At 66.1% G+C, this 114,205-nt stretch carries 100 protein-coding genes, 1 pseudogene and 1 CRISPR repeat array (1 of these 102 cut by a window edge); of the genes and pseudogenes, 45 read left to right on the top strand and 56 right to left on the bottom strand.

Annotated features, from left to right (window positions below):
• The 18 genes from J2Y49_RS21805 to J2Y49_RS21720 all read right to left on the bottom strand — a co-directional run.
• Positions 1-2,046: the 5' portion of a hypothetical protein gene (locus tag J2Y49_RS21805; RefSeq protein WP_310117052.1), read on the bottom strand. It extends 768 nt beyond the left edge of the window; the window shows 2,046 of its 2,814 coding nt (coding positions 1-2,046); the start codon lies at positions 2,044-2,046; its stop codon lies off the left edge, out of view.
• Positions 2,047-2,420: 374 nt separating this feature from the next.
• Positions 2,421-2,942, bottom strand: coding sequence for a hypothetical protein (locus J2Y49_RS21800; protein WP_310117051.1), 522 nt, complete (start codon positions 2,940-2,942; stop codon positions 2,421-2,423).
• On the bottom strand, positions 2,927-3,163 hold the full coding sequence (locus J2Y49_RS21795; RefSeq protein ID WP_310117050.1) for a thioredoxin family protein: 237 nt from the start codon (positions 3,161-3,163) through the stop codon (positions 2,927-2,929). The genes J2Y49_RS21800 and J2Y49_RS21795 overlap by 16 nt, the downstream gene beginning before the upstream one ends.
• A gap of 16 nt (positions 3,164-3,179) precedes the next feature.
• The gene (locus J2Y49_RS21790; RefSeq protein WP_310117049.1) at positions 3,180-4,244 is read right to left on the bottom strand and encodes a permease; all 1,065 of its coding nucleotides are present in this window, start codon (positions 4,242-4,244) and stop codon (positions 3,180-3,182) included.
• The gene (locus tag J2Y49_RS21785) at positions 4,241-4,537 is read right to left on the bottom strand and encodes a metalloregulator ArsR/SmtB family transcription factor (protein WP_310117048.1); all 297 of its coding nucleotides are present in this window, start codon (positions 4,535-4,537) and stop codon (positions 4,241-4,243) included. Before J2Y49_RS21785 ends, J2Y49_RS21790 begins: the two co-directional genes overlap by 4 nt.
• A gap of 142 nt (positions 4,538-4,679) precedes the next feature.
• Positions 4,680-5,144: a hypothetical protein gene (locus J2Y49_RS21780; RefSeq protein ID WP_310117047.1), complete on the bottom strand. Its 465-nt coding sequence runs from the start codon at positions 5,142-5,144 to the stop codon at positions 4,680-4,682.
• A gap of 133 nt (positions 5,145-5,277) precedes the next feature.
• A complete protein-coding gene (locus tag J2Y49_RS21775) occupies positions 5,278-6,288 on the bottom strand; it encodes an MBL fold metallo-hydrolase (protein ID WP_310117046.1) in 1,011 nt (336 codons plus the stop codon).
• A gap of 30 nt (positions 6,289-6,318) precedes the next feature.
• Positions 6,319-7,416 carry a YeeE/YedE family protein gene (locus tag J2Y49_RS21770; protein ID WP_310117045.1) on the bottom strand — a complete coding sequence of 366 codons (1,098 nt, stop codon included), beginning with the start codon at positions 7,414-7,416 and terminating at the stop codon, positions 6,319-6,321.
• A 13-nt stretch (positions 7,417-7,429) separates the two neighbouring features.
• Complete coding sequence (locus J2Y49_RS21765; protein WP_310117044.1) at positions 7,430-7,858, bottom strand: DsrE family protein; 429 nt, start codon at positions 7,856-7,858, stop codon at positions 7,430-7,432.
• 57 nt (positions 7,859-7,915) lie between these two features.
• Positions 7,916-9,652, bottom strand: coding sequence for a thiosulfohydrolase SoxB (gene soxB, locus J2Y49_RS21760; RefSeq protein ID WP_310117043.1), 1,737 nt, complete (start codon positions 9,650-9,652; stop codon positions 7,916-7,918).
• The gene (gene soxX, locus J2Y49_RS21755) at positions 9,649-10,314 is read right to left on the bottom strand and encodes a sulfur oxidation c-type cytochrome SoxX (protein ID WP_310117042.1); all 666 of its coding nucleotides are present in this window, start codon (positions 10,312-10,314) and stop codon (positions 9,649-9,651) included. Before soxX ends, soxB begins: the two co-directional genes overlap by 4 nt.
• Positions 10,315-10,325: 11 nt before the next feature.
• Positions 10,326-11,141, bottom strand: a complete 816-nt coding sequence (gene soxA / locus J2Y49_RS21750) for a sulfur oxidation c-type cytochrome SoxA (protein WP_310117041.1) — start codon at positions 11,139-11,141, stop codon at positions 10,326-10,328.
• A gap of 59 nt (positions 11,142-11,200) precedes the next feature.
• Positions 11,201-11,512 (bottom strand): thiosulfate oxidation carrier complex protein SoxZ, encoded by a 312-nt coding sequence (soxZ, locus tag J2Y49_RS21745; RefSeq protein ID WP_310117040.1) that lies wholly within the window; start codon positions 11,510-11,512, stop codon positions 11,201-11,203.
• Positions 11,513-11,536: 24 nt separating this feature from the next.
• Complete coding sequence (soxY, locus tag J2Y49_RS21740) at positions 11,537-11,995, bottom strand: thiosulfate oxidation carrier protein SoxY (RefSeq protein ID WP_310117039.1); 459 nt, start codon at positions 11,993-11,995, stop codon at positions 11,537-11,539.
• A gap of 24 nt (positions 11,996-12,019) precedes the next feature.
• Entirely contained in the window at positions 12,020-13,075 is a 1,056-nt protein-coding gene (locus J2Y49_RS21735; RefSeq protein WP_310117038.1) for a c-type cytochrome, read from the bottom strand.
• A complete protein-coding gene (gene soxC, locus J2Y49_RS21730) occupies positions 13,059-14,483 on the bottom strand; it encodes a sulfite dehydrogenase (protein ID WP_310117037.1) in 1,425 nt (474 codons plus the stop codon). The genes J2Y49_RS21735 and soxC overlap by 17 nt, the downstream gene beginning before the upstream one ends.
• Before the next feature lie 157 nt (positions 14,484-14,640).
• Positions 14,641-15,264, bottom strand: coding sequence for a response regulator (locus J2Y49_RS21725; RefSeq protein WP_310117036.1), 624 nt, complete (start codon positions 15,262-15,264; stop codon positions 14,641-14,643).
• Positions 15,261-17,042: a PhnD/SsuA/transferrin family substrate-binding protein gene (locus J2Y49_RS21720; RefSeq protein WP_310117035.1), complete on the bottom strand. Its 1,782-nt coding sequence runs from the start codon at positions 17,040-17,042 to the stop codon at positions 15,261-15,263. The genes J2Y49_RS21725 and J2Y49_RS21720 overlap by 4 nt, the downstream gene beginning before the upstream one ends.
• 190 nt (positions 17,043-17,232) lie before the next feature.
• Between J2Y49_RS21720 and J2Y49_RS21715 the strand changes: the two genes are divergently transcribed.
• From J2Y49_RS21715 to J2Y49_RS21675, 9 genes are all read left to right on the top strand, one after another.
• A complete protein-coding gene (locus tag J2Y49_RS21715; protein ID WP_310117034.1) occupies positions 17,233-18,048 on the top strand; it encodes a Crp/Fnr family transcriptional regulator in 816 nt (271 codons plus the stop codon).
• Positions 18,049-18,229: 181 nt separating this feature from the next.
• Positions 18,230-20,101, top strand: coding sequence for a PhnD/SsuA/transferrin family substrate-binding protein (locus J2Y49_RS21710; RefSeq protein WP_310117033.1), 1,872 nt, complete (start codon positions 18,230-18,232; stop codon positions 20,099-20,101).
• Positions 20,094-20,702, top strand: coding sequence for a response regulator transcription factor (locus J2Y49_RS21705; RefSeq protein WP_310117032.1), 609 nt, complete (start codon positions 20,094-20,096; stop codon positions 20,700-20,702). Before J2Y49_RS21710 ends, J2Y49_RS21705 begins: the two co-directional genes overlap by 8 nt.
• A 160-nt stretch (positions 20,703-20,862) precedes the next feature.
• Positions 20,863-21,618, top strand: coding sequence for a sulfate reduction electron transfer complex DsrMKJOP subunit DsrO (gene dsrO / locus J2Y49_RS21700; protein ID WP_310117031.1), 756 nt, complete (start codon positions 20,863-20,865; stop codon positions 21,616-21,618).
• Positions 21,618-22,751 (top strand): NrfD/PsrC family molybdoenzyme membrane anchor subunit, encoded by a 1,134-nt coding sequence (nrfD, locus tag J2Y49_RS21695; protein WP_310117030.1) that lies wholly within the window; start codon positions 21,618-21,620, stop codon positions 22,749-22,751. Before dsrO ends, nrfD begins: the two co-directional genes overlap by 1 nt.
• 29 nt (positions 22,752-22,780) lie before the next feature.
• Entirely contained in the window at positions 22,781-25,885 is a 3,105-nt protein-coding gene (locus J2Y49_RS21690) for a molybdopterin-dependent oxidoreductase (protein ID WP_310117029.1), read from the top strand.
• Between the two features lie 179 nt (positions 25,886-26,064).
• Positions 26,065-27,219, top strand: coding sequence for an efflux RND transporter periplasmic adaptor subunit (locus J2Y49_RS21685; RefSeq protein ID WP_310117028.1), 1,155 nt, complete (start codon positions 26,065-26,067; stop codon positions 27,217-27,219).
• Positions 27,216-28,349, top strand: a complete 1,134-nt coding sequence (locus tag J2Y49_RS21680) for an FtsX-like permease family protein (RefSeq protein WP_310117027.1) — start codon at positions 27,216-27,218, stop codon at positions 28,347-28,349. Before J2Y49_RS21685 ends, J2Y49_RS21680 begins: the two co-directional genes overlap by 4 nt.
• Positions 28,350-28,353: 4 nt before the next feature.
• Complete coding sequence (locus J2Y49_RS21675; protein WP_310117026.1) at positions 28,354-29,043, top strand: ABC transporter ATP-binding protein; 690 nt, start codon at positions 28,354-28,356, stop codon at positions 29,041-29,043.
• 84 nt (positions 29,044-29,127) lie between these two features.
• On the opposite strand, the gene J2Y49_RS21670 is transcribed toward J2Y49_RS21675, so the two are convergent.
• Together J2Y49_RS21670 and J2Y49_RS21665 are read right to left on the bottom strand one after the other, a co-directional pair.
• Positions 29,128-29,547, bottom strand: coding sequence for an antibiotic biosynthesis monooxygenase (locus J2Y49_RS21670; protein ID WP_310117025.1), 420 nt, complete (start codon positions 29,545-29,547; stop codon positions 29,128-29,130).
• 74 nt (positions 29,548-29,621) lie between these two features.
• On the bottom strand, positions 29,622-30,227 hold the full coding sequence (locus J2Y49_RS21665) for a LysE family translocator (RefSeq protein WP_310117024.1): 606 nt from the start codon (positions 30,225-30,227) through the stop codon (positions 29,622-29,624).
• A 130-nt stretch (positions 30,228-30,357) separates the two neighbouring features.
• Between J2Y49_RS21665 and J2Y49_RS21660 the strand changes: the two genes are divergently transcribed.
• Positions 30,358-31,710 carry a PLP-dependent aminotransferase family protein gene (locus tag J2Y49_RS21660; RefSeq protein WP_310117023.1) on the top strand — a complete coding sequence of 451 codons (1,353 nt, stop codon included), beginning with the start codon at positions 30,358-30,360 and terminating at the stop codon, positions 31,708-31,710.
• 26 nt (positions 31,711-31,736) lie between these two features.
• Here J2Y49_RS21660 and J2Y49_RS21655 read toward each other — a convergent pair whose 3' ends face one another.
• The 9 genes and pseudogenes from J2Y49_RS21655 to J2Y49_RS21615 form a co-directional block, all read right to left on the bottom strand.
• Positions 31,737-32,414, bottom strand: coding sequence for a 4'-phosphopantetheinyl transferase superfamily protein (locus J2Y49_RS21655; protein ID WP_310117022.1), 678 nt, complete (start codon positions 32,412-32,414; stop codon positions 31,737-31,739).
• A 15-nt stretch (positions 32,415-32,429) separates the two neighbouring features.
• Positions 32,430-33,161, bottom strand: coding sequence for a formyltransferase family protein (locus J2Y49_RS21650; RefSeq protein WP_310117021.1), 732 nt, complete (start codon positions 33,159-33,161; stop codon positions 32,430-32,432).
• Positions 33,162-33,186: 25 nt separating this feature from the next.
• A complete protein-coding gene (gene dmpI, locus J2Y49_RS21645; protein WP_149224374.1) occupies positions 33,187-33,429 on the bottom strand; it encodes a 4-oxalocrotonate tautomerase DmpI in 243 nt (80 codons plus the stop codon).
• 150 nt (positions 33,430-33,579) lie between these two features.
• Positions 33,580-39,063, bottom strand: coding sequence for an FkbM family methyltransferase (locus J2Y49_RS21640; protein ID WP_310117129.1), 5,484 nt, complete (start codon positions 39,061-39,063; stop codon positions 33,580-33,582).
• A 107-nt stretch (positions 39,064-39,170) separates the two neighbouring features.
• A complete protein-coding gene (locus J2Y49_RS21635) occupies positions 39,171-40,187 on the bottom strand; it encodes a TauD/TfdA family dioxygenase (RefSeq protein WP_310117020.1) in 1,017 nt (338 codons plus the stop codon).
• A 58-nt stretch (positions 40,188-40,245) separates the two neighbouring features.
• Positions 40,246-41,250: a TauD/TfdA family dioxygenase gene (locus J2Y49_RS21630; RefSeq protein ID WP_310117019.1), complete on the bottom strand. Its 1,005-nt coding sequence runs from the start codon at positions 41,248-41,250 to the stop codon at positions 40,246-40,248.
• A gap of 79 nt (positions 41,251-41,329) precedes the next feature.
• The gene (locus J2Y49_RS21625) at positions 41,330-42,871 is read right to left on the bottom strand and encodes an amino acid adenylation domain-containing protein (RefSeq protein ID WP_310117018.1); all 1,542 of its coding nucleotides are present in this window, start codon (positions 42,869-42,871) and stop codon (positions 41,330-41,332) included.
• A 537-nt stretch (positions 42,872-43,408) separates the two neighbouring features.
• On the bottom strand, positions 43,409-44,764 hold the full coding sequence (locus J2Y49_RS21620; protein WP_310117017.1) for a transposase: 1,356 nt from the start codon (positions 44,762-44,764) through the stop codon (positions 43,409-43,411).
• A 131-nt stretch (positions 44,765-44,895) separates the two neighbouring features.
• Positions 44,896-45,039 (bottom strand): annotated as a pseudogene (locus J2Y49_RS21615) (IS6 family transposase); the annotation flags it as partial.
• Between the two features lie 127 nt (positions 45,040-45,166).
• Here J2Y49_RS21615 and J2Y49_RS21610 point away from each other — a divergent pair.
• Positions 45,167-45,505, top strand: coding sequence for a hypothetical protein (locus J2Y49_RS21610; protein WP_149168369.1), 339 nt, complete (start codon positions 45,167-45,169; stop codon positions 45,503-45,505).
• Here J2Y49_RS21610 and J2Y49_RS21605 read toward each other — a convergent pair.
• On the bottom strand, positions 45,500-46,513 hold the full coding sequence (locus J2Y49_RS21605; protein ID WP_310117016.1) for an NAD(P)-dependent oxidoreductase: 1,014 nt from the start codon (positions 46,511-46,513) through the stop codon (positions 45,500-45,502). The two genes, J2Y49_RS21610 and J2Y49_RS21605, sit on opposite strands and share 6 nt — an antisense overlap.
• Before the next feature lie 1,221 nt (positions 46,514-47,734).
• Between J2Y49_RS21605 and J2Y49_RS21600 the strand changes: the two genes are divergently transcribed.
• The 5 genes from J2Y49_RS21600 (at position 47,735) to rhuM (ending at position 57,401) form a co-directional block, all read left to right on the top strand.
• Entirely contained in the window at positions 47,735-50,920 is a 3,186-nt protein-coding gene (locus tag J2Y49_RS21600) for a DNA methyltransferase (RefSeq protein WP_310117015.1), read from the top strand.
• Between the two features lie 255 nt (positions 50,921-51,175).
• Entirely contained in the window at positions 51,176-54,403 is a 3,228-nt protein-coding gene (cas9, locus tag J2Y49_RS21595) for a type II CRISPR RNA-guided endonuclease Cas9 (RefSeq protein ID WP_310117014.1), read from the top strand.
• Positions 54,403-55,365, top strand: a complete 963-nt coding sequence (gene cas1, locus J2Y49_RS21590; protein WP_310117013.1) for a type II CRISPR-associated endonuclease Cas1 — start codon at positions 54,403-54,405, stop codon at positions 55,363-55,365. The genes cas9 and cas1 overlap by 1 nt, the downstream gene beginning before the upstream one ends.
• A 39-nt stretch (positions 55,366-55,404) precedes the next feature.
• Entirely contained in the window at positions 55,405-55,704 is a 300-nt protein-coding gene (cas2, locus tag J2Y49_RS21585; RefSeq protein ID WP_310117012.1) for a CRISPR-associated endonuclease Cas2, read from the top strand.
• A 731-nt stretch (positions 55,705-56,435) separates the two neighbouring features.
• Positions 56,436-57,401 (top strand): RhuM family protein, encoded by a 966-nt coding sequence (rhuM, locus tag J2Y49_RS21580; RefSeq protein WP_310117011.1) that lies wholly within the window; start codon positions 56,436-56,438, stop codon positions 57,399-57,401.
• A 53-nt stretch (positions 57,402-57,454) separates the two neighbouring features.
• Here the strand turns inward: rhuM and J2Y49_RS21575 are convergent, their stop codons facing one another.
• Positions 57,455-58,426 (bottom strand): IS1595 family transposase, encoded by a 972-nt coding sequence (locus tag J2Y49_RS21575; RefSeq protein WP_310117010.1) that lies wholly within the window; start codon positions 58,424-58,426, stop codon positions 57,455-57,457.
• A 112-nt stretch (positions 58,427-58,538) separates the two neighbouring features.
• On the opposite strand from J2Y49_RS21575, the gene J2Y49_RS21570 reads away from it, so the two are divergent.
• Both J2Y49_RS21570 and J2Y49_RS21565 read left to right on the top strand, forming a co-directional pair.
• Positions 58,539-58,769 (top strand): DUF6471 domain-containing protein, encoded by a 231-nt coding sequence (locus J2Y49_RS21570; RefSeq protein WP_310117009.1) that lies wholly within the window; start codon positions 58,539-58,541, stop codon positions 58,767-58,769.
• Between the two features lie 89 nt (positions 58,770-58,858).
• Positions 58,859-59,896 (top strand): ParA family protein, encoded by a 1,038-nt coding sequence (locus tag J2Y49_RS21565; RefSeq protein ID WP_310117008.1) that lies wholly within the window; start codon positions 58,859-58,861, stop codon positions 59,894-59,896.
• A 59-nt stretch (positions 59,897-59,955) separates the two neighbouring features.
• On the opposite strand, the gene J2Y49_RS21560 is transcribed toward J2Y49_RS21565, so the two are convergent.
• Positions 59,956-60,387: a hypothetical protein gene (locus J2Y49_RS21560; RefSeq protein WP_310117007.1), complete on the bottom strand. Its 432-nt coding sequence runs from the start codon at positions 60,385-60,387 to the stop codon at positions 59,956-59,958.
• Positions 60,388-60,481: 94 nt separating this feature from the next.
• A CRISPR array of direct repeats spans positions 60,482-61,112; the repeat unit is 36 nt; unit sequence AGTGTAGCCGATGGGAAACCGTGGTCCAGCCGCAAC.
• Between the two features lie 129 nt (positions 61,113-61,241).
• On the opposite strand from J2Y49_RS21560, the gene J2Y49_RS21555 reads away from it, so the two are divergent.
• The gene (locus J2Y49_RS21555) at positions 61,242-61,673 is read left to right on the top strand and encodes a hypothetical protein (protein WP_310117006.1); all 432 of its coding nucleotides are present in this window, start codon (positions 61,242-61,244) and stop codon (positions 61,671-61,673) included.
• A 10-nt stretch (positions 61,674-61,683) separates the two neighbouring features.
• On the opposite strand, the gene J2Y49_RS21550 is transcribed toward J2Y49_RS21555, so the two are convergent.
• Complete coding sequence (locus tag J2Y49_RS21550) at positions 61,684-61,905, bottom strand: hypothetical protein (RefSeq protein ID WP_310117005.1); 222 nt, start codon at positions 61,903-61,905, stop codon at positions 61,684-61,686.
• Positions 61,906-62,168: 263 nt separating this feature from the next.
• On the opposite strand from J2Y49_RS21550, the gene J2Y49_RS21545 reads away from it, so the two are divergent.
• Complete coding sequence (locus J2Y49_RS21545) at positions 62,169-62,327, top strand: hypothetical protein (protein ID WP_310117004.1); 159 nt, start codon at positions 62,169-62,171, stop codon at positions 62,325-62,327.
• Between the two features lie 45 nt (positions 62,328-62,372).
• On the opposite strand, the gene J2Y49_RS21540 is transcribed toward J2Y49_RS21545, so the two are convergent.
• Complete coding sequence (locus J2Y49_RS21540) at positions 62,373-62,636, bottom strand: DUF6471 domain-containing protein (RefSeq protein ID WP_310117003.1); 264 nt, start codon at positions 62,634-62,636, stop codon at positions 62,373-62,375.
• 80 nt (positions 62,637-62,716) lie between these two features.
• Here J2Y49_RS21540 and J2Y49_RS21535 point away from each other — a divergent pair, with 80 nt between their 5' ends.
• The 5 genes from J2Y49_RS21535 to J2Y49_RS21515 all read left to right on the top strand — a co-directional run bounded on the left by J2Y49_RS21535 (position 62,717) and on the right by J2Y49_RS21515 (position 68,328).
• Positions 62,717-63,700, top strand: a complete 984-nt coding sequence (locus J2Y49_RS21535; RefSeq protein ID WP_310117128.1) for an IS1595 family transposase — start codon at positions 62,717-62,719, stop codon at positions 63,698-63,700.
• Positions 63,701-64,044: 344 nt separating this feature from the next.
• Complete coding sequence (locus tag J2Y49_RS21530) at positions 64,045-64,215, top strand: DUF1508 domain-containing protein (RefSeq protein WP_310117002.1); 171 nt, start codon at positions 64,045-64,047, stop codon at positions 64,213-64,215.
• A gap of 134 nt (positions 64,216-64,349) precedes the next feature.
• Positions 64,350-64,526 carry a hypothetical protein gene (locus J2Y49_RS21525; RefSeq protein WP_310117001.1) on the top strand — a complete coding sequence of 59 codons (177 nt, stop codon included), beginning with the start codon at positions 64,350-64,352 and terminating at the stop codon, positions 64,524-64,526.
• Between the two features lie 183 nt (positions 64,527-64,709).
• On the top strand, positions 64,710-65,768 hold the full coding sequence (locus J2Y49_RS21520) for a hypothetical protein (protein ID WP_310117000.1): 1,059 nt from the start codon (positions 64,710-64,712) through the stop codon (positions 65,766-65,768).
• 4 nt (positions 65,769-65,772) lie between these two features.
• The gene (locus J2Y49_RS21515) at positions 65,773-68,328 is read left to right on the top strand and encodes a hypothetical protein (protein ID WP_310116999.1); all 2,556 of its coding nucleotides are present in this window, start codon (positions 65,773-65,775) and stop codon (positions 68,326-68,328) included.
• A gap of 256 nt (positions 68,329-68,584) precedes the next feature.
• Here J2Y49_RS21515 and J2Y49_RS21510 read toward each other — a convergent pair whose 3' ends face one another.
• The 8 genes from J2Y49_RS21510 to J2Y49_RS21475 form a co-directional block, all read right to left on the bottom strand.
• On the bottom strand, positions 68,585-69,337 hold the full coding sequence (locus J2Y49_RS21510; protein WP_310116998.1) for an isochorismatase family protein: 753 nt from the start codon (positions 69,335-69,337) through the stop codon (positions 68,585-68,587).
• A 17-nt stretch (positions 69,338-69,354) separates the two neighbouring features.
• Positions 69,355-70,671 (bottom strand): nicotinate phosphoribosyltransferase, encoded by a 1,317-nt coding sequence (locus tag J2Y49_RS21505; RefSeq protein ID WP_310116997.1) that lies wholly within the window; start codon positions 70,669-70,671, stop codon positions 69,355-69,357.
• Positions 70,672-70,796: 125 nt separating this feature from the next.
• Positions 70,797-71,885, bottom strand: a complete 1,089-nt coding sequence (locus J2Y49_RS21500; protein WP_310116996.1) for a bifunctional nicotinamide-nucleotide adenylyltransferase/Nudix hydroxylase — start codon at positions 71,883-71,885, stop codon at positions 70,797-70,799.
• Positions 71,886-72,021: 136 nt separating this feature from the next.
• Positions 72,022-72,360 carry a hypothetical protein gene (locus J2Y49_RS21495; protein WP_310116995.1) on the bottom strand — a complete coding sequence of 113 codons (339 nt, stop codon included), beginning with the start codon at positions 72,358-72,360 and terminating at the stop codon, positions 72,022-72,024.
• A gap of 54 nt (positions 72,361-72,414) precedes the next feature.
• Positions 72,415-73,002, bottom strand: a complete 588-nt coding sequence (locus J2Y49_RS21490; protein ID WP_310116994.1) for an Lrp/AsnC family transcriptional regulator — start codon at positions 73,000-73,002, stop codon at positions 72,415-72,417.
• 32 nt (positions 73,003-73,034) lie between these two features.
• Positions 73,035-74,348 carry an FAD-binding oxidoreductase gene (locus J2Y49_RS21485; protein WP_310116992.1) on the bottom strand — a complete coding sequence of 438 codons (1,314 nt, stop codon included), beginning with the start codon at positions 74,346-74,348 and terminating at the stop codon, positions 73,035-73,037.
• A gap of 100 nt (positions 74,349-74,448) precedes the next feature.
• Positions 74,449-75,288, bottom strand: a complete 840-nt coding sequence (locus tag J2Y49_RS21480) for a transporter substrate-binding domain-containing protein (RefSeq protein WP_310116990.1) — start codon at positions 75,286-75,288, stop codon at positions 74,449-74,451.
• Positions 75,289-75,373: 85 nt separating this feature from the next.
• Positions 75,374-76,345 (bottom strand): amino acid ABC transporter permease, encoded by a 972-nt coding sequence (locus J2Y49_RS21475; RefSeq protein WP_310116989.1) that lies wholly within the window; start codon positions 76,343-76,345, stop codon positions 75,374-75,376.
• 309 nt (positions 76,346-76,654) lie between these two features.
• On the opposite strand from J2Y49_RS21475, the gene J2Y49_RS21470 reads away from it, so the two are divergent.
• From J2Y49_RS21470 to J2Y49_RS21410, 13 genes are all read left to right on the top strand, one after another.
• Positions 76,655-77,152, top strand: coding sequence for a ferritin-like domain-containing protein (locus J2Y49_RS21470; RefSeq protein ID WP_310116988.1), 498 nt, complete (start codon positions 76,655-76,657; stop codon positions 77,150-77,152).
• Positions 77,153-77,359: 207 nt separating this feature from the next.
• The gene (locus J2Y49_RS21465) at positions 77,360-78,010 is read left to right on the top strand and encodes a DedA family protein (protein WP_310116987.1); all 651 of its coding nucleotides are present in this window, start codon (positions 77,360-77,362) and stop codon (positions 78,008-78,010) included.
• A gap of 353 nt (positions 78,011-78,363) precedes the next feature.
• The gene (locus J2Y49_RS21460) at positions 78,364-79,239 is read left to right on the top strand and encodes an AraC family transcriptional regulator (protein ID WP_310116986.1); all 876 of its coding nucleotides are present in this window, start codon (positions 78,364-78,366) and stop codon (positions 79,237-79,239) included.
• Positions 79,240-79,359: 120 nt separating this feature from the next.
• Positions 79,360-82,386 (top strand): molybdopterin cofactor-binding domain-containing protein, encoded by a 3,027-nt coding sequence (locus tag J2Y49_RS21455; RefSeq protein WP_310116985.1) that lies wholly within the window; start codon positions 79,360-79,362, stop codon positions 82,384-82,386.
• A complete protein-coding gene (locus J2Y49_RS21450; protein ID WP_310116983.1) occupies positions 82,383-83,219 on the top strand; it encodes an FAD binding domain-containing protein in 837 nt (278 codons plus the stop codon). Before J2Y49_RS21455 ends, J2Y49_RS21450 begins: the two co-directional genes overlap by 4 nt.
• Positions 83,207-83,743 (top strand): 2Fe-2S iron-sulfur cluster-binding protein, encoded by a 537-nt coding sequence (locus J2Y49_RS21445; RefSeq protein WP_310116982.1) that lies wholly within the window; start codon positions 83,207-83,209, stop codon positions 83,741-83,743. Before J2Y49_RS21450 ends, J2Y49_RS21445 begins: the two co-directional genes overlap by 13 nt.
• Complete coding sequence (locus J2Y49_RS21440) at positions 83,736-85,292, top strand: AMP-binding protein (RefSeq protein ID WP_310116981.1); 1,557 nt, start codon at positions 83,736-83,738, stop codon at positions 85,290-85,292. The genes J2Y49_RS21445 and J2Y49_RS21440 overlap by 8 nt, the downstream gene beginning before the upstream one ends.
• Positions 85,293-85,306: 14 nt before the next feature.
• Positions 85,307-86,131, top strand: a complete 825-nt coding sequence (locus J2Y49_RS21435) for an enoyl-CoA hydratase-related protein (protein WP_310116980.1) — start codon at positions 85,307-85,309, stop codon at positions 86,129-86,131.
• A 58-nt stretch (positions 86,132-86,189) separates the two neighbouring features.
• Positions 86,190-87,374, top strand: a complete 1,185-nt coding sequence (locus J2Y49_RS21430) for an ABC transporter substrate-binding protein (protein WP_310116979.1) — start codon at positions 86,190-86,192, stop codon at positions 87,372-87,374.
• A gap of 27 nt (positions 87,375-87,401) precedes the next feature.
• Positions 87,402-88,295, top strand: coding sequence for a branched-chain amino acid ABC transporter permease (locus J2Y49_RS21425; protein ID WP_310116978.1), 894 nt, complete (start codon positions 87,402-87,404; stop codon positions 88,293-88,295).
• Positions 88,288-89,331, top strand: a complete 1,044-nt coding sequence (locus J2Y49_RS21420) for a branched-chain amino acid ABC transporter permease (RefSeq protein ID WP_310116977.1) — start codon at positions 88,288-88,290, stop codon at positions 89,329-89,331. The genes J2Y49_RS21425 and J2Y49_RS21420 overlap by 8 nt, the downstream gene beginning before the upstream one ends.
• Positions 89,328-90,110, top strand: a complete 783-nt coding sequence (locus J2Y49_RS21415; protein ID WP_310116976.1) for an ABC transporter ATP-binding protein — start codon at positions 89,328-89,330, stop codon at positions 90,108-90,110. The genes J2Y49_RS21420 and J2Y49_RS21415 overlap by 4 nt, the downstream gene beginning before the upstream one ends.
• A gap of 5 nt (positions 90,111-90,115) precedes the next feature.
• Entirely contained in the window at positions 90,116-90,823 is a 708-nt protein-coding gene (locus J2Y49_RS21410; protein ID WP_310116975.1) for an ABC transporter ATP-binding protein, read from the top strand.
• Positions 90,824-90,851: 28 nt separating this feature from the next.
• Here J2Y49_RS21410 and J2Y49_RS21405 read toward each other — a convergent pair whose 3' ends face one another.
• From J2Y49_RS21405 to J2Y49_RS21390, 4 genes are all read right to left on the bottom strand, one after another.
• Positions 90,852-91,577 (bottom strand): DUF2279 domain-containing protein, encoded by a 726-nt coding sequence (locus J2Y49_RS21405; protein ID WP_310116974.1) that lies wholly within the window; start codon positions 91,575-91,577, stop codon positions 90,852-90,854.
• Between the two features lie 388 nt (positions 91,578-91,965).
• Entirely contained in the window at positions 91,966-93,351 is a 1,386-nt protein-coding gene (locus tag J2Y49_RS21400) for a tripartite tricarboxylate transporter permease (protein WP_310116973.1), read from the bottom strand.
• Entirely contained in the window at positions 93,351-93,860 is a 510-nt protein-coding gene (locus tag J2Y49_RS21395; protein WP_310116972.1) for a hypothetical protein, read from the bottom strand. Before J2Y49_RS21395 ends, J2Y49_RS21400 begins: the two co-directional genes overlap by 1 nt.
• Positions 93,861-93,986: 126 nt before the next feature.
• Positions 93,987-95,270: a hydroxymethylglutaryl-CoA reductase, degradative gene (locus J2Y49_RS21390; protein WP_310116970.1), complete on the bottom strand. Its 1,284-nt coding sequence runs from the start codon at positions 95,268-95,270 to the stop codon at positions 93,987-93,989.
• Between the two features lie 301 nt (positions 95,271-95,571).
• Here J2Y49_RS21390 and J2Y49_RS21385 point away from each other — a divergent pair, with 301 nt between their 5' ends.
• Positions 95,572-96,981, top strand: a complete 1,410-nt coding sequence (locus J2Y49_RS21385; protein WP_310116969.1) for a PLP-dependent aminotransferase family protein — start codon at positions 95,572-95,574, stop codon at positions 96,979-96,981.
• A gap of 105 nt (positions 96,982-97,086) precedes the next feature.
• Positions 97,087-97,290, top strand: coding sequence for a hypothetical protein (locus J2Y49_RS21380; RefSeq protein WP_310116968.1), 204 nt, complete (start codon positions 97,087-97,089; stop codon positions 97,288-97,290).
• 72 nt (positions 97,291-97,362) lie between these two features.
• Here the strand turns inward: J2Y49_RS21380 and J2Y49_RS21375 are convergent, their stop codons facing one another.
• Positions 97,363-98,547 carry a hypothetical protein gene (locus J2Y49_RS21375; RefSeq protein WP_310116967.1) on the bottom strand — a complete coding sequence of 395 codons (1,185 nt, stop codon included), beginning with the start codon at positions 98,545-98,547 and terminating at the stop codon, positions 97,363-97,365.
• Between the two features lie 11 nt (positions 98,548-98,558).
• Entirely contained in the window at positions 98,559-100,181 is a 1,623-nt protein-coding gene (locus J2Y49_RS21370; protein ID WP_310116966.1) for a hypothetical protein, read from the bottom strand.
• A 224-nt stretch (positions 100,182-100,405) separates the two neighbouring features.
• Here J2Y49_RS21370 and J2Y49_RS21365 point away from each other — a divergent pair, with 224 nt between their 5' ends.
• From J2Y49_RS21365 to J2Y49_RS21355, 3 genes are all read left to right on the top strand, one after another.
• Positions 100,406-100,612 carry a hypothetical protein gene (locus J2Y49_RS21365; RefSeq protein WP_310116965.1) on the top strand — a complete coding sequence of 69 codons (207 nt, stop codon included), beginning with the start codon at positions 100,406-100,408 and terminating at the stop codon, positions 100,610-100,612.
• Between the two features lie 102 nt (positions 100,613-100,714).
• Entirely contained in the window at positions 100,715-100,912 is a 198-nt protein-coding gene (locus J2Y49_RS21360; RefSeq protein WP_310116964.1) for a hypothetical protein, read from the top strand.
• Between the two features lie 210 nt (positions 100,913-101,122).
• Positions 101,123-102,130: a C-terminal binding protein gene (locus tag J2Y49_RS21355; protein ID WP_310116963.1), complete on the top strand. Its 1,008-nt coding sequence runs from the start codon at positions 101,123-101,125 to the stop codon at positions 102,128-102,130.
• A gap of 64 nt (positions 102,131-102,194) precedes the next feature.
• Here J2Y49_RS21355 and J2Y49_RS21350 read toward each other — a convergent pair whose 3' ends face one another.
• The 4 genes from J2Y49_RS21350 to J2Y49_RS21335 are packed head-to-tail and all read right to left on the bottom strand — an operon-like array spanning position 102,195 to position 106,244.
• Positions 102,195-103,463, bottom strand: coding sequence for a threonine synthase (locus J2Y49_RS21350; RefSeq protein WP_310116962.1), 1,269 nt, complete (start codon positions 103,461-103,463; stop codon positions 102,195-102,197).
• Positions 103,464-104,375, bottom strand: coding sequence for an ABC transporter permease (locus J2Y49_RS21345; RefSeq protein ID WP_310116961.1), 912 nt, complete (start codon positions 104,373-104,375; stop codon positions 103,464-103,466).
• Positions 104,372-105,208: an ABC transporter ATP-binding protein gene (locus J2Y49_RS21340; RefSeq protein WP_310116960.1), complete on the bottom strand. Its 837-nt coding sequence runs from the start codon at positions 105,206-105,208 to the stop codon at positions 104,372-104,374. The genes J2Y49_RS21345 and J2Y49_RS21340 overlap by 4 nt, the downstream gene beginning before the upstream one ends.
• A 4-nt stretch (positions 105,209-105,212) precedes the next feature.
• Complete coding sequence (locus J2Y49_RS21335) at positions 105,213-106,244, bottom strand: ABC transporter substrate-binding protein (protein WP_310116959.1); 1,032 nt, start codon at positions 106,242-106,244, stop codon at positions 105,213-105,215.
• Positions 106,245-106,600: 356 nt separating this feature from the next.
• Here J2Y49_RS21335 and J2Y49_RS21330 point away from each other — a divergent pair, with 356 nt between their 5' ends.
• Positions 106,601-107,083, top strand: coding sequence for a DUF1579 domain-containing protein (locus J2Y49_RS21330; RefSeq protein ID WP_310116958.1), 483 nt, complete (start codon positions 106,601-106,603; stop codon positions 107,081-107,083).
• Between the two features lie 111 nt (positions 107,084-107,194).
• Here the strand turns inward: J2Y49_RS21330 and J2Y49_RS21325 are convergent, their stop codons facing one another.
• Together J2Y49_RS21325 and J2Y49_RS21320 are read right to left on the bottom strand one after the other, a co-directional pair.
• A complete protein-coding gene (locus J2Y49_RS21325) occupies positions 107,195-108,304 on the bottom strand; it encodes a two-component system response regulator (protein ID WP_310116957.1) in 1,110 nt (369 codons plus the stop codon).
• 53 nt (positions 108,305-108,357) lie between these two features.
• Positions 108,358-111,906: a response regulator gene (locus tag J2Y49_RS21320; RefSeq protein ID WP_310116956.1), complete on the bottom strand. Its 3,549-nt coding sequence runs from the start codon at positions 111,904-111,906 to the stop codon at positions 108,358-108,360.
• On the opposite strand from J2Y49_RS21320, the gene J2Y49_RS21315 reads away from it, so the two are divergent.
• Positions 111,905-112,036 (top strand): hypothetical protein, encoded by a 132-nt coding sequence (locus tag J2Y49_RS21315; RefSeq protein ID WP_310116955.1) that lies wholly within the window; start codon positions 111,905-111,907, stop codon positions 112,034-112,036. The genes J2Y49_RS21320 and J2Y49_RS21315 overlap by 2 nt on opposite strands.
• A 58-nt stretch (positions 112,037-112,094) precedes the next feature.
• Here the strand turns inward: J2Y49_RS21315 and garD are convergent, their stop codons facing one another.
• Positions 112,095-113,624, bottom strand: a complete 1,530-nt coding sequence (gene garD / locus J2Y49_RS21310; protein WP_310116954.1) for a galactarate dehydratase — start codon at positions 113,622-113,624, stop codon at positions 112,095-112,097.
• Between the two features lie 14 nt (positions 113,625-113,638).
• The coding region (locus J2Y49_RS21305; RefSeq protein WP_310116953.1) for an aldolase/citrate lyase family protein at positions 113,639-114,205 on the bottom strand (567 nt) is incomplete at its 5' end.

Below are 114,205 nucleotides of genomic sequence, written 5' to 3'. Positions count from 1 at the left end.
GTCCATCCGGTCGTCGCCCCTGCCTCCGACGAGGGTGTCGCGTCCGGCAAGAACCGATTGATAAAGATCATGCACGCCAATGCTGTCATTGCCATCCCCACCGATCAGCAGGTCGTCGCCCAGTCCGCCGCCGAGCCTGTCGTTTCCCCTGCCGCCGTCCAGAACGTCGTCGCCCGCCTCACCACTCAAGCCATCGTTGCCGGAGCCACCGAACAGGCGATCATCGCCTTCATAGCCTCCCAGCCGATCGCCGCCGCCGCCGCCCCGGATCGTATCGTTCCCCGTGGCGCCATAGATATCGTTTGCGCCCGAGTTGCCGCGAAGGTCGTTGGACGCGCTGTTTCCACTCAGGAACGCCCGGCCTTGGGATGGGTTGTCGAGCAGGACGCCATTCTCAAGATTGTCCGCCAGCTGATAGGAGCCTTTGACGAAGGCCGTATCGGTGCCCTCCCCGGGACTCTCACCGATGATATCGCCGGACGGCTGGGCGCCGCCGGATCCGACGATCCAATAGACATCGTCTCCAGGTCCGCCGGCCATCGTGTCGGTCTGGCCGTCAACTCCGGCATAGAGTTTGTCGCGACCGCTACCGCCAAGGAGACTGTCGGCTCCCGGACCACCCTTCACGGTGTCGTTGCCGCTGTCGCCCCATATGGTGTCGTTGCCCTGATCTCCCGCCAACTCGTCACGCCCGCCCTTGCCGACCAGGAGATCGTCGCCCCGGCGACCGGACATCGTGTCGTCTCCCCGTCCCCCTACCAGCGTATCCGCTCCACCGGTTCCCTTGACGCACCGGCCTTCCAGTGGGCCGAGGGTCGCGACGAAGATGTCGGTCGAGCCCCCGTTGGCATCGTCGGATGAGAGGTTGTCGGCAAAGCTCTGAAAACCGACATGCGATCCGTCGGCCGAGATGACGCCTGCGAATGAGGAGCCGTTCGACTGGACACCGTCACCGGTCTCGCTGGCCAGTATCATCGCTCCTGTGGTCAAGTCCTTCACATAGATGTCATATGCGGAGGCGGGACCGTCCTTGGGAACGAGGGCGGCGACGCTGGTGAAGGCAATTCTTGTTCCGTCCCCTGAAATGGTTGGCAGGATGGATTGGCCGTTTCCCGGTTTGCCGTCCTGGTCGCGGCTGATCAGCGTCAGCTTGCCTGTCACCAAGTCCTTCAGGAAGACGTCATCGGTGCCGTTGCCGTCGTCCGGAGCCAGATCATCGTCGTTGCTGGAAAAGACCACCTTGGTTCCCCCATCCGAAATGGATGGTATGCCCACGCCGCCTAATGCCTGTCTTCCATCCGCCGCCCGACTGGCAAGGATGGTTTTCCCCGTGTTCAGATCCCTAACGAATATGTCTTCGCCGCCGTTGCGGTCGCCGGGAACCAGATCATCGGCACTGCTGGAAAAGACGATCTTCGTTCCGTCCCCCGAAATCGCGGGATTGGAGCTGGGGCCATTCCCGGGGGAGCCGTCCACCGCCTGACTGACCAGGGTCGTCTTGCCCGTGGTCAGGTCTTTAACGAAGATATCCCCCCGTCCGTTCGTGTCACCGGTGACAAGGTTGCTTGCCTGGCTGAGGAAAGCGATCTTCGTTCCATCGGCGGACAATGCAGCGGAAAAGCTTGAGCCATTCGCATCGCCGCCGTCCTGCGCACGAGAAACCAAAGTTACCGCTCCGGTCCTCAAGTCCTTCACGTAAAGATCATAGAACCCGTCGTTGTTTGTCGGCGGGAGATCATCCGTGTAGCTGGAAAAGGCAACCGTGGTCCCGTCATCCGATATGGTCGCCGCGCTCAGCCATCCGATCACCTGCTTTCCGGCTTGTGTCTGGTTCACCAGCGTAATCTGACCGGTCTTGAGGTCCTTGAGGTAGAGATCGATTTCATTGGGCGTGGAATCATTCTCGACAAGGTTGTTCGAGTAGCTGGTAAAGACTGCTTTTGTGCTGTCACCCGAAAGCACGGGGCTTTCCGAGTCCAAGTTTCCTCCGACGTTGCCGGCAGTGGAACTTACAAGATTTAGATCGGTAACGACGGTCGTTGTCATGGCGATCACCTCTTGCAGTCCTGCAATCTATGGGAACGCAGGAAACGCTTCAGTCGCCGGGCAAAGTACTTCCCATAGACATTGAGAGCATCTTAACGGAAATCTGACGGGCATAAAATGTGGCGAACGAGCATCCGACGCCATGCATAGCCTCAATGCTCCCATATGTATGTTGGTCTATTTGAGAAGATGATTGGATTTCTCACAGCATGGCAAAGTCCAGGGGCAGGCGCGGGGAAACGTGGCGTCCGCGTCGTCAGGCGGCAGCAAAGAACAGGTTGGCGATGAAGCCTGCGGACCCGACCAAACCCTATTTCAAGCTGGTGCAGTCTTTGCCGGACGGGGCGGCTCCGGGTTTCGGTTCCGGACGCTGTTCAGTCGGCCCCATGGACCTCCCGTTCGACCCGCGTCAGCAGGTCGGTGAAGAAGGCCACGTCTTGCGGCGTCAGGCCGAGTTTGGCGTGACGGGGCAGGAAATCGGCGATGGGGCGACCGCTTTCCCGCCCCTGCAGAATACCGTCACGGATCACAAGCGACTCCCGCGCCAGATCGGCGGCGGACTCGTGGCAGCGACCGCACCGTTCCTTGAAGCGAGGCGCAGTGCCGGCCTGGGCGAGCAGCATTTCGTACATCGGTCGAACGAGATTCGGCGGCAGATGGTGATTTCCCAGGAAGACGAACAGGTCGTCCTTGTGATGGCCACCCTGGAGCCTGCCGTCCTTCACGGTGAGATACCGTTGGGCGAAAGGGCCGGCGTGGGCATGGCAGTCCCCACAGGTCTGTTCCCAGAAGCGGTGCAGGTCCGTTGCCTCGCCCGGCGACGCCGGAAGGAGCAACGGAACCACCGAGACCAGAAGCCTCGTTCCCAGGGCTAATCCGGCTATGTGCTGAGCCATTTCGCGATATCCTCCGCCTTCGGCAGGCCACCCGCGTGGACCACCTTCCCGTCGATGACGATGCCCGGGGTCGCGGCGATGCCGTACCCGGCAATGGCCGCATAGTCGGTCACCTTCTCCACACGGACGGGCACGCCCAGCCGTTCGGCTTCCGCCCGCACCATGTCTTCGGTCGTCTGGCAGCGTTTGCAGCCGGGTCCGAGAACCTTCACGTCCTTCATGGTTTCCCTCCTTCTCTCAGGCGAACAGGGCATTGAACAGGAAGCCGACGGCAAGGATGCCGAGTCCGACGACGACGACGAAAACGGCGATCAGGCGCAGCGACAGGACCTTGCGCAGGATGATCATCTCCGGCAGCGACAGCGCGATCACCGACATCATGAAGGCGAGCACGGTGCCGAGCGCCGCGCCCTTGCCGATCAGCGCCTCGACGACCGGGATGATCCCGGCGGCGTTCGAGTACATGGGAATGCCCATCAGGACGGCGGCCGGAACCGACCACCACGCGTCCCGTCCCATGATGCCGGACAGCAGATCGGCGGGCACATAGCCGTGGATGAAGGCCCCGGCCGCGATCCCCGCGATGATCCAGAGCCACACCTTGCCGACGATGTCCTTGACGGCGTCGAGGCCCGCTTGGATGCGGTCGACAACGGACAGCGTCGCGACCGGCAGATCGACGGCGCCGGAGCGGATGTTGCGCACCCACTCCTCCAGCCAACCTTCCAGATGCAGGCGGCCGATGACCCAGCCGGCGGCGATGGCGACGGCGAGCCCGAAGGCGAGATAGGTGAGCGCCACCTTCCAGCCGAGCAGCGCGAACAGAAGGCCAAGCGCCACCTCGTTGATCATGGGCGCAGCGATCAGGAACGAGAAGGTGACCCCCAGCGGCACGCCGGCCGAAACGAATCCGATGAACAGCGGAACGGCGGAGCACGAACAGAAGGGGGTGACGATGCCGAGGCCCGCCGCTGCGACGTTGCCCACCCCCTCGCGCCGTCCGGCCAGCAAGGCCCGCGTGCGCTCTGGCGAGAAGAAGCTGCGCACCACGCCCATGGCGAACACGACCAGCGTCAGGAGCATCAAAACCTTGGGCGTGTCGTAGACGAAGAACCGGATGGCTTCCTCCAGGTGGCTGCCGCGCTCCAGCGGCAATTGCGACACGACCCAGTTCGAGAAGGGGACGAGTTGGCCGTAAAGCAAGAACCAGAGCGCAATGGCCGCCGCCGTGGCGGCGCTCCAAAGCCAGGGGTTCGGCGGTGGCGATCCCGCTTGCGGGACCAGGGAGGTCTCGGTGCTCATGCCGCTTCCTTTCGTTCTGCGGCCATCGCGGCGATCACGGCGTCGATGATGGCGACGATCCGGGGACTGAGCGCCGGGTTGCGGCGATACCGGACCCATTGGGCGTCGCGACGATCGACGACGAGCCCGGCGCTCTTGAGGGCGGCCATATGGCGGGACATCCGGGACTGCGTGGCCGCAAGGCGGTCCATCAGTTCGCACACGCAGTGTTCCTGCCCATCCCACAGCAGGCGCAAGGCGCCGAGCCGGGTCGGGTCGGAAAGGATGGACATCAGGGAGGTCACCACGTCCACGCCCATGCTTCCCCCCGCTTATGCTGATAAGCGCATTATCGCGCCCGGTAGCCCCTGCGCGTCAATGCGACGAGGGTGGGGCATCCTGTCGCAGGGGGCGGACCGGGGGACCGGCGACCGGCGGTTGGCACGCCGGGTTCAGTCACGTCATGACCGCTTCCGACGCTGCCTCCGCGCGCTGGTGCGGGGTCGTGTTCGGTGAGGTCGGGTCGAGCCGCCGGAAATCGCCGCGCAGGGCCTTGAGCGCGTACCGCTCGCGGTTGATCTCAGCGGTGGTGCGGACGCCCAGCCGGCGGAACACCGGCACCGGCGGGCACCAGCCCTGGAGCGCGTGCTGGAGCAGGAAGCCGGTCACCGCCGCGGGCAGGACCAGGAAGCGGCGATCCACGAAGGCTCCCAGCAAGGTGCCGGCCAGTGCCAGCGTCGCTGCATTCGCCTCGAGCGTGCGTTCGATGTCCCACTCGCGGTCGAGTTCGTCGAGACGGTGGTCGATCTTCTCCGGATGCTCCGCATGGTAGCGGACACTGTCCGTGATCTCGGCGGCCAAGCGGCGGTTCTGTTCCGCTGACGTAGCGTTCTCCACGCGCGAAGCGGTTGCGGGCAGCATGGTTCCCTCCTCTGTCGGTTCCGGTGAACGGCGCCGCATTCAGGAGCGCCGCCGTGCTGCTCCGCAAACATTAGGAAGACGTGATGAGTTCCCGAAGGTTCTGGCTCGGCATGCGCATGACCGTTCCGAGCTGTCAGAAGTCGGCTTGTTCCGCCTCCAGATAGGCGAGGCTGATGTATTTGCCGATGTTGCCGTCCCACCCCTTGGTCTCGGCGGCGCGGGAGGCGACGCGCGGGTCGGCCAGCACGGCCGCCCTGGCCTGCTCGATGGGCTGCCCGGCCTTCACGGCGGCGGCGCAGGTCTCGTAGATGCCTTCGAACAGCGCGCGCTGCCACGCCGGCACGCCGGGGCCGGGCACGCCGTGGGCCGGCAGCCAGATGCGGGTGTCGCTGTCGGCCCGCAGCCTGTCCATCGTCTCGAAGGTGCCGAGATAGGAGCCGTCGTCCATGTTGGCGATGCGGCGGTCCATCATGACGTCGCCGACGCACATGACGCCGTCCTCCACCACCGCGACCGACAGGTCGGACGGCGTGTGGGCGGTGCCGTAATGGTGCAGGCGCAGCCGTACGTCGCCTAGTGACAGCTCGTCGCCATGGCCGGCGTCGCGGTTGGGGGCGACGATCCGCGTCCCGGCGGAGGCCTGCGCCGTCCATTTGACCATCGAGCTTTGCCAGAAGCTGCCCTGCACGCCTGAGATCGCCTCGCGCGTGCGGGGCAGGGCGTAGCGGGGCAGATCCTCGCCGAACGCCTCGGCGAAGGCATGGTTACCAAGCCAGTGATCGCCGTGATAATGCGTGTTGACGATGGCGACGACCGGCTTGGGCGTCAGCGTCCGCAGCATCCGTATCGCCATCTCGCCGATCTGCAGCGAGGCGCCGCTGTCGACGACGATCACCCCGTCGCGGCCGATGACGAAGGTGATGTTCGCCATCATCCCCTGATTCTGCGGTGTCGGGAAGCCGTCGGGGGCCTGGATGATCCAGACATGCGGGCTGACTTGGACCGGCGGCATGTCGGGCACCGGCGGCCCCTTGACGAAGGACTCCACCCCGGCGGCGAAGCCGCGGACCGCATCCAATCCCGGCACGGCGGCCAGGAATGCCGCACCGGCGGTCAGCAGGCGGCGGCGGGGCAGGCGAGGCATGCGGGGTCTCCTGTGGATGGCACCGGGGGGTCAGTGTGCGGTGACCGGCGGAACGGCGGCGATGGCGGCGCGCGTCCGTGCCGGCCGGTCGATGGCGAGATCGGTGAGCACGGCACCGATCCACATCGACCACAGCACCAGCCACGCCGTCGCCGTGAAGATGGAGGCGCCGGACACGCCGGCCCCGACCGCGCAGCCGCCGGCCAGCACGCTGCCGAACCCCATCATGCAGCCGCCGACGATGTAGCGCCGCATGGAGGAGCCGTCGTTGAACCCCTCCAGCTTCAGGTCGCGCCCGGCCAGTCCGGCGAGGAAGGCGCCCAGCGCCACGCCGGGGATCAGCCCGGTGTCGAAGCTCCAGCGGGTGCCCGGCGGCGACAGCACCAGCATCAGGAAATCGGCCGACGGCGCGGTGAAGCTCAGGGAATGGACGGTCACCGGATCGAAGGCGGCGGCGGCAGCGCGCCAGGTGTACCACCAGGCGGCTGCGACCGTCGCTCCGACGCCGGCCGCGCCCAGCCAGGACCAGCCCGACAGGGCGTTGCGCCGCGCAATCGCCACGCCCGCCGCGAACCAGCCCATGCCGAACAGCAGCGCCCCGCCATGCCCGATGCCGGCCAGCGCCAGCAGGTCGCGCTGCTGACCGGAAATGACCCACCAGCCGTTGATCGTCTCGCGCAGCGGCGACAGGACGCCGCGCATCGCCGCCTGGGCGACCACCGCGAACACCAGCCCGGACAACAGCGCCCGCAGGTTGCCGGTGGCCGACAGAACCAGCATGCGGCTGGCGCAGGCCCGCGTCAGCGTCATGCCGCAGCCGAACATCAGCCCGCCGATCACCGCGCCCGACAGGCTGCCGGGGTTGTTGAGCTGGCGGACGCTGCCGGTATCGAAAAGTCCCAGCAGGATCAGCTCCTGCGTCGCCATCAGCGCGGTGGAGAAGGCGAGCAGCCAGACCGCCAGCCGCCCGCCCAGCCGGCCATGCGCCACCTCCAGCGTCGAGGCGCGCAGACAGAAGCGGGACCGCTGCGCCAGCCCGCCGAACAGCGTGCCGATCAGCAGCCCGCCCAGCGCCATGAAGCGGTCCTCGCCCAGGCCTTCCATCAGGGTGTCGACGGTGAAACCCATGGCCGCCACCCTTTCAGGGCTTGATGTAGGCGTAATGGTCGCGCGCCTGCAGTTCGGTGATGCGGACGACGCCGGACGGCGAGAATTCCGCCTCCATCACGAACTGGTCCTTGGTCAGCTTGCGCCGCTCCATGGTGATCTCGCACACCTCGAAACGGACGCCGCGGCCCTTCAGGTCGGAGATCAGGGGACCATAGTCGATGCTGTTCTTCTGGTCCCTCGCGCCCTCCATCAGCAGATCGACGCCTTCGGCATGGGTGACCACGCGGATCTCGGTCTTCGGCGCCACGTCCAGATGGTTGCGGATGTTGCGCAGCGCCTTGGTGCCCTGCTCGGCGGCATTGTCGATGTGGTAGACGACCCTGTCCTGGGCCAGCGCCGGGGCGGCGGTGGTCAGGGCGAACAGCATCGGCAGGAGTGCCAGGAAACGACGAACGCTCATGGTCTGAGCCTTTCCGGTTCGGAGCTGCGCCAGTTGGCGGAGGGCAGGATAGGGGGGTCAGGCGTCGAGGCCGGGGTTGCCGTCCACGCCCTTCAGGGTCGGCAGATTCAGCTGCGGCGGCGCCAGCGTCTTGCGGGCGCGCAGGTTGCGGGCGACGAGGTCCCAGACCGGCTCCCCGCCGGCCGTCTTCGCTTCTTCCGCCACCGGCGCCCAGCCGGCGACCTTGTAGGTCTTCGAGGCTTCCAGCGGCTTTCCGTTCAGCGTCATGTCCTGGATGCGCCGACCGGCCGGGGCGGCGGGATCGCAGGCGTAGGACAGGCCGCCGACGCGCACCATGTCGCCGCCCTGCTGGTAATAGGGGTCGGGGTTGAACAGGTTGTCGCAGACATCCTCCAGCACCGTCTTGATCTGCTCGCCGCTCATCTGCGTCAGCGTGACGTAGGGATAGGTGATGGCGGTCTGGTCCAGCAGGTTTTCCATGGTGATGGGCTGGCCGGGCAGCAGCGTGGTGCCCCAGCGGAAGCCGGGGGAGAAGGCGATCTCGGCATCCTTTTCCGCCATCAACGCATCGAGGATCAGCTGGTCGAAGCTGCCGTTGAAGTTGCCGCGCCGGTACAGCGTGCCCTCCGTCACTGCCAAAATCTCGCCCAACTTGGTCTCATAGGGCGCGCGGACGCGGGCGATCAGCGCCTCCATCTCCGGGTCGGCGGGCAGCAGGTTGGCGAAGACCGGCATCAGCCGGTAACGGAAGTCGGCGATCCGCCCGCCCGTCACCTGGAGGTCGAGCACGCCCAGGAACTTGCCGTTCGATCCGGCATTGGTGACCAGAGTCCGGCCGCCGGGGTTGGCGACGATGCTGGGCGCCGGCATGCCGTCATGGGTGTGGCCGCCGAGGATGGCGTCGATGCCGCGGACGCGCGACGCCATCTTCAGATCGACATCCATGCCGTTGTGCGACAGCACGACGACCACCGCGGCACCGGCGGCGCGGGCGGCATCGACCGTCGCCTGCATCTCCTCCTCGCGGATGCCGAAGGTCCAGTCGGCCACCATGTAGCGCGGGTTGGCGATCGGCGTGTAGGGGAAGGCCTGTCCGATGACCGCCACCGGAACGCCGTTCACCGTCCGCAGGCTGTAGGGCTTGAACACGTCGTCGCCGAAATCGGCGGTCTTGATGTTCTGTGCGACGATCTCGATGTGGCCGGCGAAGTCCTTCTCGGCGATCTCCTGCACGCGCTCCTGGCCGTAGGTGCATTCCCAATGCAGCGTCATGATGTCGACGCCCAGCAGCTTGGCGGCCTCCACCATGTCCTGGCCCTGGGTCCACAGCGCGGTGCCCGACCCCTGCCAAGTGTCGCCGCCGTCGAGCAGCAGGGCGCCAGGCCGGTTGGCCCGCACCCGCTTGACCAGCGTAGCCAGATGGGCGAAGCCGCCGACCTTGCCGTACAGCCCGGCCAGCCGTTCGAAGTCGAGGCAGGTGAAGGCATGCGCCTCGCGACTGCCGGTGGCGAGCTTGAAATGCTCCAGCAGCCGGCTTCCCACCAGATGCGGCGCCCGCCCGGCCATGACGCCGATGCCGAGATTGACGCTCGGCTCGCGGAAATGGATCGGCTTCAGCTGGGCATGGCAGTCGGTGATGTGCAGAAGCGAGACGTTGCCGAAGGCCGGCGCGTCATAGACCGCATCGGCCGCTCCTTGGGCCGCCGCTTCGGCGCGGGCCGGACCGGCGCCGGGCAGCAGCAGGCCGGCGGCGTTGGCGGCGGCCAGGACGGTGAGGAATTCGCGGCGGTTCATTGTGCAGGCCCCGGCTTTGCGTTGACGGGCGACGCCGGGTCGAACAGCAGCGCCATCAAATGCTTGATCTGCGTTTCCCCCAGGATGCCCATATGGCCGGCGCGCGGCATGTTGGAGCAGGCGTTGGCCGATTTGGCGTTGTAGATCTTGGCCCAGGCCGCCTTCATCGTCTCCTCGTCCCGGCCGCGCAGCGCGCCGTACTGCAGCAGGCTGGGGCCGATGGTGCCATAGGAGATCTCGGTCGGGCTGATCTGGTGGCAGTTGTAGCAGTTGCCGCCGTTGGGGGTGTCCGGCTTGTCGGTCCAGGTGTTGCCCCGGCCGCTCTGGGCGATCTTCTCGCCCTCCTTCCAGTCGCCCAGCCACTGGCCGTCGGACGGCCATTTCACCGTCGCCATGTTGACAGCCTCGATCTGGCGGCGCCGTTCGGTGGCGGCCGGGCTGGCGGCGGCCTCGGGGTCGGAGCAGAAGGCCTGCGTCTCGTCCTGGGTCAGGCGATCGACCTTGGCGATGCCCTTGTCCCTGAAGCTGGTAGCCAGCATGCGGGTGAAGGCGGCATCGTCGGCCCCCGGCCCCCAGGAGGGAGCGACCTTGGTCTCGGAGAGGGCGGGGCCGGCCAGCAGCAGGACGGCAAGGAAGGCAGCGTGTTTCATGGCGTGTTTCATGACGGCCTCCCTCAGCGCTTGATTCCGGGTGTCTTCATGGTCTCCCCGCTGGCGTTGGCGGCCATGAACATCGACAGCGCGATGGTCGCGTCGGAGGTGTAGACCGGTTCGGGGAAACGCTGCTGGCGGAAGCAGTCGTTCAGCCGCCACTGCATCGACCACATCTGGCCGGAGCTGACACGGTAGGCCGGCCAGCTTCCCCATCCGGCCGCCGCACCCTTCGGTCCCGGAATGTAGGGCAGATCCTGCAGGCGGATGCGCGTGCCCTCCTGGCCGTGGCAGGTGGCGCAGGAGAAGTCGTAGGGGCCGCCCTGGTAATAGAACATCCGCTTGCCCAGGTCGTACATCGCCTGTTCCTTGGGATGGCTTGGCTTTACCGCGATGGGATCGTCCTTGGACTGGCCGGAGACGTAGGCGGCGAGCGCGATCATCTCCTCCTTCGGCGGGGCGGTGAAGGAGGCCTCGACATAGGGTTTCGGATCCTTGCCCTGCAGCGTCTCCATGCAGGTCAGCAGGCGCGATTCCAGATCCTGGACGCGGTCGGTGTCGGCGAAGTAGCGCGGAAGCCCGGCATAGGCGCCCTTGACCACGCCGGGGCCGAGGCCGAGGTCGCATTTCTCCAGCGAGGCCTTCTTCGGGCCGGCCGGCGTCTTCCACAGCTCCTCGCCGCCAAGCTCGAACAGTTCGGCGGGGTTGCCGTCCTGCAGGGCCTCGCGGTAGGCCTCGATGCCTTCCTGCGCCGCATCCTTCTGCTGGGCGTAGGCCGCCGTGGCGACCGCCGCCGACACCGCAAGGAACGCCGCAATCCCAACGCTTGTGCGGTCCATCTCTCCCCCCTCCCATCCTTGTTCTTGTCAGCGCGGACGTGCAGCGTCAGGTCACGGCCTTAAGTGACCGTGGCCTCGTCGGTGCGGGTGTCGCCCTTGTTGTCGACCCAGGTGACGGAAACCTTGTCGCCCGGCTTGCCGCCCTTGACCTTGAAGGCGAGGTAGGGGTTCTTGGAAATCGACGGTCCCCATTGCGCCTGCATCACCGTCTTGCCGTCGAGCTTGGCGGTGACCTCGTTGATGAACCAGGCGGGGATGACCGTGCCGCCGGCGTCCTTGCGCTGGCCGGTCTCCATCTCGTGGCTCATCAGCACCTTGATCTCGGTGACGCCGTCCTTGGCAGAGGCGCGGATCTTCATCGGATTGCCCATGGTCTTCTCTCCCGTCCTGTCCGTTCAGCCGCCGCAGCCGCCGAGCGTCACCTTGATTTCCTTGGAGGCCGCGTAGAACTTGCCGTCCGCCTTGACCAGCACCATGACGTTGGAGGTCTGGCCCATCTTGATGCGGGCGGTGACCTCGGGGATGGTGTCCGGCCCGATGTCGAAGGCGGCGGCCAGCATGTTGGGGTTCTTTTCCACCAGGATGGCGATCCGTTCGGTCTTGGGCAGCTTGCTGACCGCCTGGACCGGAACCACCGCCCCGTTCTCCGCGATGTCGGAGGCGACGATCTGCACGTCGCCGCTGTCGGCCGGTGCTCCGGCGCCGAGCGCCTTCAGCGCCTCGTCCATCGTCCTGGCGTCGAAGGCGGACTTGTCCCAGTTGGCGAAGGCCATTCGCGGCACCGCGAACCCGGCCGCCGCCAGCGCTCCCAGGAAGGTCAGTACCTGACGCCGTTCCATCGCTGCCTGTGTCATGAGAGATGCTCCTCCTCGGTCTCGTTACTTCTGCGGCGCGCCGGACAGGATCCAGGCGACCAGGGTCTTGGCGTCGTCGATGCTCAGTTCGTCCTGCGGCGGCATCGGCACGGCGCCCCAGACGCCCTCACCGCCGGCCTTGACCTTGGACACCAGGGCCTCGGCATTGTTCTTCCCGCGATAGCGGGCGGCGATCTCGCTGTAGCTCGGGCCGACGATGCGGGTATCGACCGCGTGGCAGGACAGGCAGCCGGACTTCTCCGCCAGCGCCACGACGGGGGAGGGCGCTTCCGCCGCCGTGTCGGGACCGGTGCGCTGGCCGCGGACCGGTCCGATCTTGCGGTTCTGTTCGGCGATGTTGCCGTGGGCGCCGCGGGCATGCTCGGGCAGTTGCGAGGCCAGCTCGGCCTTCGGCTTGCAATCAGTCATGCAGACGGCGTTGGCGGTATCGGGCTTGGCCGCCATGCCGGGAAAGTCAGGGCCGGGCCACAGGGCGTGGGCGGTGGTCATGCCGTTGCGGTTCGGCATCCGCTGCTGCACGTCGCGGATCGTCGCATCGGTCAGCGTGTAGTCGTCCGGGACGATCTCCGCGAGGTTCAGCAGATAGGCCAGCACGGCATAGACGTCGTCGTCGCTCAGCGACTTCGGCTCGTTCCATGGCATCGCGCGGCGGATATAGTCGTAGAGCGTGGAGACGCTGGCCACCTTCATGAAGGTCGTCCGCGCCGGGAAATCGGTGCGCTTCAGTGCCGCGACATTGCCGGTCTCGATGTCCTTCGCCGTGGTGCCGCCGACCAGCGGGTTGAAGACGCTGTTGCTCTCACCGAAGGTGCCGTGACAGCTGGCGCATTTCTCCTCCCAGATCTCCATGCCGCGCGACACGGTGCCGGAGCCCTTGGGCAGGCCGGCGAAGTCGGGACCGACGTCGATGTCCCAGGCCTTCAACTCCGCCGGAGTGGCCGGGCGCCCGACGGTGGAGGCGCCGTCCGCCAGCACCGGCGCCGTCCATGCGAGCATCGCGCCGAACGCCGACGCAAGGAACGCCGAGCCCAGGAGGGTCGCCTTACAGGATCTGGACATTGTTCACGTCCCCGCTTTCGGCGACCTGCCAGGTCTGGATCGCGTTGTTGTGGTAGATCGACCGCGTGCCGCGCACCGTGCGCAACTGGCCGTAGGCGGGCTGGACGAAGCCGGTCTCGTCGACGGCGCGCGATTGCAGCAGTGCCGGCCGGCCGTCCCAGTTCCAGGGAAGGGTGAAGCGGGTCAGGCATTTGGACAGGACCGGCGTCTGCAAGGTCGCTTGCGTCCAGTTGATGCCGCCGTCGACCGACACATCCACCCGCTTGATGGCGCCCCGGCCCGACCAGGCAAGCCCGTTGATGGTGAAATAGCCCTTGTCCAGCAGCGTCTGGCCGCCCGACGGGCTGGTGATGACCGACTTGCATTCCTGGATGGAGCTGTATTGCCGGTGCTGGCCGTCTGGCATCAGGTCGATGTAGTGGACCGCCTCGTCCTTGGCGGCATAGGGACGGTCGCCGACCTCGATCCGGCGCAGCCACTTCACCCAGGAGACGCCCTGCACCCCCGGCACCACGAGGCGCAGCGGATAGCCGTTCTCCGGCCGCAGCATCTCGCCGTTCTGGCCGTAGGCGACCATCACCTCGCCGGACAGCACCAATTCGATCGGGATGGTGCGGGTCATCGACGACCCGTCGCCGCCCTCGGCGAGGACGAATTTGGCCGCTTTCAGGTCGGCGCCGCAATATTCCAGCAGCGTGCGCAGCGGCACGCCGGTGAACTCGCTGCAGGACAGCATTCCGTGGGTGTACTGCACGGTGGGCACCGCCACATTGCCCCACTCCATGCCGGTGTTGGCGCCGCATTCGATGAAGTGCATGCGCGACACCGGCGGCAGGCGCATGATGTCGTCCATCGTGTAGACCCTGGGCGTCTTCACGAATTCCGGCCGGGAGCCGTTGATCATCAGGCGGTGCCGCGTCGGGTCGATGTCCTGCCAGCCCTGGTGGTGCCGCTCGAAATGCAGGCCGGAGGGCGTGATGATGCCGAACAGCCCCTGCAGCGGCGTGAAGGACACGCTGGCGGCGGCGACCTGGGTCAGGCCGGGGCTTTGCCGGCGCACCAACCCCCGCTCGTGCTTGGACGGCAGGCCGTAGGGGTTGGCCGCCACCGGCTGGCCCAGGCTGCTGCCCCAGGGGGTGGGGTTCAGGATGTCGGGATCGCCGGCGGCATCCGCTGGGGCGGCAGCCGCTGCGGCACTGCCGCCCAGCGTCGCCATGGCGGTGGCGCCGGCCGCCGCCAGAAAGCTGGCGCGCAGGAAATCGCGCCGTCCCTTGCCGACCTGCCCGATCTCGTCGGGGGTCAGGAAGTTCTCGGGCGCCCGCCGCAACCGGCCGGACAGTGCATCCGCGCCGGGGACGAGCGGATCGGTTCGGGGAGTCGCCTCTCCCGTTGGCCGCAACTTGCTCATGTCCGTCTGATTTCCTTCCGGTTCGCCGCCGGTATCTTTGTCACGCAGATGGTATGTGCAGCGAACAATCTCCGCCATCGGGTCGATTCCGGTGGCGACCAAGGGTAAACCCTTGCTTTGGGAGCGGAGACGCGGTGGAAGAGCTTGATCCGGCTCCCTAAACCCGGTCGCCGGGGGTCAGCGCCAACCGCGCGAGTTCGGCGACCGAGCGGGCGCCCATCTTCTCCATCACCATCTGGCGATGGCCCTCGACCGTCTTGACCGAGATCGACAGCGCCGCCGCGATCTCCTTGTTCTGGCGGCCATCGAGAACCAGCGCCAGCACCTCGCGCTCGCGGCGGCTCAGCTGGGCCAGCCGGGCCTCCACCGCCTCGCGCCCGGCGCTGCGCACCAGCACCTCGCGGCATTTGCGGATGGCGGCGTTGACGGCATCGAGCAGCGCCTGGTCCTTCCAGGGCTTTTCGATGAAATCCTCGGCCCCGCCCTTCAGCGCGGCGACGGCCAGCGGCACGTCGCCATGGCCGGTGACCATGATGACCGGACGCTTGCACCCGCGCTCCTTCAGGTGGCGCAGCAACTCGATCCCGCTCATGCCGGGCATGCGGACGTCCAGCAGGACGCAGCCCGGCCGCAACGGCGGGCGTAGGTGCGGTGAGGCCAGGAAGGCTTCGGCCGACGCGAAGCTCTCGCAGGCGATGCCGACCGAGGCCAGCAGATACTGCACCGAACTGCGCATCGCCTCGTCATCGTCCACCACCAGGACCAGGGGGGCGTCGGTCATGTGCTTGTCTCCTGGACGGGTGATGATGACACGGCTTCACTGGCGGCCGGCGGCAGGGTGAAGCGGACGGCCAGCCCGCGCGGCACGCCGGGCACCGCCCAGATGCGGCCGCCATGCCGCTCGACGATGGTGCGGCAGATCGACAGGCCGAGACCCAACCCGCCGGGCTTGGTGGTGAAGAAGGGCTCGAACATCCGCCGCCGGGCGTCATCCGGCGCACCCGGACCGGAATCGCGCACTTCGATCATCACCATGCCGCCGGACAGCGCCGTCCGCAGGAGGATTTCGCCGCCACCGCCACCGTTGCCGCCGCCACCGTTATTGCCGCTCCGCGTTGCCTCCACCGCATTCTGCAGCAGGTTCAGCAACACCTGCTGAAGCTCCACCTTGTCGGCCCTGACCTCGGGCAACCCGTCTGTCACCTCCGTCACGATGGACAGTCCGGGGTCCGGCGGTGCGCCGAACAGCGACAGCGTTTCCTCCACCACCGCGTTGACCGAGAGGGTGGAGCGCTGGGCGTCGCGGCGGCTGACGAAGCCGCGGGTGCGCTGGATGATCGCCGCAGCCCGTTCGGCCTGCTCCGCGACGGATCGCGCACCGGCGCGCAGCATCTCAAGGTCGGGCGCCGGGGCGTCCAGGATGCGGGTCATACCGCCGGCGAAATTGCCGATGGCCGCCAGCGGCTGGTTCAATTCATGGGCGATGTTGCTGGCCATCTCCCCGACGATGCCGAGGCGGGAGAGCTGGTCGCGCTCCTCGCGCAGGCGCAGCGCGGTCGCTTCCGCGCGTTCGCGCTCGGCGATCTCGCGTTCCAACTCGGCCGTGCGGCGGCGGACCAGAACCTCGACCCTGGCGGAATGGACCACCCACCACAGCACCGCCGCCGCCGCCATCGCCAGCCAGTGCCGGTTCTCGCTGAGAACCTCCTCCAGCGTCGGCGGGGTCTTCGGGTAGGGGCCGATGTGCAGGGTACGGAACAGCTCATGCACCGACGTGTAGTCGAGCGAGGCGGTCCAGGTCGGTCCCTCGGTCTCAGGCATGGTCAGCAGAGCCGCGGCGACACGCCGGGCCAGATCGCGCGGCGTGTGCGCCAGCCGGGCGAAGGGCCAGTCGGGATAAAGCCGCGACGACACCCGGCAGGGCAGCTCGGCCACCGGCTTTTCGCCGACCACCGCGAATTCGTGCGGGGCAATGCGGCCCTGCGCGGTCATCTCCTCCAGCAGGCAGGCACGCAGCACGCCGGCATCGGCGCTGCCGCTACGCACCGCCTCCACCACCCCTTCCATCGGAAAGCCCACCGCCGTCAGAGCCGCCAGATCGGTGAAGGGTCGGACGCCGGCTTCCTCCATCTCGCGCCACGCAATCTGAAAGCCGCCGAAGGCATCGGTCGACACCACCGCCAGCCGCTTGCCCTTCAGGTCGGTCAGGCTATGGAGTCCCGTCCGGTCGGCGCGGCGGATCACGGTAGACCCCACTGCGGCGATGGACGCATCCGGCGACCCGGTTTCCAGCGTCGCGATGCGCGTCACCGCAAAGCGCGCCTCCAGCGTGACGTAGTTGCCGGGGTTGGTGATGATGAAATCGACGCGGCGGTCGGCAACGGCCAGCACCATGCCCGCGAAGTCGAGCGGCTGCATGACGAAGCGGCGGTCCGGTATCGCACGCTCAAGATAGGCCAGCGTGGGTTCCCAATCGTGGGCCGCCCGCTCCGACCCGCGGTAGGCGAGCACGCCGACGCGCACCGCGTCCGGCTCCGCCCTCGCGATGGCCGCGCACATCAGTACAACGCATGAAACAATCAGCCATGCCCGCATAATCGCCAGCATAGACCCAAGGATCACGGACCGGCTACGGCATCGTGGTGCCCAGTGTGCCCTTTCCTGTTCGCCTGCCGTGCGGAACCGGCAGCCGGTAACCCGACGGCACGTCACCCACCCTGTTCACAAGCGGCGCACCGACGTTCGCGACGTGAGCTTCGCGGCCTTGCCAAACGAAGGAGAGTGTCACAAGTTCCAGGTCTTCATCGCTTGTGAAGGCAACATCGCGCGCCACAGTCAGATCGAGGCTGCATGGAAGGGAACGGCCGAATGCCGTAGTTGCGGCATCCGCGATCTCGTGCTTTTCGCCGATCTCACGGAACCGGATTCCAAGCTGGTGCAATATCTGCCGGACGGAACGCAGCGCATCGTCCGGCTGCTGCGCCGCGGGGCCATTGCCGGGCTGGAGGTTCTGGTCGGTTCGACTTACGAGCATTCGGCGGTGGTCTTGCAGGAGGCCGCGGTCTGCCGGATACCACGGGAGGTCATCGATCGTCTGAACCGTGAGACGCCACGCCTGCACCGTCAACTGATGCAGCGCTGGCACCAATCGCTCCGCCAGGCCGACGAGTGGCTGACCGAACTGTCGACCGGCAGCGCGCGGGAGCGGCTGGCCCGCCTGTTTCTCCAACTGGCCGGCGATGCCCCGGAACGACCCGTCCGGGTGTTCGGGCGCGAGGATTCGGGGGGCGATGTTGTGGATCACCACGGAAACCGCCAGCCGGACCGTGGCCGGGTTCCAGGAACCGAGCCCCGCCGTCGTACAGGCGTCCAGCATCGCGGCGTCGCTCGCATTCGGATCAGCGCCGACAGCCAGTCGAGCGGCAGCACCGCCGCCAGCACCGCCAGCGGCAGCAGCATTTGGGCCGGCGCGTCGATGCTCAGGCCGGCAGAATTCCCGCTTCAGCACGCCTTGCACCGTTCGCAAGGGCCGCATGGGTCATCGGTGCGGCTCCCGTGCCGTTGAGACGAGCGGACACGGGCCCGGCATCGTCCAGCAGGAAGCGACGGGCCGGTTGAAAGCGGCTGCGGAAGGGTGTATCCGCCCCGCGATGGGGTGGTTCATCGCGCGCCGTTGCGCAAGACACCGCGCGACCGGACTTCCCGGTCCGTCGTCCCAATGCCTGCCCGAGGAAATGATGCGCACCATGCCCCGACCGAGCCGTTCGACGTTGGCCGGGGCGCTCGTCGCCCTGTGGGCCGGGTTGGGGATGGGCGATGCAGCCGCAGCCGAGCTGCCAATCCGCGTCGGCGTGCTGGCCTACCGGGGCGGTGACCACGCGAACGCCGCCTGGGAACCGACCGTTCGATACCTGGCCGAACGGTTCCCCAACCGTGGTGCCGAGATGGTGCCGCTGGACCTGCCCGGCATGGACGCCGCCGTCCGCGCCCGAAGCCTCGACTTCGTGCTGACCAACACCGGCAACTACGTGGAACTCGAGGCGCGCTACGGCGTCACCCGCGTCGCCACGCTTCATTCATCCCGTGCCGGGGCATCCGGCGCCTCGATCGGCTCGACGATCATCGTGCGGGCGGAGCGCACGGACATCCGCGATCTGGCGGACATCAAGGGACGGACCGTCCTGGCCAGCGACCCGGACGCCTTCGGCGGCTTTCAGATCGCCTGGGGCGAGATGCTCAAGGCCGGGGTCGATCCCTATCGCGATCTGCAGGAACTCCGCTTCTCCGGCTTTCCCGTCGACCGCGTCGCCTTCGCTGTCCAGGACGGCACGGCCGATGCCGGCGTGCTGCGGGCCTGCCTTCTGGAGGAACTGGTGGCGGAAGGCCGCGTGGACCCGGCACGCTTCCGCGTCCTGGCGCCGAAGACGGTGCCGGGCTTCAACTGCGCCCTATCGACCGATCTCTACCCGGACTGGCCTCTGGCCCGGCTGGCTTCGACGCCGGAGGATTTGGCGAAGGCGGTCGTCGTCGCGCTGTTCGAGATGCCGGCCGATCACCCGGCGGCCAAGGCCGCGGGCTACGAGGGCTGGACGGTGCCGCTCGATTACCAATCCGTCCACGCGCTGTTCCGGTCCCTGCGCATCGGGCCCTACCGCCACCTGCGCGAAGTCTCGCTGGTCGAACTCGCCCGCGAACATTGGGAATGGCTGGCGGTGGGCGTGCTAGCCCTGCTGTGGTGGGCGATCCATTCGCTGCGGGTCGAGCACCTGATCAAGGTCCGCACCGCCGAACTTCGCGCCGCCAACCGCGACCTTGTGCGCGAGATGGCCGAACGCCGCCGGGCGCAGGAGGATGCGCGCGAGCGGCAGAAGGAGATGGACCATGTCGCCCGCCTGTCCATCCTCGGCGAAATGGCCAGCAATCTGGCGCACGAGCTCAACCAGCCACTTGGGGCCATCGCCAACTACGCCCGCGGATGCACCCGCCGCCTCGAAGCCGGGACGGGGAGCCCGGACCAGCTTCTGGAGGTCACGCGGGCCATCGCGGAGCAGGCGGACCGCGCCGGACAGATCATTGCGCGCATCCGCAACTTCGTGCGCAAGCGGCCTTCCCAACTGGAACCGATCGACGTGAACGATGCCATTCGCGCGGCGGTCGCGCTGTGCGAGGGTCAGGCGCGCAATGGCAATGTTCCGATCATCCTGTCCCTCGGCGACGATCTTCCGCCTGTGCCGGCGGACCGTGTGCAGATCGAGCAGGTGGTGCTGAACCTGGTGAAGAACGCCCTCGACGCGACGGCGGAAACGGCGTCCGGCCCCTCCGACCGCAAGGTGACCGTCCGCAGCGGGCGCGATGGGGAGGGGAGGGTGGAGGTTGCGGTGGCCGACCACGGCCATGGTCTGTCGGAAGAGGCGCGGGCCCGCCTGTTCGATCCGTTCTTCACCACAAAGGCGGGGGGAATGGGCTTGGGATTGTCGATCTGCCGCAGCATTGTGGAAACCCATGGCGGCCATCTCCGGGCGACCGACAATTCCGGGGGTGGTGTCGTCATGCGCTTCGTTCTGCCCGTCGCGGACGGGGCCCTGCCGTCTGGAGAGGAGCAACAGCACCATGGCTGACGCGCAACGCACCGTCTATATCGTGGACGATGATCCGGCGATGCGTCACTCGCTGGCTTGGCTGATCGGCACACTGGGTGTGCCGGTGGAGACCTTCGCCTCCGGCGAGGCGTTCCTTGGCGTCATCCGTCCGGACCGGCCCGGCTGTCTGGTGACCGACGTCCGCATGCCGGGCATGAGCGGGCTGGAACTGCAGGACACCCTCGCCCGTTGCGGCTCGCTGCTGTCGGTGATCGTCATCTCCGGCCACGCCGACGTCCCCATGGCGGCACGGGCCTTCCGCGCGGGCGCCGTTGATGTCATCGAGAAGCCCTTCAACGATCAGGTGCTGCTCGACCGGGTGCATGAGGCGCTGGAGAAATCGACGCGCGCCGCGGCGGTGCAGGCCCGCAAGGCCCAAATCCAGGCGCGCCTGGCACGTCTGACCCCGCGGGAACGGCAGGTCGCCGAGCTGGTGGTGGCGGGCAAGCCGAACAAGGTGATCGCCGCCGAGATCAACCTCAGTCCGAAGACGGTCGAGGTCCATCGCCACAACGTGATGGAGAAGCTGGAGGTCGGTTCCGTCGCCGATCTGACGCGCTTGCTGATCGAGACGGACTGAGGCCGCATAGGCGCTGCAAGCCGCGGCATGATGTCACTGGGGATATCCCTAAAATGTCTGGGGAAGCTCCCAATGGGAGCTGCGCGGTGCCCCCGGTACCTTTGCCTGAGAGCGCTTGCGGAGTGGCAGGCGCCGAGGAACAGGTGCGAAGGGGCCGATCATGGACCAGTCACGGCGCAACTTCTGTCGCGGCTTCGGCGCCGCCACGGTGGGGGCGGCCACGCTCGCGGCCACCCCCGGTGAAGCGGCTGCCGGGCCGCGCAAGGGCGGCGATGCGGCGCACCGCTGGGCGATGGTGGTGGACGTGCGCAAGTGCGTCGGCTGCCAGGCCTGCACCGTCGCCTGCATCATGGAGAACGACGTTCCGGAGAACAGCGTCCGCACCATCGTCTCGACCTACGAGGTGACGGAGCAGGGCAAGACGGGCTCCTACATGCTGCCCCGCCTGTGCAACCACTGCGAGGACGCGCCCTGCATCCCGGTCTGCCCGACCGGCGCCACGTATCAGCGCAAGGACGGCATCGTTGTGGTGGACAACACGGTCTGCGTGGGCTGCGCCTATTGCGTCCAGGCCTGTCCCTACGATGCGCGCTTCATCAATCACGAGACCCAGACCGCCGACAAATGCACCTTCTGCGTCCACCGCGTGGATGCCGGGCTGCTGCCGGCCTGCGTCGAGACCTGCGTCGGCGGCGCCCGCATCTTCGGTGACCTGAAGGACCCCGACAGCACCGTGTCGAAGCTGGTCCGCGAGCAGGACCCCAAGGTGCTGAAGCCGGAGCAGGGCACCCAGCCGCGGGTCTTCTACATCGGCCTCGATCCGAAGTTCCAAGGCAAGGTGGACGGTACGCCGACCCTGTGGCGACCGAGCGCCCAGCCGCATGTCGAGGCCCATGTCGAGAAGGAGCATGCGTGATGGACACCAACATCGTCGAGGTCATCAACGTGACCCGCGAGGTCGCGTGGCTTCCCTGGGCCGTGCAGTACTTCTTTCTGATCGGCCTGTCGGTCGGCGGCGTTCTGCTGAGCCTGCCCGGCTATGCCTTCGCGAATGACGAGTGGCGCAAGCTCGGCCGTGTCGCCCTGCTGGTGGCGCTGACCTGCGGGCTGGCCGCGCCGGTGGCGCTGCTGTCCGACCTGCACCAGCCCGGCCGCTTCTGGCATTTCTACGCCGTGTTCCGGCCGACCTCCTGGATGTGGTGGGGATCGCTGATCATTCCCTTCTACGTGACTGGGCTGCTGGTCTATGGCTGGACCTGCTTCCGCGAGGAATTGCAGGAGCATGGCCGGGTGGACAGCCGCCTCGCCACGTTCTACCGGCTGGCCGCGCTGGGCGGCGGGCGCAATGACCGGCTGATCCGCTATGCGGGTCTCGTCGTTCTCGCCGGAGCCGTCCTCGTGGCCCTCTACACGGGTGCCGAGGTCGCGGTGGTCAAGGCGCGCCCGCTGTGGCACACCCCCTTCCTGCCGGTGCAGTTCCTGACGACCGCGCTGGTCGGTGCCGCCGGTCTGGTGCTGATCCTGAACCGCTTCGCCGCCGACCACGACCTTGCGGTGGAGGCCCGGGCGAACCGGCTGCTCGCCGGATTTCTCGGCGCCGTGATGGCTGTTGGCGGGCTGTGGCTGGCGCTCGGCCTGTTCGGGATCGACAGGACTCACACGGAAGCCCTGGAGAGCGTGGCGAATTCCGAGGCATGGCGGGTGACCGCCGTCTGGGCGGTGCTGGCAACCGTGGTGCCCTTCGTCGTCGCCATTGCCAAGCCGGCGGGGACGGGGCTGCTGACGGGCCTGATCGCCGTCCACAGCGCCTGGATGTTCCGCTGGACCGTGTTCATCGGCGGCCAGACCGTGCCGAAGACCGGCGCCGGCTTCTACGAGTACGCACTTCCGGCCGGTCCGGACGGCTTGCTCGGGATCATCGGCACCGCCGGCCTGTGGCTCTTCCTGCTGCTCGTCATCACCGCCGTCCTGCCGACCCCGGCCCGATCGGCGCCCCGCCCGGTCCGTGCCGCTCATGCCGCCGACCGCACAGTGGCCGTTGCCGAGTAACGGCGCAGGGGATCAACGGAGTCACCATCATGTCCATCACCCGTCGCCTCCTCCTGAAGACCACCGCCGCGGGCGGTGCGCTCGCCGCCTTCGTCGGCGGATTCTCCGAAACCGGCCGCAAGCTGGTGAAGGGCGCCTGGGCCGGGGAACGACCCGACCACGCCATCTCCGGCAACGCGCCCAAGCCCGAGTTCCGCGTCGATCCGAAGAGCGGCGACATCGCCCTGACGCCCGGCCAGATCGTCGCCAACGTCGCCTGCCTCGGCTGCACCACGCTGTGCGGCGTGCGCGTCCGCGTGGACGTCGAGAAGAACAAGGTGCTGCGCGTCGCCGGCAACCCCTACAGCCCGCTGTCCACCGACCCCTTCCTGCCCTACGGCACGCCGATCAGGGAGAGCTTCAAGTCGTTGTCGCGGCTGGACGAGAAGGGACTTCAGGGCCGCTCGACCGCCTGCGGGCGCGGCAACGCGGCGCTCGAGATGCTGACCTCGCCGTTCCGCGTCACCACGCCGATGAAGCGCGTCGGACCGCGCGGCTCGGGACGGTGGGAGCCGATCGCCTTCGAAAAACTGGTCGAGGAGATCGCCGAAGGCGGCGACCTGTTCGGCGAGGGACATGTCGACGGCCTGCGGGCTCTGCGCGACATCAAGACCCCCATCGACCCGGCGGCGCCGGAACTGGGACCGAAGGTCAACCAGGTAGCCCTGCTGTCGTCGGTGAACGACGGGCGCGAGCCGTTCGTGCGGCGCTTCTTCAATCAGGCGCTGGGCACCATCAACTTCGCCGGCCACGGCTCCTACTGCGGCGGCGCCTACCGCTCCGGCTCCGGTGCCGTCTTTGGCGACGCCAAGAAGATGCCGCACGCCAAGCCGGACCTGCAGAACGCCGAATTCGTGCTGTTCATCGGCACCGCGCCGTCGAACGCGGGCAACCCGTTCAAGCGGCAAGCGATGCTGCTCGCCAAGGGGCGCACCGACGGCGTGCTGAACTACGTCGTCGTCGATCCGGTGCTGACCAACGCCGACAACCGCGCGGCGGCCGAACGCTCCAACTGGATCCCGATCCGGCCGGGCACCGACGGCGCGCTGGTCATGGGCCTGATGCGCTGGATGTTCGAGAACGGGCGCATCGACGCCAACTACCTGTCCCAGCCCAACGGCAAGGCCGCCGAGGCCGCGGGCGAGGCGGGCTGGTGCAACGCCTCGCACCTCGTCATCGTGCAGAAGGGCCACCCGCGCGAGGGCCGCATGCTGCGCGCCTCCGACATGGGGTGGGTGACGCTGGACGAGAAGGAGCGGTACGGCGACAAGGACGCCTTCGTGGTGCTCGACCCGGCAGGCACGCCTGCGGCCCACGACGCCCTGGCGGGACCGGCGGCGCTGTTCCACGACGGCAGGGTGGCGGCGCCGGGCGGCGACCTCGCCGTGAAGACCAGCCTGACCCTGCTGCGCGACGAGGCCTCAAGGATGGACCTGCGCGGCTATGCCGAGATCTGCGGCATCCCGGCCGACGTCATCGCCGGTCTGGCGCACGAGTTCACCAGCCACGGCAAGAAGGCCGCCGCGAACGCCCATGGCGGCATGATGGCGGGCAACGGCTTCTACAATGCCTTCGGCGTGGTCACGCTGAACACGCTGATCGGCAACCTGAACTGGAAGGGCGGCACCATCTTCGGCGGCGGTCGGTTCGCGGATGAACAGGACGGCCCGCGCTACAAGCTCGCCAGCTTCCCCGGCGCCGTGAAGCCGTCCGGCATCGCGATCAGCCGTCCGGTGCCTTATGAGAGGTCGAGCGAGTTCAAGGCGAAGAAGGAGGGGGGCAAGCCCTACCCGGCAAAGGCGCCCTGGTACCCCAATGCGCCGCAGTTGACGACCGAGTATCTGACCAGCGGCGTCGTGGACGGCTATCCATACCCGCTGAAGGCGCTGTTCCTGTGGAACAGCAACCCGGTCTATGGCATCCCCGGACTCCGCGCGGCGGTCGAGGTGAAGCTGAAGGATCCGAAGGCGCTGCCGCTGATCGTGGCCATCGACCCCTTCATCAACGAATCCTCGGCCTTCGCCGACTACATCGTGCCCGACACGGTGCTGTACGAGACCTGGGGCTGGGCATCGCCCTGGGCCGGCGTGCCAACCAAGACGACGACCGCGCGCTGGCCGGTGGTGGACCCCCGCACCGCCGCGCTGGCGGACGGGCAGCATGTCCAGATGGAGACCTTCCTGATCGCCACGGCCAAGCGCCTGGGCCTGCCGGGCTTCGGTCCGGATGCCATCGAGGACATGGTGGGCAACAGGCATCCCCTGAACCGGCCGGAGGACTGGTACCTGCGGGGCGGCGCCAACATTGCCTGGCTCGGCAAGCAGCCGGTGCCCGACGCCTCCGACGAGGACATCGCCTGGTCCGGTGTGGAGCGCGTCCTGCCTGCGCTGAAGGCCACGCTGAAGGAGGAGGAGTGGCGCAAGGTCGCCTTCATCCTCGCCCGCGGCGGACGCTGCCAGAACCAGGCCGAAGGATTCGAGGGCGACAAGGCGACCCATCGCTTCAAGGGTGGGCTGTTGGTCTACAACGAGGCGGTCGGCACGTCGAAGAGCAGCATCACCGGCAGGCGCTGGCCGGGAACGGCCGCCTGGATGCCGCCGGTCTTCGCCGACGGCACGCCGGTGAGCCGTGTCCACCCGCCGGAGGACTGGCCTTTCCAGTTGGTCAGTTCCAAGTCGGTGCTGGTCAGCGCCTACATGATCGGGGCGACGCGGCTGCGCCACTTGCACCCGGAGAACCCGGTCGGCGTGAACGTCGAGGACGCCCGCCGGTTGGGCATCGAGACCGGCGACCGCATCCGCATCGCCACGCCGGGCGGGACCGAATCGGCGACCGCCATCGTCCGCCACGGCGTCATGGCGGGTGTCCTCGCGGTGGAGCATGGCTTCGGGCACAAGGAATTCGGCGCCCGCGCCCATTTGATCGGCGACCGCCGGCAGCCGGACGTGCCGGAGATCGCCGCGGGCATCAACCTGAACGACCTCGGCCTCGTCGATCCGACCCGGGCGGGCGCCTCGGTGTGGGTCGATCCGATCGCCGGCACCGCGGTCCGCCAGGGCATTCCCGCCAAGCTCGAGCGCGTCGACGCGGCGTAGTGGCCGCGATGCCGCTTTCTCGGTGCCCTGGTCCCGATGCTTGCGGCTAACCGACGGGTCGTTTCCGTCCGCGACGTGCGGCGTTTCGCCCCGGCTGCGTCGGTGACTGTCTCACCGACACGGCCGGGGCCGGGGGGTACGATGCCTGCGGTGGAGGAATGGCCAAGAGGAATCCGGTGATGCGTCGGTGGCGCTTGGGACTCGTGCTGATGCTGGTCGCCGGCGCCCTCGCCGCCGGAGGGTGGGCGGTCTGGCTCCGCCCTGTCGCCGTCGCCGTCGCAGCGGTCGAGCATGACGTCGCCATTGAGGTCTACGGCATCGGTACGGTGGAGGCGCGCGTGCGCTCGGCGGTCGGGCTGGAGGTTGCCGGCACGGTGACGGGGCTGTTCGCCGACCACGAGGACCGCGTGCCGAAGGGCGCTGTTCTCGCCCGGCTCGACACCCGCCAGCAGGACGCCCGCGTCGCCGAGGCGGAGGCCGCGCTGGGACAGGCCCGCGCGGCGCGCGCCAAGGCGGAGGCTGCCATCCTCAAGGCGAACTCGCTGCTCGACAAGCGTCGGCAGGCCGCCGGACGACGGCAGGAGCTGTTGTCCAAAGGCAGCGTGTCGGTGGAGGTGGCGCAGGACAGTGCCGCCGACCTGCGCGTCGCCGAAGCGGAACTGGCGCTGGCGCGATCCGACCTTGCGCTTGCCGATGCCACGGTGGCCGACGCCGAAGCGCGGCTGCGGTACGAATCCGCGCGACTCGACAGCTACACCCTGACCGCGCCGTTCGAGGCGCTTGTGATCGCCCGCCACAAGGAGCTGGGTGCCGCCGTCAATCCCGGCGAGCCGTTGTTCACCCTGATCGCACCGGACAGTGTCTGGGCGTTGGTCCACATCGACGAGGCCTCGGCCGGCGGCCTGACGGAAGGGCAGGCGGCGGCGGTGCGGCTGCGCTCGCTGCCCGGCCGGATTTTCGCGGCGCGCGTGGTGCGCATCGACCTGGAGAGCGACCGTGTCACCGAGGAGCGGAAGGTCTACCTGAAATGCGAGGTCTGCCCGTCCCGCGTCCACCTCGCCGAACAGCTGGAGGCGACCATTGCCGTCGGTTCCCTGCCCCGCGCCGTGCTGGTGCCGCAGGCGGCGGTCGACCGTTTCGACGGGCGCAACGGCATGGTGTGGACTGTCGAGGAGGGCCGGCTCGCCCGCCGCACGCTGAGCTTCGGCCGCCACACGCTGGACGGCCGGCTGGAAGTGACCGGCGGCCTGTCCGACGGGGCGCTACCGGTCGTCGCCCCGGTGTCCGGCCTGCGCGAGGGCCGGCGCGCCGAACCGCTGGAGACGGTGCCATGAACCTCGCGGTGCGCGATGTCCGACACAATCTCGGCCGTTTCCTGCTGACCTGCCTGGGGCTGAGCCTGTTGCTGGGTGTCGTGCTGTCGATGATCGGCATCTATCGCGGGCTGGTGGACGAGGCGCTGACGCTGGTGCGCCAGCCCGGAGCCGATCTGTGGATCGTCGAATCCGGCACCCGCGGACCCTTCGCGGAGGCCTCGCGCATCCCCGGCGATCACCGTGACGCGGTGGCGCGGCTGGCCGGGGTGGCCGCGGCCGGCTCGCTGACCTTCCAGTCGGTGGAAACGGAGCATCGCGGGCGGATGTTGCGCCTGTATGTCGTCGGCTACGAGACGGGCCGGCCCGGAGAGCCGGGGCGCCTCGCCGCCGGCCGGCCGATCACCCGCAGCCATTATGAGATGCTTGCCGACCGTCGCGCCGGGCTGGAGATCGGCGAGCGCGTGCGGCTGGGACGGGACGTCTACGAGGTGGTCGGGCTGACCGACGGCATCGTCGCGTCCGGCGGCGATCCGGTCGTCCACCTGACATTGCGGGACAGCCAGCGTGTGCAGTTCGAACTGGATCCGCCGGCCGCCCGCCGCGAGTTGGCGCGCGGCGGCCTGCCGGCCGGGCTCGACACGGTGAACGCGGTGGTGGCGCGCATGCTGCCCGGTGTGCCCGAGGCCCGCGTGGCGGCGGAAGCGGCGCGTTGGAAGCACATCGCGGCGCTCACCCAGGGGGAGCAGGAGGGGCTGCTGCTGAAGTCGGTGGTCGAGAAGGCGCGCCGGCAGATCGGCCTGTTCACGGCGCTGCTGATGGCGGTGTCGGCGGTGGTGATCGCGCTGATCCTCTATACGATGACCATGGACAAGGTGAAGGCCATCGCCACGCTGAAGCTGATCGGCGCGCCCGACCGCACCATCGTCGCCCTGATCGTGCAGCAGGCGCTTGCCATGGGGGCGATCGGGTGGGGGGCCGGCACGCTGCTCATCCTGCTCGCCAAGGATCATTTCCCGCGCCGCCTGTTGCTGCTGCCGGACGATGCGCTGTTGCTGGGAGCGGCGGTGCTGGTCCTCTGTGTGGTGGCGAGCGGGCTCGGCGTCCGGCTTGCGCTCAAGGTCGATCCTGCGACCGCGCTCGGAGGCTGAGGCGATGGCGCCGCCGCTCGTCGAGCTTCGGGGAATCGCCAAGACCTACGGCAGCGGCGAGGCCGCCGTGCATGCGCTGAAGGATACGGATCTGCGGGTCTATCCGGGGCAGGTGGTCGGTCTGCTCGGTCCCAGCGGTTCCGGCAAGACGACGCTCCTGAACCTGATCGGCTGCATCGTCGAGCCGACGCGCGGCCGCATGGAGCTGGACGGCGAGACGGTCTATGACGGCCGCTGGCTGAAATCCGACCTGCGCCGGCTTCGCCTGGAGAAGATCGGCTTCATCTTCCAGTTCCACAATCTTCTGCCGTTCCTCACCGCCGAGGAGAATGTCGCCGTGGCCCTTGATTTGGCTGGTGTTTCCAGCCAGGAGGCGCGGCGGCGGGCACGGGCCCTGCTCGACTATCTGGAGGTCGGGCACCGCCGCGCGTCGCTGCCGTCGCGGCTGTCCGGCGGGGAGGCGCAACGGGTGGCGATCGCCCGCGCGCTCGCCAACCGCCCGCGCATCATCCTGGCCGACGAACCGACGGCGGCGCTCGATTCCGGACGGGCCGGCATGGTGATGGACCTGCTCCGCCGGCTCGCCCTTGAACAGCAGGCCGCGGTCCTGGTTGTCACGCACGACGAGACGATCTTCGGCCGCTTCGACCATGCGGTGTCGCTGCGCGACGGGCAGGTCGAAGCCGGCGCGTGAATGGCTTTGTGAACCAGCGCCCGACCGGGCCTGGACCGCGCCCACATCCCGCAGTCCGGGATGTGGGCATGACGAGACCGCGGCTCAGGCGTCGAAAAGCTCGAAGGTCTCGACGATCGGCGGCTTAGCCAGGAAATCCATGAGCAGCTTCAGGTCACCGGTCTGCTTGCGCCATGCGACGTAGGCCTGCTGCTGCGCGGCTGAGTCCCAGCCCTGGATTAGGATGAACTCGGTCGGATTTTGGGGCTCCTGAAAGGAGTGGCTGTAGCGGCAGCCGGAGGCGACCCGCGTCACGGGAACCGTCTTCATGAGATGCGCCTTGAAGGCCGCGGGATCCTTGGCGCTCAGCCGCAACACCACGGTCACGGGGTGCGATCCCGCGGGCGCGGCGGCGGCCGGTGGCTTTTCCGTCGCCTGGGCGTGTGCGGCAGACGACACGGCGACGAGGCCCAGAGTGGCAAAGCCCGCGCCCATGAAGGCGGCGCGACGATTCATGGAGGTCACGGTGGTTTCCTTTCTTCCTTGGTCTACGGTGATCGGCGAATTGCGGCGGGGGAGGGGGGCGGAAGGCCGGACGCTCACCACATCCCTTCGGTCAGAAGCGGATGAAGTGAGAGGACGAGCAGAACGGCCATCGCGACGTTGAAGAACCGGTTGGCCTGCAGGTCGCTCAGCCAGCGCCGCAACACCACCCCGAACCCGGCCCACGATCCCACGCAGGGACCGTTGATCAGGCAGAACAGGACGGTGATCACCATAAGATCGCTCACGTCGCCGGTCGGCGGCATGTAGGTCGCTATGGCGCCCGTTGCCATCACCCAGCACTTCGGATTGACCCACTGGAATGCTGCGGCCTCAAGGAAGGTCAGCGGATTGGCGTTCGTGGCCTCGTCTTTCATCGTGCCCGAAACGGCGATCCTCCAGGCGAGCCAGAGCAGGTATGCCGCCCCGACCCAGCGCAGCACGGTGTGCAGGGCTGGAAAAGCCACGAACAGGCTGCCAAGGCCGGAGCCGACCGCGAACACCATGGCCCCGAAACCCAGGCTGACGCCGAGAATATGAGGAACCGTCCGCAGCAGCCCATAATTGACGCCCGAGGCCAGGAGCATGGTGTTGTTCGGTCCCGGAGTTATCGAAGTGACGAAAGCGTATGCAGCAAAGGTGAGAATGAGTTCGAACGTCATCGAAGCGTCCTCAAGGAACGACTGCATTGCCGCGACCCTAAAACCATGACACTCTTGAGTATAACGTTATTGCGTCATATGACACTATTAGGGTGTTTCGATGCGTCTTGCCTCGCCTTGGTCGGCGCGAATGGCCGATGTCCCCGGCCCGATCCATGAACGGCTGGCGGCGGCCCTGGCCGACGACATTGTCCAAGGCGTCGTGCCGGCCGGAGCGCGCCTGCCGTCGCATCGCGATCTTGCCTACCGCTTGCGAATCGGGCTGGTGACCGTGACCCGCGCCTATGCCTTGCTGGAGCGCCGCGGACTGGTGAAGAGTGAGCGCGGGCGGGGCATGTTCGTTGCCGGCGGCACCGGCGCGGCGCCGAACGTCGTGGACATGTCCGTCAACACGCCGCCGCAAATGCTGGCCGACCGGTTGCTCGCCGCCACCTTTCAGGCGCTCGCCCGCGAGATGGATGCGGCGACCTTCGGCAGCTATCACCCGCCCATGGGCAGCCTCGCGCATCGCCGCACCATGGCGCGCTGGCTTTCCGGTCATCGGATGGAGGTTCCGCCCGACCGGCTGCTCATCACCAACGGTGCGCAGCATGCCCTGGCCGTTGCCTTCGCCGTCGCACTCGGTACGGGCGGCCGGCTGTTCACCGAGGCGGTGACCTATCCAGGTGCGATCTCGCTCGCCCGGCATGCCGGGATCGCCATGACGCCGGTCGCTCTCGATGGCGAGGGTCTGCGGGCCGATGCGCTCGACGCGGCACTGGCAGCCACGGCCGGCGACGCCGGCCGGCGCGCCGTCTACGTGACGCCGTCCTTGCACAACCCGACAGGCGCCAGCATGGCAGCCGCCCGGCGCGCCGACATTGTGCGGATCTGCCGGGCGCATGACGTGCTCGTCGTCGAAGACGATATCTATTCGCTGTTCGCGCCGCGCGACCTCCCGACGCTCGCCGACCTCATGCCGGAGCGGACATTCTATGTGAACGGCCTTTCCAAGACGCTGAGCCCCGGACTGCGTCTCGGCCTGCTGGCCGTGCCGCCGGCATACCTCAACGCGGCCCGCGCCGGGCTCCAGGCCACCTGCTCCATGGCATCGCCGATTTCCTGCGCCATTCTGGAGCGCTGGGTCGTCGATGGCACCGTGGTCTCCATCGGCACGTCCATCCGCATGGAAGCTGCGTGGCGCATGGCGTCGGCCCGCGAGACTCTGCCCGAACTGCGCGTGCCGTGCGACCACGCCGGTTTCCACGCCTGGTTGCCCATGCCTCTCCTCGCCGCCGAGCGGACGGCCCGCCGCGCGGCGACGGCGGGCGTCATTCTGACCCCGCCCACCGCGGTGATGCCGGATCCGGACGTCGGCGACTCCGGCCTGCGCCTGTGCCTCGGCGGACCATCGCGCGCCGACCTGACCCGCGCGCTGACCACCCTTCGCAACCTGCTCGACAGCAGGGCGGACGAGGGGGAGGAGCGCTCGGTCGCCGTGTGAGGGCGGGCTGCTGCCGGGGCGCGTCGTCACAGCCGGCATTGGGTCACGCAATGGTCTTCCGACGTCTTCACCACGACGCCGACCTGTCCGGACAAGCCGGTCTCTCCGGCCAGCTCCGGCCGCAGCCTGAAGCTCAGCGCCGACGCGGATGCCTCGGTGCAGGTGACCTCGTTGAATTCTACGACGCGCCGCACGCGGCTGTGGATCGCCTTGTAGACGGCCTCTTTGGCGGAGAAGAGAACGGTGAACGCCATGCGGCGTTCGTGGAACGGCGCCAGCAGAGCGAATTCGCGCTCCGTCGCGATGTCCGGCGCCAACGCGGTCGCGTCGTCGCTGGAGACCACATGCTCGATGTCGATGCCCAGGCCCAGGTAACCGGGGCGCAGCCCGGCCATGCACACGACCATGCCCTGCGAATGAGAGATGCTGCCCACCGCGTCCCCAGGCCAAAGCGGCGCTCCCCCCTCGCCGACCGGCAGCGGAGCGGGCGTGAGGCCGAGCAGCCCCAGAGCCCGTGCGGCGCAGGTCCGTCCGGCCAGGAACTCGATCTGGCGTTTCGGCACGGCCCTGCGCAGCGCCTCCGGCAACGTGATGTCGCCGTGGGCGAAGACCGCCCCGTCCGGTACGCGGTATGCTCCCGTCACGAAGGCCAGTGGTCCTCCGGGCGCGTCCATGTCGAGGCGCATCTCGCAAAGCCGGATCATGCCTAGGCTTCCGGGCTAGGCCTTTTCCGCCACGATCCGCCCGTCCTCGACCGCCTTCAGGAAGTCGATCAACGGCTGGTCGTTGTAGGTGTCCAGGACCTGGGCGTAGGAGCGCAGCTTCTGCAGCGTCATCAGTGAGCCGGGGCCGTCCGGTTGGGCCGTCGTCACATAGTTGCCGGCGATGATGTCATCCCATTTTTCGGCCAGAAGCTCGATGGCGGACAGTATCTTCTTGTAGTAGGTGGACCTCAGCGTCTCGCGTTCGATGTCGAAGCTCAGGCTCTTCTGACAGATGATCCGGCCGGTATCGTAGCTACCGTCCATTTCGTGAATGGTCACCCCATGGGGCTCGCCGTTCAGCCAGCTGGAGAAGTTCGGATTCAAACCGCGCCCGTAGGGCAGCAGGCTGGTGTGCAGATTGACGAAGCGAACCTTGCCGAAATGCGGGTCGGCGACCGGCAGGACGCGGAGATACCCGAAGCAGATGAGCAAATCGAAAGGGTATTCGGCATAGAACTTATAAATGTTGAAGGTCCGAACGTCGCGGTGGTAGACGATCTCCAGGTCGCGCTTCGGTATCTCGTTCTCGATGATATCGGAGAATTGGCTGAGCACTAGGATCTTCATTCGGACGCCGATCGTCTTGGGGTCTTGAAATCGCAGCAGAATCAGGCTGTCGGGGAGTGCGGGGCCGGAGGGCATCCATTCCGATGGGCGATGCGCGCTCCGGCCCTTCAGCTTCGACATGCCTCTTCCGGTCGGGGCCGTCGGATCAGCCTTCCGAGACCGTCCCGGCGCCCTCGTTCCGCGCGCGCTGCTCGGCCAGACGCTGCTTCAGTTCCTTGACGGTGACGCCCCCAACCGCGATGTCCTCGTCCGGCAGTTCGTGGATCGACACCAGGAAAAGCTCCTTCGGAATCCCGGTGATCTTCACGGAAATATCCGTCAGTTGCTGGATCAGCTCGGCCTTGACCTCCTTCGTCAGCGCTCCGGATTCAAAAACGATCACAGGCATGATTTGTCCTCCGACATGTGTGGTTGCGGCGACGGAATGAGAATCCCGGGGGACGCCGATAGTGAGCAGAGGTTGTAAAAATCATCCGCCGACACACCCGGCCGCCATGTGACAGTTCGTCTCACGGCAGCCGGGATGCGGTCGGTCCGGCTATGCCACCGCCTTGGCGGACACCAGGTCCCGCAGCAAGCCGTGCAGGCCGGAAAGCTCATACACGGCGAGCGGGTTCTCCATGATCACGGCATGCTCCCCTTCGATCTCCGCGAAGGTGAAGCGGCCGTCCGTCAGGTTGCTCCAGCCGATCATGTCCTGCCGCCCGCAGGAGACGTCGTAGCGCGGCCAGATCGAGGTCAGTTCGCACCGGCGCAGGGGCTTGGGGTCCGGCCGGTAGCTGGCCGCCAGCTTCGACATGCCGCGCAGCTTGACGAACACCTGGGCGAGCAGGTCGTCGTCGCTCAGGAACTGTTCCGGCATGCTCTTCATGCGGATCAACTCGTTCTTCAGCTCGCCGTCGGACAACAGGTGATAGTTGGGAGGCGGAGCGCCGACGGTCGGCGCGCCGGAGCCGATCACAACCAGTCCGACCGGCTGTTCCGTCATCCGGCGGGCCACCTCGTAGGCCAGGATGGAGCCGAAGCAACTGCCCACGAAGACCATCGGCGCCCCCGCCAGCGGCGCAAGGGCCTTGACCATTGCGCCGACGAAGCGGTCGAAGGAGACGGCCGAAAAATCGGAGGCGTTGAAATCCGGATACCGGTACGCGTGGATGCTGACGCCATCCGGCACCCGATCGCACCACGGGTCCAGAACCGACGGGGCGACGCCGACCTGCGGGAAGCCGATCAGCTGCGCCTTCACGCCGCGGGGTTGCGGAGGCGTCAGTTCGACGAAGACCGCCTGGACGGCCTTGTCGAAGCCCCGGCAGAACGCGACCACGTCCCCGACAGTCTCCAGCTTGAGGAAATCCGCCAGGGTGAAGGTCGTCGCGAACGCATCCATGATCTGGCGCGCGACCCGCACCATCTGAAGCGAATGCAAACCGAGGTCCGCCAGAAGCTCGCCGTCCGTGGGCGCGTAGGGCAGGCCCTTGGCGACAATGCCGAGAACCGTTTCGCGGGTCCCATCACCGGAGAACCGGCCCTGCTGCCCTGTCTCGGCCTGCATGAACCGCGCGACCGCTCGCTCGAAGCTGGCCTTGAGCTTCTGCGCGAGGCTCTCGTCCAGCCGTTCCGCATCATATTGAAAGCCGAGGTTGAGACGATCGGCCGAGAGGTCCCAATCGACCGACAGGGGCATCATCGCATCGACGGCGAAGAAGCGACGTTCCGTCTCGTGCTTGTCGCCCTTCTTCCGGTCCGGCTCGGCGAACTGGATGAAGTTGAAGACGGTGTTGATCTCGGCGCGGGCACCGAGCCAACCCGACAGGCGGTCGTGCGAAACCGCCTTGTGCGGGAAAACGGCCCGGTCGAACTGGTCGAAGCTCCGGGCTTCCGCCAGCAGGTCGTTCCGCCGCGCCGTGGGAACCGGCAGTACGTTCAGGAAATTGCCGATTGCGGCCAGGGAGCCCTCGACCTCCGGGCGGAGTGAATACACCACGCCGATCTGGGACGGCTTGTCCCCGAACGCCTCGCGCAGGGCTTCGACGTGCAGGGCGAACAGGATGCCCTTGGTCGAAAGCCCGGCCCGCCGCGAGCAGGCGTGGAGGACCGGGAAGAACTCTTCGGAACCCAGGACATTGACCTGCTTCATCCGGGCCGGCTGCGAACGCCGGCGCGGGCGCGCGAAGGGCTTCGGCGCGGCGACCTCGGCAAAGCGCGTCTCCCAGAAGGCGCGCGTCTCGTGGCTGCCGTCTGCCTCGTTCTCGTTGGCGGTCACTGCCGCGAAGACCGTCAGATCGTCGGTGGTTTCGACGGCGATGTCGCAATAGCGCTCCACGAGTTCGCGGACGATCGCGTTCAGGCTGTACCCGTCGAGCGCGGCATGGTGCTCGGCCACCAGGATCTCGAAGACCTGCGGCGACCGCTCGAAGACGCCGAAGCGCACGAGCCCGCCCTTCAGCAGATCGAAGCGGCTCGCACGCTCGCTGAACACGCGGTCGGTGATCAGCGCTTCCTGCTCGGCGTGCGAAAGTGCGGTCAGGTTCTCATAGCCATGGTCGCCGTTGACCGAGCGCGGCTCGAACACGAAGGAAACGCCGTCGTCCTCGAACTCCACCCGGGAGGTGAGCACGGGGTGAGCCGCGCGGATGGCGTGCAGGGCCCGCCGAAACTTTTCCGCGTCGAAGGGAAGCAGAACCGGCGTGATGGTCGCGTTGTGGAAGACCTGGGCGTCGTCCCGCGTCATCGAGGCGAGCAGCTTCAGGCGCTGCATGCTGGTCGCGGGCCAGCGGCGGACGTCCTGCCGGCTCGCCGGGATCGGGGCGATCCCGCCCGCATCGCCCGCGGCCTTCGCCGGGGCATCGGCCCCGTGCGGCAACAGGCCGGCGACGGTCGGCTTGGCATGCAGATCCTTCAGGCTGATGGCGATGCCCGCCGCGCGCGCCTTGGACTGCATCAGGATGGCGCGGATGGAATCGCCGCCGTTGTTGAAGAAGTCGTCATTGACGGTCAGGTCCGGCTTGCGCAGCACCTCCCGCCAGAGCGTCAGCAGCGTTTCCGCCTGCGCGGTGGTGTCCGTCTTCGGTTCGGCAGGCGGAGTGGCGGGAGCCTGGTGCGGCAGCAAGCCGGCGACCGTCGGCTTGGCATGCAGATCCTTCAGGCTGATGGCGATGCCCGCCGCACGCGCCTTGGACTGCATCAGAATGGCGCGGATCGAGTCCCCGCCGTTGTTGAAGAAATCATCGTCCACGGTCAGCTCGGGCTTGCGCAGCACCTCCCGCCAGATCGCCAGGAGCTGTTCCGCCTGCGCGGCGGTGTCCACCTTCGACTCGGCGCGCGGAACGGAGACCACCGGGGCGGGGGCGGCCGGAGCGGGTGCCACCGAAGCTGAAGCCTCGTGCGGCAGCAGGCCCGCGATGGTCGGTTTGGCGTGCAGGTCCTTCAGGCTGATGGCGATGCCCGCCGCGCGCGCCTTGGACTGCATCAGAATGGCGCGGATGGAATCGCCGCCGTTGTTGAAGAAGTCTTCATTGACGGTCAGGTCGGGCTTGCGCAGCACCTCCCGCCAGATCGTCAGCAGCGTCTCGGCCTGCGCGGCGGTGTCCGGTTTCGGTTCGGCGCGCGGCGGGGCGGTTTCGGTTTCCGTTTTGACAAGTGTTGAAGTCATGGTGTCGCCCGTGTCTTGAGCATCGATCAGTTGAAGCAGACGCCGCTTGTCCAGCTTGCCTTGCGGAGTTCTGGGAAGGTCCGGCAGGATCTTCATCGTCCGCGGGAGCATGTAAGCGGGCAGCGTGGTGCGCAGCGCAGAAAGGACGGTCGCCTCGGTGATTTCACGGCGCGGAACGGTCGTTCCCTTCGGGAAGCGCACCGTGCGGACCTGGGTTCCGCCGCGCGCGTCCTCGCGGAACGCGATCAGGTTCCATCGGTCCGTTCCGACGAGGAACGGATCCTGCTGCGCCTTGACGACGAAGCCGGCCTGCTCTAGCAACGCGGTGATTTCCGCCCGCCGGCCGCCGGTCATCCCGTCCGGGTCGTCGTGCAGTTCCATCGAGATGGCGTTGATCATCCCGAAATGGCGCGGCTCGATGCCGCGCAGGACGTCCAGTTCCGCGCGCTGCACGTCGATCTTCAGGACGTCGATGCGCTCGATGCCGGCTTCGTCGATCACGTCCGAGAGACGGCGCAGGCGGCACGGGTGATATTCCGCGTCGAAACGCCCCTCCAGAACCTCGTCGAGGTTGTCGACCAGAAGCGCTGCCGACTGGTCGCCGCTCTCGGCGGCTTTCGTCAGGTAGCTCTTGATGACGTTCCGCTCGCCCGATGCATCCGCATAGGCCTGCTGGCTCGACATCATCGAATAGCCGGGATAGTAGGTGAAGGACTCTTCCCGCTCGGTGTCGGACAGTCCGTACGGAAAGATCGACACGTTGGAAGCATAGCGGCCGATGTTCAGCTCCAGCCGCCGGCGGATGGGCGTCAGAGGCTCGAACGCATAGACCTTGGCTTTCGGGATGTATGTGGACACGAACAGGCTGAACAGACCGATGTTCGCGCCGACGTCCACGACAACGGCGTCCTCAGGATAAACGATGTCCTCATCGACGTAGATGCGGTCCTCGAAGATCTCCTTGAACTGGTAGGTGGTCTCGTTGACGTTGATGCTGGAAATCCGATGCCCTGTCGGGACCTCGACCACCAGCTCGTCCTTGGCCTCGGTGAAGGACGGCAGCCGGTCCACCACCACGCCGGCCACGATCCGCGGGTCTCCCTCGACGCTCTTGTCGATCAGGACGGCGGCGTTCCGGACGCCGGGCAGGCGCTTGATGCAGGCCTCGATTTCCCCCAGCTCCAGCCTTTGCCCGGCTACCTTTACCTGATCGTCGCGGCGCCCGAGGAACTCGAAGCTGCCATCCGGCAGACGGCGGACGAAATCGCCGCTGTCGTAGCATCTGGCGCCGTTCGCGGCGGTCGAGAACTTCGCGTTTTCGTCCGCGGATGCCCCGATATAGCCGATGGCCACGCCCGCACCGCCGATCTGGAGCTCTCCGTCGGCGCCGACCGGCAGCTCGAAGCCGTCGGGGTCGATGCACGCCACCGAAACGCCGTTCAGCGGATAGCCCAGCGTGGGGCGCGCGAAGTCCTTCACCCGCGCCACCAGCGTGTTCACGGTGGCTTCGGTCGGTCCATAGACGTTCCAGACGTCGCAGGACGTCCACTGCCGGACCTCGTCCCAAAGGGCCTGGTCCATGGCCTCGCCGCCGACCAGGATGGCCTTGGGCAACATCTCGGGCCGGCTGCCGAATCCCGCCGCGATCATGGCCTTCAGGATCGTCGGTGTGACGTCCAGCGCCCACAGCCGGCGGTCAGCCACGAAGTCGATCAGGGCTTCCGGATCGGCGCGGACATCGGCCGGGACGGGAACCAATGTGCGCCCGAGCGCGGCCTGGAAGAATTGCTTCATCGATGCGTCGAACGCCAGCGGCGCGTTGACGGACAGCCGCAGCTGCCCTTCGGCCGGCGTGAAGATGCGTTCCTTCAGCGCCCTGAGGAGATTGACGACCGAATGCTGGGCGACGACCACGCCCTTGGGCTCTCCGGTCGAGCCGGAGGTGAAGAGGATGTAGGCCTCATCCTCGCCCGAGCCCGGATGCGGCCTGTCCGATGACGGCGGATGGCCCAGCACCGGCAGGACCGGAACGTCCAGGATGGCTTCGGCGCGGGCCCGCTCGGATGGTTCGCAAACAGCCCCGGCCGCCTTGGCGACCGTCCGGATGTGCCGGATGCGGTCATCGGGAAAATCCTTCAGGATCGGCACGCAGGTCATGCCCGCGCGAAGAAGGCCGAACATCGCCGCGGCCGCGTCGAACGACCGGTCCGCGAAGATCAGAATCCGGTCCTTCGGCTGGAAGCGCCGGCCCAGCTCCGCCGCGAGGCGGGCGGCGGCATCCGCCAGTTCGGCGAAGCTGTAGGAACGGTCCGTGGCGACGAAGGCCTCCGCCTCGGGCATTTCGGCCACGGTTTGCGCGAACAGGTCCATGATCGACGTCGCGTCGGGACGGATCACCGGATGAACCGGCCGCTTCGGGCCCTCCGGCTCGTTCTTGATCGCGGCGGGGGCCGGTTCGGTCTGTTCAAGCGTATCCATCACACTCTCCTGGAGATCAGGTTCGTCATAGAGACCAGCGTCGTCCGGCGCCCCGTGAACGGCGCGCGGCCATGCAGGCAGCGGACGTTGTTGAGGATCATCACGTCCCGGTGTCCCCAGGGAAAAATGCGCAGGCAGTCTTCGTAGATGCCGCGGATCTCGAGGATCATCTCGTCGGGGATAGGGGAGCCGTCGCCGAACTGCACGTTGCGCGGCAGGTCTTCCCCGTATGCGTCCACCAGGGCGGCGAGCAGCGCCGGGTTCAGCGCGGCCCTGTGGAAGATGTGGGCGTGGTTGCAGAACAGCTTCCGGTCCGTGCCCGGCTCCACTGCGAAGGCCTTCTGCCGCTGCCGCGTCCTCAGGTGATCCTCGCCGAGCCATTCGAAGGAAATGTCATTGGTGCGGCAATAGGCTTCGACGTCGGCGCGGTCGTTGGTCTGGAAGGCGGAGCGCCAGTCCATGTCGATCTCGCTGCGGAAGTTCCGCGTGTAGAGGACGTCGCGCTCCGAAAAGGCCTTCAGGATCGCCGGAGAGATGCGCGCGGTCGCCAGATATTCGTCGGCGACGGGCGTCTCCCCACCGGTCTCGGCGAGCGTATCGGCGTAGAAGAAGATCCTCTCGGGGATCCGCTGCGCGAACGACATCTCGTGGTGCAGCTCGATCCAGTTCGAGGACGAGAACTCGGTCGAGGTGAAGACGCCGCTCACGACCTCCGTCCGTGCCGCGGCACGCTCCAGGTAGGGTAGCGGTTCGCGACCGAAGCCGGTGACGACATCGCGGAACTGCACGGGGGTTTCCACCGCAAAGCCGCGGAACAGGACGCCGCCATGCGTGGCGATCATCTCGTCCAACTCGGACTTGTGCTTGCGGATGTAATCGGGCAGCGGCCGCGACCGGGTGCCGTCCTCGATGACGGCGATGAACTTTTCGGTCTCATCGACGAAAGCCGACGGAACGGGGCGGTCGACGGCAACTGTACGTGGGTTCAATTCGGGCGCCGTGAACTTCGCGGACATGGGAATCGTCTCCGACATTGGAATCGTCTCCATTGAGCGGTAATCGGGCGGGATGCCGTCAGCGGCGGAGGGTCAGCGGGGACCGAATGGACTGATAGGGCCGTGCCATCAAAGTGTAGATGCGCCGCTCGCCCGAGAAAGGATCGCGCCCATGCTGGCAGATCATGTTGTCGAGGATCAGGACGTCGCCCTTCACCCAGTCGAAGCTGCGCTTTTCGGCGGCGACCGCCTGCCGCATCGCGGCGAGGTCTTCCGGCGAGAACGGCTCTCCATTGCCGAAGAAGGTGTTGGTCGGGACGTTTTCATAGCCGACCGCTTCGATCAGGGCTTCGGTGATGTGCGGTTCGAGGCTGGTGACGTGGAAGAAAAGGGCGTGATTGAACCAGAGCTTTTCCTGGGTCACCGGGTGGTGTTGGAAGGCTGAGCGGTACTGCTTCGTCTTCAGACGGCCTTCCGCGTCCCAATGAAAGTCGATGTCGCGCTCCTTGCAGAAGGCTTCGACCTGGGCGGGTTCCTCGGTCTGGAAGGCGGTCTGCCAGCTCACGCCGAGGCCGGGCGTGTAAGTGCGCTGGTACAGGATGCCATGGGCCTCGAACCGTTCGACCAGCGACTTCGGAAGACGGCTCAGGATGCGCCTGTTGTCGGCGATCGGCGTGTTGCCGCCGGTGCCAGGCCTCGTGTGGCAGAAGAAGCAGATGAAGCACGGCCAATTCAGCGTGTAGGACTGCTCGGCATGCAGTTCGATGTTCTGGTCCGGCGGATGATCCGTCGAGGTGTAGACCCGGTCGCTGACCGCGTGGCGAGGCGAGGAACGCTCCGAATAGTTCAGGATCTCGGTGGAGATCTGAGAAATGATGTCGAAGAACTGCCCGGGTTCGCGAACATCGAAGCCGCGCAGCAGCACCGCACCGTGTTCCGTGACCAGCTCTTCAATCCGGTCCTTGTGATTGCGCACATACGCGACCGCATCCGGGGCGCCGGGCTCCGGATTGATCACGACCGGAAAAGACGGCACGATGTCCGGCTTGTCCGATTGAAGCGCAAGGCTGGTCGTCTGGCTCATGGAGGAATGCGCCTTATTCAGTTGAACAGTGTTTCTTCATGGGACGCGCGATGGGGCGTGGCTTCCGGCGGCGCCGGCTTCAGGCCGCATCGAGTATCGGGGCGGGCAGGTGCCGGCTTTCCAGCTTTCCGCTGGCCGACAGCGGGAAGGCATCCAGAAAGACGAAATGCCGGGGACGCATGTAGATCGGCAGCCGGCGCGCGACGGCGTCCCGGATCGCAGCGCGCACGCCAGCCTGATCGCAGCAGTCAGGCTGCATGACGACATAGGCGACGATGGTTTCCCGTCCTTGATCGCTGTCCCGGCCGAGATCGCGGACCTGCGTGCTGGCCTGCGCCACCCCCGGCACCGACGCGATGATCTGCGTGATTTCCTCAAGCTCGATTCGATGTCCGCGAAGCTTGATCTGCGAGTCCAGGCGTCCGATGAAGTGGAGCAGCCCGTCCCGTCCCAGGCAGACGCGGTCTCCGGTGCGATACATGATGGCACCCCGGCGCGGCCCGCCCGGGCAGGGTAGGAAGCGTTCGGCGGTGAGATCCGGGCGATTGATGTAGCCTTTGGCCAGCCCTGCGCCCATCAGGCACAGCTCGCCGGCCTCGCCGGGGGGAACGGGCGATAGATTCCCGTCGACGACGAGGAATTCGTGCCCCGGAAGCGGCGTGCCGATCGGGATCTCGTCGCCGATGTCGTGGTCGATCAGATGTTCCGTCGAGAAGACGGTGTCCTCCGTCGGTCCATAGAGATTGTAGACCCGTGCAATTCCGGCGCGGTGGAGCTGCCGCACCAAGGGAGCATGGACAGGTTCGCCGGCGAGCAGGCAGGCGCGCACCGCTCGCAGCGGCAGCGGAAAAGCCAGGAGCGCCGTGAGGGCCGACGGCACCGCGTTGATCAGGGTGATTGCGGAGGATTGCGGCAGATCCGCCAGACTCAGGATCGAGTTGACAAGGAACAGGCTGCCTCCGCACGCCAGCGGCGCGAAGATCTCGAAGATCGACACGTCGAACGAAAAGGAGGTTGCGCCAAGCGCGCAGTGGAAATCTTCCTGCGAAAATCGGTTCAGCGCCCAGTCCAGAAGCCGTGCCCCGCTGCCATGGGTCGCCATCACGCCCTTGGGCCGGCCTGTGGTGCCGGACGTGAACATCACATAGGCGAGGTCACCGGCCGCCACGCCGGTCGGATCGCATGGCCTGCGCGGCCCTGCCAGGCTGCTCAAGGGCAGGATGCGGCAGCTTGGCGCTTGGCCCGCGTACCGATCGGGCTCATCGGTGACCAACCAGCGGCAGCTGGAAATCCCGACCATGTAGGCCACGCGGTCCTGCGGGAATTGCTTGTCGATGGGGAGATAGACGGCACCGAGGGCCATCACCGCGTAGACGGCTGCGATCGCGTCGAATGTCCGGCAGGCGGCAAGGGCAACGATATCGCCCTTCCGCACGCCGGCCTCGTCCAGGGCGCCGCTGATCTCCTCGATGCGCGCCAGCAGTTCTCCATAGCTCCACTGCCGATTTGTCGAGCGTAGGGCGATGCGGTCCTGCATGCCGCGCTCGTTGCAGCGTTCGAAGAAGCGGCCGTGCAGCGATTCTGCATAAGCCGTTCCATATGCGTCGGTGGTGCGAAGCATTCAGGCACTCCAACAACCCACATATATTTGTATTTTCCGGTGTATTCGGCTCAGTGTTTGTCTGATTACCGTCGCCGAATGCCCTTTTTCATCCCGGTTCGCTCTTCGGGCAGCGAGGATGCCGCTGCCGCCCGCCGGCAAAGCACGTCATGCAGGCGGCGCGATCCAGACGGAGTTCGGTCCACAGCAGAGGGTTTCACTGCGTTCTCCCTTTGCCGGATCGGAGCCTTGCGGTCTCGTCCGGGCATTTTCTCTAATATACTACCACCATTGGTTAGAACACACTTGCATGTATTCAATCCTTGGTATATTAACGTACCTCTATCATGCAGTTTTGGGAAATCAATGATGAAGTCTTCTATCAAAGCGGAGCGTTTTGACGCACCAAAGCCCACGCGTGGACGCAAGAATGCCTCGGGGGGCTTGGAGCCGGAATTCAAGGCTCCGGTCATTGGCATTCGACTTTGCGCATTTCAGGACTGCCGTCTCGGTTAGGAGGCGGTTCACAAGTTCAGCAATGGTGCGGGGTGACGGGGATTACGGCGCGTAGCAGGCGACGTCGACGAGCCGTCGAAGGAACGATGGCGGCGATCTGAGCATGTCGCCTTCAGCGGGCGACATGGCGGCCTGTTCGAACCACAGGTGCTGGCGCAGACGGGCCAAGGCATCGGCGAAAGTCGGCGCTGGTTTCGGATACCAGATGGCGCGCCGGGGCGACAGAGCGAGGCGGCCGGCATTCTGATGGACGTACAGCGTGATCAACGAGTAAAGCCCGAACAGCAGTGGGGCGGTGCGGAATACCGCCGGGTCTGCCCACTGTCGCTGGGTCTCGATGCCGAGATGAGCACGGCTCTCCTGATACGTCGTCTCCATTGCCCAGCGGCGGTTGAACCATTCCAGGACGGTGCGTGGCGACACCGACAGGTCGGTGCACAGAAAAGCTTCCGGATCGCGCCGGCCATCGGGATAGCGCACCATCACCCAGAGGATGGGCACGATCGGCTTGCCCTGGTGGTGCCACAGCGCCGTTCCGGAGGCATAGTCGATCCAGCCGCCGGGGCGCCACCGGGTTCGGCTTGGTTGAGCCGCCCGGTGCCAGACGGTAACCTTGTCGGTCAGACGGGCCCGCAAGCTGGGTTGGCGGGCGCTTTTCATTATCTGCCGCAAGGTCAAGGGCGGGTCTGGTGGCGGATCGAACAGGCGGGCATCCAGGCGCAGCCGAGTGATCGTGACCATGTGCGGGCTGACGGCGTCGAGCAGGGTCAGTGCGGCGAATTCGCCATCCATGACGGCGACCAGCAGGCGATCCGGCAGCCAGCGGTGGAGACGCAGCAGGATGCCCCGTGCCCAGACGGTGGTGGGCCGATAGTGCCGGCCCTGTGCCTCGCACCAGGCGCGGCTCGGCACCAGCGCGCTCAGCACCGGCAGCCCCCAGATACGGCCGGCGAACGGAACCTCGACCAGCAGCATGGCGGTCATCCAGCGCAATCCGCGGCTGGTGACCGTCTGCTCCGTCGAGGACCGGACGGAGTCGAAGCAATGGCTTGCTGGGCGAACACGGACTCCCCGGCGCCGTTCAAGAGTATGGTCGACGCCGATGACGATCGGGCCGTCCGGGACGAAGGCGTTGACCAGGGCGTTCAGCAGGGTGCGTGCGAGCTTCAGCCCCGACCAGCGATTCCGGTTGAGTACGCGGTGAAAAGCGGCGAAGCCGGGATCGTCCGCCAAGCCGAGGGCGCGGAGCAGGTTGGCCGCGGTGCGGGGACCAACCGCCAGCACCGCACCGACCGCGAGCGCCGCCACCGTAGAGCGGGTGCGCCCCGAAAATGCATCCAGATAGGGCCACAGCCAAGCTACGAAGGTTTGGGGAAGAGAGACGGCTGGGCGTGGCATGGGGCACCTGCGGTGTCGTCGGACGTTGACCAGCCAACAACCTTTCGCCGACGGTATTGCGACGCCCGCGCAGGACAGGACAAGTGTCCCCAAATGCGCAAAGTCGAAAACACCTATCGCGCTCTCCTCTAGCTCACCGTGATGCCGCGCGCCGCCAGCATCTCCTCGACCATCCGAAGGCTCAGAGGGTAGCGATGGTACAGCCACACTGCGGTCATGATGACCTCGGCGGGGTAGCGGTAGCCGGAAAAACGGGGATAGGAACGCGTCGTCATGCCCCTACCGTACCCAGCCCGACCGCCCCCGGCAATCCCGCCGCCGCCAACTTGACGGTGCCCACGGAATAATGTCCGCCTCGAGGATCGGTTCAAGCTCCTGGTCCGGGACCACCTGTCGGAAACGATGGCGCAATTTCCCTATCTCTACCAGCCGCAACTGCCGCCCCACCATGCCGGAGGCTTGGACCCGATCTTCTGGTCCTTCGGCTTCCTCATGGCAACCTGGCTGGCACCGCGCGCCTGGAAGAGCATGACCAACCCGGACAAGCCTGAACACACCACGTTCCAGGCCTTGCACCCTCTTCTGATCGGCACAACGCCTATCATCGAGGCCGACTACCAGCCCTGGCCAAGGCAATCCTCGACCTTCGCGAACACTTCAAGGCCCGCCGCAACAGATCCATGCGGTGATCCGGGGGAATCGGTGAAGGGTGCGCTCACACCGCTTACGTCGCAACTATAGCTGTGCGCTGTCCTGTTTTCTCAGCCACGTTTCGATCACAGACGGATTGACAACGTATTCAGGCACCCGCCACTCTGCCACCGCTAGAAGGTTCTCGCGGAATGCCTCCGGCAGGCGCATCTGAGACTCTACCGTATGTCCTACCATGTGTGGGGTAAGGATGGCGTTTGGAAGGTCGCGCAGCGGACTATTCTCTTTCAGCGGCTCTGGGTCGAACACATCGAGGGCGATGCGCATAGCAGGTCGCTCTGCGGCGAGCGCGGCGAGCGTATCGTCGGGGACGATGCCGCCCCGCGTGATGTTGACAAACACCACGTCCGGTTTCATCCGGCGCAACGCGTCAAGATCCAGCATTCCTCGTGATTCAGGATTGAGCGAAGCCGCCATGATAACGACATCGCTTGTCGCGAGCACCTCATCGAGGCTCTGCGCGGCGACATATGCGGGCATCGGTCGCGTCGTGCGCACCGAGGCGACGAGCCTCACACCCCATGCAGACAGCCGTTCCGCGATAGCCTGTCCAATTTTGCCAAAGCCTATCAGGCCAACTTTCTTTCCCATGAGCATCCGCGCACGGACCTGCGAGGGACGCGGCAGGTTTTCGCGAAGGCAGCGCTCAGTGCCATGAAGGTCATAGAGCGAAGCCAGCGTGAAGAGAACTGCGGCCTCGGCCATGCTGACGGAGTTTTCCGTAATTTGGCCATTCGCCACGAGTATGCCGTTTGCTGTCGCGGCCGAAACATCGAACCCTTCAACCCCTGTGAACGGGGAAACCAATGCGCGCAAACGCGGCATCTTGGCAAACAACTCCCGGTCGGCTGTAAAGCTTGAGGACGCGCCAAGGATTTCCAAACACTGCAGCGCGTCAACTGCGGCAAGCAGATCGTTTCGCGTTAAGAACCGCGCCACACTATGGCCGCGCCGTTGCAACTCGTCATGGGCTGGATTGAAGAATCGATCAAAGGAGGACGATCCCACTAAAGCAACAATCAAGATTTTAACCTCCACATGAGTTACCTAGGACAATCCTAGATGGCGGGTACTACCATTCAAGACCGAGCGTACGTTGTAGTCGTAGACTGCGACCAGATCTGGCTAAATTGCATATCTTCGCTTAGTGTGTACGAACACAGAAATCCAGTGGACCTCACGGCCGATCACCCCGTCGTCCATGAAACCTATTTCGCTACGTCGCAGAGCCACTTATCTGCGGCAACCTCAATGTGATCCAGCACCGTTCCGAAAAAGAACTTTCAACGAGCCATATTTTGTCGACACCGCCTTGATTGTCTCGCGGGACAAGCTCGATTTGCCTGCCGCCGTTTCCGGCGACTGGCTTTTCTGCCCTGCTAACCCTTGCAATCGGGACGAGAAGATGACAATCCCGAAAAATCCAGCTTCTAAGCCAATTCATTTAATCTAGTACCGGTGACCTCGCGTCTCACCTTCGGGCCATGATTGGCTGGAGAACCCAAAGCATCTGCTGACCTATAGAAACGGATAGCTCGGCTCCTGATCAAAAGAATTAATCTACCACAACTGCACCGGCTATCGATACCTGTCCTGGTGGCTTATCCCCGAGTGTCCGGTGGCACAACGAGGCTCTCGCCTTCATCGCCGACGAGGCCACCTTCTGGATCGGCGCATGATAGGAATTATAACCCACAACGCGCAAAGTCGAGTTGGCACCCCTGTGGCGGGATATATGCAAAGGTGCGCAAGCGCCACGTGATGGAGAAGATGGGCGCCCGGTCACTGCCCGATCATGTTCTCATGTCAGCGCAACTCGGGATCCCCGCCCGGTGGCGACGGTGAATGGCCCAGGCCGGTGGCCCGGAAAGCAGGACAAGTGGGAAAGCGGGTTTTATGCGGCAAAACGCCGCAGCATTGACGGCTCGGGGCGCTTCCCCGTTGCTCGCGTCATTGGCTCCGGCCGGTTCCCCCCCGAAGCCTGCCCTTCGCTGAATTCCATGGAAAGGAAGGAATGATCGACCCAAAGCTGGGGGCGGCATCCTTATCATGGGCCCAATATATACGATCAAATGATCAAAATACGGCTCGTTTAAACTCTATGGGCTATGTTATCGAGACGTATAAAAGCACGAAAATCATTCAAACGTATGCTTTGGAAAAAGAGATGATGCGTTCGTGAGTTCTCTGTCCTTAATCTTGTCTTAATATTTTTGGCGCGTATCTGATCTAGATAAACACACCAGAGAACGTGCCAAGATGCTTGACAACGCCATGCGGCCTCGCATGACGGTGGAAGACTTCGTCCGCAAATGGGGGCGGTCTTCACTGGGCGAGAGCCAGGGTTCGCACGAGCATTTCATCGACCTTTGTCATCTCCTGGGGGAGATGCCTCCTGCCGAAGCGGACCCGTCGGCCACCGATTACTGCTTCGAGAAGGCGGTCGCGAAGACGGATCGGCGCCCGGGACGAGCCGATGTCTGGAAACGTGGCTGCTTCGCGTGGGAGTACAAGGGGCCCGGCCGCAACCTGGACGCGGCCTACGCCCAACTGCAGCGCTACGCGCCGGCCTTGGCCAACCCGCCACTGCTGATCGTCAGCGACATGGCGCGGATCCGGGTCTACACGAACTGGACCAACGCGGTCACGGTGACGCACGAGATCGGCCTCCGGGATCTGCTCGATTCCAGCCGGCTGGACATCCTGAAATGGGCCTTTTCCGATCCGGAGCGGCTGCGGCCCGGCCAGACACGGGCCATGCTGACGGAGGAGGTGGCGGCCCGCTTCGCCACCCTGGCCGCCCGGATGGTCGCGCGCGGGCACGACCGCTGGACCGTCGCCCATTTCCTGATGCGGCTGGTCTTCTGCATGTTCGCCGAAGATGTCGGCCTGCTCGGAAAGGGCCTGTTCACCCGGTTGCTGGACGAGGCCGTACGTGACCCGGCCGAGTTCGTTCCGCTGGCGGAGCAACTGTTCCGGTCCATGAAGAACGGCGGACACCTGGGGTTCGAAAAGGTCGAATGGTTCAACGGCGGCCTGTTCGAAGACGCCGGCGCCCTGGCGCTGGACGGGGACGACCTCGCCATCGTGCGCGAAGCGGCGCGGCTGGACTGGTCGGAGATCGACCCGACGATCATGGGCACGCTGTTCGAGCGCGGCCTGAGCCCGGAGCGCCGCCGGGCTCTGGCGCGCGAGGTGGTGCGCCGCGACCGCGACGGCCGTTCCAAAGGGGCGGTGGGGGTCTACTACACGCCCGAGCCCACCATCATGAAGCTGGTGGAGCCTGTCATAACCCGGCCGTTGCGCCGGGAATGGGCGGCGGCGCGGGAGCGGATCACAGCACTGCTCGCCGAGGCCAGGGGGGCGGCACCGCAGCGGCGCGACCGGGCGTGCCGCGACGCGCGGGCGCTCTATGACCGCTTTCTCAAGAGCCTGTGCCGGTTCCGCGTGCTGGATCCGGCCTGCGGCTCCGGCAACTTCCTGTATCTTGCCCTGCGCGAGTTGAAGGATCTGGAGCACGAGGTGGTGATCGACGGGGAGACCTTCGGCTTTCCCCGCCAGCTCGAACTCGATCTGATGGGCAACGAGCGCCCGAAGACCATCGGGCCGGAGGCGGTGCTGGGCATAGACGTGAACCCGCTGGGCGTCGAACTGGCCCGCATCTCCGTCTGGATCGGCGCGATCCAGTGGATGCGCCGCCATGGCTATGACGTGCCGCGCAACCCCATCCTGCAGTCCCTGAAGACCATCGAGCAGAAGGACGCGCTGGTCGACCTGATCGGCGGCGAGACCCGCTGGCCCGATCCGCAAGCCCTCGCTGCGGCTGGGAAGGACGGCGGCGATGAGGATGACGGGGAGCCCTACCGGATGGTCATCGTCGGCAATCCGCCCTTCCTCGGCGACAAGACGATGCTGGGCGAATTGGGTGCGGAGTATGTCACGCGCCTGCGACGCCTGTTCGAAGGGCGTGTGCCGGGTGCGGCGGACCTCGTCTGCTACTGGTTCGAGAAGGCTCGCGCCCTGCTGGAAGAGGGTAAGATCGAGCGCGTCGGACTGGTCGCCACCAACTCCATCCGCGGTGGCGCCAACCGCAGCGTCCTCGACCGCATCCGCGCCGGCGGCACCATCCTGGAAGCGTGGTCCGACGAGCCCTGGACGGTGGACGGCGCCTCCGTCCGCGTGTCGCTGGTGTGCTTCGGCCCCAAGGGACTGGACGAAACACCCCGGCTGGACGGCCGCGAGGTGCCGGAGATCTTCGCCGACCTGACCGCGGGCGGCGTGGATCTGACGACGGCGAAGCCGCTGGCGGAGAATGTCGGGGTGTGTTTTCAGGGACCAGTGAAGGTTGGCGCCTTTGAAGTTCCCGGCAATCTTGCCCGTAAATGGTTGGCTGAACCGCTCAACCCCAATGGCCGGTCAAATATCGACGTCCTGCGTCCATGGCTCAATGGAATGGATGTTGTCCGCCGCCCTTCCGATATGTGGATTGTCGATTTTGGACAGTTAGCCATGGAAGAGGCATGCCTTTATGAAGCGCCATTCTCTCATGTGGAGCAGCATGTAAAAACATCCCGGGCCGTAAATCGAAGAGAACGCCGACGTGTCTATTGGTGGCAACATGGCGAAACAGCATCGGGGCTCAAAACAGCTATTTCAGCACTGAAGCAATGCATCATCACGCCGCGAGTTGCACGGCATCGCGTGTTCGTGTGGTCGCATTCGGACGTGCTTCCCGATAGTCGGTTAAACCTGATTGCCCGAGATGACGATGTGACGTTCGGCATCCTTCACAGCCGGCCTCACGAATTATGGTCGTTGAAACTTGGCGGCCGACATGGTGTCGGCAACGATCCCCAATATACGCCGAGCACGGGCTTCGAAACCTTTCCCTTCCCGGATGGCCTGACGCCTGATCTCCCCGCCTCATCCTACGCCGGCGATCCCCGCGCACAGGCCATCGCCGAGGCGGCAAAGCGGTTGAACGAACTGCGGGAGAGCTGGCTGAATCCAGCGGACCTTGTAGAAGCAGAGTCGGAGGTGGTGGAGAGCTTTCCCGACCGCCTGCTGCCGCGCGACGAGGCCGCCGCTGCGATCCTGAAGACCCGCACCCTGACCAATCTCTACAACCAGCGCCCGGCCTTCCTGGTGAACGTCCATGCGGCTCTCGACGCCGCCGTGGCCGCGGCTTACGGCTGGCCGGCCGACATTTCCGACGAGGAGGTCCTGCGGCGCCTCCTGGCCCTGAACCATGCAACGCCGGCGGCGGATGCGGTCAAACGCCGGAAGAAGGCGGCGAAGCCGATCAACCGCGACCAAGGGAATCTGCTGCTGCCGATCTCGGGTGGAAAACCGGCGCAATCCGACTCTGTGGAAAAGCCCGTGATGGAGCCGCAACGCGCTGCGGAGCCTTCGCGCCCAACTCCGCACCGGAGAAAGGCTGGATGACCGGGGAGAGGATCTTGCACAAACAAGAAGGGGCGAGCCGTAGCCCGCCCCGCATCTTGTGTCCGCCGAGGCGGACTTGTTAACGGCTGGACCACGGTTTCCCATCGGCTAAAACAGGCAACGTTTCCAGTTGAAAAAGAGAATAGCAGAGACCTTCACATGGTCAAGGGTTGTGATAGGCTCGACGGCGAAGAGTTTTCGGCGAATCCATGCCTCCTGAACTCACGTTCATTCAATTCGTAAGCGGACGATCCTATGCAGCCTTACCGCCTTTCCCTTGATCTCGGCACCGCTTCCCTTGGCTGGTGCGTGCTGGACCTCGATCATGATGGAAAGCCGAAGGGCATTCGGCGCATGGGTGTGCGCATCTTCACCGATGGACGCAATCCCCAGGACAAGGCTTCGCTGGCGGTGGCGCGGCGGATCGCGCGGCAGATGCGGCGGCGGCGCGACCGGACGCTGGTGCGCCGCGCGCGGCTGATGGCTGGGCTGATCCGCTTCGGCCTGATGCCCGGCGACCGGGCGGCACGCAAGGCGCTGGAGCGGCTCGACCCCTACGAACTTCGCGCCCGCGGGCTGACCGGGCGGCTGGAGCCGCGGGAGATCGGCCGCGCGCTGTTCCACATCAACCAGCGCCGCGGCTTCAAGGCGATGCGCGGCACCGGCGACGAGGAGGAGGCCGGCAAGATCCGCTCCGGCATCGACCGGCTGGACGTGCAGATGGCGGAGGCCGGCACGCCGACGCTGGGCGCCTTCTTCGCATGGCTGCGCGCCAACGGGCGCAGCGTGCGCGCCCGGCTGGTCGGGCGCGGCGCCAAGGCCGAATACCCCTTCTACCCGGCGCGGCAGATGCTGGAGGCGGAGTTCGATGCGCTGTGGGCGGCGCAGGCGCGCCATCACCCGGACCTGCTGACGGAGGGGGCGCGGATGACCCTGCGCCAGCGCATCTTCCACCAGCGCCCGCTGAAGCCGCCGCAGGTCGGCAAATGTTCCCTGATCCCGGAGGACGAGCGCGCCCCGCGCGCCCTGCCCTCGGCGCAGCGCTTCCGCCTCTACACCGAACTCGCCAACCTCCGGATCATCATGCCGGACCGCAGCGAGCGGCCCCTGACCATGGAGGAACGCGACCTGATCCTGCGCGCGGCGCGCGCGAAGCCGGCCCGCAAGGCCATCGGATTCAAGGACATCCGCAAGGTGCTGAAACTCGGCTCCGACGTCGGATTCTCCCACGAATCCACCCGCAGGCCGGAATTGGCGACCGACGAGACCTCGGCGGTGCTGGCCGACAAGAAGCGCTTCGGCCCGCGCTGGGCGCGGCTGACCCTGGCCGAACAGGACGAGGTGGTCGAGCGGCTGTTGTCGGAAACCGACGATGGAGCCCTGATCGACTGGCTGGTCGCGCGTTGGGATCTGGAGCCGGATGCCGCGGCCCGTGTCGCCGACGCACGGCTGCCCGACTTCCACCTGCGTGTTGGCCGGAAGGCCCTGGCCGCCCTGCTGCCGGTGCTGGAATCCGAATCGCGCGAGGGACGGCCCATCCGCTATGACGAGGCCGTGCCCGTCGCCTTCCCCGGCGCCCACCATTCGGACCGCCGGCCGGGCGAGCGGCTGGACCGCTTGCCCTACTATGCGAAGGTGCTGGAACGCCATGTCGCCTTCGGCACCGGCGAGCCGGATGACTTGGAGGAGAAGCGGCTCGGCCGGCTCGCCAACCCGACCGTGCATATCGGGCTCAATCAGGTCCGGACGGTGGTCAACGCGCTGATCGACCGCTACGGCCCGCCGCACGAGATCGTTGTGGAACTGGCGCGCGAGGTGAAGCAGACACAGGAGAAGCGTCGCCAGAGGGAGAAGGAACAGGCGGAAAACCAGCGCCGGAACGAGGAGCGCAAGGCCCTGCTGCGCAGCGTCAACGTACCGGTCAACGGCCGCAACCTGATGAAGCTCCGCCTGTGGGAGGAGCAGGGCAGTGGGGTCAACCGCCGCTGCCCCTACACCGGCGAGACCATCGGGCTGGAGTTGCTGCTGTCGGAGAAGGTGGACATCGACCACATCCTGCCCTTCTCCCGCACGCTGGACGACAGCGCCGCCAACAAAATCGTCTGCCTGACCGCCGCCAACCGCGACAAGCGCAACCTGACGCCCTACGAGCGCTGGCACGGCGACGAGGCGCGCTGGTCGCGGATTCTCGGCTGCGTCGAGGACTTGCCGCCCAACAAGCGCTGGCGCTTCGCCGAAGGCGCTATGAACCGCTGGGGAGAGGAGAAGGAGTTCCTTTCCCGGCAGATCACCGACACGCAGTATCTCGCCCGGCTGGCGCGGGAATATCTGCGCCATGTCTGCCACCCCGACCGCGTGCGCGTCTCGCCGGGGCGGCTGACCGCCCTGCTGCGCCGGCGCTGGGGTGTCGATTCCATCCTGCGCGATCACAACCGCGAGGGCGGCGAAGCGCCGGTCGACGCGACCTTCGCCAAGAACCGCGACAACCACCTGCACCACGCGCTGGACGCGGCGGTGATCGGCTGCATCGACCAGGGCATGGTGCAGAGGCTGGCCCAGGCGGCATCCCGTGCGGAGGATCTGGGGCTCGACCGCCTGATGGACGACATCGACGATCCCTGGGACGGCTTCCGCGACGAGTTGGCGGCGCGGGCGCGCGGCGTGATCGTCTCGCACAAGCCGGAGCACGGCACCGGCGGCCGTCTGCACGAGGACACGGCCTATGGCCCGACCCTGGAGGCGGAGCGGGCGCTCGGCTTCAACCTCGTCTACCGCAAGCCGCTCGACGGGCTGACGGAGAAGGAAGTCGCGCGCATCCGTGCCCCCGACTTGCGCAAAGCCATGCAGGAGCGCGTCGCATTCCACCGGAACGGCCCGGACCGGCTGGACGCCAAGCAGGCGGTGGCGAAGGCGGCGGAGGATCTGGCGGCGACCGAACCCTGGGTGGGCATCCGGCGTGTCCGCCTGCTGGCCAAGGAAGCCGATCCGATCTGGCTCGCCGGGCCGGACGGCGAACCCTACAAGGGGCTGATAGCCGGCGACGTGCACCACATCGACATCGTGGCGCTTCCGGATGGCCGCTGGGCCGGGCGCGCCGCCACCTTGTTCGAGGCCCGCCGGACCGCCCTGCCGGACGGCCGTGCCGCACCCTATGTGCCGGCCGATGGCGAGCGCTTCGTCATGCGCCTGCACAAGGGCGACCTCGTCAGGCTGGACCATGACGGGCGCCTGCGCATCATGCGCGTGGCCCGGCTGGAGCCTGCCAACAACCGCCTGCGCATGGTCGAACATGTGGACGCCGGGGAACTGGACAAGCGCCACGCCGATCCGGACGACCCGTTCCGCTGGCTGATCGTCGCCTTCGACAAGCTGCGCACGCGCAGGGCGAGGCGGGTGACCGTCGACCCGCTGGGCCGGGTGCGCGACCCCGGATTCCCGAAATGGGCGGCGATGCCCGTTTCCGGCGAGGCGGAGCCCGCCTGATGACCGGCCGCATCGTCGAGATCGCCGAGGATGGCCGCCACCTGTCGCTGTCACGCGGCTTCCTGGTGGTGGAAGGGCAGGGGCGGGAGATCGGGCGCGTGCCGCTCGACGACATCGGCGCGGTGGTCGCCAACGCCCATGGGCTGACCTACAGCAACAACCTGCTGCTGGCCCTTGCCGAGCGCGGCGTCGCGGTGGTGCTGTGCGGACCGAACCATGTGCCGGCGGCCTTCCTGTGGCCGGTGGACGGCCATCATGTACAGGCCCAGCGCATGCGCGCCCAGTTGAACGTCTCGGTGCCGCAGACGAAGCGGCTGTGGCAGTTGCTTGTGCGTGCCAAGGTCCGCCAGCAGGGCGCGGTGCTGGAGGCGCGCGGCGCGCCCGCCGGTGCGTTCGAGCCGCTGGCCCGCAAGGTGCGCTCCGGCGACCCCGACAACATCGAGGCGCAGGCGGCGCGCCGGTACTGGCCGCTGCTGTTCGGGAACGATTTCCGGCGCGATTCGGACGCCGACGGTGTGAACGGCCTGTTGAACTACGGTTACGCCATCCTGCGCTCCACCGTGGCGCGGTCGGTGATGGGGGCGGGACTGCACCCCACGCTCGGCCTGTTCCACCGCAACCGGGCCAACCCGCTGTGTCTGGTGGACGACCTGATGGAACCGTTCCGCCCCTTCGTGGACCTCGCCGTCGCCCGGCTGGCCGACGCGGGGCACGAAGCGGTGACGCCGGACACCAAACGTTTCCTGGCGCTTGTCCCGTCGCTCGACCTGCCGACGGCGGAGGGCACCACGCCGCTGTCCACGGTGGTGATGCGGGCAGCGACGTCACTGGCACAGGCCTACGAAAAGGGGGAAGCGGTGCTTGACCTTCCGGCCGGGGAAGGCAGCAAAGCCTGGGCGCCTATGCCTTTGGAATGGCCTGCTCCCCCACCCGCGCGGTCGAACGTGCCGCAACCGGCCTGACGGACCGCTGCAATGTTGAGCGGATACCGGATCATGTGGATGATGGTGCTGTTCGACCTGCCGGTCCTGACCAAACGCGAACGCAAGGCCGCGACGACCTTTCGCAAGTTCCTGCTGGACCAGGGCTTCGAGATGTCGCAGTTCTCCGTGTATCTCCGCCATTGCGTTGGCAAAGAGCAATCGGAAGCGCTGACCCGCCGAATCGAGAAGGCAGTTCCACCAACCGGCAAGGTGCACATCGTCTTCATCACGGACAAGCAGTATGAAACCATCGTGTGCTTTGATGGACGAGTCCGTCAGCCCGCTCGGAAAAATCCGGAGCAATACGTTCTTTTCTAACGGCCCGAGCGGCGGAATCGAGGCAGTGAAGCAACGGGATAAGGCTGTTTTTTCAAAGCCTTATCCCGCCACGAAGTGTAGCCGATGGGAAACCGTGGTCCAGCCGCAACCCAAGGACTTCATGAGCGTCGATACCAAGAAGTGTAGCCGATGGGAAACCGTGGTCCAGCCGCAACGCATCCATGCCGACCGGAACGTCGCCGCCGAGTGTAGCCGATGGGAAACCGTGGTCCAGCCGCAACAACTACATCAACGGCGACCGGAAGCCGTGTAGTGTAGCCGATGGGAAACCGTGGTCCAGCCGCAACATCGAGCCGGTGCCCAAGCTGGCAAATGGCAGTGTAGCCGATGGGAAACCGTGGTCCAGCCGCAACGCTGTCATCGACGGGGCGCAGTGGTGCAAGAGTGTACGGTATTCGGTAGCAAACACACCCACGGCAAAAAGCACGCACGCATATAAATAACCGTTAGTATTCAAACGGAACGCTAAGGGCACGGGCAGTGAACTTATGCGAACGGAGTCGCTTGACTCTCCATCGGCGCGTAATCCACAATAAAGGATGGTGCTCGCGTCAAAAGAGAAAAGGCCGGGGTGCGGACCCCGGCCTTTGATCGAAGTGGGCACCGTAGCGGACTGCGGCGACCCAGTATCTAAGCAACTCTGAGAATGCACTGGGGGGACGCTGGCGTCAAGGCAGTTCGCACATGCGAAACGGCAATGGAGAACTGCCATGAGCGACCAGTACGACTTTCACGCCCAACTCGTCGTTGTCGATTTCCACGACCAGAAGGTTCCTGTAGTGCACTTCGAGGGGCGCCCTTACGTTCCCGTGAAACCGCTATGCCTGAACATGGGTTTGGATTGGAATGGACAATACCAGCGAATTCAAAGAGATAGCGTCCTATCAGAAGGTATGTGCGTCATACACATACCTTCAAATGGCGGCATGCAGGAGACGGTGTGCCTTCCGTTGGAGTATCTGAACGGTTGGCTGTTTGGCATTGATGATAAGCGCGTCCGAGAGGATCTGCGGGACCGACTCATCATGTACAAGCGCGAGTGCTACTCGACGCTTCATAGCTATTATGCCCGCGGCTTCGCGATTGATGATCAGCGTATCAACACGGACGAGGTTGCCCGCGAAGCGCTAATCGCTAGGCTGCGACAACTCCGAACCGAGGACAAGGCGCTCTACAAGAAGATCCTCGACGCTATCAAAGAGACCAGTGAGGATTACGAGTTCGTCAAGGACGCCTTTCCCAAGCGCCTCTCGGCGTTCTTCGCGGCCATCCAGAACAAGTTTCACTTCGCCGTTGCCGGAAAGACATCCGCCGAACTGGTCTGCGATAACGCGGACGGAAGCAAGCCCTATGCTGGAATGCTGGCCTACGCTGGCGATCCGCACGCCATCACGGCGGCCGACGTGGCGACGGGCAAGAACTACCTCGGCGAACGGGACTTCCGGAAGCTGGAGAACCTGTACGAGCAGCTCTGGCTCACCATCGAGGCTCGCATGTTGAACGGCGGGAAGATGACCATCGCCAAGTGGGAGAGTGAGCTACAGAACCTTCTGCTGTTCAACGGCTACCAAGTGATGACGACCTACAGCGACGTGACCCGCCAGGATGCCGAAGCCGTCGCCAAGCGGGAGGCCAGGGCGTACAAGGCGCGGCTGCGTCTCCAATTGCCTGATTAACCGTCATCCCCACCAGGGGCGGCACGGGCGCCTTTCGGGGAGGGGTATGTCACTCAGACCCGGCCGCGCTGCCAGTACCCGGACCAATCCACGGACGGCGGCAGCGCGGCGGCACGGAAGCCCACGGTGCGGAACTGTTCGCCGTTGCTGGTCCGGCGCTGGTCTTCACGCCACGCCATTTCGGCAGCGTAGCGGTTCAGGTACTTGCCGCCGATCCGGTGATACTGGCCCCACTGCGCACGGCGCAGACGGGCGAAGTAGCTCTCCGCCTGATTGGTGCAGGCGTCATCCGCGCTGTAGGCTTCTTGGTGGTTGATGCGCTTCATGTTGAAGCGGGCATGCAGGGGGTTCCAACCGGCGGCTTCATCGGCATGGACGGTGGAGGCGCGATCAACGCGGGCCTTGATGAAGGCGACGCTTTCCTCTTCGGAGCGGAAGACCTGGGTGACAGTCCGGTCGTCGCGCTCACGGGCCACGACAACCACCTGACGCTTGCCCGTCTGGTTCTCGGCAAGGCGGCGGTCCTTCCGGTCTTCCTTGCGGTTCTCGGGGCGGACGTGCCCACCGACATAGCAGCCGTCAACTTCCACGTCGGCGCCGTCGCCACCGAGCACCACGCCACGGACTTCCGCCGCCATGGCTTCCCGGAGCTTGTGGGCCAGCACATAGGCCGTCTTGTACTGAACGTCGAGATCACGGCCGAGCTGGAGAGCGGAGATACCCTTGACCGCGTTGACGAAGATGATGATGGCGATCAGGTAATCCCGGATCGGCAGCTTGCGCGAGGCGAACAGGGTGCCGGAGGTTTCGGAGAACTGGCGGCGGCACGCCTTGCACTTGAACACGTTCCGGGTGGTGTACTCGTAGCACTTCGGGCAATCGCAGTAGAGGCACACGGCGGCGCCCTTGGTGTCGGGCCAGCGGATTTGACGGAATAGCGCGCGGGCTTCCCCGTCCGTCATGCGCGCAACCTGTTTCAGGCTGACGGTGCGGGCAGTGGCGGACATGAGGAAGTGCTGGGCCATGACTGCGTATCCGTGTGTTTCCTTACAGATACGTTAGCTTTAACGACCATCCTTGTCAACGGAAAAGCTATCACATATGTTGGTTTCCATGCGTTAACGAGAGGTATCTGGCATGGAAGCGAAGGACGAATGGGCAGGCCGCGCCAAGCGGTTCATGAAGGCCGAGTTGAAGCGGCATGACGTGACCTATGACGAATTGGCCCGCCGGTTGTCAGCTATGGGGATCGAGGAAACGGAAGGCTCTGTCACGGTGAAGATCAACCGGGGCGCATTCCCGACGTGGTTCTTCCTTGCCAGCATGAAGGCGATTGGGTGCCCAGCGGTGAGGGTGGATGATGTGTAAACATGGGGACCTTGCGCTTGCCATGCCTCTCGGTTGGAAGCTATAGTTGACTGCAATTACTAGATTTACTGAAAACGGAGGTCTTAGAAATGGACAGGATTAAGTATCTTATTTGGAACAACAAAGGAGGGGTTGGGAAAACATTTCTTACTTATATGCTTTCTGTTGAGTACGCCATCAAGCACCCCTCTGAAGAGGTTGTTGTGGTCGATGCGTGCCCACAGGCAAACGTATCTGAGATGATACTTGGCGGAAATGGCAAGGGAGAAGCAAATCTAGAAGCTCTCCGAGGGAACAATATAACAATTGCCGGATATATTAAAGATAGATATGAGCGATCTAAGTCTGCTAAGCTAGGAACGGAAACAAATTATTTTGTCAAAGCCGATGATTACAACAAGAACATGCCGCCAAATCTGTATCTTCTCCCCGGTGATGTGGATCTTGATATTTGCTCGACAATTATAAACTACATGGGGACAGCTCCGGAAAAGAGCGCGTGGAAGAAAAGCAGACTCCTTTTGAGTGATTTGATAAGCTCATTTGAGCAACGCAAGCAGTCAATCGATAAGAAGCAGGTATATTTTATAGACTGTAATCCTAGTTTTGCTAATTATACGGAAATGGCTGTTGTGGCGTCATCTAGGATTATCGTCCCGTGTACGGCGGACGCGGCGTCAATAAGGGGGATTAGAAATCTATTCAAACTGATATACGGCATCGACCTTGGTTCAGAAAAATTGGAGGACGAGGTATTCCTTGTCTTTCATTCCAACGCTACAGCAGCGGGGCTAAGCCTCCCTGACATTCATAGGTTTGTACAAAATAAATCTAGGTCTAATCTAGCCGATGCAGCGACGGCTTTTAAGTCCCATGTCGCAGAGATTAAAAACGTCGTCGCATCGGTGAAGGCGGCACACCCAGAGGTATTTTCGAGCAATGGCGGAGGAGACGTTCTTAATGTAAAAGATGGAAATACTCTTGCGGCGATCATCAATCATGTTGGTCTGCCTCTTTCAAAATTGCCAGCAAAGAAATATCAGATATACGGCAAAAGCACTCAGGCAAGCGACTCTCAAATTGGGCCGCTGGTCAAAGACCTGGATGCGGTTCTAGCTACACTATAGGAAGATTTTGTGTACCAACCACATAGGTAGGCACTGCGTTAGCGCCTACCTACGTGATGTTACCCCGCCACCTTCCACGCCGTCACCTTGCCATCTTCAACCCGCTCCACCAGATCGGCGGCTTGCCGGGTGACGGTGTTATGAACCAGCTTCGTGACCAGCTTTCCAGTGCGTGCGTCGGTGGTGTCCATCCCCCGGCGCTGCATCACCTCGACGGCGATGTCTCGTACGGTCATGGGGGCCGGTGCGATGCGGAGAACGTCCAGCACCATGCGGGATAGCTCCCCCGGCTTGAACCAGTCGTTTCGCTTCCTGACGGCCTTGGGTGCGATCTCTTCGGGGACGACATCCGGGGCGCATAGGCGCAGCACGGCGTCGATGTGGACCAGATCGGCCCGGTGCTGGGCGATGCGCTTTTCGAGGTCAGCGATGACGCCGGAGACTTCGGCGCGCTTGGCGGTCAAGCCGGAGATCAGATAGGTGTCGCCCATGGCTTCCTCACTGGAAGGGAATGGGCTACAGTTTAGCTAAATCAATGATTTGGCGGCTATTGGGCCGTGGGTGTGTTTGCTACCGAATACCGAGAGTGTAGCCGATGGGAAACCGTGGTCCAGCCGCAACCGGCATGATCGAGCGCTGCCTGGGGCTGAAAGTGTAGCCGATGGGAAACCGTGGTCCAGCCGCAACAGCATCACCAACGAGGACCGGCGCCGGTATAGTGTAGCCGATGGGAAACCGTGGTCCAGCCGCAACACCGCCGCGCAGTTCGACTTCAAGCAGCTGAGTGTAGCCGATGGGAAACCGTGGTCCAGCCGCAACCATGCGCATCGACTTGTCGTGCCTCAAAAGAGTGTAGCCGATGGGAAACCGTGGTCCAGCCGCAACAGTGGAACCGCGACATGGATCTGCAGATCCAAGTGTAGCCGATGGGAAACCGTGGTCCAACCGCAACGGCCTCGGCCTGGACGACCTGGACCTGTCGAGTGTAGCCGATGGGAAACCGTGGTCCAGCCGCAACTCGCGGTCGCTCGCCCCCACACCATCCATCAGTGTAGCCGATGGGAAACCGTGGTCCAGCCGCAACGTCGGGTCAGGCATCCAAAGGAATGGCGTGAGTGTAGCCGATGGGAAACCGTGGTCCAGCCGCAACGGCCGTCTCGCGGCGCTGCGTGCGGTCGACAGTGTAGCCGATGGGAAACCGTGGTCCAGCCGCAACAGCATGTGGCAGCAGGAATGTTGCTGTGGGAGTGTAGCGGTATTCGGTAGCAAACACACCCACGGCCAGATAGCCGACAACTCATTGATTTAGCTACACTATAGCCCATTTCGATCCGATGAGGAAGTCATGGGCGACACTTACCTGATCTCCGGCTTGACGGCCAAGCGCGCCGAAGTCTCCGGCGTCATCGCTGACCTTGAAAAGCGCATTGCCCAGCACCGGGCCGATCTGGTCCACATCGACGCCGTGCTTCGCCTATGCGCCCCGGATGTCGTCCCCGAAGAGATCGCACCCAAGGCCGTCAGGAAGCGGAATGACTGGTTCAAGCCGGGGGAGTTGGCCCGCATGGTGCTGGACGTTCTCCGCATCGCACCAGCCCCCATGACCGTGAGAGACATCGCCGTTGAGGTGATGCAGCGCCGAGGGCTGGACACCACCGACGCACGCACCGGAAAGCTGGTCACGAAGCTGGTTCACAACGCCGTCACCCGGCAAGCCGCCGATCTGGTGGAGCGGGTGGAGAATGGCAAGGTGACGGCGTGGAGGGTGGCGCATTAAAAGACGCCACTTAGCTCATCAGATCTTTCACGATCTCGTCATCATTATCGCTTCCATGGTCAAGGCTGACCGTCTCGTCCGCGGCAATCCCAGGGACGTAGTCGCCATAGGGTTCGCCTTTGATCCACCAACCAAGCTTTCTAAGCGAGATCAGTTCAGACGACTGCCCTAGCTTTGCGGATAGGTTTGCTTTCGGATCGTTTCCGCCGATCACGACGCCGGCTGCGGTCAACGCATCGCAAAGATCACCCAGGGGGGCAGACCAGATAGAATTGGAGTCAAGGAGGGTAGGAAGTGAAATTATTAGAGGGCAACCGTTGCCCTAGCGCCTCGACGGAGGAAGAGACGCGGCCGGTCAGTTTGAAGGATCCGACCCCCTCGCCCTGACCGGCTTGGCTATAATGAGCACCCGTAACGCTGGGCGTCCATCGAACACGATCAGGATCCTAGCGTTTCGGGTTCCATTTTGCAACTCGAAACAAGGAGTCCATGTCTATGGATGCCACCCCCTGTGTTCGCCCCGAGTATGAGGGCGACGGCTTCTACACCAAGGTCATCACCCTTCGGAACGGTCGCAAGCTTTATGCAGCGGCCTACGGCCTTCAGGCGTTTTACTGCCGCTCTCGCAGCAAGAAGCCGAAGCGCAAGGACTGATCAACGTTTCTGACTTGGGCAGCGGGGCGGCTTCGGTCGCCCCGCTCATTCTGTTGTCAGGCTGAGTGTTTTACATCCGATTGCCTCTAGGCATTGCATCAAAAAGACAGCGGTGAATTTTCCGCGACTCACCTTGTTCGCGATGTTCTCTGGGGATTCCTGCACCCCCAACTCTCCCAAGCGATGGGCAAGCTGCTCGTATGTCACGTTCCTGCGCTTCAACTCGGCCTTGAGAATGCCCTTCACCTGATCCGCCCACTCCTTGTCCGTCTTCATCGCACCCTCGTAGATCATGATGGAAATCATCATACGCGATATAAACCTATTGACAAGCCCTGCGGCAGGTATCATGATTTGCGATATGTAAATCATCGCTTACGGTGAATGTCATAGCTCAGCACTTCCTCATGTCCGCCACCGCTCGCACCGTCAGCCTGAAACAGGTTGCGCGCATGACGGATGGGGAAGCCCGCGCGCTGTTCCGTCAAATCCGTTGGCCCGACACCAAGGGCGCCGCCGTGTGCCCCTACTGCGATTGCCCGAAGTGCTACGAGTACACCACCCGGAACGTGTTCAAGTGCAAGGCGTGCCGTCGCCAGTTCTCCGAAACCTCCGGCACCCTGTTCGCCTCGCGCAAGCTGCCGATCCGGGATTACCTGATCGCCATCATCATCTTCGTCAACGCGGTCAAGGGTATCTCCGCTCTCCAGCTGGGCCGCGATCTCGACGTTCAGTACAAGACGGCCTATGTGCTGGCCCACAAGCTCCGGCAAGCCATGGCGGCGGAAGTCCGCGGCGTGGTGCTCGGTGGCGACGGCGCCGACGTGGAAGTTGACGGCTGCTATGTCGGTGGTCACGTCCGCCCTGAGAACCGCAAGGAAGACCGGAAGGACCGCCGCCTTACCGAGAACCAGACGGGCAAGCGTCAGGTTGTTGTCGTGGCCCGTGAGCGTGAAGGCCGGACTGTCACCCAGGTTTTCCGCTCCGAAGAGGAAAGCGTCGCCTTCATCAAGGCCCGCGTTGATCGCGCCTCGACCGTCCATGCCGATGAAGCCGCCGGTTGGAACAGCCTGCATGCCCGCTTCAACATGAAGCGCATCAACCATCAGGAAGCCTACAGCGCGGATGACGCCTGCACCAACCAAGCGGAGTCCTACTTCGCCTGTCTGCGCCGTGCGCAGTGGGGCCAGTATCACCGGATCGGTGGCAAGTACCTGAACCGCTATGCCGCCGAAATGGCGTGGCGGGAAGACCAGCGCCGGACCAGCAACGCCGAACAGTTCCGCACCGTGGGCTTCCGTGCCGCCGCGCTGCCGCCGTCCGTGGATTGGTCCGGGTATTGGCTGCGTAGCCGCGCCGCACAATTCATATAACAACAAATGATTCGTCGCTAAGAATACGTAGATATGCATCTACCGTTTCTCAACATACGCTAATGCTTTGCTTCTTAAGTCTTTTGCAGATCCCGTTGACTCCAGACCCTAATCCCAAGAAGTCTCATCAGAAGCTTTCCGAAAAGTCGGGACGGCGGCATGGGAACTGTTGGTACGTCAATGCGGGCCATAGCCTCGCCATCGAAACGCGCCAAGGCAATTCCCTTTAACCGCTCCCTGGCGTCGTGCGCGTCGCGCGCCTTGATGGGCAGAACCCATTCAGAGCCGTCGTGTCGGTAAGTGAACAAGTATGTCTTAAACGCTTCTTCCATGAAGGAACCCCCATGACGTATTGGATGTACAAAGACAAATCTGACGAGTGGCGCTGGTATCTTCAGGCGGCAAACAACCGGAAAATTGCCGACTCTGGGGAAGGCTACAAGAACAAGAGCGACTGCGAGGACGCGATCAAGCTTGTTCAGGGATCAGGATCAGCCCCTATCAAAGAGCGGTAAATTGGAGAGCGAAGCCCCGTTTATTGGTTCAATGCGGGGCTTCGCCTGCACGAGCAAGAGGCATTCCATTCGTTCGCGTCGGAACTCACGATGCAGCGACGCAGGGCCATACGCCTCATAAAATGATCAGACAATTGGCGATGCTCATGACAGATGAACAAACCGATCTCCTGCGCTCTATGCTCGCTACGCTTCAGCGCATCGAAAAGAACACAGAAACAACCGCAAATGTGGCGAAATGGTTCAAGGAACGTGCCGAGCATCAGCAGAAGATGATAGCGAACTTAGCAAATCTCCCGCGCGGTTATTGACAAACCCGCTGATTGCTTTGGCATATGCTTCTGCCGACGCATGAACGCTACAAGCTCCCGGCAGCGGGTTTATGATAGCTGCATGCATTGCTAAAAGCCTCACCGCTTGATCTAGTTCCACTATATGCACTCCTAGCCAAAGGGCCGCTGCATGGCGGCCCTGTTTGTTTGCAAACGATCTACTTGGGTGCGTTTGCTACCGAATACCGCTTCTCCCTGCAGAATCTGGACTACCAGAGCCTGTCGCCCATCCCCTTCCCGCAGGCGATCTCCGCAAAGGCCTTCTATCCGTCTTGGACCGCGTTCTTCCAGCAACTTATCGCCACGAATGACGCGGCGCAGATGCTGACGAACCAGATCAACGGCGCGCTGATGTCCCCGGGCAACATGGCACAGGTCGCGAACCTGCTCACCAGCCAGATCACCAGCGCTCTCGACACCATCTTCGGCAGTACCCAGGTCGCCAACAGCACGGTGGACACGGACGCCAACGACGTCGACAAGTACATCTTCGACCGGGCCCGGGGCGCGCTGAACGACCCCAGCGGCTATGTCTATGTCCCCACCGTGATCCTGGGCTCCAAGTCTCCGCAGCTGGACCCCTTCACGGCGACGAATCTGTCCATCGACGGCCCGTTCACCACCTCCGTCCTGGGCCAGTCGGTCCAACTCAGCAACATCTCGTTGGCCAATCTGGTGATCAACGGCCTGTCCAACGTGATCGCCCCGCCGAACAGCACCATCTTCGGCGCCAACCAGCAGGCCACGGCGACCCTGCTGCTGGGCGAGGTCCCGGCGGGGACCAAGGTGGATGTGAACGGCCAGCAGGTTACCGTGCCGTCGCCGCCGGTCACGGCCTCGACGCCGTTCAGCCTCAACATCCAGGTGAACCAGAACCAGCCGATCCCGATCAGCGGCACGCTGAACCTCAGTCTGGTCAACACCAGCGGCACCCTCGGCGTGACGACCTCGCTCTACTCCGACGGCGACAACCCCCAGCAACTGTCGCTGACCTATACGCAGGTCACGCTGGTGGCCGGCTCCGGCGACGTGACCCTGACCATATCACTGCCTTCGCAAGACCAGCAGTACCAGATCTTCATCAACGCCTTCCTGGGGCAGGACGCGCTGATCCAGGCCATCATCGGCGCCATCAACAGCTACATCGGCCAGAACCTGGGCCAGATCAGCCAGGCCGCGACGCAGTTCGCGCAGAACGCGCTGAACAACCTGGGGAAGTGAGACCATGGCCTCGAACATCTACGCGACCCTGCAAGGCCTGCTTCACACCAGCGCCGGCACCCAGGCCCTCCAACTTGGCTACGACCAGTTCCCCGGCCCGGTCCAGACCGCGATCAGCGACTACCTGAACGGCATCACGCTGCAACTGGGCAGCGAGGCGACCCTGAAGGTGGACCCGTCCACCCGGCAGCTCGAACTGCAGGCCCTGGTCGGGACTGCCAGCATCGACCTGCAGGCCACGGCCAGCGGGGCCACCCTGACGCTGGCCAGCACGAAGTACAGCGGCGCGCAGGTGGTGCTGACCTTCAGCGACGTGGACGGGGGCGTGGCGCTGACCCTCGACGCCACCATGGGGAACAGCCTGCAATGGCCGTTGCAGGCGGCATGGCCGCAGCTGCTGGACTGGACGCCGGCGAACCAGGCGAATCTGGCGAACGGCCAACTCCACCTGACCTACGGCAGCGGAAACCTGGACTTCGTCGGCCAGGGCTCGCTGGCCTATGGCGGCCAGACCTTCACCGACGCCGAGCTGCGCGTGCAGTACGAGGGCGGCCAGACCGGCGTGCTGGTGGGCGTGGTCGTCCCGCAATGGTCCCCCGGCTCCCTCTGGCCGGCCCTCTCCTCCGTGTCCTTCAGCAACAGTGGGTTGGTCGTGTCCACCGTGGCCGGCAAGTCCACCAGCCTGTCGTCGCTGGGCCTGCTGGACGTGAAGTCCGTGCCGGCGCTGGGGGCGGACTTCGACTTCGCCGCCGGCTTCCTGTTCTTCACCTCGTTGAAGCTGACCGACAGCCTCCAGGCCATCGCCGGCTTCATGGGCGACGTGTCGCAGCTCGACCTGTTCGCCGCCTATGCCCAGGGGACCGGGGCGACCACGGTGAAGGCGGTGCTGAACGACAGCTTCAGCGCCATGAACAACGGCATCTTCCAGTTCGATGGCTTCACCCTGGAATGGAGCGACCCGGCCCAGGGCAACAGCAGCATCAGCGCCACCGCCGCCGGCACGTTCCACCCCGACGCGGGCACGGCCATCGGCCTTTCCCTGACCGGCAGCATCGTGCCGGCCGAGGGCGACTTGAACCTGACCGTCAGCCTGACGAACTGGGCCAAGCCCTTCGGCCTGGAGACGCTGACCATCGTCGAGCTGGACGGCGGCGTCACCGTCGGCGCAGAGGCCGCCGGCGTCACCCTGTCCGCGGAAGGCGACCTGAAGCTGCAGAACCCGAACGCACCGCAGTACGAGTTCGAGGTCGGCTTCGAGGTCGAGGTGGTCGATTTCGAGGTCCCGAACGGGATCGCGGTCTGGACCAAGGCGGACCAGGCCCCGATGACCCTGTCCAATGTCCTCGAGGCTGCCTTCGCGCTGGACTTCTCCCCCGCCACCCTGCAGGCCCAGGGCGAACCGGAAGTGGCCGACGTGGTGGCCTTCCTGGACGAGGTGATCAGCATCACCCAGTTCACCTTCTGGTTCGTCGAGGGCGCCCAGCTCAAGAAGATCGGCGACCGTGGACCCTTCCCGGCGGGCTTCGGCCTCCAGGCCCAGTTCACGTTCCTCGGGCAGGAGAACGTCCTGGTCTCGGCGACACTGGCCGAGCAGGCGAACCCCAAGGCCGGGTTCTCCGGCTACGTCATCCTGCAGCAGCCGGTCTCCTGGGGGTCGGTGTTCATGCTGTCGGGCTGGGACCCCACGGCCCAGAAGCCTACCAGCCAGGGGCCGGAACTGGCTATCGCGGCCACCCCGGCGGGTATCGTGGTGCCGGGCGTCAACAACGGCCAGCCGGTCCGCTTCTACTCGTCCATGTACCTGAAGTTCCTGGACGTGGTGGAGGACCACCTCTATGCCCTTGCCACCACCGACAACCAGTTCCAGCTGGACTACGCGGTGCAGGAGGGCAATCCCGCCGGCGGCTGCGGAACCTGGAGCGGGGACAGCATCACCTTCCTGCTCAACCCCAGCCAGTACCAGCTCGGCGCTTCCTTCGGCTTCAACTTCGGTTGGCAGAACCTGACCTGGGACGGCATCACCCTGTGGGGCGTCACCCTGGTGCCCAAGGTGGCGCTGCCGAATTTCAGCGTTGCGGCCGGATTGGCCTTCCAGGCGTCGAAGCAGAGCCTCGTGGTGAACGGGTATTTCGACTTCGAGCTGCTGGGTCTCTCCTTGGCCCTGGGCAGCCAGGCGTCCCCCGTGTCCCTGGTGAACGTCGACGTGCAGGGGGTCATCGACAGCCTGAAGGACGTCGCCGGCCATGTCCTCGACACCGTCAAGCAGGAAGCTTCGGCCCTGATGCAGGCGGCACTTGCCGACCTGGATGCCTTCCTCGCCTGGGCCAAGAGCCAGTGGCAGAACCTCGTCGACGGCCTGAAGCTGGTCGGCCAGATCCTGCAGAACCAGTTCAAGCAGCTGGGCAAGGATTTGGCGCAGCTCTTTCAGGGGCTGGGCGCGGCGGCGGCCTATGTTCAGCAGGCGATGGTCGCCCTGGGCTACAAGCTGGAGGAGGTGGCCGGCTGGCTGAGCGATCTGTTCGGCTGCCCGATCTCCAAGGCGGCCGGGTCGCTTCCCTGACCATCCGCCTCCGTCCGATCGCGCGCGCCGGCTTTCCTTCAGGGACTTGCCGGCGCTGGGGCAGGTGGGCCGGTTGCCTGCCCCGGGGGTCAATCCGGCTGGGCACACGGCCTGGCCTTGCCCGGGCGTATTGCAGGGAGGGGAGGGGACTGTAACCGTCGTCGGCGTCACCGCGCCGATCAGCGTTCCAGTCATTCTGGATTCCAGCGCCGTTCCGATTAGATCCCGATAAGCGGAGAGAGCCGGCTCGGCCGTCTTACGATATCTGAAGGAGAAGCTCGTCGGCGATGACCGCGCCGCTCGCCTGCATCAGATAAAGCCCGATGTGGTGGGCGACCATCTGCGGGTGGGCCGCGGTGTCGGGCAGGCCGAGGCCGCGGGCCGTGGCGGGCGGCAGGTCGTAGGTGGCGCATCCCGGCTCATACACGACGATCTCGCGCAGCGGCCCGGTCATGCCGTGGTTGCGCGCCGACAGCAGGGCTTGCACCGCCTGGAGCACGCAGATGTCGGTGCAGATGCCGTCCACCACCAGCGTTTCGATGCCGTTTCCGGCGATCCAGTCGAACAGCCGGTTCCGACCGGTGGCGAGGTCGGTCGTCCCGACCACGCCGTTGATGCAGTCCTTGCGCATCAGCGTGACGCCGGGCGCGCCGTCCAGCCAGGACAGCTCCCCGACCAGATCCTCTTCGCCGGTGCCGGCTTCGCAGTGGGGCGGGTAGGGATACTCGGGCTTGCCCGGTTCATGGGTGTCCAGGAACACCGCGATGGGGTGGCCGGCCTCGATGAACAGCCGGTTGGTGCGGTCGATCTCGGCGATCATGCGGGTGACCTGGGCATTGGCCGACGGCGGCGCCAGATTGCCGCCGCCGATGGCGGCGAACCCCTTTACCGGATCGACGTCGAGCTTTCCAACCCGCTTGCCGGCCAGCGCCACGGTGGTCCTGCGCACCGGCAGTGTGGCCGCGACGGCCTCCAGCGCGGCGGCCGGGCTGATGATCGGTTCGGTCATGATGCGTCTCCTCAGGTTCAGACCAGTACGGGTACGTTCGCGACGCCCTCGGTGCCGAAGATGGCGCGGTAGCGGGCGACCTCGGAGGCCGGCCCGGTTGCCTTCTCGTAATTGTCGCTGAGCTTGACCGCTCCCTTCCAGGCACCGTCCACCTCGACCGCCGTCACCTTGCAGACGAGGCTCAGCGGATCGAGCCCCTGGCCGTTGCGCGGATGGCAGCCCCGGAAGTCCGAGGTCAGCAGGGTGCCCCAGCCGTAGCCGTCGCGGATGCGGCCGCCGAAGGTCCGGTGGAGGCGCAGGATGTCCTCGACGTCCAGACCGTCGCTGAACAGAACGCGCTTCTCCCGCGGATCGCGGCCATGCCGCTCAAGCCAGGCGATGTATTCCTCGCCCGCGGCCACCGGCTCCTTGCTGTCCACCCGCATGCCGGTCCAATCCGCCACCCGTTCCGGCGCGTTCTTCAGGAACTGGGTCGATCCGAAGGTGTCGGGCAGGAACACCAGCATCGCGCCGCCATAGGTCTCCTGCCACAGCCGCAGGACCTCGTACTGTGCGGCGCGCAGGTCGTCTTCGGTCCGCGCCAGCGCTGCGACCGTCGTCGGCAGCTCGTGCGCGTTGGTGCCGATGGCCTCCAGATCGTGCTTCATGGCGAGGTGGGTGTTGGAGGTGCCGATGAAACGCGGGCCGAGTTCGGCCGCCATCGTCTCCACGACATATTCCTGCCAGAGGAAGCTGTGCCGCCGCCGCGTGCCGAAATCCGAGAGGCTGAGGTGTTCGAGCGGGCGCAACCGTTCGATCTTGTCCCAGAGGCGGACCTTGGCGCGGGCGTAGAGGATGTCGAGTTCGGTTTCCGTCATGCTCGCCAGCGCGGCGCGCGTCTTCAGTTCGTTGATGATGCTGAGCGCGTAGATTTCCCACATCGTCGTCATCGCCCACGACCCTTCGAAATCCAGGCGCCACTGGCCGTCCTCCTCCGACAGCCGGTAGTCGGGCAGTGCAAACTCATCGGCGAGCCACGCGACGAACTCGGGCCGGAAGATCCCGCGCTGGCCGTAGAAGGTGTTGCCCTGGAGCCAGACCGCTTCGGACCGCTTCAGGCGCAACGAGCGCACATTGTCGAGCTGGCGGCGCAGCTCGGCCTCGTCGATGAACCGGGCGAGCTTCACCGATCCGGTGCGGTTGATCAGGCTGAAGCGGACCTTCACGTCGCGGAAATGCCGCCAGATGAACTGCAGCATCGCCAGCTTGTACCAGTCGGTGTCGAGCAGCGAGCGGACGATGAAGTCGGTGGCAAAATTGTGGTTGTGGGCGCGGCTGCTGAAATTGACGAGCATGGCTGAAACCTCCTGTTCTCGGCTGACCGGGGCACAGCCCGTGCTGTTTGACGGCCGGCAGGCGTCTACCCGGCCCGTAGGTCCGTTCGGCGATGACGACGTTCGGCGGCTGACGGACAGTGCGTTCAGGCGTTGGCCGAGGCGATCAAGGTTTGAATGATGTGGAAGTGATCTTCGAACATCCGTTCGGGATCGATTTCCGCGATCGGCACCCAGCGCGCCGATTTGGCGTCGTCGCCACCGCGCACCTTGGGGAATCCTTCGTCGGTGGCTTTGAGTTGGATGAGGAAGGCCTGGGTCACCGTGCGCCCGCGCGACGAGCGGTAGGGGTAATCGAAGATCTGGCTGGCCCGGATGCCGCCCTCCAGAAACCCTGCCGGAATCTTGAGCTTCGTCTCCTCCCGCAACTCCCGGATCATGGCGTCCTTGATCCGCTCATGCTGACCGACGAAGCCGCCGGGCAGGGCGAGCAGGCCGCGTCCGGGCAGGCCCCGGCGCTCGACCAGCAGGACGTGCCCGGACAGGACCACCACGGCATCGGCGGTCAGAAAGGTCGGAGGGTAGGGAGCGTTGGCCCACCCCGACTTGTATTTGGCGATGTAGGCGCTTTCCTCGGCCAGCCGCTTGTACTCGTCGGTGTGCGCGAACTCCGCCATGAAGGCGGCGACATTCGCAGGCAGTGCCTCTTTCCACGTCTCCAGCGCCGCCGCCGCGTCGATGAAATAGGCATCGCGGATGGGTGTGGCCGAAATCCCCCGGTAGTTCATGCAGTCCACGGCGCCCCATTGCGGGAACATGCGCAGATAGTAGCTGCTGTGGTCCTTCGAATGGCCGATCAGGCCGACCCTGGGGGCCGAGCCGTCGGCAGGCCGGTGATGCTGCACGACGACGCCATGCACCGCGGCCTGAACATCGCGGATCCATTCCAGGTCGTTGTAGCGGTCGATGAGGGGAAGCACCGTGATGCGCTCGCACTCTTCCGGTGTGAAGGCTCCCGCCATGTAGGAGCGTACCTCTTCGAAGCGGAAGGGATTGCGGTGGCTGCGCGCCTGACGCGACGATCCGACCAGTACGATCAGATGCCGCCCCAGCGACAAGGCCCGCTGCATGACGGCGATATGGCCGAGATGGAAAGGGCGGAAGCGGCCGACGAAGACCAGGAAATCAAATTTCAGGGCTCCGGACTCGCGTCCGGTGATGGTGATGGGTGGCATGCTCAGCAAGCTCCTTGCTGAAAGAATGCCGCAGTCTATCTGCGGCACACTGACGATACGGCCGAGGAAGACGTTTCTCAAGCGCTAGATATGCTCTTTGGGAGCAATACTGTTGACGGCGCCGCGCAGCCGGGGTTCAGAGGTCGCCTGCGCTGACGATACGGAACCAGGCGGCATAGGGTGTCGTCCGGATCATGTGACGGTTCAGATCCGGCGCACCATCGGACCACCAGACAGGTCCCCGCTCGCCGAGAGCCTGTTTGGCCTGATCGACGGCGGCGTGGGCCGCCGCTTCCGCGCTGCGGTCGGCAGAACGCCGTGCGGCCGCCACCGCCCGGCGGGCCCGCATCAGATCGGCGATCAGGCCGGCGCGGGCCTCATCGGACAAGGCCGGGTTGGCCGCACGCCACAGACGTCCGCGCACCACGATGTAGCGGCCATCGGGGGTGGTGAGCGGGCTGGGCTTGTTGGACAAGTGAAATCTCCGACGCGTCTGCTGCGTGAACAGCGCAGGCATCGAAAAGGCGCATCAATCCGCAGCCTGGTCTTCACCGCTTCCGCCCGGCGATGCACCCACCGCGTCGGCATCTTGTCCCGATGCCGGCAGTTCGCCGGCATTCTCAAGCAGATTGGCTCCCATCCTGCCCATGAAGGCGAGCCGGCGGTCGAATTTCGTCTCCATGACGATGCACGACGTGGTGCGGACGACGCCCTTGATCATGTTGATCCGCGTCAGTTCGGTGTTCAGCTTCTCCAGTGTTTCCGTGGCGACATGGATGACGAAATCCCAGTCACCGGAAATGGCGTACACCGCCTGCACCGCCTCCATCGTCCGCATTTGGGCGATGACGTCGGAATAGGTCTTGTTGTTGCAGACCGCCATGGTGAAGCAGTTCACCGTGTAGATCAGCTTGCTGTGGTTGATGCGGACCGAATAGCCCTCGATCACGCCGGCGCTTTCCAACCGCTGGATGCGCTCCTGCAGGGCCGTCCGCGACACGCCGATCTTACGGGCGAGCGCGGAGGTCGGTTCCCGCGCGTTCTTCTGCAACAGTGCGAGGAGTTGCTTGTCCTTGTCCGTCAGGCGGAAACCCTGTTCGTTGCCCGGCCCAGACATACCCTCATCCCCTCGCATCGGTGGCCGATCCCTCAAGAGCCCTGGCGCCGGGATCGCGACTCCTGCCAGAAGTCCATCAGGCGCAGTCCCGCATAGACCAACTCCGCGGCAGGGGGGCCGAAGATACCGCCATTCCAGGTCAAACCGTAAGGGGCGAAAAACCGAATCCGGTCGCTTTCGCCGGTGATCGCCTCGGCGACGACGCGCCCGCCGATCGGCGCCGTGTTCATGCCGTGCCCGCCGAAAGACGAACAGCTCCACATTCCTTCTTCAACTTTGGCGATATGCGGCATCTTGTGGCGCGCGTATCCCATCAGCCCCGACCATGCCTTTTCGATCCGCACATCGGCAAGGCCGGGGAAGACCCCGCTGATATCCCGGCGCAGCAGGGCGGCCAAGCGCTTTTCGTCCTGTTCGTGGCGGGTGGTGATCCGTCCGCCCCATAGCAACCGGTCGCCTTCAACGATGCGGTAATAGTCGGAGGAACGACGGTCGTCGCCGACCGCGTCGGTGGTCGTGACGAAGTCCGACAGGCGCTCACCCAGCCGCTCGGTCAGCACGACATAGGTGGCGATCGGCAGGAACGCCCGGCGTAGGGGACCGAACTCCGGCCCGCCGTAGCCGCCGCCGCACATCACCACATCGTGGCACATGACCGAGCCGTCCACCGTATCCACCCGCCAGCGGCCGCCGGGGCCGAGCGTGCCGGTACGGCTGATGCCGATCATGGCGGTACCCTCGAACAGGCGCCCGCCGGCGCCCGCGATCAGGTCGGCGAGGCCCAGGCAATAGTTCAGCGGGTGGAAATGGAAGCCGACCGGGTCGCGCAGGGCCTGGAAATAGATGTCGCTTTTCAGCAGACCGCGCAGAGTCGGACGGTCGATGTAGGTGAATTCGTAGCCGTAGGTCCGCGCCATGTGGTCGCGGTGGCGCTGCAACTGGTCCGCCGCCTCGTAGCGGGTGACGCCGAGCTTCCCCGTGGTCGGGTTGCAGCCGGGCAGGGAATGGCCTGCGATGGTGTCGCGGACGATCTCCACGCCTTCCACCGAAAGGCCGAACAGCGCGCGGGCATGATCCCGGCCGCAGCGGGCCTCGATGTTGCGCAGCCCCTCCGACCAGCCCTGCAGGACGAAGCCGCCGTTGCGGCCGGATGCTCCCCAGCCGATCCGCTGCGCCTCCAGCAGCGCGACCGAACGGCCGCGCCGGATCAATTCCCACGCGGTGGACAGGCCGGCCAGTCCGCCACCGATCACGCAGACATCGGCCGTCACCGTACCGCGCAGGGGGGCGTGGTCGCTCGCCGGGCGGCGGGTGGCGCTGTAATAGGTGTTCGGGTAGTCACGCATGCCGGTTGGGTTCCGTTTGCCGAATTGGTGTCGGGTTTTCGGGAAGTGGGCGGAGGCCGGCCGCCGGGGGGGGGGCGGTGCGGCCGGCCTCCGGGCTGCATCACTTGGCGACGGTGTAGTCGATGCCGTACCATTTCTCCGACAGCGACTTCAGCGTGCCGTCCGCCTTCAGGGCGGCCACGATCTCCGTCAATTTGGCGTTCAGCTCCGCGTCACCCTTGTCGATGGCGATGGCCAGCGGCTCGTGATAGGCCGGCTTGTCGTTGATGACGCGGATCGGATAGCCGCGCTTCACAGCCGCCTCGACGGTCGGCAGGGCGGAGACGATGGCGTCCACCCGCACGCCGTCGCCCAGCCGCAGGTCGTCCAGCGGCCCGACGCTGTCGCCGTAGGTCTTGACGGTGCCGGGCTTCACGTCGGCCGTGAAGTCGGGAACGCCGACGGCGTCGATCTTCAGCTTCCCGCCGATGTAATCCTCGGAGGTCGTGCCGCCTTCGACCCCGATGGTCTTGCCGTTCAGAGCCGCGCGGCTGTCCAGCTTCGATGTCTTGTGAACGGCGAAGACATAGGGCGTGTAGTAATAGATCGCCGGGAAGTCGAGAACACGGGTCCGCCCGGTCGTCGGCGTCATCGAGCCGACGGAGACGTCCCAGCGGCCGTTCCAGTTGCCGGCGGTGATGATGCCCCATTCCGGCGTGATGAAGCGGGCCGTCGCGCCCAGCCGCTTGGCGATCTCCTTGGCCACCTCGACGTCAAAACCGTCAAGCTGGTTGTCCTTGTTCATGAAGGATTGCGGCGGCCAGTTGGCGGCGGTCGCCACCACCATTTCCTTTTTCTGCGTGATGCGATCCAGCGTGGCGCCTGCATTGGCGGCACCGGTGGACATCGCGAGAGCGCCGATGGCGGCAGCGCCGAGGCACAGGGATTTGAGCAGGCTCATGGACGGTCTCCTGACGTGAGGGGAAGCCTTGGCGTTCGGACGATTTGAATTTTTGGGATTAGATTTGGGATAAGAGCGGACCGGCTCAGTGGCGGTGGCCGCGCGCCAGACGGCGCTCCAGCCGGGCCTGCAACTGCTCCAGGACGATGGAGATCAGCCAATAGAGGGCGGCGGCGGTGATCAGCATTTCCAGGTGGCGGAACTCGTCGCGGCCTTGGGTGCGGGCGAGGAACATCAGTTCCCACACCCCGATCACCGAGACGAGCGAGCTGTCCTTCAGCATGGCGATGAACTGGTTGCCGGTCGGCGGGATGATCAGGCGCAGGGATTGCGGCAGGATGATCAGCACCAGCGTGTGCATCGGCCCGAAGCCCAGCGCGCGCGCGGCCTCCCATTGGCCCTTGGGGATGCTCATGATTCCGGCGCGGAAGATCTCCGTCATATAGGCGCCGTAGCACAGCGACAGCGCCGCCACGCCGGCCGGAATCGCCCCGATGACGTAGCCGAGCTGCGGAATGCCGAGATAGATCAGGTAGATCTGGATCAGCAGCGGCACGCCGCGGAAGAAGGACGTGTAGAAGGACGAGATCGCGATGGCGAAGCCATTGTCCGACAGCCTCGCGATGGCCCCGATCATGGCCAGGACGAAGGCGATGGCGATGGAAATCGCCGAGATGTACAGCGTCGTCGCGACGCCCTGGGTGATCAGGAACGACAGCTTGCCCAGGATGAAGCTGTAGGACAGGTCGAAACTGTAGAAGAAGACCAGGAACAGGCTGAGCACTTCCAGCCAGACGGCAGCGACCTGCAGCCGAAGGCTGAGCCGGCCGAGAAGATGGACGTTCAATGTGAGGATCAGCGCAAGGCCGAGAGCGGCCCAGACGGTCACCAGCGGCTCGCCGCCAGGCAGGGCCGCGGTGACCGGCGCGAAGACGGCGGCAAGGCCGGTGTGCCCGATGCCGCCAAGGATGCCGGCCGCCGTGATGGCGAGCGCCAGCACGCCCAGGAACCACGCCTTGTTCGTCAATCTGTCCCGGCGCACATGGTCATGGTACATGCCTGCGTCTTTCCCTTCCGTGCGTTTCACCCACAGTCCGTCCATCAGCCTGTACCGGCCGTGCGACGGGCGATATCCGGCAATCCGCCGGCTTGGACGGTAATTTGCAGAAAATTGCCGGGTGAGACCCTGCGCTACGACGGCTGGACCCGCCGGATTGAAGGCGATGGTGCGAGCGGGCGTCCCGCATCCTTGCCCTGCCGACAGCCAATTCGAGGGGGGTGCCGCATTGAATGTGCCGCACCCCTGTTGAGGCTATGGCGCCCTTGCCAACCGCACTCACCGGAATCAGCAGTCAGGAGCACCAGCATGTCCAAGGAAGCATTGAAGGATCTCCTTATCGAGGAGCTTCAGGACGCATACAGTTCCGAGACCCAGATCCTCGAGGCGCTGCCCGCGATGGCGGAAGCGGCCTCGTCTCCCCAGTTGAAGCAGGCGTTCCAGACCCATCTCCAGGAGACGGATGGGCAGGTCAAGCGACTGGAGCGGATCTTCCAGATCCTCCAGGCCGATCCGGCGGGCAACACCTGCGAAGCGACCCAGGGCCTGATCGAGGAAGCCGAGGAGATCATGGACCAGGGCCTCTCGCCGGAGGTTCTCGATGTCGCCCTGATCATGGCCGCCCAAAAGGTCGAGCATTACGAGATTGCCAGCTACGGCTCCCTCAGGACGTTGGCGGAGACCTGCGGAATGACGGACGTCGCCAAGCTGCTCGATGAGACGCTCGGCGAGGAGAAGGCAACGGACGAGAAGCTGACCCAGCTTGCCGAGGGCGAGATCAATCAGCGCGCCTTCAAGGCGGCCTGACCGGTGTCGGTGGCGGCCGTGCCGATGCGCGGCCGCCGCTTGCTTCGATTGCCCCGCATGCGATAAACCGGGCATGATCGCGTTTTGGGATTTCGGCAGCTTCACCGACTTGGAAAAGGACTTGGCGCTTCTCATGACCGACCTGCATCGACGGCTCGTCGTCAGCCAGCGCCCTGCACGGATTGGGACGACGCGGGCGCAAACGCCTTGCTGACGGGACTGCCGGATTTCGCAGCCCAGGGGGCCGCTCTCGCCGCCTTCATCGAAGCGCATGCGGACTGGGCGGAAGCCATCATCTTCCTGACGGCGTTTGCGGAGGGGCTGACCCTCGTCGGGCTTCTCATTCCCGGCGTCGTCATGCTGACCGCGGTCGGCGCGCTTGTGGGCGCGGGCGTTCTCGATTTTTGGTCGGTCTATCTGGCGATCGCGGGCGGCGCCATCCTGGGGGACGCCGCGTCCTACTGGCTGGGCCGCCGCTATGGCGAGCGCATGTTCCGGATGTGGCCGTTGAGCAGGCAGCCCGAGCTGCGCCGTCGTGGCGAAGCCTTCTTTCAGCGTCATGGAAGCAAGAGCGTGTTCCTGGCGCGCTTCATCGGCCCGTTGCGCGCGGTGGTGCCGACGACGGCCGGCATGATGGCGATGCCCCATCGGAAATTTCAGACCTTCAACGTCCTGTCGGCCGTGATCTGGGCTCCGCTGCTGATGTCGCCGGGCCATCTTGCCTGGACCGGCTACGACTTGAGCGGAATGAATGGCCGCACCGCACCGGCCGCCGACGGTAGTGCGGGACAAGGTGCGGCAAAGTCCTGTGCGCCCGCTCCACCCGTTGCCGGGCTGCCGGAAAGAACAGGTTGTTGACTCCCGTCCTCAGCCTCGCGACGGCGTCCGTCCGCTTCACTCCGCCGGACTTCCTGTCGCAGGGTCACCCCTAATCGCGCCGTCGGGGGGTGTGGGCTACCTTGGCGTGTCCCGCCGTGCCTGGGGATGTTCGGCAAGCGTGTCCGTAGCTTGTAGAAGATCCCTTATACGGCGGGGCGCCCTCATGATGATTCGATGCCGCCCTTCATGATGCCGCCGACAGCCGCAGGTCCGACGGTTCCTGTCCGATGGATCTGGTAAAGGCCCGCATTGACGATTAGCTTGTCAAACAAATGATCGAGCGGCGTCCCGGAAGCCGAAGGCTGCGGGCGTGTGGAAAGGGACGGGCGGCCATGTCGAAAGCGATGCGCATCCACCAGGGAAGCTTCGGCCGCGTCGCCTTGCTGGATATGGACAATGCGCTGATCCATCACGCGCATCCCCATTGCCATGTGCTGATCAAGGCGTCCGGCGCCGACACGCGCTTCGCGGTGGGGGAACGGCTCTACCCGCTTCGCGACGACACCGCGGTGCTGGTCAACAGCTGGGAGGCCCATTCCTACGCCCATCAGCCGGGTGCCCCGCGCACGGTGATCCTGGCGCTGTACATCGAGCCGCGCTGGCTCGGCGCCATGCAGCGGGAACTCAACGCCAGCGGCAATCCCGGCTTCTTCGCGCAGTCCTGCGGCGAGCTGACGCCGCACATCCGCCGGCTGGCCGACCGCATGGCGGCGGAACTGCTGTATGACGACCCGTCGGGCGAGCGGATGGAGGAGGCGCTGTTCGACCTGATGATCGCCATCATCGACCGCTTTTCCGAATGGCGGAGGCTGGGCGGCACGCGCTATGCCGCCCCGGCGGCCGGCGACTTCCGCATCCGTCAGGCCATCCGTTTCATGCGGGGGAGCTTGGGTGAGGACTTCGACGCCGGCCGGGTCGCCGCCGCCGCCGGACTGTCGCGCGCCCACATGTTCCGGCTGTTCCAGCAGACGATGGCGATCACCCCGGCGCTCTATTTCAACGTGCTGCGGATGGAGGCGGCCATCGACGCCATGGCCGCCGGGCTGGAGAGCGCGACCGAGGTGTCCGGTCGGCTCGGCTTCTCGGCGCCCAGCCATTTCAGCCGCTTCTTCCGCAATCACCAGGGCGTGACGCCCACCGAATACCGGCGCGTCGTCAATCTGGTGGACCGGCCCGCCGGGGGGCCGCCCGAGGCCGGGCATGCGTGAAAATGAGACGTGCGAAAATGAGACGCGCGAAAATGAGACTCTAGGGTAAATCGCGACACTCCACGGTAAAAGCATTGCTTGGCGAACGGTCTAGTCTCCTCCGGTAACGGGAGGATGACGATGACGGCCACGCAGACCGCCACGCAGACCATTGAAATAAAAGAAAGTCCGGCACCATTCCTCGGCCGCGCCATGCCGCGGGTGGAGGATGCGGCGCTGCTGACCGGCGTCGCCCGCTATGCCGACGATCTGCCGGTGAAGCCCGGCACACTGCACGCCGCGATCCTGCGCTCGCCCCATGCCCATGCGGATCTGCTGGGCATCGACACCGCCGCCGCCCTGGGGGTTCCCGGCGTCGCCGCCGTGGTGACCGGGGCGGACGCCAAGCGCCTTGCCAGCGCCTTCCTGGTCGGCATCCGTGCGCCGATGGAGCATTGGTGCCTCGCCATCGACCGCGTGCGCCATGTCGGCGAACCGGTGGCGGTGGTGCTGGCCGACAGCCGCTATCAGGCCGAAGACGCGCTCGACCGGATCGGGGTGCGCTATCGCCCGCTGCCGCCGGTGACCTCGATCGCCCAGGCTTTGGACGAGGGATCGGAGCTGTTGCACCCGGCGGTGGGGTCCAACCTCGTCAACAGCCGCAGCTTCCGTTACGGCGACCCTGACGCCGCTTTCGCCCGCGCCGCCCGCACCGTGTCGGTCGAGGTCGAGTATCCCCGCAATTCCTGCACCCCGATGGAGTGCTTCGTCGTCCTGGCCGACTACGACGCGGCCGAGGATTCATATGAGGTGCTGTCGAACTTCTCCGGCCCCTTCGCCGTCCATCCAGTGATGGCCCGCGCGCTGAACGTGCCGGGTTCGCGGCTGCGGCTGAAGACGCCGCCCCATTCGGGCGGCAGCTTCGGCAACAAGCAGGCGGTCTTCCCCTATGTCGTGCTGATGGGGCTGTGCGCCCGCGTTGCCGGTCGGCCGGTGAAGTGGGTGGAGGACCGGCTGGAGCATCTGATGGCCGCCACCTCCGCCACCGCGCGCCGCATGCGCATCGAGGCGGCGGTGGAGCCGGACGGCCGGGTGCTGGCGCTGCGGATGGAGCAGACCGAGGATTGCGGCGCCTATCTGCGGGCGCCGGAGCCGGCCTCGCTCTACCGCAACCACGGCAACCTGACCGGCGCCTATGACATCCCGAACCTGACGGTGACCAACCGCATCGTCGTCACCAACAAGACGCCGACCGGCCTCAATCGCGGTTTTGGCGGCGGGCAGCTCTATTACGGGCTGGAGCGGCTGATGAACCGAGTGGCGGTGGAGCTGGGGCTGGACCCGCTGGACGTCATTCGCCGCAATCTGGTGGCGGCCGACGCCATGCCCTACCGCACCGCGTCGGGCGGGACGCTCGACAGCGGCGACTACCGCGCAACCCTGGAACAGGCGGTGCGAGAGGGCGCGCTCGACGCAATGAAGGCGCGGCGCGACGCGTTGCGGGCGGAGGGGGGGCTCTACGGCATCGGCTACGCCGCGGTGGTGGAGCCGTCGATCTCCAACATGGGCTACATCACCACCGTCCTGACCGCCGGGGAACGGCGCAAGGCCGGGCCGAAGAACGGCGCGCAGGCGACCGCCAGCGTCGCCGTCGATCCCACCGGCGGCGTGTCGGTGACGGTGGCCTCCGCCCCCCAGGGGCAGGGGCACCGCACCGTGCTGGCCCAGGTGGTGGCCGACGTCTTCGGCTTGCGGTTCGAGGACATCCGCGTCAACACCGACCTCGACACCGGCAAGGATGCCTGGTCGATCGCGTCGGGCAACTATTCCAGCCGCTTCGCCGGGGCGGTGGCGGGGGCGGCCCAGCTGGCGGCGACCCGCTTGCGCGGCCGCATGGCGGCGCTGGTCGCCGGCCAGCTCAACTGCCGGGCGGAGGATGTGCGCTTCGCCGGCGGCAGGGTCTTCTCCGACGCCAACCCGGACAACGGCCTGTCCTTCTCCCGCGTCGCCGCCGCCGGCCACTGGTCGCCCGGCATGCTGCCGGACGGGCAGGAGGCGGCACTGCGCGAGACCGTCTTCTGGACGCCGGAGCCGCTGAAGGCGCCGACGGACGCCGACCACATCAACAGCTCTGCCTGCTACGGCTTCATCTTCGATTTCTGCGGGGTCGAGATCGACCGGACGACGGGGGCGCTGCGGATCGACCGCTACGTCACCATGCACGACGCCGGCCGGCTGCTGAACCCGCTGCTGGTCGAGGGGCAGATCCTGGGCGGCTTCGCCCATGCCGTCGGCACCGCGCTGTACGAGGAATACGCCTATGGCGAGGACGGGCGGTTCCTGTCCGGCACCTTCGCAGAATATCTGGTGCCGACCGCCTGCGAGGTGCCGGTTCCCGTCATCCTCCACCGCGAAAGCCCGTCGCCGGTGACGCCGCTCGGCGCCAAGGGGGTGGGGGAGGGGAATTGCATGAGCACCCCGGTCTGCCTCGCCAACGCGGTGGCGGACGCCCTGTCGGCTGTATCGGTGGACGAGGTGCCGTCCCTGCCGATCACCCCTGCCAAGCTGGCGGCACTGATCCATCCGCCGGAACCGCCGCGACCGTCACCCGCCGGTGGCGCCAGGGAGACTCCGCCGCCGCCGATCACCACACCGGGCGGGCGCGGCCTGACCGGGGAGGGCAGCCGCGAGGTGCCGGCGACACCCGAACAGGTCTGGGCCATCCTGCTCGACCCCAAGGAGCTGGCGGCGCTGCTGCCCGGTTGCGAGGCCTTGGACCTCGTCGGCCCCAACGCCTATCGGGCGGAGGTGGTGGTCGGAATCGGACCAGTGCGCGGCCGGTATACCGCGGAGGTCGCCTTGTCCGACCTCGACCCGCCTAATGCGCTGACCCTGACCGGCAGCGGCACCAGCGCGCTGGGATCGGGTAGCGGCACCGGGCATGTCACGCTGGAGCGCACGGCCACCGGTACGCGCGTCATCTACCGCTACGGCGCGTCGGTCGGCGGCAAGGTTGCCGCGGTCGGCGGCCGGATGCTCGACAGCGCGTCCCGCCTGCTGATCGGCCAGTTCTTCGAAAAGCTGGTCGCCCGTGCCGGTGGGGCGGCGTCTGCCAAACCTCCCTCGCTCCTGGCTCGCCTGCTGCGCCTTCTGGGGATCGCACGATGAAACCCGCATCATTCGACTATCTGCGGCCGGCGACCGTCGCCGACGCGCTGGCGGCGCTGGCGGCCGGGGGTGACGACGCCCGCGTGATCGCCGGCGGCCAGTCGCTGATGCCGATGCTGAACATGCGGCTGGTGCAGCCGCGCCTGCTGATCGACCTCGGCCGGCTGGAGGAACTGCGCACGCTGCGGGCCGAGGACGGCTGGCTGACCGTCGGCGCCGCCGTCACCCAGGCGGAGGTGCTGGCCCGCCCCGCGCTGGCGCGGGAGGTACCGCTGCTGGCCGCCGCCCTGCCGTGGGTCGGCCATTTCCAGACCCGCAACCGCGGCACGCTCTGCGGCTCCGTCGCCCATGCCGACCCCAGCGCCGAGACGCCGCTCTGTCTGGTCGCCACCGGCGGCGAGGTGGTGCTGCGCAATCTGCGACGCCGCCGCACCATCCCGGCCGCCGATTTCTTCCTGGGGCCGCTGACCACGGTGAAGGCGGCGGACGAGATCGTGGAATGCGTCCGCTTTGCCCTGGCCCGGCCGGGCAGCGGCCATGCCTTCCGCGAGCAGTCGATGCGGCATGGCGATTTCGCCATCACCGCCTGCGCCGCCACGGTGGATGGGGAGCGCGCCAGCCTTGCCGTCGGCGGGGTGGCGGACCGGCCGACGCTGCGGTCCTGGCCGCTCGTCGACGGTGGGCTGCCGCCGGATCTCGACGAGGCGCTGAACGCCTTCGCCTGGGATCTCGGTGGCGACGACGACCAGCACGCCACCGCGCGCTACCGCCGCGACCTCGTCCGCCGGATCGGCCGCACCGTCCTTGAGGAAGCCCTGTCATGCCGTCGCTGACCTCCCGAGAAAGCCAGACCCTGGCGGCGGAGGCGCGCCACGCCGTCTCCGTCGTCCTGAACGGCACGCCGCGCACCGGCCACGCCCACCCGCGCCTGCTGCTGAGCGATTTCCTGCGCCACGAGCTGGGCGCCCACGGCACCCGCGTCGGCTGCGAGCATGGCGTCTGCGGCGCCTGCACCGTCCGCATCGACGGCGTGGCGGTCCGCGCCTGCCTGACGCTGGCGGTCCAGGCCGACGGCCGGCGCATCGACACCGTCGAAGGGCTGGCGCAGGCCAACCAGGGGCGGATGACCGCGCTTCAGGAGGCGTTCCGCCGCCATCACGCCCTGCAATGCGGCTTCTGCACGGCCGGCATCCTGATGTCGCTGACCGATTACCTGGGCCGCAAACCCAAACCCACCGAAGAGGAGCTACGCGACATGCTGAGCGGCCATCTTTGCCGCTGCACCGGCTATGCCGGCATCGTCCGCGCCGTGATGGACGTCACCGGCCGGACGGTGAAGGAGGCCGCCCATGTTTGACCTCGGCCGCAGCATCCTGGCCAGCGCGGAGCGCAGCCCCGATGCGGTCGCCATCGTCGACGGCGATCTGCGGCTGACCTACGCGGAATGGCTGGAGCACATCCGCCGGCTGGTCGGCGCCTTCGACCGGCTCGGCCTGCATCCCGGCGACCGCATCGCCACCGCGTTGCAGAACAGCTGGGAGATGGCGACCCTTCATTGGGCCTGTCAATTGGCCGGGATAGTGGTCGTGCCGCTGAACTGGCGGGTGAAGGCCGACGAGTTGGACTATTGCCTGCCCGACGCCGAGGTGCGCGCCCTGTTCTATCAGGAGGTGTCGGCCGACGCCGTCCGGGACTCTGGCGCGGCGCAGGCAGTGCCTCGCATCGCGGTCGGTGACGGCGGCCTCCAAGCCGACCACCGCTTTGCCGACCTGCTGGTAAGCGAGCCGGCTCAAGCGCAGCCCCGCGCCACGGCCGAGGATGTCTCGCTGTTCCTCTACACCTCCGGCACCACCGGCAAGCCCAAGGGCGTGCCGCGCCGCCACCGGACCGAGCGCGCCGCCGCCGTCGCCCATGTCGCGCAGAACTGCTACCGCCGGGGCGAGCGCACGCTGGGGGTGATGCCGCTTTACCACACGATGGGGGTGCGGTCCCTGCTGGCGATGGCGCTGATCGACGGCTGTTTCGTCTGCCTGCCGCGCTTCGATACGGCGCGCGCGCTGGAACTGATCGCGGCGGAACGCCTGTCCTGCCTCTATCTGGTGCCGACGCTCTACCACGACCTGCTGGCCGACCCGAAATTCGCGGAGACCGACGTGTCTTCGGTGCGCAAGCTGGGCTTCGCCGGGGCGTCGATGACCGATGGCCTGCTGAAGCGGCTGGACGCCGCCTTCCGGCCCGAGCTGTTCGTGAACCATTACGGCTCGTCCGAGATCTACACCTTCACCATCGACCAGAACGCGCCGGCCAAGCCGGGGTCTGCCGGCAAGGCGGCGCTGAACCAGCGCATCCGCATCGTGCGCCTCGGCAGCTTCGATCCCGACGAGCGGGCCGCCGCCGGGGAGGAGGGGCAGATCGCCGCCGACCTGTCCGGCGACGAGTCCTTCGAAGGCTACTGGAAGCGTCCCGACGCCGATGCCAAGGCGCTGCATGCCGGCTGGTACTTCACCGGAGACATCGGCTTCCTCGACGGGGACGGCGACCTCTTCGTCACCGGCCGGGTCGACGACATGATCATCACCGGCGGCGAGAACGTCTCACCGGTCGAGATCGAAAGCGTGCTGTCGCTGCATGACGGCGTGCTGGAGGTCGCGGTCGCCGGCCTGCCCGACGAGCGCTGGGGCCAGCGGGTCGTCGCCTTCGTCAGGCGTGCCCGCGGTGTCGAGGCGAGGCATCTCGACGATCATTGCCGGACCTCCGGCCTCGCCAACTTCAAGCGCCCGCGCGAGTACGTCTTCCTCGACGAAATCCCGAAATCGCCGGTCGGCAAGATCCTGCGCCGCAAGCTCCAGGCCGGCGAATTCGCGCTCGAACAAAGTCCAACCGAACAAAGCCCGGCCATCTCCTGAACCCGGTCCCATCCATGGAGTTTCCGATCGTGACCCCCTACCGTTTCGACAGCTCCGACCGCCTGCTCGCCAATCTCGACGGTTTCCGCGTGGAGATCGACGAGACCAAGGAGCGCGCCGACATCGTGCTGCACCGTCCGCCCTTCAACATCGTCAGTATGCTCCAGCGCGACCAGTTCGCTGCCGTGTTCGCGGCGCTCGACCGTGATCACCGGGTGCGGGTGATCGTCCTGCGCGCCGAGGGCGAGAACTTCTCGTCCGGCGGCAACATCGCCGGTTTTATGGAGATGCCTGCCGAGCATGTGTCCGAACTGGCCGTCAACATCGCCGCCCCGGAGCGCTGCCGCAAGCCGGTGATCGCCCAGGTCCGCGGCTATTGCTTCGGCGTCGGCTTCGAGCTGTCGCTGGCCTGTGATTTCCGGATCGCGTCGGAGACCGCGCAGTTCGCCCTGCCGGAGATGCGCATCGGCATGATCCCCGGTTCCGGCGGCTCGGCCCGCCTGCTGCACATGATCGGCATCTGCCGCACCAAGGACATGGTGATGCGGGCGAGGCGCATCCCCGGCCGTCAGGCCGCCGACTGGGGCTTCGTCACCGACTGCGTCGCCGACGCCGAACTGGAGGCGACGGTCGCCGCCCTGGTCGACGAGCTGCGCGGCTTCTCGCCGCTGGCCCAGCGCACCATCAAGGGGGTGCTGAACAGCGGCAACAACGTCCCGGTCAACGGCGCCATCGAGATCGAGGGGCAGGCCTACGGCCGCCTGCGCGGCTCTGAGGATTTCAAGGAGGGTGTCGCCTCCTTCCACGAGAAGCGCAAGCCCGTCTTCAAGGGGATCTGACCGACGCTTCCAGGCACGGGCAACAAAGCACGGACACCATAGGGAGGAACCAAAAATCATGTCCAAGAACACGCTTCTCGGCACCGCCGCGCTCGTCCTGCTCGGACTCGCCGGCGGCGCGTCCGCCGCCGAGCCGATCCGCATCGGGGTGGTGACCCCGCTGTCGGGCACCTACGCGCCGATCGGCCAGCAGGTCCGCTGGGGCCTTGAACTGGCGACCAAGGAGGTCAACGCCGCCGGCGGCATCATGGGCCGTCAGATCGAACTGCTGTTCGAGGACGAGGAGGCCAATCCCGCCGTCGCCACCCAGAAGGCGGAGAAGCTGTTCCAGGTCAACAAGGTCGATTTCCTGACCGGCACGGTCAATTCCGGCTCCACCCTGGCGGTCGGGCAGCTTGCCGAACGCAACGGCCGGCTGATCGCCACCACAGTCTCCTTCTCCGACGCCATCACCACCGACAAATGCTCGCCCAACGTCTTCCGGGTGAATGCGCGGGCGGGGCAGCAGTCGGCGGCGCTGGCGGAATGGCTGGCCAAGGACAAGCCGAAGGCCAAGGTCTATTATCTGGGACCCGATTACGAGATGGGGCGGTCCACCGTCGCGGCCTTCAAGGCGGCGGCGGAGAAGACCGGCGCGCAATCGACCGGCGAGGTCTTCGCGCCGCTCGGCAGCAAGGATTACTCCCAGTATTTCGGCCAGCTCCGCGCCGCGCGGCCCAGCGTGCTCTACACCTCCACCGCCGGCAACGACACCGTGCGCCTGCTGACGCAGATGAGCGAATACGGGCTGCTGCGCAACCTGACCATCGTCGGCGCGTCGGGCACCGTGACTGCCCAGAACATCGGCGCCATTGGCAAGGCGGCCGACGGCTTCGTCACCGGCGTCGGCTATTCGGCGGAACTCGACACGCCCGAGAACAAGGCCTTCGTCGCCGCCTTCCGCAAGGCCTACGACACCGCACCCGACCTTTACGGCGCCGACAGCTACGGCCTGATCGGCTTCTTCAAGGCCGCGGTGGAAAAGGCCGGCGGCACCGACACCGACCCGCTGCGCAAGGCGATGGAGGGCCTGAGCTGGAGCACGCCGCAGGGCAACAAGACCATGCGGGCCGGCGACCATCAGGCGGTCCAGGACATGTACGCCGTGCGCATCGCGGCGGACGGCGGCAGCACCCGCTTCGACGTGGTCGGCACCGTTCCGGGCGACGCGGCCATCGGGCCGGACCAGTGCACCCGGTTCTGAGGAACCGCTTCCAGGGAGCCGACGGCCATGGCCGAACTCATCGACTATCTGCAATTCGTCCTGGCGCCGCAGGCGCTGAACGGCCTGTCGCTCGGGGTCGCCGTCGTCCTGATGGCGCTGGGCCTGACCATCATCTTCGGGCTGCTGGACGTCATCAACATGGCCCATGGCGAGTTCTACGCCATGGGCGCCTTCCTGGCGCTGACCCTGGCCGGGCTGGGGGTGGGGTTCTGGGCGCTGCTGGTGCTGGTGCCGCTGCTGATGCTCCCCATCGGCTGGCTGGCCGAGCGCTGGCTGATCGAGCGGGTCTTCCACAGCCGCGACCGCCACATCCTGACCCTGTTGCTGACCTTCGGGCTGGGGATGATCCTGGAGGATGTGCTGAAGCTGGTCTACGGCCCCAACACCCTGCGGCCCGACAACCCGATCGAGGGCGGCACGGAGATCCTCGGCATGTTCCTGCCGAACTACCGGCTGTTCCTGATCGGCTTCGGCCTCGCGCTGATCGCCGCGGTCTGGCTGGTGGTCTTCCGCACCGGGCTGGGCGCCATGGTGCGGGCCGCCGCCTTCGACAAGGACATGGCCTCGTCGCTGGGCGTGCCGGTGCGCCGGGTCTATGCCGGCACCTTCGCCTTCGGGGTGGCCCTGGCCGCGCTGTCCGGCGTGCTGCTGGCGCCGATCTACTCCGTGTTCCCGACCATGGGACGCGACTTCATCCTGATGGCCTTCACCGTGGTGATCGTCGGCGGCATGGGGTCGATCCAGGGGGCGGTGATCGCCGGCCTGCTGCTGACCCAGGTGCAGGCGCTGTCCAGCCTCTACATCTCCCCCGTCTGGTCGGACCCGCTGGTGTTCGGGATCATGGTCCTGGTGCTGATGGTCCGGCCGCAGGGCCTTTTCGGGAGGCTGGGACATGCCTGACGCCACCACGTTGCGCACCTTGTCCGACCCCGGCCGCGCCGGGCCGGTTTCCCGGCTTTCCCGGCTGGCCCCCGTCCACTGGCTGGCGCTGGCCTTCCTGGCGGCGGCGCTGGGCTTCGCCGCCGTCGCCTGGGCGACCGGCAACGGCTTCTACCTGCGTCTGGCGACCGAGGCGCTGATCTTCGCCGGATTGGCGATGAGCGTCGACCTGCTGCTGGGCTATACCGGCCTCTTGTCACTGGGGCAGGCGCTGTATTTCGGGCTGGGGGCCTATGTCTCCGCACTCGTCCTGCGCGACGTCGCCCCCAGCTTCTGGCTGGCGATGGGGGCGGCCCTGCTGTCTGGCGTCCTGGCGGGCCTGATCGGCGGCGTCATCGCCAACCGGGTGAAGGGCGTCTATTTCGCCCTCATCACCTTCGGCCTGGCCCAGGTCGCGGCCAAGACCGTCTACAACACCCGCGCGCTGGGCGCGTCGGACGGGTTGATCGGCATCCCGCAGATCCAGGTCGGCTTCGGACCGTTCAGTCTCGACACCGCCGACCCGCTCTCCTTCTTCCTGCTGGTGCTGGCCCTGACCGCCGCGGCCTATGCCGGGCTGGCCTATCTGATGGATGCGCCCTTCGGCCGGACCCTGGCCGCCATCCGCGCCAACGAGAAGCGGGTGCCGTTCCTGGGCTTCAACGCGTGGCGCTACAAGCTGGCGGTCTATGTGCTGGCGGCCTGCGTCGCGGCGCTGGCGGGGGCGCTCTACCCGATGCTGCGCGGCTTCGTCTCGCCGGAACTGATGTTCTTCGAAACCTCCGGCAACGCCGTCATCACCGTCATCGTCGGCGGCGTCGGCACGCTGGTCGGGCCTGTGGTGGGCAGTCTGCTGCTGACCGCCCTTCGCTCCGTCGTCGGTTCCTGGACCGAGCATCACCTGATCGTCGTGGGGGTCATTTTCATGCTGTCCGTCATCTTCCTGCGCAAGGGGTTGGTCGGCGCCCTGCTGGCCCGCCTCAACCGCCGCAACGGGCAGGGGAGGTCGACGCCATGACGGCATCCTCCCTCAAGACCGCGGCGGCCGGTGCGGGCGGAGCCTGTGCGCTGGGCGTGCGCGACCTTTCGGTGAATTTCGGCGGGCTCCAGGCGGTGGCGGGCGTCGGCTTCGAGGCCGCCGCCGGACGGATCACCTCGGTCATCGGCCCCAACGGGGCGGGCAAGAGCACGCTGTTCAACCTGATCAGCGGCGCCATCCGCCCCACCGGCGGTCGGGTGACGCTGGACGGCGCCGACGTCACCGGGCGCTCGCCCGACCGGCTGCTCGCCGCCGGGCTGGCCCGGTCCTTCCAGATCACCAACCTGTTCTTCGAGCTGTCGGTCCTGGAAAACCTGCGGATCGCGGCACAGGTGCTGGAACGGCCCTGGCACGCGCTGCGTCCGGTCGGCCACAGCCGCCGGGCACTGGCCAAGGCCGACGCGCTGCTGGAGCGGTTCGGCCTGTCGGCGAAGGCGGGGGAGCTTGCCGGCAACCTGTCGCACGGCGAGCAGCGGCGGCTGGAGATCGCGGTGGCGCTGGCCGCCGAACCGCGGGTGCTGCTGCTGGACGAGCCGACCCAGGGCATGAGCCACGGCGACACGGCCGACACCGGCGCCCTGATCCGCTCGCTGGCCGGCGACCTGACCGTTCTGCTGATCGAGCATGACATCGGCCTGGTGATGAGCCTGTCGGACCATGTCGTCGTGATGGCCCAGGGCCGGAAGATCGCCGAGGGACCGCCAGCCGCGGTGCGCGCCGATCCCGTCGTACAGGCCGCCTATTTCGGACACGGGTGAAACCCATGCTATCCATCGAGAACCTGCACGCGCATTACGGCCTCAGCCACGTCCTGCAAGGGGTGTCCCTGCAGGCCGGTCCGGGCGAGGTGGTCGGGCTGTTCGGCCGCAACGGCGTCGGCAAGACCACCATCCTGAAGTCCATCGCCGGCTGGGTGCCGGCCAGTTCCGGAACGATCCGATACGGCGGCGTCGATCTGGCCGGACAGACGCCCGACGCGATCGCCCGCCTCGGTCTCGGGCTGGTGCCGGAGGATCGCCGCATCTTCCCCGGCCTCAGCGTCGAGGAGAATTTGCGGCTGGGGCTGCACCAATGTCCCGGCCGTGCCCGTCAGGACAACGAGCGGGCGATCGGTCAGGCATTCGCCCGCTTTCCGCGGCTGGCCGAACGGCGGCGGCAACTCGGCACCACCCTGTCCGGCGGCGAACAGCAGATGCTGGCGATGGCCCGCGTGATGGTGGGCACTGCCAGGCTGCTGCTGATCGACGAACCGACGGAAGGTCTGGCCCCGATGATCGTCGACGAGATCTTCGGGATCATCACGGAGCTGAAGCGGGCGGGGCTGACCATCCTGCTGGTGGAGCAGAACATCCACCGTGCGCTCGACGTCGCCGACCGGTTCTATGCGGTGGAACGGGGACGCATCACGCTTCAGGGCGAAGCCGCCTCGTCCGCCGACCGGGCCCGGCTGATGGAGATGGTTGCCGTATGATGCGGTCGCCGATGGTCGTCAGGCACGATCAGCGGCGGTCGAAGCTGCGATCTACGCTGATATAGCTGTATGGCGCCTGGACATAGTTCAGAACGCCGCCGGTGTCGACATAGGGGGCCAGGAGCTTGGTCAGATTGAGCCCGACACCGATGTAGAAGTGCCGTTCGCGTCGGTCGGAGGCCCCCGTGCCGGAATAGCTGTCATAGTTGCGGGCGTAGTAGCCGACGTGGAATTCCAGATGGCGCAGCACCGGGTCTGTGACCGCTTCGAATCCATCGGCCTTGACGGCGATAAGGTACTTCAGCCGCTGGTAGTCCGTGGTCACGTCGAGCTGTCGCTTGCCGCGGGGGAATGGATCGTATTCGGCGCGGAAGTCGAATTTCCGTTTGATCTCGGGATACTCCCACAACGCATAGCCGAGCGCCGCCCCGGCCGTGTTGAACAGCATGTCCTGGTAGGAGAAGCCGTAATCGTCGCTGAAAGCATCTCCGATCTCGATCGCCGTCATGACGCCGAGGGACGAGAAAGCTCCGTAGCGGGCCGCGTCTGTCCGTCCATAGCCGAACCGCTCGTAGCTGTGGGCGAACAGGTGGCTCAGCGCATAGCCCGACCAGGCATGGCCCAGCTTGTCGGCGCCGCCCTCGCCGGTGGTGCGGCCGAACCAACCCTCATCCTGAAATCTGGGGCCGCCCGAGCCCCAATCCCATGACCATGTTCCCCAGCCCAATGCCACCGCGCCGACCCCCAGATTCAACCAGAGAGCCTTGTCCGCGCGGGTCATTTCCGCAGACGAAGCCCATCCGGATTGGCAAACGAGGACAAGCGCGAATAGAAATCGAGCCAGATGTCTCATTCCGCCTCACACGAAAAGAGGGCCGAGTTCCGGGAGCGGCTCAAAGAAGATTGCTGCGGATGCCGAGCGGGTGGTCATGGCATCCGCGGCACCGAGTACTGACAGAATTGGCTGAATGCCCCGGGGAGGCCAATGCTCATTTGTGTCCGGATGGGAGCGAACAGGCGCATCACATAGTACAGTATATTTCGAGATGACTCCTTGGGGGTGTCGGTGCAGCGGCAGACCGGTGCGGGAGCGGGACCTCCGCCTCCGACACCGGCCACGTCCGTGCGGCACGCCGCGGGCTTCAGACACCCAGCAGCTTGGTGAGGGCGGGGACCGTAAGGACGGCGGTGTAGTAGCCCATGAACTGGACCCCGGTGTTGAAGCCCAGCGTCCGGTAGAGCAGCCCGCCCACCAGACCGATCGCCAGGATCACCAGCAGGCCCATCAGCCCGCCTTCCCACACGCCGATGACGAGGATCAGGCCGGAGAAGGTGGCGATGATCGCCTCGTGGCTCAGCCGGCGGGCGACCAGGGCCGCGGCACTGCGGGCATAATTCATCGCGAAGGGGTAGGAGACCAGTGCCGCCAGGACGACCGCCAGCAGGCCGTAGCCCAGGAATTCCCAGCTGGTCATCAGGTTATGCAGGTTGTTGACCTGCCCGGTCGCGGCATCGACGGTGAAGCGTGGCGGCGCGTTGAACAGCGGCGCGGCAGGTCCGGCGGCGACGGGGCTCAGCGGCAGGCCGAAGGCGATCAGCGGGATCAGCGCCTCGGCGATGTAGGTCGATTCCGTGACGCCGTTGCGCGCGGTCAGCACCGTCGTCATGCGATGGTAGACATGGCGGACGCGCGAGCCCACCACCTCGCCCAGCAGAACGGTCATGGCGACCGGGCTGAACACGAAGGTGGCGCTGGAAATCGCGGCGGTGCCCAGCGTCCAGCGCAGCTGGGAGGCATCCAGCACCTTGAAGGGGTTCGGGAAATAGCCGCCCCAGCTCTTGACGTCGGGAGCGAGCGCGAAGCTGCGCACCTTGTCGCGGGCGATCCGCTTGCGGTCGACCGGCGACAGGACGGAGAAGAGGTCGGCCACCAGCGGACCGATGGCGATGCCCAGGAAATAGCTGATGCTCAGCTTCACGCCGAACTTCGCGGTCAGTCCCTGCAGGGCCACGATCACCAGCACGAAGGGGAACAGCGCGACGACCGAGGCCCAGCGCCCGGCGGAGAAATAGGCGATGATCACCGCCGCGGCGACGAAGATCCAGGGTGCAGCCTTGGTGATGGCCGGTCCGAATGGAGCCAGCAGGACGGCGAACAGCACCGCCAGCGGAACGGAGACGAAGGCGGCGATGATGGCGCCGGACACCATCTTGCGCAGGGCGATGTGCGGCACGCCGAGATTGCGCAGGACGCCGGCCTGCTGCATCAGCGGGATCGCCATGGTGTCGCCGGGGATGCCGAGCAGGGCGGTCGGCACCGCGTGGGTCATGTGCTTGGCGACCGCGCTGGCGAGAAAGAAGGTGAAGACGCCGGCCGGCGGCACGCCCAGCAGGACGACCAGCAGGGTCAGGGGCGCAATGGTCGTGGTCTCGTCGGTGCCGGACACCAGCCCGATGGCAGCGAACAGCACGGCACCGAGCAGCCCCATTCCCGCCGCCCAGAGGATGTCGGAAAGAAGGAGTTCCATCACGCCCGCGCCCCCCGTGCCGCCGGTTCGGAGCGAAGGGCATCGGGGCTCGGGGGCGGAACACCATGCAGAACCGCCTTGCGGCCGCCGGCATCCCTTCCAGCGTCCTGGGCCGCTTCCTCGGCTGCGAACAGGTCGTAGAGCCCCATCTCCTTCAATTCGGCCACAGTCGGCGCGGGAAGGTCGGCGAGCCGGCCGAATCCGCCGGGTTCCGATCGCAGTTCGGCCATCAGCGTCTCCCGCCAGGCGGGATCGGCGGCACGGTCGATGACCTCCCGCTTGGGCGGGAACAGGCGGGCGCACACCGCGCCGGACACCAGACATCCCGCCAGCCCGACCAGCATGGAATAGGCGCGCGCCATCTCCGGCGCGGCGACGAGGCCGGCAAGGATGCGGTTGGCCAGCAGAAAGGCACCGAGGCTGATGGCGCAGCCGATCGCCATCGCCCATCCCAGATGGACGCTGTCGACCGTGTCCCCCCAGACCTCAATCAATTGTCCCGTCTTCATTGCGTTTCCTCTTCATCGGGGGGCGGGGTCATGCCGCGGTGGAGCGTCACAACCCTGCCGGTTGGCTGGCCTGCCTGCCGGTTGCCTGGCCGGGCCCTTCGACGGACCTGCTTGTCGTGGCCTTGGCTATTGGGCGGCCGCCCGCATGTCCTCCAGGATCGCCTGGGCGACGTCCTGGCGGACGGTGCCGCGCTCCACCAGGATGCGGGCGACGCGGTCGATCTCCTCACCGACCGCACCCGCCATCATGGCAATGTTCTGGGCGTGCAGGGCCATGTGGCCCTTCTGGATGCCGGTGGTCGCCAGCGCCTTGAGCGCGGAGAAGTTCTGCGCCAGCCCGACCGCGGCGATGACGCGGGCCAGACGTTCGGCGCTGGTAACGCCGAGGATCTTCAGGCAGGCCTGCGCCGTTGGATGGGCCTTGGTGGCGCCGCCGATCAGACCGACCGCCATCGGCAGCTCGATCGACCCGCTGAGATGACCGTCTGCCGTCACCTCGAAGCGGGTCAGGCTGCCGTAACGGCCGTTGCGGGCGGCATAGGCATGGGCGCCGGCCTCCACCGCGCGGGTGTCGTTGCCGGTGGCCAGCACGACGGCGCTGACGCCGTTCATGATGCCCTTGTTGTGGGTGGCGGCGCGGTAGGGATCGGCGTCGGCGAAGTGATAGGCGCTGATGATGCCGTCGCGCACCGCCTCGCCGCCGATCCGGTCGAGAGGCCAAACCGCATGCGCCCGCGCCAGACGGCGGTCGGCAAGGTTGGACAGGATGCGCAGATAGACGCGCCCGCCGGTCCATTCGGCGATGTGGGGAGCCAGCTTTTCCGCCATGCTGTTGACGGCGTTGGCGCCCATGGCATCCCGGGTGTCGACGATCAGGTGGGTCACCAGCATCGGACCGCCCTGGCTGTCGAGCACGCGAACCTCGACATCGCGGAAACCGCCGCCGAACTTCAGCAGGATCGGGTCGCAGCCGTCGCACACCGCCTTGATCTCGTCGCGCCGGCCAAGGATGCGCAGGCGTGCGGCATGCGGATCGGCGACGCCGATCGCCTGGATCTGCGCGATCATCAGCGTACCGGACATCGAGGTGGTGAAGCCGCCGGCGTCGTAGCATTGCCGGGCCGCATTGCAGACCGCGGCGACCACCGACGATTCCTCCGTCGCCATCGGGATCAGCAGGTCCTCGCCATCGACCTTCATGTTGGTCGCGATGCCCAAGGGGATGTTCATCGACCCGATAACGTTCTCGACCAGCCGGTCGGCGAGGTCGATATCCAGGTTGCCGGTGCCGGGCAGCGCCGCCGCCGCCGCCGCGTCGAGCCCGGCGAATTCGGAGACGATCGCCAGCCGCTCCACCGGCGACTTCTTGTGGAATCCGGAGATGCGGGAGCTGCGATGGGGATTGGTCATTCCTGAACCTTGTTTGCTGTGAGGGCGTTGCCGGCGGGGGAGGGCGCCCTGGTTGTCACTCGCGGATCGTCGCGCTCGAACGGATGGCTTCCGTCCTGCACCGCGCATGACGGTGCCTGCGAGGAGGAAGCGGGGGAGGAGACGGCGAACAGGGTGCCGCGGCAAAAGCCGCGACGGCGCTGTTCGCATGCGGAATGATCAGTGATACAAAGGGACGGAGCAAGGGACAGTTCGTCGGTATCTTCGGGACACTGTCCCAGTGATTTCAGTGGGACACCTTACCGGAAGGGCCGGCTGCACGATGACGCGGGTGAACAGCATCGTTGACAAGATCGCCGGTCTGATCGGCGACGGCCTGCTGAAGCCGGGGGAGCGGCTTCTGTCGGTCCGGGCCGGTGCGGTCGAGCATGGCGTTTCCAAGAACACCATGGCGGAGGCCTATGACCGGCTGGTGGCGCTGGGCTATCTGGAAGCCAAGCAGGGCTCCGGCTATTACGTCGCGCGGGTGCGCCGTGCCTCGGCCGAACAGCAGCCGGCCCATGTGGCGGAAGCGGTGGATTCCGTCTCGCTCCTGCGCGAACAGCTGGTCCAGACCTGCTCGGTGCGGATCGGCGACGGTCGGCCGCCGCCGTCCTGGATGGAGCGGTTCGAGATCGGCAGCGCCCCGCGCTTCATGGCGGCGGCGCGCGGGCTGGCGTCGGAACATGGATACGGCTCGCCCTGGGGCTTCCTGCCGCTTCGGGAGAGGCTGGCGCTGACGCTGGGGGAACGCTCGATCAAGGCGTCGCCTGACCAGATCCTGCTGACCCAGGGCGCCAACCATGCGCTGGATCTCGTCGCCCGCCAGATGCTGGAGCCGGGGGATACGGTTCTCGTCGACAGTCCCGGCTATTACCCGCTGTTCGGCAAGCTGCGCCTGTCGCGCATCGCCATCGTCGGCGTGCAGCGCCTCCAGGACGGTCCCGACCTGGACGATCTCGCCGCCAAGGCCGCCGCCCACAAGCCCAAACTGTTCTTCACCCAGTCGCTTGCCCACAATCCGACCGGCAGTTCCATCACGCCGGCGGTGGCGCATCGCCTGCTGCAGGTTGCCGGCCAACATGGATTCTATGTGGTGGAGGACGATCCCTTCGCCGACGTGCTGCCTGCCGCCAGTCCGCGGCTGGCCGCGCTCGACCAGCTGGACCGGGTGATCTACATCGGCACCTTCTCCAAGACGCTGTCGGCCAGCCTGCGCGTCGGCTATGTGGCGGCGAAGCGGCCGCTGATCGACCGGCTGTGCGACGTGAAGATGCTGACCATCGTCAGCACCTCCGATTATGTCGAGCGGATCGTCTACGGCTTCATCGCGTCCGGGCATTACCTGCGCCACCTGCGCAAGCTGAAGACCCGGATCGAGGAGCATGCCGAAACGGCGATGCTGGCGCTGAGCCGCATCGGCGTCCGGCTGCCGCCGACCGTCTCGGGGAGCTACTATCTGTGGGGCGAGCTTCCCGACCATCTCAACGATGTTGATCTGGCGCAGCACGCCGCGGAGCGGGGCATCTTCCTGGCGCCCGGAACGCTGTTCCTGCCGACCAGGATGCCGACCGCGCCGGCCTTGCGGATCAACATCGCCTACGCGACCGATCCCCGTTTCATCGATTTCCTGAAGGACAACCTTGCTCCGCCTGGCCTTGCCCCGCCCGGCGGCGCGGACCGGCCGGCATAAGGCGCAGGGCGCTGTTCATCCTGCCTGGGCAGGGTCATGTCATGCACCGGCATCGGCCGCCACGGCCCGATGTCGGGAATCCGGATGGAAGGGAGATGGCCGTCCATGTCGAACGTTGTCCTTCTCGGAGCTTCGATCTTCGACAATGCCGCCTATGTGGGCGGCGGTCCCGACGTGGTGACGCAGCTTCGCCGACAGCTGCCGCAGGGCTGGCAGGCGACCTTGCGGGCGGTCGATGGCGGGGTGACCAGCAGCGTTGCCGCTCAGGTCGGGCAACTCTCCCCCCGGATGCCAGCCATCTCGTGGTGAGCGACGGCGGCAACGACGCCCTTCGGCATTCCAGCATTCTCTATGAGGGTTCTTGGCCTCGTGCCCAACTTCCTATGCCCGCTTGTAGGCCATCAGGAAGGCCACGGTGCAGAGAAGGGGAAGTCCGACGTCGCGCATTTGGAAATCGATGTGGAGGATGGCGGCATAGAGAACGATGCCGATCGTGGCGATGGCCGGCAACAGGGTGTCGGCGAGCCCGAGTATGCCGCGGCCGTCGAGCCACGCACCGGCCGCCAGGGTCGCATGAATCAGCGCGATCAGGATGAGGAGGGCGATGCCGGCCATCAGGACATATTCCAGGGTGAACACCGCCGGCAGGTACCCGGCGGGAACCGATCCGGCGAGGATCGGAGCCAATGCGCCATGCGCCGCCGTTACCCCGATGACGGCGATGTAATGCAGCGCCGTCGCCAGCAGCAGATTGCCGGACAGCAGCTCCACGGTTCGCCAGGGCAGGAAGGTGGGCCGACGGATACGGTCGAGGACGAGGATGCTCACCGCAGTCCCACTGCCGAAGAGCAGCGCATAATCGGGCGACAGCGGCCATTTCGACACCCCGTGACCGAGGACCAGGATGTCGAACAACGCCACCGAGAGGCCCAGCAGGGCGACGATCGCGGTACGGTGGGAGTGCCGGTGGTGGGCGAACGCCCGCCCCGCAACGACGAAGAGGATCCACGGGAAGACAGGGAACCAGCCGGGAAAGGATGGCACGAACAGGCCGTAGATGAAGGGAAGCGGCAAGGCGAACCAAGCGCCGCAGAGTGCGAGAAGAAACAGGCCGATAAGCATCCGGTTGGCGGCGCCGACCCTGGCGGCGATATCGAACAGCAGCCGGGCGGCGAAGAGAAACATGAAGAAGTCGCTGGAGAAGGGGTTGTTCTGTTGATACAGGCTGTGGATGGCCGCCAGGATGAACAGCTTCAGATGATCCTCGATCCGCCGGCCCAGCGGCTTTGCCAGGAAGCGATCGAGCGTCATTCCGAAGGCGAAGAAGAACAGCACCGGCGCCAGTTCGAAGACGAATTGCAGGATGTTGACGAGATGGTAGGCGTCCGGCATCGCGCGCCCCCAATGGCCCGCCACCATGAACACAAGGGCGGAGACGCGGATGATGTCCAGGCTTCCGTCTCTGGCTGCCGGTGGGTTCGGCAGTGGCATGTGCTCACTCCCAAGGACGGGCCGAGCCGAGGCCCGGCTTGTCATGACGAGGGTTTCGGCCGGGCCGGCAGTCATCTCGTGCTCCTTTATGACCGGTGCGGACGGGTGATGCCCAGGCGTCCCGGGACTGCCGCCGCCCATGCGATGACCGCGGCGCGCTCCTCGCGGTCGAGCATCCACACCATGAAGAGGGTTGCACCCAGATAGAGGGGCAGGGCCGGAAGCGTCTTGGTGTAGAAGGGGTCAAATCCCACTTCGTAGCGCCAGAACGGGACGATCGAGAAAGGGGCCAGCGCCGCGACGCCGAAGATCCAGCGGGAGAACCACCAGGCGGGGACGAGGGCGGCCAGCGCCAGGATCCAGAGCATGAACCAGGGCCACATATGGGTCGATATGCTGAACACCACCGCCGCCATCACCGCAGTGGCGGCCTTCCAGGTATTTTCCGTGGTGGGCCGACGGTACAGAGTGGCCAGGGTCCACATGGCGAAAGCAGCGAAGGAACCGCGTACGAGCCAGCGCAGGGGAGCGAGGTCCATGCCCATCAGCCTCTCCGCCACGCGGACGACGTCGACCGGTTGAAGCCACTGCCAGCCGGTCATGCCGCGGGCTCCATCGAAGAAGGTGGGAGAGCGGAAAAAGAGGAACAGGACGGCAAGGAAGAAGGCGGCTGCCGGAATTCCGCGCAGAAGATATGGAACCAGGATGCTCTTGAGATCCAATCGCCCGGACCTGCCGACCCTGTACAGCAGATCGACGGAGACCAGGGCTGCGCTGGTGTATTTGCAGGCGGCCGACGCCGCCAGCGCCAGCGGGCCGGCACGGTCGCCGGAGGGAAGGCGCATCAGCCACACCAGCATGAAGACGACCATCGCCATGTCGTTGTGTCCCTCGCCGGCCGAATAGATGTGGCCGATGGGCAGCCAGCCGAACGCGACGAGGCCGGCTGCGGCGGTCGCCTCGTCATGGGTCCGGCCGATCTGCCGGACGATGGCGAGCGCGGCGATCCAGGCCCCCCCCAAGGCCAGCTTGAACAGAAGCCCGGTCACCCAGACATTACCGTCGCTGAGAGCCATGATGCCGGCCGAGATGACCGCCCACAGGGGACCGTAGGTCATCATCGCCGACACCTCGTCGAAGGGGTAGAAGCTGGCCTGTTCCGGCGTGAAGGGAACATAGTAAGGGTTGAGGCCATCGATGATTTTTTCGCCCCACAGCGCGGAGAACCAGAGGTCCTGCGTCATCACCGGAACCGACGGAATGCAGGCGACGGTGAAAAGAACCGGCCAGAAGAAGAGGCGGTCCGTCATCGTCTTCGTGACCGGGCCGCTGAAATTGGACAGCCAGCGGAACAGCCATGCCGCCTCGGCGATCTGAAGGGCGAGCGGGAAGCAATAAAACAGGAAATAAAGACCATCATGGGTGAAGACGTTGCCGTCGGTGAGTGCATGTGCCAGCGGGATCGGGAAGTCTGCGATGGATGCTGCCAGCCGAGCGAAGAAAGCGGCTTGATTGGGCAGGCCGACTTCCCCGTCTTGTGCATCCGAGGCTGCAAGGAAGTAGCTCAGTGACGAATAAAGTAATAAGAACGACGTTGCAATAAATCCCAGTCTGTCGATGACGGTGCCGATCTTCCTGTCATCAGGGGCGTGTGGCACAGCGCTTGTTAAAGATGTTTTTCCCGCAACCCGCACTGACATCTCGTCCACCAGTGTGTTCTTGACGGAGGCGTCGAGTCCTATATTAAAGAAAATCAGATAAAATTTGGCTGTTCTTTGGTGATAATGCTGGAGTTTTCTATTTGGGTGCAGCCGCTCGTCCTGCTTTGCGCATCAATTTCCTTTGATGTTGCGCATTCGAATGAGGCTGGCCCTACGCCATCGGCCAATGTCCGGTCTGCCTGGAGCATCCGATTCCGTCACGAGTGGCCGGAATGAGCAACTGGCTGCGGCAGCAAACAATTGGTGCCTGGCGTCATGCTCATTCGCCGCCGGAACCGCGTGGTTCCCGCATTCTTGCTGGCCAAGATGACAGGGCACGGCTTTCAGCACTCAGTGCTTGGTTTGCGATGGAGAAGATGGCTGCGGCCGTGAGCAGGGCGAGGATGATTTCCAACCGCTTTCATACCTTCCAGCTTTGAAGCTCCGCCGTCAGGCGTCGGCTTGCCGCGGACACCGTCAACCTCCGCTATCAGAGCAGCGGTCAGACCTTCCGCTGGCCTTTCCGCATCGGCGACCGGGAGATGGAGTTCTTGCCCTCCTCGGGCGTGGTCGTCGATGTCGGCGAAGCCGTGCTCGCCGACTTCGCCATGGAGCGCAACACCATAGCCGTGCTGTGGCCTGCCAGCCGGCACTCCAACCCCGCGGTGCGGGCCTTTCTCGACCATCTGCGCGAGGTTGCGGAGCGGTTGATGTTGAGCGCGAGTCTGCCTCTCCGATGATGTCGATCAACGGCTCGGACCGGCCCCCGGTGCGTCGGCGTTCGGAGTTTTCACTGCGGCACCTGTGAGAATGTAGGGTTATTCGGCAGTTCAGCTGCTTGAATGCATATCTGTTTCCCTATTCTAGTGATGGGCTTCATCTTGCAAACCTCGTAATTGCGTGGACAGATAACGCCCTCATCAACCTGGGAAATGACAGGAGCGGCAGGGATGCAGCAGCAAGCAAGGCGGTTCGTCGTCGGGATCACCGATCACATGATTCCGCCCCCCGATCTTGAAGCCGCTGCGCTGGATGGTGTCGCCGAGGTCGATTTCCTCGATTGTCGGCGGGAGGAGGAACTCGATCCGGAGCGTCTCGCCCGATTGGACGCTCTGCTGGTGTGGAGCACGCGCATCGGTCCGGCCACGGTCGAGCGGTTGAAGCGCTGCCGGATCGTCGTACGCTTCGGCGTCGGCTACGACCGCGTCGATGTCGCGGCGCTGGAGGCCGCCGGGATCCCTTTCTGCAACAACCCGGATTACGGGACGGAGGAGGTCGCCGACCATGCCGTCGCCATGATCCTGTCGCTGCAGCGGCGCCTGTGGGAGCATGATGCCCGCGCCCGCGGCTATACGACGACTTGGCAGGCCAACACGCTGACGCCGCTGCACCGTTCCGGCGCCGCGACCGTGGGGGTGGTCGGGGTCGGACGGATCGGAACCGCGGTGGTGAACCGACTGAAGGGCTTCGGCTATCGAATCCTGGGCTATGATCCGTTGCAGCCGGCCGGACACGAGAAGGCGGTCGGCTACCGCCGCGCCCGCCGGCTGGAAGACCTGCTGGCCGAATCCGACATCGTCACTTTCCATTGCCCGCTGACGCCGGAGACGCGCGGACTGCTGAACGGGGCGACCCTGGCAGCGATGAAGCCGGGTGCCATTCTGGTCAACACCGCGCGGGGCGAACTGTTCGCGGGGCTCGACCCGGTGGAAGCGGCCCTGCGCGACGGCCGGCTGGCCGCCGTCGGCACCGACGTGCTGCCGGTCGAACCGCCGGTCCCCCATCCGCTGCTCGACGCCTGGCGGGCGGGGGAGGGCTGGCTGGCCGGACGGCTGGTGGTGACGCCGCACAACGCCTTCCACTCCGATCAGGCGGCCGTGGAGATGCGGCGCAACGCGGCGGAGACGGTGCGGATGTTCCTGGAGGACGGGGTGCTGCGGAACAGGATCCGGGCTTGAGCGAACTGCAAGGACGTCGCCACCAGCCAGTCCGGGTGGTGGCGGGTCTCGCTCATCGAACAGCTTACCCGAAGGCCGAATAGTCGATGGGCCGGGTGCGGTCCAGCTTGCGGTGCACCGGCGTCAGCGGGTATTTCAGGCCGGTGGCGCAATTGAACAGGACGGCGCGTTCGTCCCGCCCGACCCGGCCGTCGGCCAGCGCTTGGCGGTAGGCGGCGTAGGTCGCGGCTCCTTCGGGGCAGAGCAGGAAGCCCTCCTCCCGCGCCACCTCGGTCAGCGCGGCCTGGATGGCGTCGTCGGGCACGGCGATGGCGAAGCCGCCGCTCTCGCGCACGGCGCGCAGGATCAGGAAATCGCCGACTGCCTGCGGCACGCGGATGCCGGACGCGATGGTGTGCGCATCCTCCCAGCGCGGGGCATGCTCCTCCCCCTGTTCCCAGGCGCGGACCATGGGAGCGCAGCCGGCGGCCTGCACCGCCACCATGCGCGGTCGCTTCGATCCGATGAAGCCGATGGCCTCCAACTCGTCGAAGGCCTTCCACATGCCGATCAGGCCGGTGCCGCCGCCGGTGGGATAGAAGATGACGTCCGGCACCTCCCAGCCCAGCTGTTCGGCAAGCTCCAGCCCCATGGTCTTCTTGCCTTCGATCCGGTAGGGCTCCTTCAGGGTGGACACGTCGAACCAGCCGACCTCGGCCTTGCCCTCGCCGACGATCTTCCCGCAATCGTCGATCAGGCCGTTGACGCGGTAGACGGTGGCGCCTTGCAGCTCGATCTCCGACACGTTCACCTCCGGCGTGTCGGCCGGGCAGAAGATGGTGGTGCGGATGCCGGCGCGGGTGGCGTAGGCGGCGAGCGCTGCACCGGCATTGCCGTTGGTCGGCATCGCTATGTGGGTGATGCCGAAGGATTTCGCCATCGACACCGCCATCACCAGCCCGCGCGCCTTGAAGGACCCGGTGGGAAGCCGCCCCTCGTCCTTCACCAGCAACTCTGCCGACCCCAGCCGCTTTGCCAGACGGGACAGCGGGACCAGCGGGGTCACCGCCTCGCCCAGGCTGACGATGTCCTCGACCCGGCGGACGGGCAGAAGCTCGCGGTAGCGCCACAGATCCTGCGGGCGTTCGGACAGCGAGCTTTTGGTCAGCGCCTGCTTCACGCCGTTCAGGTCATAGCGGACCAGCAGCGGCTTGCCGGCGCGCGACAGGTTGTGAACGGTGTCGGCCTCGTACCGCTCGCCGGTGTAGGCGCATTCCAGATGGGTGACGAAGGTCGGGCGCTCGACCGTCAGGTTGGAATCGAAGCGCACGGGATTGATGTCTTGGAAAGCCATTTAGCGGACCATGCCCCATTTGCGGACCGTGTGGACCTCGATCCAGCGGAAGACGACGTTCTCGACCAGCAGGCCGATCAGGATGACGGTGACGAGGCCGGCGAAGACCTTGTCGATGTACAGCTCGTTGCGGTTCTGGAAGATGAACCAGCCGAGCCCGCCCTTGCCGGACGACACGCCGAACACCAGCTCCGCCGCGATCAGCGTGCGCCAGGCGAAGGCCCAGCCGACCTTCAGCCCGGTCAGGATCGCCGGGAAGGCGGCGGGGATCAGCAGCGTCACGACATAGCGCAGGCCGCACAGCCCGTAATTACGCCCGGCCATCCGCAGCGTCTCCGACACCGAGGTGAAGCCGGCATGGGTGTTCAGCGCCAGCGGCCACAGAACGGCATGGACCAGCACGAAGATCAGGCTGACCTCGCCCAGCCCGAACCACAGCATGGCGATCGGCAGCAACGCGATGGCCGGCAGCGGGTTGAACATGGAGGTCAGCGTCGACAGCAGGTCGTTGCCGATCCGGGTGGAGACGGCGACCGTGGTCAGCAGCACGGCCAGCACCACCGCCGCCGCATAGCCCTTCAGCAGCACGGCCAGAGAGGTCCAGGCCATCGACAGCAGATTATCGCGCCGGATGCCGTCCCACAGCGCCGCCGCGGTGTCGGTGAAGGTCGGGAACATCAGCGGGTTGTTCTGCCAGACCGCCGCCGCCTGCCACAGCGCCGCGACCGCGGCCAGCACCAGCAGCCGGCGCAGCGCCGTGACATTGCTCAGCCGCTCCCACGGGGATAGCGGGCGGGCGACGTCGCCGATGGGGCCGGTGGCGGTGACAGTGCGCTCGTACTCGGGGCGTTGCGGCGGCTCGCGCCTGCCGGTGGATGAAAGGCGGCGCGGGGAGAAGGACAGCTCGGTCATGCGCTTGGTCCCTTTCCGCTTCCTTCCACATCTTCGGCGAACAGCATGGTGTGGATGCGGCCGGCGAGGGTCTGAAACTCCGCTCCGCCGACGGCGCCATGGTCGTAGCCGTCGCAGTTCACCTCCGCCTTCACCTGTCCCGGATGGGGCGACAGCACCAGGATGCGCGAGCCGACCACCAGCGCCTCCTCGATGGAATGGGTGACGAACAGCACGGTGAAGCGCAGGTCGTCCCACAGCTGCAGCAACTCCTCCTGCATCTTGCGGCGGGTCAGCGCGTCGAGCGCGGCGAAGGGCTCGTCCATCAGCAGGATGTCGGGCTCCATCGCCATGGCGCGGGCGATGGCGACGCGCTGCTTCATGCCGCCGGACAGCATGTGCGGGTGCACATCGGCGAACTTCGTCAGGTTCACCCGGGCGATGCAGTCGAGCGCCTTTTCCTCCGCCTCGCGCCGCCCGGCCTTGCCGCTGGCGAGCAGGGGGAACATGACGTTCTCCTTCACCGTCTTCCAGGGCGGAAGCTGGTCGAACTCCTGGAACACCATCATGCGGTCGGGGCCGGGCTTCGTCACGGTGCGGCCGTTCAGGCGGATCGCCCCCTCGACCGGCTGCAGGAAGCCGCCGACCGCCTTCAGCAGGGAGGATTTGCCGCAGCCCGACGGCCCCAGCAGGACGTAGCGTTCGGCCTGGAACACCTGGAAATCGACGCGGTAGGTCGCGGTGACGAGGTGGCGCCGCGTCTTGTATTGCAGGGTCACGCCGGAGACGTCCAGCAGCGGCCGTTCGGACAGGCCGTCGCTGTCGATGCTGTGCGGATAGGTCAGCGCGTTCATCGCGTCAGCTCCCCGCGCCGTCATGCAGGTCGTCGAAGAAGAAATCCTTCCAGGAAGCCGGTTTGTTCTTGATGGCGCCGACCCTGTGCATGAAGTCGGCGAAGGCCTCGGTCCGGTTCGGCGTAACGGTGAAGCGGATGTCCGGGTCGTTCAGCAGCCGCAGGATATAGGCCTTGTCCAGGCTGCCCTTGTTCTGCGCCAGATAGGCGTCCGCCGCCGCCTCGTGATCGGCGTTGATGCTGTCCATCGCCTCGCGAAGTGCGTTCAGGAAGGCCCGGTAGGTCTTCGGGTTGTCGTCGCGGAAGGACTGCTTGCTCCAGATCAGGTTGAAGCTGTGCTGCCCGCCCAGCACGTCGTAGGAGCTGAAGACCTTGCGGATCTTCGGGTCGTCCAGTTGCTGGTACTGGAAGGGCGGGCCGGAGAGATGGGCGGTGATGCCGCCGCTGCCCGACAGCAGGGCCGCCGTGGCGTCGGGATGCGGCATCGACACGGTCAGTTTGTCGAGCGCGTCGTAATTGCCGGGGCCGAGTTCCTTCTCCGCAGCCATCTGCAGGATGCGCGCCTGCACGCCGACCTTCACCGCCGGCAGCGCGATCTTGTCGGCGTCGGTGAAATCCTTCAGCGATTTGACCTTGGGGTTGGCGGTGGTCAGGAACAGCGGCATGTCGTTCAGCGACGCGATCGCCTTGACGTTGGCGTTGCCCCTGGTCCGGTCCCAGATGGTCAGCAGCGGCCCGATACCGGCGGAGCCCAAATCGATGCTGCCGGACAGCAGCGCATCGTTCATCGCCGCGCCGCCGGACAGCTGAACCCACTCGACGGCGATGTCGAGGCCCAGCGCCTTGCCGTGCTTCTCGATCAGCTGGTTGTGGCGCAGCACATGCAGCGGCAGATAGCCGAGTCCATATTGCTCGGCGATGCGGATGCGTCCTTCGGCAGCCGCCGGAGCCGCGATTGCCGACGTCATCAGCAGCCCCATCACCGACGCGGCAATGGCCGCGAAGGCGCGGCGGCTGGGGCGTCTTGGCTGTCGCATCATCGTGCTCCCCTCATATCCATAACTCTAGTAGATTTAAGGGGAACACGAATCCGGCTCGCCGTCAACGTTGTAGAATGCAATCGTGCCTGGGATAAATTTTACAAAAATGGACTAGAGTGCGATCGGTTCAGACGAAATCGTCTGAAGCGTGAATCGCACGGAAAATCAAAAGGCTAGAGTCCGTCAGATGCTTCAATAAGCATCTGACGGACTCAAGATTTTGGGGCTGGCCGGCACAGATCGGTCTTCAGGCGATATGGCAGTTCCGAAATGCGCCAGCTGAAGTATGCCATTGACACTGATCGGAACAAAAAGCGAACATACTACCCGTATCCGGCATTGGGGGATTGCAGATGAGTGACCGTGACGTGATGGCGCGTGCCTTTGATTTCGAAATCGGGACCTGGCACGTCTCGCATCGCCGTCTGCGTGAGCGTCTGGCTGGTTGCCGGGAGTGGGACAGCTTCACCGGGACGGCGGACATGCGGCCGGTTCTCGGGGGCAACGGGAACATTGAAGATAACTTCCTGAACCTTCCGCAGGGCGCCTACAGAGCGATTGCAATCAGGTCCTATGATCCACAGAGCGGGCTCTGGGCCATCTGGTGGCTTTCCGCTGCCGACCCGCATTCAATCGAGACGCCTGTGGTGGGGCGGTTCGAGGGCAATGTCGGGACTTTCTACGCGGACGAATGCTTCAAGGGACGGCCGGTCAAAACCCGTTTCCTCTGGCTGGATACCCACACCGCCAATCCGCGCTGGGAACAGGCGATGTCGGCCGACGGCGGCGAAAGCTGGGAAACGAATTGGACCATGGACTTCAAAAGGGCCGATTGAGGAGGGAACTCCCGTCCGCCGGCGAAGCGCCGGCGCTCCATGTCGGCAATCGTCCCGCCCTACCTCCGACGGTCTCCGGCATGCTCGACGTCGTAGGGGGCGGTGCGGGTCTCACGACATGCTTTGGTCGGCGTAGCGCTCTGCGATTTCCCGGAAACGTTCGGCAAGCCGCAGGAATGCGTCGGCGACATCCGGATCGAAGTGGCGGCCCCGCCCGTCCAAGATGATCGCCACGGCCTGCTCATGGCTCATCGGTTCCTTGTAGACGCGCCTGGAGATCAGGGCATCGTAGACGTCGGCCAGTGCCATCAGCCGGGCCGACACGGGAATGTCCTCCCCTTTCAGGCCGCGCGGGTAGCCGGAGCCGTCCCACTTCTCGTGATGCGCATCGGCGATCTCGCGGGCGAAGCGCAGGAAGGATGGAGTGTCGCCTTCCAGCCGGTCCTCCGCCCGCGCCAGGGAATCGCTGCCCAGCGTGGCGTGGGTCTTCATGATTTCCCACTCCTCCGCCGTCAGCTTGCCCGGCTTCAGCAGGATGGCGTCGGGGATGCCGACCTTGCCGATGTCGTGCAGCGGCGCCGATTTGTAGAGCAGGTCGATGACGCCGTCGGTCAGGAAGGCGGCGAAGCGCGGGTGGTGGCGCAGCTCTTCGGCCAGGGCGCGGACGTAATGCTGGGTCCGCAGGATATGGCTGCCGGTCTCGTTGTCCCGCGTCTCCGCCAGAGAGGCCAACGCCATGATCGTCACGTCCTGGATCGCCCGCATATGGGCGGTGCGGCGCTCCACTTCGGCTTCGAGGAACAGGTTCTTGTCGCGGATGTAGTCGGCTGCCTCCTTGAGGCGGATGTGATTGCGCACGCGGGCCAGCAGAATGGGCGCGCTGATCGGCTTGGTGATGTAGTCGACCGCACCCAGCTCCAGCCCGGCCTGTTCGTCCGCCTGCTCCGACAAAGCGGTCAGGAAGACGACCGGGATGTCCCGGGTGGCGGCATCGGCCTTCAGCCGGCGGCACACGTCGTAACCGTCCATGTCCGGCATCATGATGTCGAGCAGGATCAGGTCGGGAGCCGGAACGGTCTGCGCGATCCGCAGCGCCTTCTCGCCGCCGCTCGCCACCTTGACCCGGTAGCTCTCCTTCAACAGACCGGCCATCAACATCAGATTGTCAGGTGTATCGTCCACCACGAGCACAACGGGGCGACGGGCTTCGGCGTCGGTCATCGCAAACTGTCTTTCGATCGGCAAGGCGGCTGTGGACATGGAGGTGAGCGGATTCAGGCGGAGGTCGCGACGGCGGCCAGGCGTCCGCGCGTCACGGCCAGTCCCTGGTCGAAATCGAAACGCCCGACGGCCGCGGCCAAAGCACCGTAGGCCTCGGATCCCAGCGCTGCGCGCAGAGCCTCCTCCTCCTGCCGAACCAGTTCGTGGGCATCGGCGTCGTCGTCGGCCAGCAGGGCGTCAAGCCGGCGCAGAAGGTCCTCCTGCGCAGCACTCAGCGGGGGTAGGACGTCAAAAGCCGCCGGCTTGCCGGGCGATCCGGCGGGAGGTGCCGCCTGCCGCGGGATCGCGCAGTCGATGGCGGCCAGAGTCCGGCGCAACGCCTGCGCATAACGGGCGACGAGCCCGTCCGTTTGGGTTCCCGTTTCGCCGCGGCGCAAGGCGGCTTCCAACGCCGCCGCCTCCTCGGCGAGCGCGCCGGCCCCGATCTGCGCCGACAGGCCCTTGGCGGTGTGGGCGGTGAGCTCCGCAAGGGCGAGGTTGCCATCGGCGAGCGCATCGGCGATCAGCACGGCCGATCCTTCCTGTTCGGCCCGGAAGCGGTCGAGCAGGGAACGATAGAGCTGCGGCCGGTTCAGCACCCGGTGCAGGCCCGCCGCCGCGTCGATCTCCGGCCCGACGGCGTCGAAGGGCGACGGCACGCCGACCATCGTACGGCGGATGCCGGGCGCGGCACCGTCCGGGGAGCATTCCGCCGACCCGTCCGAATCCTCCGTCGCACGTCCGGCCCAACGGGCGACCATCGCGTACAGCTCGTCCGGATCGATCGGCTTGGAGAGGTGGTCGTTCATGCCGGCGTCCAGGCATGCCCGGCGGTCGCCCGCCATGGCGTTGGCCGTCATCGCGACCACCGGCAGCGTCGTCAGTTCGGGCCGTTCGCGGAGGAGGCGGACGGCGGTCAACCCGTCCATCACCGGCATCTGCATGTCCATCAGGACGAGGTCATAGGGCTGTGCCGCCAGCCGCTCCAGAGCGACGGCGCCATTGTCGGCGATGTCGGGCAGGGCGCCGACGCTGGTCAGCAGTTCGCGGGCGACGTCCTGGTTCAGCGGATTGTCCTCGGCGACCAGGATGCGCAGCCCGGCCAACTGCGCGCCGATCGCGGCGTCGGGCGCGTCAGTCGGAATCACGTCGGCGCCGACGATGCCGAGCGCGCGGGATGCGGCGTCGAGCAGGATGCTGGGGTTCACCGGCTTGACCAGGATTTCGTCGACGCCGGCACGTGCGGCACGGTGCATGATCTCCGCCCCGCCATAGGCCGTGACCAGCACGAAGGCCGGGTCGGCGGCGGAAGCCGGGTCCTTGGCGTGCAGAGCGCGGATCGCGCGCACCGCGTCGATGCCGTCCATGCCCGGCATCCGCCAGTCGACGAAGACTATGTCGAAGGGCTTGCCGGCGGCGAGCGACGCGCGGGTCGCCGTGACCGCCTCGTTGCCGCCCGCGGCCCCCTGCACCTCGAAGGTCATGGAGCGCAGCATGTCGCAGATCACGGTGCGGGTGCTGTCGTTGTCCTCGACCACCAGGGCGCGGCGGCCGCGCAGCCCGGCCGGCGTGGCGGCCTTCCGGTCCGCGGCGCTGGCGGCGACGCCCAGCACGGCGGTGAACCAGAAGGTGCTGCCCTCGCCGGGGCGGCTTTCCACCCCGACGCTGCCGCCCATCATCTCGGCCAGCCGCTTGCTGATGACGAGGCCGAGCCCGGTGCCGCCGAAGCGCCGGGTGGTCGATGCGTCAGCCTGCTGGAAGGGCTGGAACAGGCGGCCCCGCGCTTCCTCCGACAGACCGATGCCGGTGTCGCTGACGGCGAAATTCAGGCGCACGCGCCCTTCCGCCGGTGCGCCCGCGCCGTGGTCGCGCCGCACCGTGACCTTGATCTCGCCCGACTGGGTGAACTTGACGGCGTTGCTGACGTAGTTCAGCAGGATCTGTCCGAGCCGCAGCGGGTCGCCGACAAGGCGCATCGGCACGTCGGTGCCGATGTCGACGACCAGTTCGAGCCCCTTCGCCGCCGCCTTCTCGACCACCATATCGGCGACGTCCTGGAGCACCCGCTCAAGGTCCAGCTCGATCGCCTCGATGGTGAGCTGTCCGGCCTCGACCTTCGAGAAGTCGAGGATGTCGTTGATGATCGACAGCAGCGAGCGGCCGGCGTTGAGAATCTTGGCCGCCTGGTCATGCTGGGACCGTTCCATGCCGGCCCGCATGAGAACATGCGCCATGCCGATGATGGCGTTCAGCGGCGTGCGCACCTCGTGGCTGACATTGGCGATGAAGGCCGACTTGGCACGGTTGGCGGCGTCGGCGCCGCGCACGGCCTCCTCAAGCTCACGCTGCACGCGCTTGCGCTCGGTGACGTCGCGGACGATGCCGGTGAACAGCATCTCCTCGCCCAGCCGGACCTGGCTGATCGACAACTCCAGCGGGAAGAGCTCTCCGGTCTTGCGGCGGCCGACGGTCTCGCGCCCGATTCCGATGATCTTGGCCTCGCCGGTGTCGAGAAAACGACGCAGATAGTCGTCATGCGCCGAATGGTGCGGCTCGGGCATCAGGAGGGAGACGTTGTTGCCGATGGTCTCCTCGGCGCCGTAGCCGAAAATCCGGGAGGCGGCCGGGCTCCACCGCAGGATGGTGCCGCGCTCGTTGATGGTTATGATGCCGTCTACCACCGTATCGAAGATCGCCTGGAGCCGCGCCTCGCCGGCCTTGGCGTCCCGCTCCAGCGCGGCGCGGCGGGCGATCTCCTCGCGCAGTGCCTGGGCGGTCTCGACCTGACGCCCGGCGACGGCGGCGGCCATGGTGGCGGTGGCGAGCGACACCGCGAAGACGACGACCAGCAGGGCGAGCGTCGTCGGCGGCAGCGTGGCGACGAGCGCCACCGGCTGTTCGGCGGGGAAGAAGACCGCGGCATGCATGGCGGTGTAGTGCATGCCGGTGATGGCGCCGCCCATCACCGCCGCCGCCGCCGACATCGCCAGAAGGCGCCCGCCGGCCGCCTTGGCCCGGCGGGTCAGGCCGCGGATGCTCAGCGAGACGAAGGCCAGCACCACCGCGACCACGACCGACAGCACCACCAGCCGCGCGTCATAGCGCAGCACCGCGTCGATATCCATGGCGGCCATGCCGGTGTAGTGCATGGCGCCGATGCCGGCGCCCATGAGGACGGCGCTGAGCGCCAGCCGCTTGCGCCCGATCTCGTCAGTCCGTCCGATCACTCGCAGGGCGACGCCGCTGGCCATCATTCCCGGCAGGAGCGACAGCAGGGTCAGGCCGGCGCTGTAGTTGACGCCGCAGGGCAGCGCGAACGCCAGCATGCCGATGAAATGCATGGCCCAGATTCCGCCGCCCATGCTGGCCGAACCGGCGGCCAGCCATACCGCCCGGGCCAGCGGCGCGGCGGTGGACAGCCGCTGCGCGATCATCAGGGCAGCCAGGGAGGCGAAAGCCGCGACCAGGAAGGACAGCCCCACCAACCAGGGGGTGTAGGACCCGACCAACACGGCGTCCAGGGGGCCCGGCGCGGCGGGACGGAACAGGGAATCGAGCCACATGATCATGCTGCGTACCGTGTCTTTCCATGCGATGCCCGGTCATGGCATGGAAGCGCCCCACGTCCTGCATGCGCCTGGAATAGGCCATACGAACAGTGTCAATCCAACCCTTTTGATTGCAACGATGTGAAACAAATTTTTACGTCCGGCAACCAACGCCGGGGCACTGTGCAAGGGAACCGGTCCGATCAGGTGACCGGCGCCGGGTTGAACAGCGTCATCGCGTTGCGGATGCCCCAATGGTCGGCCCAGGTCTTCTTCCGGCCGCTGGCGACATCCAGGATCATGCGGAAGATCTCCCAGCCGATATCCTCGATGGTGGCCTGACCGGTGGCGATGCGCCCGGCATCCACGTCGATCAGGTCGTGCCAGCGCTCGGCCAGCGCCGTGCGGGTCGAGACCTTGATGACCGGCACCATGGCAAGACCGTAGGGAGTGCCGCGCCCGGTGGTGAACACCTCCATGTTGCAGCCCGACGCCAGTTGCAGCGTGCCGCAGACGAAGTCGCTGGCGGGGGTCGCGGCGTAGATCAGCCCCTTGCGGTCGGCCCGCTCGCCGGGCGACAGCACCCCGACGATCGGGCTGCTGCCCGACTTGGCGATGGAGCCCAGCGCCTTTTCCACCACATTCGCCAGCCCGCCCTTCTTGTTGCCCGGCGACGGGTTGGCGCTGCGGTCGGTCTGGCCGGCGGAGAGGTAACGGTCGTACCAGTCCATTTCGCGGATCAGGGCCCGGCCGACCTCCTCGTCGACGGCGCGCGGCGTCAGCAGGTGGATGGCGTCGCGCACTTCCGTCACTTCGGAGAACATCACGGTCGCGCCGGCCCGCACCAGCAGGTCCGAGGCATAGCCGACCGCCGGGTTGGCGGTGACCCCGGAAAAGGCGTCGCTGCCGCCGCACTGCATGCCGACCACGAGGTCGGCGGCCGGGCAGGTCACGCGCCGGCGCCCGTTCAGCTCCCCAAGGCGCTTCTCCGCCATCTCCATGATCGAGGCGACCATGGCGCCGAAGCCGACATGGCGTTCGTCCTGAAGCGTCATGATGCTGGTGTCGCCGGACGCGCCGGCCGGCAGCAGGCGTTCCGGCTGCAACTTCTCGCAGCCCAGCCCGACCACCATCACCTGACCGCCCAGGTTGGGATTGCGGGCAAGGTTCTGCAGGGTGCGGATCGGCACCACCGCTTCGGGGGCGTTGATCGCCACGCCGCAGCCATAGGCGTGCTCGATAGCGACGACATCGTCGACATTCGGGTAGCGGGGCAGCAGCTCCTTCTTGATGCGCTCGATGGCGAAGTCCATCACCCCGGCCACGCACTGCACGCTCATGCTGATGCCCAGCAGGTTCTTGGTGCCGACCGAGCCGTCCGGGTTGCGGAAGCCTTCGAACGTGTAGCCCTCCAGCGGGGGCTGCGCCGGCGGGACGTTGGTGGCGAGCGGCAGGCTGCCCAGCGCCGGAGCGGACGGCAGCCTCACCAGCGATTCCTCGATCCAGCTTCCGCGGGCGATGTCTCGCGCGGCATGGCCGATCACCTCGCCGTAGCGGAGGATCGGCTCGCCCTCCGCCAGATCGGCGAGCGCCACCTTGTGGCCCTGGGGCACGAACTCGCGCAAGGTCAGGCCGCAGGGGAACGCCGTTCCTTCCGGCAGGCCCAGGTTGTTGACGATGATGGCGACATTGTCGTCGCCATGCACCTTGATGTAGAGCGGAGTGTCGGACATCGGACGGGGTCCTCTCAGGCGTTCGTCTTGAACCTGGCGGCGAGCTGCTCGGAGGTGCGGGCTAGAATGCCGAGGTCGGAGCCGACGGCGACGAATGTGCAGCCCAGCTCGATGTAGCGCCTCGCCAAAGCCTCGTCGGCCGACAGGATGCCGGCCGGCTTGCCGCAGGCGCGGATGCGGGCGATGGCGTCCTCGATCGCCGCCTGAACCTCCGGGTGCTTGGGGTTGCCGACATGCCCCAGCGCCGCCGCAAGGTCGCCGGGGCCGATGAACACACCCGTCACGCCCTCGACCGCGGCGATCTCCTCGATGTTGTCCAGGCCCCGGCGGCTTTCCACCTGCACCAGCACCGCAAGCTCCGCCTCGCACTGCTGCGGATAATCCTTGATCCGGCCGAAGCCGCTTGCCCGCGGCGCCGCCGAATAGCCGCGCACGCCATGCGGCGGATAGCGGGTGTAGGACACCGCGTTCGCCGCCTCCTCCGCGCTCTCCACATAGGGGATGAGGAAGGACTGCACGCCGATGTCCAGGTAGCGCTTCAGCGTCACCATGTCGTTCCACGGCACCCGCACCACCGGATG

It is taken from the genome of Azospirillum sp. BE72 (assembly GCF_031455875.1).
GTDB lineage: Bacteria > Pseudomonadota > Alphaproteobacteria > Azospirillales > Azospirillaceae > Azospirillum.
The sequence above is the reverse complement of the archived record's forward strand: the minus strand, read 5'-3'. Positions and strand labels throughout refer to the sequence as shown.

What these genes read in the sequence shown, in the direction of transcription:
- J2Y49_RS21800 (WP_310117051.1), bottom strand. Translation starts at nt 2,942, where the DNA reads ATGGCTCAGCACATAGCCGGATTAGCCCTGGGAACGAGGCTTCTGGTC.
- J2Y49_RS21795 (WP_310117050.1), bottom strand. Translation starts at nt 3,163, where the DNA reads ATGAAGGACGTGAAGGTTCTCGGACCCGGCTGCAAACGCTGCCAGACG.
- J2Y49_RS21790 (WP_310117049.1), bottom strand. Translation starts at nt 4,244, where the DNA reads ATGAGCACCGAGACCTCCCTGGTCCCGCAAGCGGGATCGCCACCGCCG.
- J2Y49_RS21780 (WP_310117047.1), bottom strand. Translation starts at nt 5,144, where the DNA reads ATGCTGCCCGCAACCGCTTCGCGCGTGGAGAACGCTACGTCAGCGGAA.
- J2Y49_RS21775 (WP_310117046.1), bottom strand. Translation starts at nt 6,288, where the DNA reads ATGCCTCGCCTGCCCCGCCGCCGCCTGCTGACCGCCGGTGCGGCATTC.
- J2Y49_RS21770 (WP_310117045.1), bottom strand. Translation starts at nt 7,416, where the DNA reads ATGGGTTTCACCGTCGACACCCTGATGGAAGGCCTGGGCGAGGACCGC.
- J2Y49_RS21765 (WP_310117044.1), bottom strand. Translation starts at nt 7,858, where the DNA reads ATGAGCGTTCGTCGTTTCCTGGCACTCCTGCCGATGCTGTTCGCCCTG.
- soxB (WP_310117043.1), bottom strand. Translation starts at nt 9,652, where the DNA reads ATGAACCGCCGCGAATTCCTCACCGTCCTGGCCGCCGCCAACGCCGCC.
- soxX (WP_310117042.1), bottom strand. Translation starts at nt 10,314, where the DNA reads ATGAAACACGCCATGAAACACGCTGCCTTCCTTGCCGTCCTGCTGCTG.
- soxA (WP_310117041.1), bottom strand. Translation starts at nt 11,141, where the DNA reads ATGGACCGCACAAGCGTTGGGATTGCGGCGTTCCTTGCGGTGTCGGCG.
- soxZ (WP_310117040.1), bottom strand. Translation starts at nt 11,512, where the DNA reads ATGGGCAATCCGATGAAGATCCGCGCCTCTGCCAAGGACGGCGTCACC.
- soxY (WP_310117039.1), bottom strand. Translation starts at nt 11,995, where the DNA reads ATGACACAGGCAGCGATGGAACGGCGTCAGGTACTGACCTTCCTGGGA.
- J2Y49_RS21735 (WP_310117038.1), bottom strand. Translation starts at nt 13,075, where the DNA reads ATGTCCAGATCCTGTAAGGCGACCCTCCTGGGCTCGGCGTTCCTTGCG.
- soxC (WP_310117037.1), bottom strand. Translation starts at nt 14,483, where the DNA reads ATGAGCAAGTTGCGGCCAACGGGAGAGGCGACTCCCCGAACCGATCCG.
- J2Y49_RS21725 (WP_310117036.1), bottom strand. Translation starts at nt 15,264, where the DNA reads ATGACCGACGCCCCCCTGGTCCTGGTGGTGGACGATGACGAGGCGATG.
- J2Y49_RS21720 (WP_310117035.1), bottom strand. Translation starts at nt 17,042, where the DNA reads ATGTGCGCGGCCATCGCGAGGGCGGAGCCGGACGCGGTGCGCGTCGGC.
- J2Y49_RS21710 (WP_310117033.1), top strand. Translation starts at nt 18,230, where the DNA reads ATGCCCCGACCGAGCCGTTCGACGTTGGCCGGGGCGCTCGTCGCCCTG.
- J2Y49_RS21705 (WP_310117032.1), top strand. Translation starts at nt 20,094, where the DNA reads ATGGCTGACGCGCAACGCACCGTCTATATCGTGGACGATGATCCGGCG.
- dsrO (WP_310117031.1), top strand. Translation starts at nt 20,863, where the DNA reads ATGGACCAGTCACGGCGCAACTTCTGTCGCGGCTTCGGCGCCGCCACG.
- nrfD (WP_310117030.1), top strand. Translation starts at nt 21,618, where the DNA reads ATGGACACCAACATCGTCGAGGTCATCAACGTGACCCGCGAGGTCGCG.
- J2Y49_RS21690 (WP_310117029.1), top strand. Translation starts at nt 22,781, where the DNA reads ATGTCCATCACCCGTCGCCTCCTCCTGAAGACCACCGCCGCGGGCGGT.
- J2Y49_RS21685 (WP_310117028.1), top strand. Translation starts at nt 26,065, where the DNA reads ATGCGTCGGTGGCGCTTGGGACTCGTGCTGATGCTGGTCGCCGGCGCC.
- J2Y49_RS21680 (WP_310117027.1), top strand. Translation starts at nt 27,216, where the DNA reads ATGAACCTCGCGGTGCGCGATGTCCGACACAATCTCGGCCGTTTCCTG.
- J2Y49_RS21675 (WP_310117026.1), top strand. Translation starts at nt 28,354, where the DNA reads ATGGCGCCGCCGCTCGTCGAGCTTCGGGGAATCGCCAAGACCTACGGC.
- J2Y49_RS21665 (WP_310117024.1), bottom strand. Translation starts at nt 30,227, where the DNA reads ATGACGTTCGAACTCATTCTCACCTTTGCTGCATACGCTTTCGTCACT.
- J2Y49_RS21660 (WP_310117023.1), top strand. Translation starts at nt 30,358, where the DNA reads ATGGCCGATGTCCCCGGCCCGATCCATGAACGGCTGGCGGCGGCCCTG.
- J2Y49_RS21655 (WP_310117022.1), bottom strand. Translation starts at nt 32,414, where the DNA reads ATGATCCGGCTTTGCGAGATGCGCCTCGACATGGACGCGCCCGGAGGA.
- J2Y49_RS21650 (WP_310117021.1), bottom strand. Translation starts at nt 33,161, where the DNA reads ATGTCGAAGCTGAAGGGCCGGAGCGCGCATCGCCCATCGGAATGGATG.
- dmpI (WP_149224374.1), bottom strand. Translation starts at nt 33,429, where the DNA reads ATGCCTGTGATCGTTTTTGAATCCGGAGCGCTGACGAAGGAGGTCAAG.
- J2Y49_RS21640 (WP_310117129.1), bottom strand. Translation starts at nt 39,063, where the DNA reads ATGGACCTGTTCGCGCAAACCGTGGCCGAAATGCCCGAGGCGGAGGCC.
- J2Y49_RS21635 (WP_310117020.1), bottom strand. Translation starts at nt 40,187, where the DNA reads ATGTCCGCGAAGTTCACGGCGCCCGAATTGAACCCACGTACAGTTGCC.
- J2Y49_RS21630 (WP_310117019.1), bottom strand. Translation starts at nt 41,250, where the DNA reads ATGAGCCAGACGACCAGCCTTGCGCTTCAATCGGACAAGCCGGACATC.
- J2Y49_RS21625 (WP_310117018.1), bottom strand. Translation starts at nt 42,871, where the DNA reads ATGCTTCGCACCACCGACGCATATGGAACGGCTTATGCAGAATCGCTG.
- J2Y49_RS21620 (WP_310117017.1), bottom strand. Translation starts at nt 44,764, where the DNA reads ATGCCACGCCCAGCCGTCTCTCTTCCCCAAACCTTCGTAGCTTGGCTG.
- J2Y49_RS21610 (WP_149168369.1), top strand. Translation starts at nt 45,167, where the DNA reads ATGGCGCAATTTCCCTATCTCTACCAGCCGCAACTGCCGCCCCACCAT.
- J2Y49_RS21600 (WP_310117015.1), top strand. Translation starts at nt 47,735, where the DNA reads ATGCTTGACAACGCCATGCGGCCTCGCATGACGGTGGAAGACTTCGTC.
- cas9 (WP_310117014.1), top strand. Translation starts at nt 51,176, where the DNA reads ATGCAGCCTTACCGCCTTTCCCTTGATCTCGGCACCGCTTCCCTTGGC.
- cas1 (WP_310117013.1), top strand. Translation starts at nt 54,403, where the DNA reads ATGACCGGCCGCATCGTCGAGATCGCCGAGGATGGCCGCCACCTGTCG.
- cas2 (WP_310117012.1), top strand. Translation starts at nt 55,405, where the DNA reads ATGATGGTGCTGTTCGACCTGCCGGTCCTGACCAAACGCGAACGCAAG.
- rhuM (WP_310117011.1), top strand. Translation starts at nt 56,436, where the DNA reads ATGAGCGACCAGTACGACTTTCACGCCCAACTCGTCGTTGTCGATTTC.
- J2Y49_RS21575 (WP_310117010.1), bottom strand. Translation starts at nt 58,426, where the DNA reads ATGGCCCAGCACTTCCTCATGTCCGCCACTGCCCGCACCGTCAGCCTG.
- J2Y49_RS21570 (WP_310117009.1), top strand. Translation starts at nt 58,539, where the DNA reads ATGGAAGCGAAGGACGAATGGGCAGGCCGCGCCAAGCGGTTCATGAAG.
- J2Y49_RS21565 (WP_310117008.1), top strand. Translation starts at nt 58,859, where the DNA reads ATGGACAGGATTAAGTATCTTATTTGGAACAACAAAGGAGGGGTTGGG.
- J2Y49_RS21560 (WP_310117007.1), bottom strand. Translation starts at nt 60,387, where the DNA reads ATGGGCGACACCTATCTGATCTCCGGCTTGACCGCCAAGCGCGCCGAA.
- J2Y49_RS21555 (WP_310117006.1), top strand. Translation starts at nt 61,242, where the DNA reads ATGGGCGACACTTACCTGATCTCCGGCTTGACGGCCAAGCGCGCCGAA.
- J2Y49_RS21545 (WP_310117004.1), top strand. Translation starts at nt 62,169, where the DNA reads ATGGATGCCACCCCCTGTGTTCGCCCCGAGTATGAGGGCGACGGCTTC.
- J2Y49_RS21540 (WP_310117003.1), bottom strand. Translation starts at nt 62,636, where the DNA reads ATGATGATTTCCATCATGATCTACGAGGGTGCGATGAAGACGGACAAG.
- J2Y49_RS21530 (WP_310117002.1), top strand. Translation starts at nt 64,045, where the DNA reads ATGACGTATTGGATGTACAAAGACAAATCTGACGAGTGGCGCTGGTAT.
- J2Y49_RS21515 (WP_310116999.1), top strand. Translation starts at nt 65,773, where the DNA reads ATGGCCTCGAACATCTACGCGACCCTGCAAGGCCTGCTTCACACCAGC.
- J2Y49_RS21510 (WP_310116998.1), bottom strand. Translation starts at nt 69,337, where the DNA reads ATGACCGAACCGATCATCAGCCCGGCCGCCGCGCTGGAGGCCGTCGCG.
- J2Y49_RS21505 (WP_310116997.1), bottom strand. Translation starts at nt 70,671, where the DNA reads ATGCTCGTCAATTTCAGCAGCCGCGCCCACAACCACAATTTTGCCACC.
- J2Y49_RS21500 (WP_310116996.1), bottom strand. Translation starts at nt 71,885, where the DNA reads ATGCCACCCATCACCATCACCGGACGCGAGTCCGGAGCCCTGAAATTT.
- J2Y49_RS21490 (WP_310116994.1), bottom strand. Translation starts at nt 73,002, where the DNA reads ATGTCTGGGCCGGGCAACGAACAGGGTTTCCGCCTGACGGACAAGGAC.
- J2Y49_RS21485 (WP_310116992.1), bottom strand. Translation starts at nt 74,348, where the DNA reads ATGCGTGACTACCCGAACACCTATTACAGCGCCACCCGCCGCCCGGCG.
- J2Y49_RS21480 (WP_310116990.1), bottom strand. Translation starts at nt 75,288, where the DNA reads ATGAGCCTGCTCAAATCCCTGTGCCTCGGCGCTGCCGCCATCGGCGCT.
- J2Y49_RS21475 (WP_310116989.1), bottom strand. Translation starts at nt 76,345, where the DNA reads ATGTACCATGACCATGTGCGCCGGGACAGATTGACGAACAAGGCGTGG.
- J2Y49_RS21470 (WP_310116988.1), top strand. Translation starts at nt 76,655, where the DNA reads ATGTCCAAGGAAGCATTGAAGGATCTCCTTATCGAGGAGCTTCAGGAC.
- J2Y49_RS21460 (WP_310116986.1), top strand. Translation starts at nt 78,364, where the DNA reads ATGTCGAAAGCGATGCGCATCCACCAGGGAAGCTTCGGCCGCGTCGCC.
- J2Y49_RS21455 (WP_310116985.1), top strand. Translation starts at nt 79,360, where the DNA reads ATGACGGCCACGCAGACCGCCACGCAGACCATTGAAATAAAAGAAAGT.
- J2Y49_RS21450 (WP_310116983.1), top strand. Translation starts at nt 82,383, where the DNA reads ATGAAACCCGCATCATTCGACTATCTGCGGCCGGCGACCGTCGCCGAC.
- J2Y49_RS21445 (WP_310116982.1), top strand. Translation starts at nt 83,207, where the DNA reads ATGCCGTCGCTGACCTCCCGAGAAAGCCAGACCCTGGCGGCGGAGGCG.
- J2Y49_RS21440 (WP_310116981.1), top strand. Translation starts at nt 83,736, where the DNA reads ATGTTTGACCTCGGCCGCAGCATCCTGGCCAGCGCGGAGCGCAGCCCC.
- J2Y49_RS21435 (WP_310116980.1), top strand. Translation starts at nt 85,307, where the DNA reads ATGGAGTTTCCGATCGTGACCCCCTACCGTTTCGACAGCTCCGACCGC.
- J2Y49_RS21430 (WP_310116979.1), top strand. Translation starts at nt 86,190, where the DNA reads ATGTCCAAGAACACGCTTCTCGGCACCGCCGCGCTCGTCCTGCTCGGA.
- J2Y49_RS21425 (WP_310116978.1), top strand. Translation starts at nt 87,402, where the DNA reads ATGGCCGAACTCATCGACTATCTGCAATTCGTCCTGGCGCCGCAGGCG.
- J2Y49_RS21420 (WP_310116977.1), top strand. Translation starts at nt 88,288, where the DNA reads ATGCCTGACGCCACCACGTTGCGCACCTTGTCCGACCCCGGCCGCGCC.
- J2Y49_RS21415 (WP_310116976.1), top strand. Translation starts at nt 89,328, where the DNA reads ATGACGGCATCCTCCCTCAAGACCGCGGCGGCCGGTGCGGGCGGAGCC.
- J2Y49_RS21410 (WP_310116975.1), top strand. Translation starts at nt 90,116, where the DNA reads ATGCTATCCATCGAGAACCTGCACGCGCATTACGGCCTCAGCCACGTC.
- J2Y49_RS21400 (WP_310116973.1), bottom strand. Translation starts at nt 93,351, where the DNA reads ATGGAACTCCTTCTTTCCGACATCCTCTGGGCGGCGGGAATGGGGCTG.
- J2Y49_RS21395 (WP_310116972.1), bottom strand. Translation starts at nt 93,860, where the DNA reads ATGAAGACGGGACAATTGATTGAGGTCTGGGGGGACACGGTCGACAGC.
- J2Y49_RS21390 (WP_310116970.1), bottom strand. Translation starts at nt 95,270, where the DNA reads ATGACCAATCCCCATCGCAGCTCCCGCATCTCCGGATTCCACAAGAAG.
- J2Y49_RS21385 (WP_310116969.1), top strand. Translation starts at nt 95,572, where the DNA reads ATGACGCGGGTGAACAGCATCGTTGACAAGATCGCCGGTCTGATCGGC.
- J2Y49_RS21380 (WP_310116968.1), top strand. Translation starts at nt 97,087, where the DNA reads ATGTCGAACGTTGTCCTTCTCGGAGCTTCGATCTTCGACAATGCCGCC.
- J2Y49_RS21375 (WP_310116967.1), bottom strand. Translation starts at nt 98,547, where the DNA reads ATGACTGCCGGCCCGGCCGAAACCCTCGTCATGACAAGCCGGGCCTCG.
- J2Y49_RS21365 (WP_310116965.1), top strand. Translation starts at nt 100,406, where the DNA reads ATGAGCAACTGGCTGCGGCAGCAAACAATTGGTGCCTGGCGTCATGCT.
- J2Y49_RS21360 (WP_310116964.1), top strand. Translation starts at nt 100,715, where the DNA reads ATGGAGTTCTTGCCCTCCTCGGGCGTGGTCGTCGATGTCGGCGAAGCC.
- J2Y49_RS21355 (WP_310116963.1), top strand. Translation starts at nt 101,123, where the DNA reads ATGCAGCAGCAAGCAAGGCGGTTCGTCGTCGGGATCACCGATCACATG.
- J2Y49_RS21350 (WP_310116962.1), bottom strand. Translation starts at nt 103,463, where the DNA reads ATGGCTTTCCAAGACATCAATCCCGTGCGCTTCGATTCCAACCTGACG.
- J2Y49_RS21345 (WP_310116961.1), bottom strand. Translation starts at nt 104,375, where the DNA reads ATGACCGAGCTGTCCTTCTCCCCGCGCCGCCTTTCATCCACCGGCAGG.
- J2Y49_RS21340 (WP_310116960.1), bottom strand. Translation starts at nt 105,208, where the DNA reads ATGAACGCGCTGACCTATCCGCACAGCATCGACAGCGACGGCCTGTCC.
- J2Y49_RS21335 (WP_310116959.1), bottom strand. Translation starts at nt 106,244, where the DNA reads ATGCGACAGCCAAGACGCCCCAGCCGCCGCGCCTTCGCGGCCATTGCC.
- J2Y49_RS21330 (WP_310116958.1), top strand. Translation starts at nt 106,601, where the DNA reads ATGAGTGACCGTGACGTGATGGCGCGTGCCTTTGATTTCGAAATCGGG.
- J2Y49_RS21325 (WP_310116957.1), bottom strand. Translation starts at nt 108,304, where the DNA reads ATGACCGACGCCGAAGCCCGTCGCCCCGTTGTGCTCGTGGTGGACGAT.
- J2Y49_RS21315 (WP_310116955.1), top strand. Translation starts at nt 111,905, where the DNA reads ATGATCATGCTGCGTACCGTGTCTTTCCATGCGATGCCCGGTCATGGC.
- J2Y49_RS21320 (WP_310116956.1), bottom strand. Translation starts at nt 111,906, where the DNA reads ATGTGGCTCGATTCCCTGTTCCGTCCCGCCGCGCCGGGCCCCCTGGAC.
- garD (WP_310116954.1), bottom strand. Translation starts at nt 113,624, where the DNA reads ATGTCCGACACTCCGCTCTACATCAAGGTGCATGGCGACGACAATGTC.